This window comes from Streptomyces spectabilis (assembly GCF_008704795.1).
In the GTDB taxonomy this organism is placed as follows: Bacteria; Actinomycetota; Actinomycetes; order Streptomycetales; family Streptomycetaceae; genus Streptomyces; species Streptomyces spectabilis.
In genome coordinates this window covers 741,735-857,077 of the sequence record NZ_CP023690.1, presented here as the reverse complement: position 1 = coordinate 857,077, position 115,343 = coordinate 741,735, and the positions used below count along the sequence as shown (strand labels likewise).

The following is a 115,343-nucleotide window of genomic DNA, read 5'->3' as shown; positions in this document are numbered from 1 at the left end:
GTACGACCGTCCTGCTCGGCCCCTCCGGGGCGGGCAAGTCCACCTTGGCCAACGCCCTGTTGGGCCAGGACCGCATGGACACCTGCGCGGTGCGGGCGGCGGACGGCAAGGGCCGGCACACCACCGTCCACCGCGAACTGCTGGTCCTGCCCGGCGGCGGCGTCCTGATCGACACCCCCGGTCTGCGCGGCATCGGCCTCCAGGGCGCCGCCGACGGCGTGGACCAGGTCTTCGCCGAGATCCACGAGCACGCGCGAGGCTGCGCCTTCCGTGACTGCACCCATGAATCCGAGCCCGGGTGCGCCGTCCAGGAAGCCATCGCCGACGGGCAGTTGAGCGAGCGCCGCCTGGCCGGATACCGCAAGCTCCAGCGCGAGAGCGCCTGGGCCGCCGCCCGTGAAGCGGCGCGGCCCACCGGCAAACGATCGGATTTCCACAAGTCGATCACCCGTCATCAGCGGGCCACCCGGCGCTTCTTCGACCAGCAGCAGTAGACCGGTGTCACCGGCGCCCCGAGCCAGGGGACCGCCCTCCACCACCCGACCGGCCACCTCCCGCTTCCCGTACGCCGTCGCCGTACGGGGAGCCCCTGATCAACGACACGAACTCACCTTGACATCGAAACGGAACGTGATCTCACCATGAGCACCCGTCGTCAGTGGCTCACCCGAGCCGAGACCAGCGCCGACATCCCCACCATCCGCGCCATCAACCGCGCCGCCTTCGAGACCCCGCTGGAGGCCGACCTCGTCGACGCGCTCCGTGCCGACTCCTCCTGGATCGAGGGCCTGTCCATCGTCGCCACCGACGACGACGGCGAGCTCGTCGGGCACGCGCTGCTGACCCGCTGCCACATCGACGACACCCCGGCCCTGTGCCTGGCCCCCGTCGCCGTGCGGCCCGAGTACCAGAAGACCGGCGCCGGCTCCGCCGCCATTCGCGCGGCGCTCGAGGCGGCCAAGGACAAGGGCGAGCACTTCGTCGTCGTCCTCGGACACCCGGACTACTATCCGCGGTTCGGCTTCGGCCGCGCCTCCGCCCACGGCATCCGGCTGACCATCGACGTCCCGGACGAGGCCGTGATGGCCCTCACCCTCGACGCCGACCACCAGCTGTCCGGCGGAACCGTCCGCTACGCCGCGCCGTTCGGCATCTGACGCACACCACTGGCGGGCTGCCCGGGACCCACCCGGGCAGCCCGCCGCGCGCCGGAGCCTGCACGTTCTGACCCTCGCGGCCGTCGTGGAACTGGACGCCCCCGGCCCTCGTCCACCAGGCTCGTGCGCGTCGAGCGATCGAGGCGAGGAGTGAGGGTCTGTGGTGACGCGTCGTACGGTGATCAAGGCGGCGGGCGCGGGGACGTTGGCGAGCGGGTTCGCCACCTCGGCCCGGGGTGCTTCCCGGGCGGCGGGCGACACGCTCGTGGTGGTGGAGAAGAGCAGCCACGCGGTCAGCTTCTACGACGTCGCCTCGGGACGGCGCCTGGAGACGGTGGGCCTGCCCGACTACCCGCACGAGATGGTCGTCGACTCGCGCGGACGGTTCGCGTACGTCGGGCACTACGGGGTCCGCATGTCCTCCACCGCGGGCGAGGGCGGTGCCGCGGTGTTCGTCATCGACCTCGTCGGGCGCTCCCTGGCCCGGACCATCGACACGCGGCCGTTCCGCCGCATCCACGGCATGGGGATCGACCGCGAGGACCGGCTGTACGCCCTGAGTGAGGAGAAGGCGGTCCTGCTGGGCTTCGACGCCCCGGCCACCGACGAGGCCCCGTCCAGGGCGGTGCCCACGCACGGCGTGAAGACCCATCTGTTCACGCTCAGCCGCGACGGCGAACGCGCCTATGTCACCGGCCTGTTGTCGCACACGGTGAGCCTCGTGCGCCCCTACGACGCCGCCGTTCCGCCCCTCCTGGTGACGCCCGGTCAGCTGCCGGAGAGCAGTTGTCTGAGCCGGGACGAGAGGACGCTGTTCGTCGGCGCGCGGAAGAGCGCGGCGCTTGTCGCCGTCGACGCGCGGACCATGAAGGTGCGGCACAGCCGCAAGACGGGCGGCGATCCGTTGCGGGTCTACACCCTCGACGACGACCGGCTGTTGGTGACGGACGTCGTGGCCGACACCCTCAGCGTGTGGAGCACCGACCTGCGGCCGATCCGTTCCCTGAAGCTCGACGGGAAACCGGCCGCCGTGTCGCTGCACCCCGCGGAGCCGCTGGCGTACGTGTCCCTGCTCGGCACCGACCGCGTCGCCGTGGTCGACCTGGAACGGCTCGCCGTCGTCGGCGGCTTCGGCACCGGGTCGGAACCGGACTCCTCGGTGCTGCTGCCCGCCGCCTCCTGAGGCGCCTCAAGACGTTGAGGCGCCTTGAGCCGGCGGGCAGCGGCGACGTCAGGCCCCGCTCTCCCGGAGCATGTCCTCGCGCTCGACGATCTTCACGCGCTCCCGGCCCTGCGGCTCGCCGAGCGCCTTCTCGGCGGCGTCGAGGCGGTACCAGCCCTCCCACGTCGTGAAGCGGACGTTCCGCTCGCCGAGGAAGGCGTCCACGGCCTCCGGGGCGGGCGCGGCGGGCTCCGGCAGACGGCCGTTCGCGTGGTCGTCCAGGAGGTTCGCGACCGTCTCGTTGGCGTCGCCCTTGGTGTGACCGATGAGGCCGACGGGGCCGCGCCGGATCCAGCCCGTGACGTACGTGGACGTCAGATGCGCCCCGGACTCCTCGATCACGCGGCCGCCGGCGTCCGGGACCGTGCCGGACTCGACGTCCCAGGGGAGCTTGGGCAGCGCGTCGGAGAGGTAGCCCACGGCGCGGTAGACCGCGGTGACGTCCCAGTCCTTGAAGGTGCCGGTGCCCTTGACGTTGCCGGTGCCGTCGAGCTCGGTGCGCTCGGTCCGCAGGCCGACGACCGCGCCGTCCTCGCCCAGGATCTCGACGGGCGACTCGAAGAAGTGCAGGAAGAGCTTGTGGGGACGGTCGCCGACGTCGCGGATCGCCCAGTTCTCCAGGGTCTTGGCGACCATGTCGGCCTGCTTGTTGCCGCGGCGGGTCGCGATCGAGCCGTCGTCGTAGTCGATGTCCTCGGGGTCGACGATGACCTCGATGTTGGGCGAATGGTCCAGCTCCCGCAGCTCCATCGGGCTGAACTTGGCCTGGGCGGGGCCGCGTCGGCCGAAGACGTGGATCTCGCGGGCCCTGTTGGCCTTGAGGCCGTCGTGGACGTTCGCCGGGATCTCCGTCGGAAGGAGCTCCTCGGCGGTCTTGGCGAGGACGCGCGCCACGTCGAGGGCCACGTTGCCGACGCCGAGGACGGCGACCTTCTCCGCGTGCAGCGGCCAGGTCCGCGGGACGTCAGGGTGGCCGTCGTACCAGGAGACGAAGTCGGCCGCGCCGTAGGAGCCGTCGAGGTCGATGCCGGGGATGTCGAGGGCGCGGTCGGCCGTGGCGCCGGTGGAGAAGATCACCGCGTCGTAGAAGGCGCGCAGGTCGTCCAGGTTGATGTCGCGCGGGTAGTCGACGTTGCCGAAGAGGCGGATCTGCGGCTTGTCGAGCACCTGGTGCAGGGCCGTGATGATGCCCTTGATCCGCGGGTGGTCGGGGGCCACGCCGTAACGGATCAGGCCGAACGGGGCGGGCATCCGCTCGAAGAGGTCGATGGACACGCCGGGGTCGGCGGCCACGTCGGACTTCAGCAGCGCGTCGGCGGCGTAGATCCCAGCGGGTCCGGCTCCGACGATGGCTACCCGCAGGGGGCGGTGCATGCTCAGGTTCCCTTCGAGCGGTGACGACTGACTCGACGGCAACCGTAAACTAAGGTCACCCTAACCTAGCAGGCGGGGTGGGTTTTCGGCCGCATGGGCCCTGTCGAATGTGCCGATATGCGTGCTGATGGGCCTATTGATCGGCCACTGTGTGCCCTGTGCTCACGGGCGCACCGGGTTCACGGGAAGACCAGCGTCGTGTCCACCGGCATCACCAGGTGCCAGCGGACCGTCACGTCGTCGTACGGGCCACAGGCCAGGACGCGTACGCCGACGGGGTCGGGGGCGACCAGGGGGAAGAACATCGGGCGGACGTCGTCGCCCGGAGGCGGCTCCGGAGCGGCGGGGGCGGGGGAGTCCCAGAGCGCCGCGACGCCCGGCTGCGCGCGCACCTCCCGGACGACCTCGTCGAGGCGCGCGTTGTCCGGCCAGCGCTGCCAGGCCAGGCGGAGGCGGGTGAGCAGGGGCGCGGCCCAGCGGCCCTCCCACTCGCGCAGCTGATAGCGGGCCTCGGGGGAGAACGCCCAGGTCATGACGTTGGCGCCGGGGCGGACGAGCCAAGGGCAGTGCCGGGCGGCGACCGCGTTGGCGTCGAGCACGTCCCACGCCTGGTCGCAGAGGTAGCTGACGTGCCGCTGCCGGCGCATGAGCTGGACGAGCGCCGGGTCGAGGCCGGTGCGCGCCGTCGGCCCCGGGGCCGGGGGCTCGTGCCCGGTGATCCGGTGGAGGGCGGCGGCCTGCTGCGCGGGGAGGTCCAGGATCCGGCAGACCCCGGCGATCATCTCGCGGCCGTACCGGCGGTCCTCGCCCTTCTCCAGGGCCCGGTACCAGCGCTCGGAGACGCCGAGCTCCAGGGCCATGTCGAGCTGCGTGAGGTAGGTGCGGTGCCGGCGCGCGGGCGCGGAGCCGAGCGCGAGCGCGGGATCCCGCGCCCTGCGCCAGGCGCGGAGCATGCGGCCGAGGTCCTCGCGTCGAGCCTGGGTCATGGTAAAGATCTCGCAAAGAAGGTGGGGCTGATCAGGGGTTTTCCGGCACGGCGGGTGCCAGGGAGCCCCTTCGGTGCTGGTGGCAGGATCGCATGCTGAAGTCGTGACCGGAACGTCCGGGTTCCGGAACGCGCCAGTTCCGGCCTTGGGCGCCGTCCGGCGGCCAGGGTGGGCGCACGTCCGGCGTGGGGCGTGGCCGACGTGGTGTGCCGTGCGGTGACGGCACCGGCCTCGGTCGCCCGACGCCGCCCCCGATCAGAGCCGATCTACGGAGAACCGACCGATGAGCTACTTCCTGCCGGAATCCGCCCCCGTGCTGATGGCCGCGCGCGGCCTCGCCCTGGCCCACCCCGGCATCGTCGAGGTCAACAGCGCCCCGCTGTATCTGCGGGCCCGCGCCGCGGACCCCGGCCGTCGTGTCGCCCTGGTGTCCGGCGGCGGCTCCGGGCACGAGCCGCTGCACACCGGTCTCCTCGGGCGCGGCGGCCTGGACGCGGTCTGCCCCGGCGAGGTGTTCGCGTCCCCGCACAACCGGCAGATCTACGAGGCGAGCGCGGCCGTCGCCAAGAGCGAGGGCGTGCTGCTGGTCGTCAAGAACTACACGGGCGACGTCATCAACTTCCAGATCGCGGCGGAGCGGCTGCGCCACGACGGCATCCCGGTCGCGACCGTCCTGGTCGACGACGACCTCGCCACCGACAGCGCCGACAGCGCGACGGGCCGCCGGGGCACGGCGGCCACGGTGGTCGTGGAGAAGCTGCTCGGCGCCGCGGCGGACCGGGGCGCCTCCCTCGCGGAGCTCCAGGAGCTCGGCACCCGCGTCGTGGCGCAGTCGCGCAGCGTCGCCGTGGCGGCCCGCGCCCAGACCTCGCCCACGACGACCGCTCCCGCCTTCACCCTGGAGCCCGGCGACCTCGACTACGGCGTCGGCATCCACGGCGAGCGCGGCACCCGCACCATCGCCCGGCCCGCCGTCGACGACCTGGTGCGGCGGATGACCGACGACCTGCTCGACTCGCTGCCCGAGGGCTCCGACGAGGTGCTCGCGCTCGTCAACGGCCTCGGCGCCACCACCGAACTCGAACTGCACGCCGTCAGCTCGCTCCTGCACGACCGGCTCGTCGAGCGCGGCCTGCGCCCCGCCGTGACCATCGCGGGCACCTACACCGCCGCCCTCGACATGGCCGGGTTCTCGCTCACCCTCACCCGCCTCGACGAGGGCTGGGTCGACCTGTGGACGGCGCCGACCGAGACCCCGCTGACGCTGCCCCGGACCGTGCGCGCGGCGGGCACCGAGGCCGCACCGGCGGACGACACCACGGCGCGGCGCCCCGCGGCGGCCACCGCGCCCGCTGCCGCCCGTACGCCGAGCGGCCGGATCGTGCTCGACCGGTACGCCGAGGTCGTGGCGCAGGTCCGCGACAACCTCACCAAGCTCGACCAGCTCGTCGGCGACGGCGACTTCGGCGACAACCTCTCCGGCGGCGTGCGGCGCGCGGTGCGCCTCGCCGACGAGACGGGCATCGAGGGCACGGCCGCGCTGGCCGAGGCGTTCCTCAACGACGTCGGCGGTACGAGCGGCCCGCTCTTCGGGCTGCTCTTCAAGGACCTGGCGTCCGCCGAGCCCGGCGACGGGCAGGCGCCCTCCGTCGCGGCACTGGCGGAGGCCGCGGCGGCCGCGAGCGCGGCCATCAACCGCGTGGGCGGCGCCCGCGTCGGCGACTGCACGCTGGTCGACGCGCTGGTGCCCGCCGCCGAGTCCCTGGCCGCCGTGCCCGGCGGGGAGCCCGCGGGCGAGCTCGCGGAGGCCCCGCTGACCACCGCGGCACAGGCCGCCATCCGCGGCGCCCTCTCGACGGCCTCGCTGCGCCCCCGGCGCGGCCGCGCGAGCTACGTCGGCGACCACGCCATCGGCGTCCCGGACCCGGGCGCGCTCGCCGTCGCCCTGCTCTTCACGACCCTGGCCGAGGTGTACGAGCCGACGTGGGCCACGCGCCTTCCGGCACCGGGCCACCTGACGACGATCTGACCCGGCCCCGCCCGGCACCTGCCCGGTGCGGGTTCAGGACCTGTCCGCACGGTCCTGACCGCACCGGGCCGGTGTGCCCCGGCGTCAGAGCTTGGTGGCGAAGTTCTGCACCCACCAGGGGCCGTTGGCCTTCAGGCTCACACCGGCGCCGAAGTCCTTGTACGCGCAGTTGAGGATGTTGGCGCGGTGCCCCGAGCTGCGCATCCAGTCACGCATGGCGGTCTTGGGGCCCTTCGGCCCCTTGTGTATGTTCTCGCCCCATGCCCCGGCCCGGTAGCCCTCCTTGCGCATGCGGTCGCCCGCGCTCCTGCCCTCGGGGCTGGTGTGCTCGTAGTAGTTCCGCGCCGCCATGTCCTTCGCGTGGGCCTGCGCGGCGGCCTGCACCCGGCGGTCGAGCCGCAACGGCCTGCAACCCGCCTTCGCCCGCTCGGCGTTGACGAGGGACAGGAGCTGCTTCTGGTACCGCGCGGTCTTGCTGAGCGCCGGGCGCTTGTGCGGCTTCTCGGCCCGTGGGGCGGCGCTCGGCTTCTCGGCGCCGGAGGTGTCCGCCAGCGCGAACGTACCCACCGACGCGAGCGCGGCGGCCGCCGCGGCCCCGCCCGCCAGAACGCGTACCTTCGGCCCGCGACGGCTCCGTCCGTGCCGGCCGCGCCCCTCGTCGGTGGTCTCGTTGCCCAGGTGCATGTCCGCTCCGCTCTGTGGTGGTCGTCGGTAGGTCCGACGTAGGGGAGACCGGGCGGAGGTCCTGGGGACAACACTTTTCTCGACTTTTCTCGGGAAACCCGGCACCTGTTTCCACCGTCCTCCCTGCCGAGAGCCATCGAGTTGACGGGAAGACAGCACATGAGACCGAAGCGCATCGTCGGCGGCACCGCCGCCGTCGCCGGGGCCCTGAGCCTGCTCGCCGTGGGGATGCCCGCGACGGCGCACGCCGCGGCCCCGGCGGCAGGACCGCGCTGGGGCACCTGTCCCGCCGGGACCGACGCGCCGCGCGGCACCTACTGCTCCACGCTCAAGGTGCCGCTCGACCACAAGAAGCCGGACGGCCGCCAGATCAAGCTGACGCTGTCCATCGCGGGCGCGGGCAACGCCCCGCGCACCCTCGTGGTCAACCCGGGAGGCCCCGGCGAGTCCGGCATCGGCGTCGCCAAGCTGGTGTGGAGCTCGCTGCCCCAGAAGGTCGCGGAGAAGTACAACGTCGTCAGCTTCGACCCGCGCGGCATCGGCGCCAGCACCCCGGTCTCCTGCGGCGACACCGGCAAGCTCACCAAGCACCCGGCCCTTCCCTACACGCCCGCGAACGCCGGCCAGGAGAAGAAGCGGCTGACCGTCGCCCGCAAGGTCGCCGAGCAGTGCCAGAAGCACTCCCGCGCCCTCCTGCCGCACATGACCACCGAGAACGCAGCCCGGGACATGGACCGCATCCGGGCCGCGCTCGGCAAGTCCAAGCTCGACTACCTCGGCTACTCGTACGGCACCCGCCTCGGGGCCACGTACGCGACGCTCTTCCCGAAGCGCACCGGGCGGATGGTCCTGGACAGCGTGATGGACCCGACCGCGAGCTCCTACACGTCCCAGTTCCAGCAGAACACCGCGCTGCAGCACCGCGCCGAGCAGTTCTTCGCCTGGACCGCCGAGCACGACCGCACCTACCACCTGGGCACCAGTCGCGCGAAGGTGGCCGCCGCCTGGGAAGCGACCCGCAAGAAGCTCGACGCCCGGCCGGCCGGAGGGCGGGCCGGGAGCGCCGAGTTGGACGACCTGCTGGCCTCCGCCATGTACACCGACCTGATGTGGGGCGACCTGGCGCGGTCCGTGTCCGACTACCGGCGCGGCGACGCGGGCGGGCTGCTCTCGGCCACCGACCAGCTCGCCGAAGGCGGAGTCAACCCGGCCATGCTCGCCTACTCGTGCGTGGACGACCCCTGGCCCCGGGACTGGAAGACCTGGCGCGCGGACACGCGCGCCTCGGCCCGCAAGGCGCCCCTGTTCGGCTGGCTGAACACCTGGTACAGCGCCCCCTGCGCGTTCTGGAAGGCCAGGCCCACAACGCCGGTGAAGATCGGTGCGGTGAAGGTGCCGCCCCCGCTGCTGCTCCAGGCCAAGGACGACGCGGCGACGCCGCTGGCGGGCGCGCGCCGGATGCACACGGCCCTGAAGGGCTCGCGCCTGGTCGTCGCGGGCGGCGGCAACCACGGCCAGTTCCTGTTCGACGCCAACTCCTGCGTCGACAAGCACGGCAGCCGCTACCTGCTCACCGGCAAGCTGCCGGCACGCGATGCCACCTGCCCGGCCACACCCGCCCCGAAGCCCTGACGCCCGGGCCCACGTGACCCGCCCGGAGGCGGCCCACCGGGGCCGCCTCCGGGCCGTCGTACCGCCGCGCGCAAGAGCAGTCGTACTGCCGCGCGCAATATCGGCCAACTTGCAACGTCACCCCATCGGGTGACAACGGCCCCGATCGCCCCATGCGAGCCTGATCGATATCCCCGGCAACCACCACGGGGGTGCCGCATGCGGGGCGACCACAAGGGGGTAGGCCGCGTGGGAACGACGAGGACGCTGCAGCAGATCATTCCCCGGCACGACCCGAAGTTCGAGCCGTGGGCGGCCCGCCTCGGCATCGGCAGGGACGGGAACGTGTACGTGGCGAGCTCCGCCTTCCCCGCCAGCGTGGTCCTGCGGCTCGCCCCGGACGGATCGACCACCCGCGTGGGCAAGGCGGGGAACTCGCTGCTCGCGGTGACGGCCAACGGCGCGGGCACGATCGCCACCGCGGAGCACCACTTCAACCACCGGGTGGCGTTCTGGGACGCCGACTTCCGCCCCCTCGGCACCTTCGACGAGTTCACGGTCAACGACACGGACGGCTACTTCGCCCCTCCCGCGGTGGAAGCGGGCCCGTCCGGCGACTTCTACGCGATGGACCAGCACGCCCTGCGGGTGCTTCGGCTGAATCCGGCCAGGCCGGGCGGGATGGTGGTGGACACCATCGACCTGAGCCGGTTGAGCAGCGACCCCACGGACCGCAGACAGACGGTCGGCCTGCGCGTGGCGGAGGAGCGGGGGCTGCTCGTCACCGCGTGGCAGTCCGGGGTGATCCGGATGTGCACGTTCGACGGCACGCCCGTGGGGAACCCGGTGCGGGCCAAGCCCGTCGGCTTTGTCCTCAGCGGCTACGACGTGTCCGACGACGGCCACCTCTACGTCCTGACCGGCGGCCGCGAGGTACAGATCCACGACCTCGACGGGACCAGGACCGGCACCCGCGTCCTCGCCCTGCCCGACACCGACCACGACGTCACGGACCTCAGGGTCCGCGGCAGGGAGTTCCTCGTCCGCCGCTCGGACCAGGTGACCCCGCTCGCGCGCCGGGACCACGTGACCCTCTTCGAGCGCTACGACCTGGACACCGGGGCACTGATCGCCCGGACCTCCGCCGACGTCGAGCGGCTGACGGTGACGTACGACGCGGACGTCTGGACGGCCGGGGCGCGGATGCCGCTGACCATCGCCCACGACCCGGGGCGCTGGCCGAGCAGGCCCCGTCTCAAGGTGTGGCTGCGGCCCCTCGGCGTACCGGAGTTCACCGAACTGCCGCTCACCGCCGGTGGAGTCACCCCGCCCGCCGACGCCCGGGGCCTGTACCAGCTGCGGGTGACGGCCGACACCGACGGCCGCTACAGCGAGTACGCCGTCGACGGCATCGTCGAGGTGCGTCAGCCGAACGCACGCGGCACGGTGTCGATCTGGACCCCGTCGAACCGCTTCCACTACGGCCGGGGCGAACCGCTCGGCAGCACCGAGGGCGCGTCCGCCGAGAAGATCACGGTCTGCGCCCGGGCGGCGGCGGGGACGCAACTGCCCGCGTCCGTCCGCGTCCGGCTCCTGCGCGCAGGCCAGGAGGTCGCCGCGCAGGTCGTCACCCTGGGATCGGACGGCACCGGCACGCTGGCCTTCGGCGCGGACGTCACCCGTGGCCTGGAACCGGGCCGGCACCTGCTCGACGCCGACGTTCAGGGCTTCACCGTCGCCCCGCAGCACCTGGAGATCGGACCGGGCCTCGCCGAGCGGCCCGGCTACCACATCACGCAGTACGGCGACATCTACGCCCAGGGCTTCCCGGCGGACCCCCGGGCGACGCACCAGGTCCGCGGGGGCGGCGACCTGCCGGAGTTCAGGGACGCGCCGGAGACGACCGCGGCGTACGTGGCGCGGGCGCGCACGCTCGGCATCAACCTCTTCGTGGACCGCGCCGAGCCCGGCGCCTACGGGGAGGTCCGCGCCGACCAGGGCATCCACCAGGGCATCGGCCTCGACCTGGTGGCTCGTCTGACGCAGGCCCGCGACGGCGTCGCCCCCGCCAAGGCCCTGGTCGAGGACCCGCGCCGCCGCGCCGTCGCCGCCTATGGCGCGTACGGGATGGAGACCCAGGCCATCCTGCTGGCGAACGACGCCTACGTGCCCTTCCTCCCCAAGGGCACCCCGAAGAACTTCGAACGCCGGACCCTGCCGCAGCTCGACGCCGACCTGACGGCGGTCACCGAGAAGTTCCTGCCGTACGCCGCCTTCAGGGGCTGGACCTGGGGCGCCAACTGGTGGCAGTGGGCGGGCGCCATCGGCGAGGCCGCCGCGAAGGACCCCGCCGAGCTGGCCGCCTACCGAAAGGCCCTGGCCCAGGCGCAGACGGCGAACGGAGCCTGGTCGGCCGTCCTGGACACCGTCAGCGACCGGACCTTCGCCCACAAGCGCGCGGCCGCGGACCACTTCCGCACCGTCCTGAAGTCGCTCATGCCGAACGGCGTCGGCGCGATCACCGGCCCCTACCGCGAACGGCAGGCCCCGCCGCAGCTCGTGTTCACCGGCGCCGACGAGGTCGACCTGCACTTCCAGGCGGAGCAGATCCAGGCACCGCTGGTCACCCGGCACATGGTCGACTTCTACCGCCGACCGGGCCGACCCGCCTGGGGCCACCCCGAGCTGGGGAACGACGACGGCACCGGCGGAATGATCATGCCGACGCTCCTCCAGCAGGTGATGCGAGGCGCGCACGGCACGGGCATGGTCACCGACATCGGGGCCGAGCACCTGGAGGGAGCCGACGCCCAGGACGAGCGCGCAGGCGGCAGCGGCGGCGTCCCGGGCGACCCGCGCAGCGGCAGCGCGGGCAAGACCTCCGTCCTGCGCGCCCTGTTCGACCTGTGCGCCCGCCTCGGCCCGGTCACCGCGGGGGCGCGGAGCACCGACCCCGTCGCCATCGTCGTGTCCACCCGCATGCAGCGCATCGAGTTCAACGAAGGGCAGTACGCGGGCGTCTACTTCCAGCGGCTCTACGAGGCGTACTGCGCGTGCTTGTACGCGCAGCGCCCGGCGTCCTTCGTGTGCGCCGAGGACGCCGACGCCGAGGTGCTGAGCCGCTACCAGGCGGTGCTCGTCGTGGGCCAGACCGTGGAGCTCGACCCGCCCCTGGCGGCGGCCGTCGCGGCAGCCGGCGTACCGGTGTTCGCCGACGCCACCTGCCACCCGGACCGGGTCACCGGCTCCACCCGGCTCCCCATCGGCTTCGACCACGTGGAGAAGACCCAGCAGCAGAACAAGGACGCCTACCAGCAGCCCATCCAGAACAACGACGCCGCCTACGCGGCACTGCGCACGCTCTTCCTGGAGCAGGCCGCCACGCTGCGCACCGCACTGAGCGCCGTGACGCCCTCCTCCGAGTGCGTCGACAACCCGGAAGTGCACCTCAGCGAATGGACCGCGGGCGGCGTCCGCTACCTCTGGGTCGTCAACAACACCCTGCTCGACTGGGAGCCGGGCCTCGCCTGGCGCGTGGGCCTGCTGTGCGCCCACCGGATCCCCGTCATGGCCAGGATCAAGGTGCGCCTGCCCCTGCTGCATCAGGTGGTCGACCTGCTCACCGGCAAGCCCGTCACCACGCTGCTCGGCGACGAGTTCACCGCCGACCTGCGCTCCGTGCCCGGCAGGCTCTACGCCGTCGTACCGGTGGTGCACGGCCCGCTGCCGACGGCGTCAGAGGACGCCTTCGGCCCGCACGTCCGCGACATCGCCGTCGCGGCGGACGGCAGGAGCGCGGCGCTCACCACCTTCAACTGGGACCACAACGTCCACGGCATCGACCTCGCCACCGGCCGCACGACCTGGCGGCAGCGCGTCGGGCACCACTTCGCCTACGGTCCCGTCGCCCACGCGGGCGGGTTCGCCGCGCAGGGCTTCGACGTGCTCAGCGCCGAGGGCTACCACCTGTACCTCCTGGACCCGGCGTCGGGCACGGCCCGGCGCCGTTTCGCCCTGTTCGGGCTGCCCAAGCGGGCCACCAACTGGGCGCGCGGCGAATGGGGCTACGACCTCGGCCTGAACAACTTCGCCGTGGCACCCGACGGCTCCTGGGTCGCCACCTGCGGCGATCTCGGCCTGGCCCTCTGGGACAGCTCCGGCGCCGAGCGCTGGGCGCACCAGTGGTGGGCCGAGCACCGGCGCGCACCGCTGCGGCTCCTCGCCGCCGACAACGCCACCCTGATCACCTTCGCGGGCGGCCGGATCACCGGTCTCGCGGCGGCGGACGGGGCGACGCTGTGGTCGCTGCACGTCGCCGACATCGGCGCCTTCGGCGGCGGCGTGGTCAGCCGCGACCGGAGCACCGTCGTGATCTGGTCGGACACCGAGGGCGGCCGACTCTACGTCATCCGGGGCGGAGCCCTGCGCAACACCGTCCCGGCCGCCGCCGACGAGGTCTCTGTCTCCGGCGACGGATCCCTCATCGCCGTCACCAAGGACCGGCAGCTGAAGGTCTTCGGCGCCGACGGCGGGCTCCTGTGGACGTACACCGGCGACGACCTGCTGCGCCGCCCCCGAGTCTCGCCCGACGGCACCCGTGTCGCCGTCGGCAGCGAGCTGGGCACCCTGGCCGTCCTGACCCGTCAGGGCGCCGTCGTCGGCACGGCCGACCTGAAGGCGCTGCCGGTCCCGGCCTGGCTGCCCGGCGGCGACCTCCTCGCCGCGACCTGGATGGGCACCGTCGTCCGCTACCGCCCCGACCTGCGGCCGCGCTGGCAGAGCAGGCTCACCCCGACCGAGCAGGACATCCGGCCCAGACTGCGGGCCCCGGACCCGACCCCGCTGGTGCGCCGCACCTGGGGCAACTCCGCCGCCACCCCGCACCCTCTGACGGACAACCTGCTCAAACGGACGGGAGTCGTCTTCCGCACCCGGCTCCTCGACCGGGACCAGGAGATCTACCTCTCGCAGCAGAACGACACCGCCATCCTGCTCGACGGCAGCGGCACGGCGCCCGCGAGGCCCTGGCTGCCCTGGTGGGTCATCAACTCCGTGGACAGCGGCTGGCACGGCAAGTTCGAGCTGACCGTCGACACCTACCGGACCCTGCTGCGCCTCGACGGCGTCACGATCGCCGAGGACCCCGCGCACCCCGAGTCATGGCTGCGCGACGTCCGGCTCCAGTGGTGGGACACCCGCGCCGGACGCTGGGTCGACGGGCCGATGCTCCTGTCCGACCGAGCCGTGCACACGCACCTGTTCACCACGCCGCTGGTGGCGTCCTGGTTCCGGTTCGTGACGACCGGCGGCAGCGCCTGGCCCGTGGGCAACCTCCGCATGGGTGAACTGGCCTTCCACGGCGCGGTCCTGGGCAACTCCCACCGGGACGTCATCGACAAGCAGTGCCGGGCGACCCTCTTCGAGGACCGGGAGAGCGATCTGCGGACGCTCTTCCACGGTGCGCTCTCGTTCCAGCGGGGCGACGCCCGCCCCGAGGGAGGCACCTGCGTCCGCCTCGACGTCACCGACGGCGTCTCGGAAGCCGTCGCGCACCCCCAGTACTTCGCGCCGTTCGGCCATGTGATCCCCGAGTGGGACTTCCAGATCGCGGAGCACCCCGAGCCGGGCCAGTACCGGTACTTCCAGTTCGCCTGGAAGGCGACCGGGTCCGCCACGAGCGTCATGGGCCTGCGGCTCGGCCTCGCCTGGAACGCCCCCGCCGTGGTGGTCCTCGCCGGCTCCTCCACCTGGCCGGACGCCGCGGTCCTGGCCCAGGTCAACTTCCCCACCCCACCGCGAGCCTGGACGACCGTACGCCTGGACCTGTGGGAACTCACCCGCACCCAGGCCGACTTCCGCGTCCGGAGCCTCAGCCTGCGCACCATCGGCGGCGGCGCCCTCTTCGACCAGCTCGTCCTGGGCCGCACCCCGGCCGACCTGCCGGAGCAGTCCTGAGCCGTGTGCCGGAACCGGAATCAGCCCGCGGCGGACACCCGCTCGCCGCACCACGCGCAGAAGGGCGCCCCCGGCTCGGCCCGCATCGTGCCGCACTCCGGGCAGACCCGGTCCAGGGAGCACGGGGCCTCGCCGCCCTCGCGTACGGTGACGGCCGAGGCCGCGGTGCCGACGACGCTCATGCCGGGGCGGCGCGTGTGCACGGTCAGATAGACCAGGCCGTGTGCCCCGGCGCCGAGCGCGCGCCGGGACGAGCGCGGCAGCCACACCACGGACCCGGCGGCAAGGGCGAGCTGCTCGCCGTCGGAGTCCAGCTGGCCGTCGCCCGCGACGACGAGCAGGAGGACGTCCAGGGCGTGCTCCACATGGGCCGCCACACCGCCGTCGGGAGGCAGTCTGATGAGGTTGGCGTCGAGCTGCCGCCGCTCCTCCGCCAGCTTCCACAGTGCTCCGGTCTGCTCGGAGGACACATACGGCAGGTACTGGTCGAAGGAGACCAGCAGGCGGGGCTTCTCCGGTGCGGACATCGGCACCTCCTGGCTGTGCGGCGGAACGGTGGAATCTTAAAGGGCCGGGCCCCGGGAGCGGCGGGGATCCCGGGGGTGTCACCCCAAAGGCACCGTGCGTCGCGGAGGCGCGGCAGGGCGCTCAGCCGTCGGACGGGTCGGTCAGCGCCGCGTGCCGGATGTGGCGCGGCTCGTCGTGCAGGGCGCTGCGCCCGCGATCGTCGGCGGTACGGGCGCCGAGGACGGCCGCCGCCCGTTCGCGGCCGTGCGCGAGACCCCGCCGACGCCCCTGTCGATGCCCGCCCCAGCAAGGCCGGATCCCGCTCCTGGCCGTACGGGCGCCCGTCCCGCTCCTCGGTCGCACGCGTGGCGCAGGGCGCTGCCGCCCTGTGGGCCAAGGGGGCGTGCGCCATCGGAGGGATGGCGGGTAGACCCGGGCGCGCCCCGGTGAGAGATACAGAGCGGCCTGTCGGCCGTGCGGTCCGCACCAGCCCCCTCACCTGGAGCACCTCATGCCCCGACCACCCCGGCGCGTCGCCGCCACCGCCCTCGCCACCGCAGCCCTCGCGACCGGCCTCGTGACCGCCCCCGGGGCGACGGCCGGACAGCGGGCACCCGCCCCCCTGCACGAGGCGGACCACGCCCTGCCCGGCCGGTACATCGTCACTCTGGATCCGAGCGTGCCGTCCGACCGCGCGGCGGAGCAGTGGCGCCTCCCGGTGCGGCAGACCTTCCGCGAGGTGCTCAACGGCTTCTCCGCCGACCTGACCCCGCGGCAGCTGCGCACCGTACGGCGCCTTCCGGGCGTGGCGGCGGTGGAGCAGGTCGGCATCATCTCCGGCCCGCGCAGCACGACCTGGAGACGCGTGGCGGACCCCACCGCGTCGTGGGGCCTGGACCGGATCGACCAGCGCCGGCTGCCGCTCGACGGAACCTTCACACCCGGTGAGGACGGCGAGGGCACGACCGCGTACATCCTCGACAGCGGCATCGACTTCGACCACGCGGACTTCGAGGGCCGGGCGACGCTGGGCTACGACGCCTTCGGCGGTGACGGCAAGGACTGTTACGGCCACGGCACCAGCGTCGCCTCCCTCGCGGGCGGTGCCGTCCACGGGGTGGCGCGGAAGGCCAGACTGGTGTCGGTGCGGGTTCTCAACTGCGAGAACAGGGGCACCAGCGAGGGCCTGCTCGCGGGCTACGAGTGGGTCGCGAAGAACGCGGTCCCGGCGGCGGTGGTGAACTCCTCGCTCAGCTCGCCGCTGTTCCCGACCACCGACGCGGCCGTCGACAAGCTCGCGAAGGACCACGGCATCCTGACCGTCGCCGCCGCGGGCAACCAGGGCGGCAACGCCTGCCTTCGCTCGCCCGCGCGCGCGGCGAGCGTCCTGGCGGTCGGCAACAGCACGCGCGGCGACATCCAGTCCGCCACCAGCAACTACGGCCGCTGCGTGAGCCTCTACGCCCCCGGGCACCAGGTCCTCGCCGCGCGGATGGGCGGCGGGTCCGCCACGGTCAACGGCACGTCCTTCGCCGCTCCCTACACCACCGGGGCCGTCCTGCTCGCCCTGGACGACGACGCGGCGAGCACCCCGGCCGTCCTCAAGCAGCGGATCATCGACGCTGCCACGCCCGACGTCCTCACGGTCGGCCCCGGCTCGCCCAACCGCCTGCTGTACCTGGGCCCCTCGCTCACGCCGGACGACCCCGAGGAGGACAACGGCTGAGCCCGCGGGTCCGGCCGGGCCCGCGGGCCGTCGTGCGCATATGTGTCCCGGCCCGGCTCAGGCCGGGGTCTCCGCGTCACCTCCGTCCGTGCCGCTCGCGCCCTCGTGCCCCGCGCCGCTGTCGGCCTTCGCGTCCGCGAGGCGTCGGCGCAGCTGTTCGGCGACCGACCGCTTGCCCTCGTCGGAGAGTTCGGCACCCGACTCGTCCGGCGCCGGTGGCGAGGGCGGGGGAGTGCGCTGTTCCTTGAGGGCGGTGAGCAGGCTGTCCCGGGTGACGGCGTCCTGGCGGCGACGGGCCGTGCCGACCGCGGCGAGGATGACCGCCAGCTTGATGTCCCGGCCCGAGACGTCGCCGACGTCGGCCAGCTCCTCCAGCGAGACGTCGTCGTGCACGGGCAGCTCGGCGGGCAGATGGGTCTGCCAGATCCGGCGCCGGGCCGCGTGGTCGGGCAGGACGAAGTCGACGTGCAGCAGCCGGGATTCGACGGCCGCGTCGTAGCTGTGCGGCAGGTTGCTCGCGAAGATCACCAGGCCCTGGAAGGTGTCGAGCGCCATGAGGAGCTCGGTCCGCATGGAGTTGATGGCGCTCTCGGCGGCCTGCTGGGGCTGGGCGAACCGGCGCGAGAGCAGCGACTCGGCCTCGTCGACGAAGAGGACCGCGTGCTGCTCCTTGGCCGCGGCGAACAGCGCGGCGAGGTTCTTGGGACCGTCGCCGTGGTACTTGCTCTCCAGGTCCGAGAGGCGGCAGCTGAGGATGCGCCGGCCGAGCCGGTGCGCGATGGCGTGGGCGGCCATGGTCTTGCCGGTGCCGGGCGGGCCCCGGAAGTTGACCGCCGTGGACGGATGGGGCTCGATCGAGCGCAGGTTCCAGGTGTCGAAGACGAGCGGGGCCACCTCGACGAGCGAGACGCAGTCGAGCAGCCTGTCGACCGTCTCCTCGGGCAGGACCAGCTGGTCGAAGGTGTACAGCGGATCGACCGTGGAGAACGCGGGTGTCTGCGGCTCCTCCTCCGCGGGCCACCGCGCGGGCTCCTGGCCGGGGCGCGGCGGCAGCGTGCCGTATCCGGCGCTCAGGGTGAAGGGGTCGGGCCGGTAGTGGTTGACGATCTCGCCGAGCATGGCGAACAGACGCACCCTGAACTTCACCAGCTCCCGGTCCGGAACGTCCGCGGGGAATCCGCTCAGGAAGAGCCGGGGCGTGGACCAGGAGCCGTTGTCCGTGCCGTGCTCTTCGAGGCCGCGCTCATGTCTGGACACGGATCACACCCCTCGACGTGCGGAGCCTGCGGGCGAGTTCGGGGTCGAGGGCGTGGGCGTCCCAGACCTGGGTCGCCGCCCTGACGCCGTACGGGCTGAAGATGCCTGCGACGATGTGGTAGTCGCCGGTGGTGAGGCGCTCGGACAGGATCTCCGCATAGCCGCCCCGCACGGCCCGCGCGGAGATCCAGTTGTCCACCATGTCCCAGGTCACCAGGGCGATGACGGCTCCGGCGGCGAAGCCTCCCGCCATCAGGAGCAGGAGGAGGCTGATGGGTTCCACCGCAGCCCCTCAGGTGTAGACGACGAGTCCGCGGCCCGCCGCGTGGTGGCGCACCACGTCGGCACCGGGCTGACGGGTGCTGGCGAGCGCCCGTGCCTCGATCACCCGACCGGTCCGCTCGTCGAAGAAGCCCTGTACGACCCGCGTCGTCGCGGCCGCCGGGGTCTTGTCGAACACCCCGCCCACCTTCGCGTAGTCCTTGTTGGCGATGCGCTCGGCGAGCGAGAAGGCGATCGCGTTGGCGTTGTCCGCCTTGATCTTGCCGCGCGCCCGGAACCATTCCGTGATGATTTCCACGGTGATGGAGACGATCACCACCGCGATATAGCCGAAGAAGGCGATCGCGGCGATGAGGGAGAGTGGATCCATTGGTGTCTTTCCCCCCGATGCTGTTCGTTTCTCTGCTGTTGTCGTTCGTGTGTGGCTACGTGTTGTCGTTCGTATGTGGCTACGAAACTCGTCGTGCGGGGCCGCCCCGGTATCAGCGGTGACGCCGGAACCAGCGGTTCAGCTCCGCTTGGTCGATCTCTGTTTCCCGTCGCTTCCTCCTCCTGCGCGCACGGAACACCGCGACGAGCAACGGCACCGCGACGGCCAATCCGGCGGCCGCGGCCGCCCATTTCCCCATCGATTCCTCCCGTACTGCCCCGCCCCCGGGTGCGGTGCTACTCGAAGATGATGAGTTCCCGGCCGCCGAACATCCCCCGGAGTTCACCGTCCAGCTCCCTCGCCACCATGAACCTGCCGTACGGCTCCCCGGAGGGCTGCAGGCAGGGCTTGTTGTCGCGGTCGACGAACACCTGGAGGCAGGGGAATCCGTAGGAAAGCCCCTGCCGGGTGAGGAGAGCGCCGTGGTGCACCTGAGGCACGTCCGGACGCTCCTCCACGAAATAGCGGACGACCTCGTCGAAGGTGAGCTTCTTGAGCTGCAACGGGCGCGGCACTTGAGCGATTTTGATCGCGACGCCGCCGAGGAGTTGCAGAACTCCGACGATGGCTTCCGCGGCCTCCGGCGGGACTTCCCGCGCCCATGGGCGACGGCGTCCTTGCCGTGCGGTCGAATCTTGTGAGCGTGGATCATCGGCCATGTGTGATCCTCCCCCGAAATCCCCAAGCCGGATATCCAGGTGAGCGAGTGTAGCGGCGAAAGCCTTTTCTTGTACCGCGTTATTCCCGGGAATCAAGGCGACTCCTTGTGCGATTTCTGGAGTGCCGAAAGGGATGAACGGGCCCACAGTGGCACCGGTGTCATCCGGGGACGTTGTTGTGGGTGGGGTGCGGCGACGCACCCCACCGGATCACACGGTCGGGTCCTGAGGAGTCTCGCCGTACCCCTGGGACACCACGGACGGCCCCTCGCTCCCGGTGGCGCCCATGACGTCCTCGACGGCAGGCGGCGACGCCTCACCCGCGGCCAGCGCGTGGTCGAGGGTGGGGTGGGCCGGCAGCGGCCGGTCGAGGCCGGTGATGCGCAGCGTCCGCAGCAGCAGCGGGTCGCTGCCCACGAGCAGGAGCCTGCCCGCGCGCTCCCGCACCCGTCGATGGGCCCGGACGAGGAGGGAGAGGCCGACGCAGTCGATGAACGTCACCGGGCGCAGGTCGACCACGAGGCGGACGAACGGCCGACAGGTCATCCCGTCCAGATAGAGGCGGAGTTCGGCGTCGGCGTCGAGGTCGATCTCCCCGCGCAGCTCCACGACGGTGTGTCCGGCGAGGACGCGGCTGCGCGAGGACCACCCCGTGCGGCGCGACACGGGGAGCGCTGGTCGGCGGCGCAGGATGTCCTGTTGCCAGGGCTCACTCATGGCGGCTGCTCACCTCGGCAGTCGTGTGCGGTCGTCGTGGTTGCTTGGGCCGTGCCGAGCTCCGCGGTAGCACGGTGGGACGGTACAACCCCCTCAACAGCCCCGTCAGGGAAAGGGTGTCGCTCGATCGGGTGAGCGGGGGGAGTGCGCACGACCCGGGGCGCACGCGGGGTGACCCCAGGGGCGGTTCGCGCCGGGGCGGGCTCAGGGCCCGGCCTCCGGCACCTCGGCGAGGGCGAACGCCACGGTCTCGGAGGTGTCCAGGGCCAGGCCCTCGCCGAGGAGGCGGCCGAACCGCGCGTCACCCAGTTCCCCGCGGAGCCTGCGCCGCTGCTCCCGCTGGAAGACGGTGGCCTCGGCGTCCCCGAACCGCGCGAGCCCCACCCGGCGCCACAGCTCGGCGGCGGCTCCGAGCAGACGGGCGGCGCGCTCGGGCCGCCCGCGCGCGGCCTCGACGCACACCAGGAGATCGACGGCCGCGGCGGTGCCGAGGTGGTCGTGGATGCGCCACTTGGCGGCGAGGGCGGCCCGCGCGCAGTCGGCGGCGGACTCGGCGTCCCCGAGGCCGAGCCGGGCCAGGCCCAGGTAGTAGTCGCCCCACGCCCGCATCCACAGCTCCCCGTGCTTGTCGCACTCGGCGCTCAGCCGCTCGGCGGCCGTGACGGCACGGGCCGGGGCGCCCTGACCGGCCAGCAGATACGCCTGCACTGCATGGCTGGTGAGCTTGAAGAAGGTGGCACCGCCGCCGCCCGCGGGGCCGGGGCCCGGCACGCCGTGCAGGACGGCCGAGCGGGCGGACTCGCCGCGCGCGGCCAGGCTGGCCCCGGTCAGCGGCAGGATCCGCGCCGCCGGGGGCAGGCCCCGCGCGGCGGCGAGGCGTACGTACTCCGCGGCGACGTCCTCGGCGGCGTCGAGGTCGTCCGGGGTGAGGGTGATGAGGCGGTGGGCCCACGTGGCCAGGGTCCGCTCGGCGCTCGTGCCGCTGCCCCGGCCGAGGGCGCGCGCCAGGTACGCGCGGCCCTCCTCGGCGTGACCGGCGGCGAACCAGAAGAACCACAGCGTGCCCGCGAGTTCGAGGCCGAGCGTGGGGTCGGGGTCGGCCAGGCAGGCGTCGAGGGCGCGGCGGAGGTTGGCGTGCTCGGCGCTCATGTGGTCGGCCCAGGCGCGCTGGCCGGGGCCGAGCCACTCGGCCTCGGCGCGCCGGACGAGCCAGCGGTAGTAGTCGCGGTGGCGGCGCCGGACGTCGTCGCTCTCGCCCAGCTCGGCCAGCCACAGGGCGCCGAACTCGCGGAGGGTGTCGAGCATCCGGTAGCGCGGGCCGCCCCCGCCCGGCTCCCGCGTCACGATCGACTTGTCGGCGAGCGCGGTCAGGTGCTCCATGACGCGCTCGGCGCTCAGCGGGCCGCCGTGGCACACGAACTCGGCGGCCTCCAGGTCCCAGTTCCCCGCGAACGCCGAGAGCCTGGCCCACAGCAGGCGCTCCAGCGGGGTGCACAGTTCGTGGCTCCAGCCGATCGCCGTCCGCAGGGCCTGATGGCGGGCGGGGCGGGTGGGGGGCTTGGTGGTGAGCGTCTCGAAGCGGGCGTCGAGAGCTGCGAGAAGATGTTCCAAGGACATGCCGCGCAGCCGCACCGCGGCCAGTTCCACGGCCAGCGGAATGCCGTCCAGGCGCTCACAGACCGCCGTGACCTGGGGGCGGTTGGCGTCGGTGAGGGTGAAGGACGGTACTGCCGCGACGGCCCGCGCCGCGAACAGCGCCACCGCGTCCCCGCCCGCCGCGGAGTCGCCGACCGGCAGGGGCCCGACCGCGAGGACGTGTTCGCCGCGCACGGCGAGCGGCTGCCTGCTGGTCGCGAGGATGCGTGACCGCGGCACGCGGGCGAGCAGCGCGGAGGCCACGCGGGCGCACGCGGGCAGCAGATGCTCGCAGGTGTCCAGGACCAGGAGCACCGGTTTGCCGCCCAGCCGCGCGGCGGCGGCCGCGAGCGCGGGGCGGGTCGGCTCGTCGGCGAGGCCGAGGGCCCGCGCGACCGCGACGGGCACGAGCGCGGGATCGGTGAGCGCGGACAGCTCGACCAGCCACACCCCACCGGGGAAGCGGCCCCGGACCCCGTCGGCTGCGCGCACCGCGAGCCGGGACTTTCCCACCCCGCCGGGCCCGGTAAGGGTCACCAGCCGAGTGCGGCCCAACAGGCCGTCGATACGGGCCAGTTCGCCCTCCCGGCCGACGAAGGCGTCGGGTTCCACGGGCAGATTGCCGAGGCGGTCGTTGCCGTTGCGCGCTGAGGCGGACATGTCTCCCCCTCGTGAGGTGTGGATCACCATATCCGCTACGGCGGCTCCGTTTCCGGCGTAGCGTGTAACCGTCCCGGCACACCGCGTAGTCGCGGTGGGGGTGCGGCGCAAGGGGGGTGGGTCGGATGGAGATGGAACCGGTACTCAGAGCCGTCGGGCAGATGAGGTGCGGTGACCACCTCCTGCTCGGATACGACACTCAGGAGGAGCGCGAGGTGATGCTCGCCGCGTTCCTCCTGGACGGCCTGGCCAGCGGTCACCGGGGTCTCGTCCTCGCCTCGCCGAGCGCGCCGCCCGACATCGCGCTCGGCTTCCTGCGCGGTCACGGGTGCGACGTGGCCGACGCGTTGAGCACGGGGCGGCTGCGGTTCGACGCCCGGTTCGGCACGCCGGAGTCGCTGTGGGACCTCGACGAACGGGTGCGCCGGGAGGCGGAGGACGCCGTGGCCGAGGGCTACCTCGGCCTTCGCGTCGCGCTCGAGGTCGTCCGCGGCCCGGGTGACGACGCCTTCAAGGAGCTCCAGGACGCCGAGCGCCTGCTCGACCCGGTCTTTCAGGCCCTGCCCGTGCTCGCGGTCTGCAGTTACGACCGCCGCGTCTTCGAGGTCCACGAGTGGGCGCCGGTGGAGGGCCTGCACCAGGGCCGGGCCGTGGCCGACCACCTCTGGCGGGACGAACTGCTCAGCATCACCCGTACGTTCGCCCCGCCCGGTCTCGCCCTGTCCGGGGAGGTGGACGACACCAACGTCACGGCCGTGGCGCGGGCCCTGCACGGCGAGGCCGCGCGCGCCGCGGGCCGTGCCGACGGCGGCCGCACCCGGCTCAGCCTGCGCGACGTGTCGTTCATCGACGTGGGTGCCCTGCGTCTGCTGGTCCACACGGGCCTGCGGCTGCGGGAGCGGGGCGGCGGCCTCCTCCTCACCGGGGTCGCCCCGCACGTCCACCGCGTCATGCGGGTCACGGGCTGGGACGTGGTCCCCGGCCTGGAGGTCGACAGGGGGGATGAGGAGCTATGACGCGAACGGGCTTCGTCCATCAGGCGCTGTGCTACGGCGCGGACGAGGAATTCCTGGAGGGCACCCTCGGATACGTCCACGAGGGCCTGGAGGCGGGGGACGCGCTCCTCGCCGTCGTCGCGGGCGACAACATCGGCCTGCTGCGGGACGCGCTCGGCGGGGCCGCGCGCGAGGTGGAGTTCATCGACTGCCTCGACTGGTACCACTACCCGTCGCGCACCCTCGGCCGGTACCACGCGTACTGCACCGCCCGCGAGCGGGGCGGCGCCCGCCGCGTGCGCGTGATCGGCGAACCGGTGTGGACGGGGCGCACCACCTTCGAGGTCCGCGAGTGGATGCGCTATGAGTCGCTCCTGAACGTCGCCTTCGCCGACTCGGGACACTGGATCCTGTGCCCGTACGACACCCGGGTCCTGCCGGACGAGGTCATCAGCACCGCGCGCCGCACCCACCCCGAACTCGCCGTCGGCGAGAGCGGATTGCTCCACAGCGATCGCTACGAGCCCCCGGCCGACTTCTACGCCGAGTGCGACGAGGCGGAGCGCGAGCTGGACGAGTCAGCCGTGTCGCCCGGCGGCACGTCCACCGAGATCCCCTTCGAACGGGGCCGGACGGCCGTGGCGCGCGCCGCCGCCACCGAGTTCGCCCGCGGCCGTGCGCTCGCCGAGGGCCGCGTGCAGGACCTGGTCGTCGCCGTGCACGAGACGGTGCTCAACGCCATCCGCTTCGGCGGCGGGCGCGGGGTGCTGCGGCTGTGGAGCGAGCCCGAGTATCTGATCTGCGAGATCGCCGACGGCGGCTACGGCAGTGTCCCGCGCGTGCCCGCGTTCCCGGGCCATCTGCCACCGGCACCGCGCGCGGCGAGCGGACACGGCCTGTGGATCGTACGGCAGTTGAGCGACCTGATGACCGAGCGGCTCGGCCCGGACGGCTCGGTCGTACGCCTGTACTTCCGTCGCTGACCCGGGGGCGGCGACAGGGCCGTGCCCCCTCCGCGCGGCGCCGCGCGGAGGGGAGGTTCGCTCAGACGCCGGCCACGCTCTGGATCCAGGAGCGGTACGCCGTCACGTTCGTGTACGCGGTGGTGGTCTGGCGGTCACTCGTGGAGGCCACGCCGACCTGGACGCCGCCCGCCATCATGGGGCCGCCCGAGTCGCCGCCCGCGGTGATGCCGTTGCCCCGGCGGGCGCAGATGGCCTGGCCCTGGTAGGCGTCGCGGCAGCCACCGGTGACGGTGACGTTGGCGACCTTCAGGAGCCGGGACTGACAGTTGATCTCCTGGCCGCACTGGGAGGTCGCGCCCCAGCCGTAGACCTGCACGGACTGGCCCACGGTCACCGAACCCGGCTGGCCGAGCGGTGAGTAGGTGGCCGACACGGAGCGGTCGAGCTTGACCAGGGACAGGTCCGACGAGGAGTGGTTCGTGACGCTGACGCCGTTGGCGGTGGTGCCGCCCGTGGTCTGGTCGAGGCTGCCGATGCGGAAGGAGAGGCCGCCGCCGCTGACGCAGTGCTTGGCGGTGAGGATCCAGGTCGGGGCGATGATCGTGGCGGTGCACGTCTGGCGCCCGTTGGAGAAGAGCCGGGCCGCCCAGGGGGCGTTGCTCGCGTAGCCGCCGCCGATGATCGGCTGGACCGATGTGGTGGACGGGGCGGAGGGTGCGCGCTCGGCCGCCGAGGCCTGTGCGGCGGCGGTGGGGGCGAGCCCCAGTACGGTCAGTGCGACGGCCGCGAGTGCCGGGAGAAGTCTGGATATTCGCACGTTCGTCTCCATTGTGTGGGGGTTGGGCGTCCTTCGTGAGGACTGAGCCGCATAGGTATGCGACCAGGAGTACACGCGAAAGATGGATATTCCTGTCGCGTGCATGCCATCAAAGGCTGTGGTGAATCTGGCAGATGGGTCATGACCGTCGCAAGAGGCGGGGCGTGGCTACTCGCGTAGAGTTGCGAGCGCATGCATAGTCAAGCGAAATCTGATGGTCTGGACCATTGTGTGCCGAATGGTCGCCCTGCCTCGAGTGGCCCGCGTCCCTCTTTGGCACGTCGAGGGCATGGGTGGGAGGTCCCGGGGGATTCGGCCCCCATGGGCTTTGATGGGGCAGTGCGAAATGGGGCAGGCCGGGCACGAAGGGTGGCCCGTGGCCGGGTGGTGGAGGTCGCGGCGCGGGCCGGATTCGTGGCGCGCGGCGCGATCTATGTGCTGGTCGGCGTGGTGGCGTTGCGCATCGCGCTCTCCGACGACGACGGGAAGCAGGCCGACCGGGGCGGGGCGCTGACGGAACTCGCCCAGAAGCCTTTCGGGGAAGCCCTGCTGTGGCTCCTCGGGCTCGGCCTGGTGGGTATGGCGCTGTGGCGCCTCTCGGAGGCCCTGTTCGGGCAGGTCGGTCCCGAGGGGCGCAAGCCGGGCAAACGCCTGCTGTCAGCGGGCCGGTTCGTCTTCTACGGAGTGGTCAGCTATCTGGTCCTCGCCTACGTCACGGGAGACAAGGGAAGCGGCAGCGGCTCCTCCGACCGTCAGGTCGACGACGTCACCGCCACCGTCCTCGACTGGCGGGGCGGACAGTGGATCGTCGGAGCCGCGGGGCTCGGCGTGGTGGCCGCGGGCCTGTGGATGATCGGCAGGGCCGCGCTGCGCAAGTACCGCCGACGGCTGCGGATGGGGGAGATGTCCGCCCCGGTGCGCCGGGCCGTCGACGTGCTCGGGGTGGTCGGCGGCTGCGGCCGGGGGTGCGCCTTCGCGACGGCCGGCGGGTTCCTCCTCGTGGCCGCCGTGCGGCACGAACCCGGCGAGGCCAAGGGAATGGACGACACCCTGCGTTCCTTCAGCCACACCGCGGCCGGGCCGTGGCTGCTCGTCGCCCTGGCCGTGGCGCTGATGGCCTTCGGTGTCTTCTCATGGGCGAGTGCGCGGTGGCGCAAGGTGTGAGCGGAGGCCCCGGCCGCTTCCGTCGGTGATTCGCCGCGCTACTGGCCGATTTCGTAGTCGAACCAGAGCCGGTGTGTGCCGTCCTCGTCGATCGCGACGCCTCCGGTCCCGCTGATCCCCGCCAGGTCGCCCGTACCGCTGCCCGGGACGATGACGAAGTACCCGCCCTGCTTGCGGCTGTCCACGGTGGTCCCGGAGTGCGCGAAGTTGAAGGTGCCGCTCCGCGTGTGGAGCGCCCCCTCGAAGGACTCCAGGGCGACGTACGTACCGGTGCCGGTGGCCTGGTCGGCCGCGGCGGTGAACAAGGTCGTGGAGTGCCCGACGACCTCGCCCTCGTACTGCTTGGCCATCGTGGCGACAGCCACGGGCACGGCGGTCTCGATCCCCGGGTTCGGCGCGGAGACCGGGGTGAAGTCGGCGACATTGAAGGTTCCAGAGGCTCGCATACCGGATCGTAGCCCGCGCCACCGGCCCGGCCGCCAGGTGACAAAGCGTGATCTAGCGGGTGGTCGGCTCGGCGCGGGGCGAAAGGCCCAGCACGCCCCGGACCGCCCGCTCGGCGAGCTGTGTGTCGTACGGGGCTTGTCCGGCCAGTTCGATCCCGACCGCCTCGACGACGCCGAGGAAGACGGAGGCCGTCATCTCGGGCGGCGGCCCCGGAGGGATCGCGCCGCTGGCGCGTCCGGCGGCGACCAGGCCCGCGCAGTCGGCGCCCAGCCGTTCGACGGCCTCCGCGACGGCCCGGCCGACGGGGTGGTCCTGCCCGGTGAATTCGACGCGCAGCGTCATCATGACCTGGGCGACGTCGCGGCGGCAGTAGACGGCGTGCCCGCGCGCGAGCGCGATGAGCGCGTCGACGGGGTCGGGCTCCTCCATGGCCGGTCGGCCGACCTCGTCGTTCCAGGTCTGCCCGACCCACTCCACCACGGCGAGAGCCAGGGCTTCCTTGTTGGCGAAGAGGTGGTAGAGCGCGCCGCGCGTGTACCCGGCCTCGTCGGCCACGCGCGCCAGCGACAAGTTGGCGTATCCGTACGTCGACAGGCCGCGAGCGGCCGCCTCCAGCAAGGCGCCGCGGGTCTGCGCGCGCCGATCCGCCTGGCTGCGCCGGCCGTCCGCCTTCTTCTGCTGTGTCATCGCCCACCCTCACTTACATACAGGCATGTATGTACGTTACTTTACCCGTGGCATGCCACTCCGTGGACCGACCTGAAGGAGCACGTATGAACGTCGCATCAGGAACAGACGGTGACGTCCGCCAGGAGCAGCCGGTGCCCGCGCCGATCCTGGCCTTGAGCACCATGGAACGGCCCGACTACGTGGACCTTTTCACGCTGAGCGGCGGGGTGCCCGGCCGGTCGCCGGAGGAGTGGGCGAAGGCCCTCTTCGAGGATGTGGCGGGCCGCTCGGGGCAGTTCGTCTGGCGGGTGCTGCTCGGTCTGCGGCTCCGGGCGGCACGGGGCCGCGTGGCCGGATGGGAGATCGCCGACCGCGGTGCGGACTGGATCAGGCTGGAGGCCCGGTCGTGGTTCCTGACCGGTCACCTCGTCGTCCAGGCCGACGACGACCACGTGTCACTGGCCACGTTCCTGCGCTACGACCGCCCCTTGGCGGGGCGCGTCTGGCCGCCGCTGGCCAAGAAGCACCGGAGCCTGGCCCCCGGCCTGCTGCGCGACGGGCGTGACCTCCTGCGGTCCGGCCGGAAGAGGTAGTTCCGCCTGGAGAAATTCGCACAGGCGTGTGTGTCCGGCCCGCCGTCAGGGAAGGAACGCGGCCATGGAGATCCCGGGCCCCGAGCCCCGACCGGACGGCGGCCTGGGGGCCATCGCCGAGGCGGGCGGACTGCACACGTATCAACTGCGGCTGCACGCCGAGCACGGACCCGTCGTGCGGTTCCAGCTCCCGGGGGTGGAGGAGGCCGTCTCGGTCGCCGACCCCGTGCTCCTGGAGGCCACGGCCCACATCGACAAACGGCCCGAGCGGCTCTTCGAGTTCCTGGCCCCGCTGTGCGAGGCGGACAACCTCCAGGTCCTCGCGGCCGATCAGCACACCCCGTGGCGGCGGCTTCTGCTCTCCGTCTTCGCCGGACGCCCCTCCCACGAGCGGCACTTCGCGCGGTTCACCGAGCTGGCGACGGACCTCGCGGACCGCTGGGCCGCGCGGGCCGGTGGCGAACCCGTCGCGTCGCAGAAGGATCTGACCGCGCTGACGCTGCGGATGATCTGCGAGTACTCCCTGGGCGGCGACGCCGCGGACCCGGACAAGGTGACCCGCGCGTTCGAGACGGTGCTCACCGAACACCTGGGACGGCTCTACCAGGTGCCCGTCCCGGGCACCCAGGACGAGCGCACCCGACGGGCGGACGAGGCCCTCGCCTACCTGCGCGCCACGGTCGACCGGGTGGTCGCGGCGCACCGCTCCGGCGGGCGCGCGGACCGCAGCGATCTGATCGGCGCGCTCGTCGAGGCCGGGCAGAGCCCCGCGCGGATCCGCGACACCGTCATGGTGACGCTGCTCGCCGCCCACCACACCACCGGCGTGGCCGTCTCCTGGACCCTGCACCTGCTGGGCCGCCACCCCGAGGTGGCCGCACGCGTCACCGAGGAGCTGGACCGCGTGCTCGGGGACCGCGCCGCGCCCGCCTACGCCGACCTGCGTCGGCTGACGTATCTGGACATGACCCTGAAGGAAGCGATGCGGCTCTACCCGCCGGGCCCGTACGGCGCGCGGGAGACGACCGAGCCCCTCGTCCTGGGGGAGTACGAGATCCCGGCGGGAACGACCGTCTTCTACCCCTTCTGGGCCGTCCATCTGAACCCCCAGCACTGGCCCGAACCCCAGAAGTTCGACCCCGAGCGGTTCACCCCGGAGGAGACCGCCAAGCGGCCGCGGTACGCCTACATCCCCTTCGGCCTCGGCCCCCGCAGCTGCGAGGGCGCCCAACTGGCCACCGTGGAGGCGCAGCTGGTCCTGGCCGTCCTCCTCAAACGCCTCGCGTTCCGGCCGGTGCCCGGCCACGAGGTCACGCCGATCGAACGGTTCGTGCTCTGGGCCGCCGACGACATCCCCATGCTGGTGAGTACGCGATGACCCGGGTGAAGCCCGTGGCCGCGCTCACCCTCGCCCTCACCCTCGCGGTGGGCACGGCATCTCCGTCAGGCGCCGACGACGCCCCGAGGTCGTACAACTCCGGGAACACCACCCGCTCGACCACCTACGAGAACGTCCTCGACCTCAAGGGCGTCCCGAAGTCCGCGTCGCCGGGGGAGTTCAACCCGGTCAACGTCTTCGCCGACCGGGGCGCCTGGCACGCGTACGCCCTGCCCGATGCGGAGGACCCGACCACGTACGGGGGCTTCAGCGGGCCGCTGTACGTGGCCCAGGAGTACCCGTGGTGGCTGAGCAGATCCTTCAGCAGACTCCGACTGAAAGAAGCGGATAGAACGCTCGATCTAGTCGGGGGAGGTACACCGCGCTTCACGTCCCTTCCGGGGTTGCTGCGCCAGCGCTACCGCCTCGACGGCCTCGACCTCACCCTGGAGCTGCGGTTCGCCACCGACCGCACCGCGCTGGTCCGCGCCCGCGTGCACAACAGCGGCCGGACGACGCGCACGCTCGCCGCCGACTGGTCCGGCAGCCTGCTGCGCCCCGAGGAAGGACCGCAGCGCGACGCGCCCTCACTGATCACCACATCCCGCGGCGTCGCCGTCGACTTCGCGCGCGTGCGCGAGAAGTGGGACTACCTCACCGACGGCACCGAGCGCTTCCAGATCACCCATCGCGAGCCCGTCCGCTCCACGCTCGCGCGCGACACCTACCGCACCGAGCTGGCCGCGCCGCTCCGCCTCGCCCCGGGCGCCGCCCGCACCCTGGACTGGACCGAGAGCTACACCTTCACCACCTCCGAGCGGGCGCGCGAAGGCGCCGCCGTGCGCCGAGTCCTGGCCGACCCGGCCGCCGTCACGGCGGCCGGGGACGCGCGCTGGCGCCGCTACGTCGCCGACGTCACCGGGCCCGTCCCGCCCGCGCGCCGCCGCCTCGCCGTGAAGGCGCTCCAGACCCTGGTCACCAACTGGCGTTCGGCCGCCGGGCGGATCCGGCACGACGCCATCAGCCCCTCACTGTCGTACAAGTGGTTCGCGGGCGGCATCTGGGCCTGGGACACCTGGAAGCAGGCCGTCGGCACCGCCCGGTTCGACCCCGGGCTCGCCCAGTCGCAGCTCCGCGCCATGTTCGACCACCAGATCCGTCCCGGTTCCCCGAGCAGGCCGCAGGACGCCGGGATGATCCCGGACGCGGTCTTCTACAACGACCCCTCCGACGGCGGCGGCAACTGGAACGAGCGCAACAGCAAGCCCCCGCTGGCCGCGTGGGCGGTGCGCGAGGTCTACCGGCACAGCGGCGACCGGGCCTTCCTGCGCGAGATGTACCCGAAGCTGGCCGCGTACCAGGCGTGGTGGTACCGCAACCGCGACCACGACCGCGACGGGCTCGCCGAGTACGGGGCGACCGTCGACCCCGCCAACGACAGCGCGGAGCAGCGCAGGCTCGCCGCCGCCTGGGAGAGCGGCATGGACAACGCGCCGCGCTTCGACGCCGCCCTGGGCACCTCCGTCGTCACCAACCGGGACGCGTCGGGCCGCGTGACCGGCTACTCGCTCACCCAGGAGTCCGTCGACCTCAACGCCTACCTGGCCGCCGACCAGAGTCACCTCGCCGCCCTCGCGCGCGAGCTGGGGGACAAGGCGGGGGAGCGGCACTGGCGGGCCCGCGCCCGGGCCACGCACGCGGCGGTGCGCGAGCGGATGTACGACCCGAAGAGCGGCTGGTTCCACGACACGGACCTGGCCGACGGCTCCCGGCTCACCGCGCGCGGGCGGGGCATCGAGGGCGCCGTCCCCCTGTGGACGGGCACGGCATCACGCGCGCAGGCCGCGGCCGTGCGCGACAGGCTGACCGACCCGGCCGAGTTCGCCACGCCCGTGCCCTTCCCGACGGTGGCCCGCAGCTCGCCGTACTTCGCCCCGCAGCGCTACTGGCGCGGACCGGTCTGGCTGGACCAGGCGTACTTCGCCCAGGCCGGCCTGCGACGGTACGGATACACCGCCGAGGCTCGCGCGCTGACCGACCGGCTGCTCGCCCACGCGGGCGGACTCGCGGACCGGGGCCCGGTGATGGAGAACTACGACCCGCTGACCGGGGCACCGCTCAACTCGCCCAACTTCAGCTGGTCGGCGGCGGTGCTCCTGCCGATGCTGGGCGGGAAGCCGTCACTCCGCCTCGGCAGCCGCCCGGACCGGTCGATGAGCGAGCCCGCGTGCAGCGAGATGAGTAGATTGGGGAGGGACGAGGCGGCCGAGAGGACACCCAGCTGGGCAGCGTTGGCGTCCAGGGCGGGGACCGCGGCCAGCGGCAGGGCGACGAAGGTGATCTGATCGCCCAGGTAGGAGATCGACTGCGGGCCTGGCCCGGCGCTACGTCCCCACCCGCTTCACCGACCCCGTCCGGTTGTTCGTCGGCACGAAGGGCATCACCGAGGACGAACTCCGGGCACGGGCGGAGAGCTGGGCACCCCACGTCGAGGGCGCGGTCCACGTCTCCCGGATCGGGTTCCGACACGAGGAACTGATGGACCCGCAGCCGCAGTCCGAGATCGCGGCCGTGCTCCTTGCCGATCTGGAGTCTCGTGCCTGATCGCCGCCTTCCTGATGCCCTTCGGCCGCCTCGCCGACCGCTCCGGACGCGACACCATATGCAGTGATCAGGGACCCTGTGGTGTACCGAAACACAGGAGCACCCCCTTGAAGTCCCGGAAGTCCTTGAAGTCCTTGCGGCACAGCGCGCGGATGCGCGTGCTCGCCCTGCCCCTCGCGGTCCTCACGGCCCTGCCGCTCGCGGGCTGCACCACGGAGGGCAGTCGCGGCTCCGCGCGGCAGCACGCGGACGCCGACCCCGCCGCCCGGCCCGAACTCCAGCGCTTCTACCGGCAGAAGCTCACGTGGCGGGAGTGCGGGGACGTGGAGTGCGCCCGGCTCACCGTGCCCAGGGACTACGCGCACCCGGGCGACGGGAAGACCTTCGTCCTGCCGGTGGCCAGGGCCGCGACCGACGACGAGGAGCGGCGCGTCGGCACCCTCGTGTACAACCCGGGAGGCCCGGGCGAGTCCGGTGTGGCCGACCTCAAGGACGGCGGGGCCGAGTCGTTCGGCGCGAAGGCGCGGGCCGGCTTCGACATCGTCTCCTTCGACCCGCGCGGCGTCGCGGGCAGCCGCCCCGCGCTCGACTGCCCGGAAGAAGAGGACGAGCAGGAGGACGCCGCCGAGGAGCAGCCTCCCGTCCCCCGTACCGCCGCCGCGCGCGCCCAGGCCCTCGCCGACGCCCGCGCCGAGGCCACCGCCTGCCGCAAGGGCAGCCGCGGCCTGCTGCGCCACGTCGGCACCCAGGACGTGGCCCGCGACCTTGACGTGCTGCGCGCGGCCCTCGGCGAGCGGAAGCTGACCTACGTCGGCTGGTCGTACGGCACGCACCTGGGCACCCGGTACGCCGAGCAGTTCCCGCGCCGGGTGCGCGCCATGGTCCTGGACGGCGCGGTCGACCCCTCCCTCGGCTGGGCGCAGCGCGCCCTCAGCGAAGGGACCGGCTTCCGCAGGGCCGTCGACGACTACGCGAAGCGGTGCGCGGAGGTCGTCGGCAGCGGATGCCCCGGTGAGAGCCCCGGCGAGATCCGCCGCCTGATCGAGGACCTGTACGAGCGTACGGAGCACGAACCGCTGCCCGTCGACGGCGAGGAGGAAGGCCTCGGCACGACGGACGTCGTCGACGCCGTCTCGCTGGCGATGTACGCGCCCGAAGACGACTGGAAGCCGCTCTCCGCGGCACTGCGCGCGGGGGCCCGGGGCGACGGGACGAAGCTGGCGGAACTCTCCGAGGCCGAGGAGCCGGGGCCTGCCGCCCGCCTCCGGGGCAAGGGCGAACGCGGCGAACGCGAGTCCGACGGCGCCGTCGACAACAGCGACGCCGCCATCCTCGCCGTCTCCTGCGCCGACACCGCCTACCCCCGCACCGCCGAGCCCTACTGGGACGCGCTGGAGCGCGCGGAGGGGAAGGCGGGCCTGTACGGCGTGTCGAGCGTGCTGAGCGTCCTGGCGTGCAAGGACCTGCCGTCGGGCACGCAGCGGCCCCGCAGGGTGGCGGCCGATGGAGTGCCGCCGGTCCTCGTGGTCGGCACCACCGGCGACCCGGCCACGCCGTACGAGGAGGCCGAGAGCGTGGCGGAGCAGTTCCCCGGCGGCATGCTCCTGACGTACGAGGCTCCGGGGCACACCGCCTACGGCCGGGCCGGCGCGTGTGTCACCAAGCGCGTGGACGACTACCTGGTCGGCCTGCGCGAGGTGCCGGACGGCACCACCTGCTGAGGGGCGCGGCTCAGGCCGGGGGAACGACCGCGACCGGGCAGCCCGCGTGGTGCAGTGCCGCGTGGGCCACGGAGCCGATGCGCGTGCCGATGGGGGAGCGGTGCGTCTTGCGGCCGACCACGAGGAGGCCCGCGTCGGCGGTGGCCGAGAGGAGGACCTGGCCGGCGCTGCCGATCTCGACGTGCTCGGTCACGGGCACGTCGGGGAACCGCTCGCGCCACGGGGCGAGCGCCCGTGTCAGCGCCTGCTGTTCGAGGGGTTCGAGGCCGCCGGCCTGGTCCGCGACGTCCAGTACGCCGGTGTTGTAGGCGTACAGCGGCGGCAGGGTCCAGGCCCGCACCGCGCGCAGGGCCGCGCCGTGGGCGGCCGCGGCCTCGAAGGCGAACCGCAGCACGGCCTCGCTGTCCTCGGGCTCCCCGTGCTGCCCCACGACGACCTCACCCGCACCGTCGGGCCCGGCCGCTCCCGTCCCCGTACCGGCTCGTACGGACACCACGGGACCCGCCGCGTCGGCGATCACCTGCTGTCCGTACGAGCCGAGCAGGAAGCCGAGGAGGGCACCGTGCCCGCGCGAGCCGAGCACCAGCATCCCGGACCGCTCGGCCTCCCCGAGGAGCGTGTCGACGGGGGTGGCCTGGACGACCTCGGAGGTGATCGTGAGGTCCGGGTGGCGCCCGGACACGCGCGTCACGGCCTCCCGCACGAAGGCGTCGGCGGCCGTGGCCAGCTCGTCCTTGCTCCGGGCGATGGTCACGTCGGTCGACTGCGGGAGCCAGGCGTGCACGATCCGCAGGGGCGCGCCGCGCAGCGCGGCTTCGGCCGCCGCCCAGTCGGCTGCGGCCAGGCTCTCGGCGGATCCGTCCACTCCGACGGCGATGGCGCGGGTCATGGGACCTCCGTACGTTCGGGGGCAGGGGCGCGGCGGTGCGGCCGCTCCTGTCCTTTCTCCTGCTCCCGGCCGCCGTCGGCAATCGGAATCCGCCGTACGGATCCGTGTGATCTGTGTCAAACCATGACATGGCCCCGCGGCCCCGCGGGAACGGTGCTCAGGTCGCGGGCGCCGGCCGCGGCGTGACGTTCTTGACCGGCAGCTTCTTGCTCGCGCCCGCGACGTAGTAGTCCTTGGGCGCGGAGAAGAGCACGAAGTCGCGGTCGTAGCCCCGGATCTTGGCGCGGACGGTGAAGTTGCCCCGCGCGTCGGTGGTGGTCTTCGCGTCGTACGCGGACTCGTAGTAGGTCCGGAGCAGGACGCGGGTGCCCTTGACCGGGCCGTGCCCGGCGGGCCAGGTGACCTTGCCGGTGACGACGAGAGTGTCTCCGGCGCGCACCTTGGTCTTGTTGACCTTGTAGGTGAGGGCGCTGGTGACCGGCCGGACCTCGACCGTGGTGTCGGCGTAGTAGAAGTGGCCGTCCGAGGGGTCGCCCGGGTCGTACGAGGCCTGGAACTCGACCTGGTGGCGCGGGAACAGATGGATGCTGTCCCGGTCCAGCCAGCGGTCCGCGGGGACGTTGGAGACCGCGAACCTCCCCTGGGCGTCGGTGTGGAGGGTGCCGAGCGGAAGGGTCTCCCGCTCGATGGGGTCGATGGGGTCGCCCCACGGGTTCCAGGTGTCGTAGAGGACGGTCTTCAGGAGCTTGACCGGCGCGCCCGCCACCGGGGTGCCGTCGGCGCGGGTCACGGTGCCGCTGAGCTTGACCTTGCGGTGGGTGAAGTCGGTGGTGGAGACGTTGGTGGAGAGGGTCACGACGAAGGGGTCGTCCGGCGCGGGGCGCGCGGCCGGGGCGGTGTCCGAAGCCTGGGCGGACGGCACGCCGACGGCGAGGGTGGCCAGGGCGAGCGCTGCGGTGGCGGCGAGGCGGACGATCGGGATGCGGGAACGCGAGTGCACGTGAACTCCGTGGGTTCGATGGGTGCGGGATCGGTGTCACCGGCGGGACCGGCGCACCGGCACGGAGTTCGACACGGGGGACGAGGGCTGTGGTTGTAGGCGGCGCGGAACGTGCATGACCCGTATGCGGGGTGTTCGACGGGAGGTCGTCTGCCCGTCTCCTTCAGGAGCCGGGACCGGCCGGGCCCGTGAGGACCCGGCCGGTGGTGTGGCGAGAGGTGTCAGACGCTAGTGGTCGGTGCCTGACGCCCAGATCGCTCGGCTGCCGTCATAGATGACGACGTTGCCGTCGTCCTGGATGACGAGGCGCGAGCCCGGGTGGCCGTCAGTGTTCGACGCCCAGGCGGCACGGCCGCTGCGGGTGTAGACGACGAGGTTGCCGTCTTCCTGGAAGCGCATGGTCCAGCCCCGGCCGACGGTGCCGGTGGCCCATCTGGCCCGGTTGAACTCGTCGTAGATGACGAGGTTGCCGTCGGACTGCATGACGAGGCGGGCGGTGTTGGAGCTCACGGACTGGTTGTGGTTGAGGGTGAACGGCGCGTACCGCACCTGGTTGGCGAGGGGCCCCGGGGTGGTCGCGCTGGAAGCGGGGGTGGCGGCGTGGTGTGAGGGGGCGGCGTTCGCCTGGCCCACGAGGGTGATGGAGGCCAGAGCTGCGGTCGCGAGCAGCGTCGCGGTTTTCTTCCCCACGAAAAGAACTCCTTGGTGTCAGGTAGTTCATCCACCGGCGCCCTGTTGGGCGCCGCACGGGGACTCTGGCACCGGCTGTGTGTCAGGAGGGACGGTTTCATACGGGGATGGCGCTTTGGCGCCCCTCAATGACCGGAAAATGTGAACGAGGTGTGCCCAACATGGGCGGGACTCGTGAGCTCGGCTCAGTCGGACCGCGCCAGGTCGAGCGCCCGCGCACGGTCGCGGACCTCAAGGGCGTCGAGGAGCGCGGCGTGGTGCTCGTACCGGCTCTGGAGCCGCTCGGCGGTGTCGGGCTCGGCGACCGGCAGCAGTGTCGCGTACAGCGAGCGCAGCAGGGAGTTGGGGCTGACGGCCGCGAGCCGGGTGCGCAGCCGGTGGTCGGCGGCGGCGAACGCGGCCGTGTCGGTCTGCCGCGCGGCCTCGGCAAGGTCCGTCAACTCCTCCCGGAGCGCGGCGACATCGGCCGGCGAGGCGTGCCAGAGGGCGTCCTCGACCAGGAGCGGAACCAGCGCGTCCCGGATGCGCCGGGCCTCCTCCGCGCGCTTGCCGTCCGCCCCGTCGGTGTCGGCGTCGGCGTCCAGGGCGAGCACGGAGTTGCCGAGGCGCCGCAGGGCGGACTGCTCGGCGGCGAAGAGGCCGCCGCCCGGGCCGGGGCGGACGGTGACGAGCCCGCGCGACTGGAGCAGCCGCAGGGTCTCGTTGAACGTGCCGACCGACACCCCGCACGCGGCGCGGAGCTCCTCCTTGGTGCCCAGGCGCTCGCCCGGCTCCGTGTCCGCGACCATGGCCGCGATGCGCTGGGCGGCGACCTCGGCGCGGGAGGGCGCGGGGCGCTCCCAATCGCCGCGCCGCAGGGCGGGCGGCTCCATGCTCCCTCTGGTGTCGTCTGCGGCCCCCACAGGACCTCCCCATCCTCGTGACGGTCCATGGAGCGATCCACTGAGCGATCCACTGAGCGATCCACGGAACGAATTGATTATGGTCAATAGCATCGCACCCCTTGACGCACTTTCAAAGCCTCCATCATGATCACCGTAATCATCATGATGGATTGGAGGGGACGCCATGATGACCGAACAGGACTTCCGGGATCTGATGGCCGGGGTCTGCGCCCCGGTGACCGTCGTGACCGCCGCCGAGGGCGGGACGCCGCACGGATCGACCGTCAGCGCCTTCGCCTCGCTCTCGCTGCGCCCACCGATGGTGTCGGTGGCCCTGGACCGCGCGTCGGGCCTGCTCGCCCGCATCCAGACCACCGGGCGGTTCGGCGTGAACGTGCTCGGAGCGGAGCAGAAGGCGCTGGCGCTGCGCTTCGCGGGCCGGTCCGCGAACCGCTTCGACTCGGTCCGCTGGGAGTACGACCACGACCTTCCCCGGCTGCCGGACGCGCCGGGCTGGCTCGTGTGCGAGCTGACGTCGGCCGTCGCGGGCGGTGACCACCGACTGCTGCTCGGGACGGTCGTCCACGCCCGCACGGCCACGGCGGCGCCGCTGGTCTACGGCCACCGCACCTTCGGCACGCACTCCGCGTTCGCCCCGGTCGCATGACCGGCACCTCTTCCCTGACACGTGTGCACACCATGGAGACAGACATGACCACCACCGACACCACCGTCCCGACCACCGCCGAGTTCGTGGCGCGTGCCGCCGCGCTGCGGCCCCTGCTGTGCGAGCACGCCCCCAGGATCGAGGCGGAGCGCAGGATCACCGACGAAGTGATCGACGCGCTGACGGACGCCGGGCTCTTCAAACTGACCGTGCCGCGGCGCTTCGGCGGATACGAGACCGACATGCGCACCCTGGTGGACGTGTCGGCCGAGCTGGCCGAGGGCGACGGCTCCACCTCCTGGGTGGTGGCCGTGGTCAACACCTGCAACTGGCTGGCCGCGCTGTTCCCCCTCCAGGCCCAGGAGGAAGTCTTCGGCGCGGGCACCGACGCGCGGGTCACCGGCGTCTTCGGTCCCACCGCCACCAGCCGCCGGGTCGACGGCGGCTGGCGGGTGTCAGGCCGCTGGTACTACAACTCCGGTGCCTGGCACTCCACGTGGGCCGTCCTCGGCCTGCCGCTCACCGATGAGGACGGCGAGGTGGTCGACCAGGCGATGGCCCTGGTGCCGCGCACGGACGTGGAGATACAGGACGTCTGGCACGTCGCCGGAATGCGCGGCACCGGCAGCAACTGCCTGATCGCCGAGGACGTCTTCGTGCCCGAGCACCGGGTCATCTCCGTGCCCCGGGCGATCGACGGCGCGCTGCCGACGGTGCACGGGGACACCGGCCTGTTCCGCTCCTCGCTCTCACCGCTGCTCGCCCTGGGCCTCGCCGGGCCCCAGATCGGCCTGGGCCGCGCCGCGTTGAAGCTGGTCACCGAGAAGGCCGGGACCAAGCCGATCTCGTACACGTACTACGAGACGCAGGCGGATTCGGTGGCCGTGCAGCTGGAGGTGGCGGAGGCCGCCATGAAGATCGACACGGCGCAGCTGCACGTGCGCCGCGCGGCCGCGGACATCGACGAGGCCGCCGCCCGCGGCGGCGACCTCGACGTGCTGATCCGCGCCCGGGTCCGCGCGGACAGCGGACACGCCATCAAGAACGTCCTCGAAGCGATCAACACCCTGCTCAACGTGCACGGCGGCGGTTCCTTCGCCGACGCCAACCCGCTCCAGCGGATCTGGCGGGACGCCAGCACCGCCGGGCGGCACGCGGTCGCCACGCCCGCGGTGGGCAGGGAGATCTACGGCAAGCTGCTCCTCGGCGTCGAGGAGCGGATCACGCCCTTCGTGTGAGCCCTCGGCGCGCGCCCGCCGCGCGGACCCGCCGCGCGCACTGCGGCGGGCGCTCCCCGCCACCGGGCGCGCGCCACGCGGAAATGAGGTCGCTGCCCCGCCCCCGCCGTGGAATCATCGACGCTTCCGCGCTCGGATCTCCCGCGAAGGGCGGTGCGCCGACATGGCGTCCGGATGGCAATGGGACGACACCTTGTTCTCCGGTACGGCCGCGTACTACCGGCGTGGACGACTCCCGTACGCGCCCGGCCTCGCGGACGCCCTCACCGAGGCGTTGGGGCTCGACGGGCGGGGGCGCCTGCTCGACGTGGGCTGCGGCCCCGGCACCATCGCGCTGCGGCTCGCGCACGCCTTCGCTGAGATCGTCGGGCTCGACCCCGACGGCGGGATGATCGCCGAGGCCCGGCGCGGGGCTGCCGAGCAGGGAGTGGCCGAAAAGGCCGTCTGGGTGCAGGCCCGGGCCGAAGACCTGCCCGCCGGTCTCGGCACCTTCACCGTGGTGGCCTTCGCCCAGTCCTTCCACTGGATGGACCGCGACCTGGTGGCGTGGGCGGCACGGGGCATGCTGCGCCCCGGCGGCGCCCTCGCGCACCTCTCGGACCTGAAGACGGAGGACCGGTCCGTCGCGGGTCTGCCGCACCCGCCGGTGCCGTACGCCGCGATGGACGAGCTGGTCAGGCGCTATCTGGGGCCGGTCAGGCGGGCGGGTCGCGGCGTGCTGCCGCAGGGGACGCCGGGCGGCGAGGCCGCGGTGTTCGCCCGGGCGGGTCTCTTGGGGCCCGAGCGCCTCGTCGTTCCCGGCGGGCAGGCGCTGGAGCGCACGGACGACGACGTCGTGGCCGGGGTGTTCTCGATGTCGTTCTCGGCCCCGCACCTCTTCGGGCCGCGCCGCCGCGCCTTCGAGTCGGACCTGCGCGACCTGCTGCGGGCGACCTCCCCGTCGGGCCGCTTCGCCGAGCGCGCCCCGAGTACCGAAGTCTTCCTCTGGCGCGCGGAGCCCACCGGGCGTTAACCCCCGGATCACCCCCTTTTCGGTGAACGTTCCGCTGTAAGCGCCCTTGAGTTCGCTCCAGTTGGTTGATCCCTTTTGACCCCTGGCTCCACCCGTGCACATTTCCTGTCACATTGGTGAAGAGAAGGTGAATAGCGCCCCGCGCGCCCCAAAGGATCAAGCCAAAGTCGCTGCTCCCGACGGCTTTTGAGCCAGTGGCGCATTGCTCGCCTTTGACTTCGACTTGGTGTTGCTTTTACTTTCGATTGCGGCGGTGAACGGGCGACAGCCCCGCCGCGCAACCCCACCCTTCCCTGGAGGTGCGACGTGGAAAAGCTCATCGCGAAGATGGCCAAGGACGATGTCTGGAACCAGTGGACCGCCCTGAACTCGCCGAAGGTGTCCGGAAAGGAAGGCTGCATCAGCGCGGACAAGTCCGGCTGCATCAGCGCCTCGGTGAAGTCCGGCTGTATTTCCTGAGTACCCGTTAGTTGCCCTTGCTACTACCGGCCCGGCACGCCTCCGGGCGTGCCGGGCCAGCCCCCCCACGTACCCCGCAGCCCCGAAGGGTGGTCATGAACGGTCAGCCCAGTTCCGACGTCATCGCCCAGGTCAAGGACATACCGATCTACCGGCCGTACGTCGAGCGTGGCCACTTCCCCATTCTGGAGAAGCCGGAGATAGCCCGTGGCTTTCCCGACAACTGGATGACCCCCACCCTGGCGGCCGCCCTCGCCGCCGGCGAAGCGGAGTTCGTGCTCTCCACGGGCACCAACCACGCGCGGATGCAGATCATCCGGCCCCCGTACTTCCTGCTCAACTCCTACTACCGGCTGTGGAGCGAGCACCCCGACATCGCCGACACCTGGCACGAGGGATGCCGCCGGGTCTCCCTCACCACCGTCCTCGCCACCGAGCACGTCGCCCGCGTCAACGCCCGCAAGCGCGGCGGGCCCGAGGCCGAGCCCGACCCGTTGCCGGACCTCGACCAGCGGCGTCTGGACGAGCGGACGTTCTACGTCAACCTGCGCCGCGACCCGGCCCTGTGGGACCGCGCGGACGTCGAGCGCATGATCGAGGAGATCCGTACCGCACAGGCCGCTCACCCCCGCGGCCGGTACCACCTGGACTGCTCCGGACCCCATCTCGCGCACCTGGTGCGCAAGGCCGTCGACTGGGGCCTGTGGGCGTCCTTCCCGCGGCCCGCGAGCATCGTGCACGCGTACGAGTACGCGCCGCTCAACGTGCGGCGCTACCTCCAGCACCACTTCTCCTGCCCGGTCGTCGACCTGTTCGGCAGCACCGAACTCGGCTACCTCTTCTACAGCGACCGCACCGGCGCCTACCGGCCGTACCTGGACCGGATGAGTGTCGAGCTGATCCCCGTGGAGCCGGGCAGCCGCATCCACCACCTCATCGTGACCAGCGTGCGCAACCCGCACATGCCGCTGGTGCGTTACCGCTCCGGCGACTGCGTGCGCACCGCCGACGGCTCGCCCGACCCGGCCCGCATCACACGGTTCTGCGGCCGCGAGAAGGAACTCCTGAAGACCCCGCACGGCCCCGTGGCGCAAGGGGACCTCGACGACGTGGTCACCGCCGCGTCGCCCCGCGTCTTCGTCCACCAGCTCGACGCCCGCGACCCGTCCCGCGCGCTGCTGCACTACACGACCTTCGACGGCGCCCCGCTCGCACCCGTCGAGGCCGACGCGCTGCGCCACGGCGTCGCCGCACTCACCGGACGGGACACCGCCCTGGACCACCGGGCGCACATCCCCATCGGCGGCTCGGGCAAATACGCCTGGCTCGCCAAGGACACCTGACCCCCCGCACCTCGCCACGCCTCCCGGGAGCACCATGACCACGCAGCCGATCGCGTCCGCCGCCCCCCTCGCGCCCGCCGTCGACCACGTGTCCGCCGCGGACCTCGCCGCCCTCCTCGGCGACGGCCTGCACGCCGAGGTGGTGGCGCACTTCGCCGCGGCGACCGACGCCCCGCAGGAGTACGTCGAGCGCCAGGTCACCGAGTGTCTGCGCTACCTCTACCTCGTCTCCCGCCACCCGGACCGGCTCAGCGGTCTCTTCCTCCCCGTGGAGCAGGAGATCGACGAGATCTGGCACTACCTGATCCTGCAGACCCGCGAGTACCGCGCCCTGTGCGCCCAGCGCCTGCCCGGCGGGTTCTTCATCGAGCACCGCAGCATCGCGTACGAGGACTACCAGCGCGAGCCGGGCAGGGAGCAGGCGATAGAGGAGGCGCTGCGCTGGATCCCGCTGTACGTGAGGGAGTTCGGCCCCTTCGACGAGGGCGCGCTGCCGCACTGGACGATCGTGCGCTTCCTGCACGAGCAGCTCGGCATGACGCTGTCCGAGATCAGCGAGCTGACCGCGGTGACCACTCCTCAGGAAGCGGGCGGCAGTTGAACGGGCACCCGCGCGCCGCCACGACTGCCCCGCCGCACGCGGAGAGCAAGGCCTGCGCCCCGCTCCTCGTGACCGGCCGTCCCGCGCGCCGCCGCGCGCCCGACACCTCCTGACGACGATGAGGCACCACACGACCGACCGCCCGGCCGGCCGAGCGGGCCCGGCAACGCGAGCGCGCCGCTGGGCCGCCACCACCGTGATCGTCCTGCTGTCCCTCCTGTGGGGCGGCGCCGCGCCCGCCGTCGCGGGGGCGGCCCCCGACGCGGCGGCCCCGTCCAGTCTGGCCGCGCCGGGACCACCCCCGGCCGCCATGGAAACACGGGAACGCACGCTCAGAGACGGCGAAGTCCCCCACCCTCCCCCTCACTTCGTCCGCGGCCGTGCGCACACCGCCCAGGCACCCCTCCGGGCCGCCGCCGCGCGGGCACGCTCCGCCACGGCCGACCCCGCCGACGCCCGCGCGGCCCGCGGACCCACCGGTCCCCGACCCGACGCGGCCACGCCCGCCAGATCGGGCGCCCAACTGCTCCTCCTGCACTGCGTTTCGCGCTCCTGAGCGGACAGCCGGGAACCCTCCCCGCCGACCGCACACCCCACACCGACACCCCAGGAGACGTCTTCGCCATGGAGACCTTCATCACGCACGCCCGCGGCATGACCGCCCGCATCGCCGAACGCCGCGAGGAACAGGAGACGTTCGGACGGCTCGCCGCCGGGCAGTCCCCGCTCGCCCTCTTCATCACCTGCTCCGACTCCCGGGTCGTACCCTCCCTGATCACCGGCGCCCGCCCCGGCGACCTCTTCGAGCTGCGCACCGCGGGCAACGCGGTGCCCCCCTACGAGGCGGACCGGCCCGCCAGCTCGGAAGGCGCCACCATCGAGTACGCGATGCGCGTCCTGGGCGTCGCCGACATCGTCGTCTGCGGCCACTCGCACTGCGGCGCCGTCGGCGCCAAGGCCCGCGGCGAGGACCTCGCCGAGCTGCCCGCCGTACGGGACTGGCTCGACCGCCAGCTGTCCAGCGAACTGCCCGCCGACGACGGGCCCGCGGTCGCCGCCGCCGTCCAGCGCCACGTGCGCGAACAGCTGGCACGCCTGCGCGGCTACCCGTGCGTCCGCGAGCGCCTGGAGAGCGGCGACGTCCGTCTGCACGGCTGGTACTACGAGGTCCACACCGGCCTGGTGGCGGCCCATCACGCCGAGACCGACCTGTTCCTCCCGCTGTGAGCGCGGGGAACACCGGTGAAACCCATGAAAGCTGACGTACCGACCATGAAAAGGCCCCCAGTGCGTGACCTCTCCACACTGCGCGCGGACTTCACCGCGTCGATCGTGGTCTTCCTCGTCGCCGTCCCCCTGTGCGTCGGGGTGGCCGTCGCCTCCGGCGTACCGGCCGAGCTGGGTCTGGTCACCGGCATCGTCGGCGGCCTCCTGACCGGTCTGCTGCCCGGCAGCAGCCTCCAGGTCAGCGGCCCCGCCGCCGGTCTGACCGTCCTCGTGTACGAGGCCGTGCGGGAGTACGGCATCGCGGCGCTCGGCGCCCTGGTGCTGATCGCCGGGCTCCTCCAGCTGGCGATGGGAGCGCTGCGCCTCGGCCGCTGGTTCCGCGCGATATCCGTGGCGGTGGTCCAGGGGATGCTCGCGGGCATCGGCCTCGTCCTCATCGCCGGACAGCTGTACGCGCTCGTCGACGCCAAGGCGCCCGCGTCCGGCCTCGACAAGCTGGCCGAACTGCCCCGGCTCGCCGCCGACACGGCCGGCTCCGGCGACGCCCTGGCCGCGTTCGCCGTCGGCACCGGCACCATCGCCGTCTTGGTGCTGTGGCCGCGGTGGCGGAAGGCCGCCCAGGTGCTGCCCGGGCCGCTCGCCGCGGTCGCCCTGGCCACGCTCGCCGTCTTCGCCTTCGACCTGCCGGTGGCGAAGGTCGAGGTGCAGGGGTTGGTGGACGCGGTGCAGCCGCCCGGCGGCGACGCGTTCTCCGCCCTCGTGGAAGGCGGCGCCCTCGCGGGCGCGATCGGCACCGTGCTCGCCTTCACCCTGATCGCGTCCGCCGAGTCGCTGTTCAGCGCGGCGGCCGTGGACCGCATGCACGACGGTCCGCGCACCGACTACGACAAGGAGCTGATGGCCCAGGGCGCGGGCAACGCGGTGTGCGGGGCGCTCGGCGCCCTTCCGATGACCGCGGTGATCGTGCGCAGCGCCGCCAACGTGCAGGCCGGGGCCAGGACCAAGGCGTCCCGGGTGCTGCACGGCGTGTGGCTCCTGGCCTTCGCCGCGGCCTTCCCCGCGGCGCTCGGCGTCATACCGGTGGCGGCGCTCGCCGGAGTCCTGATCCACGCGGGCTGGAAGCTCATCCCCGTCAAGGCGTTCGGGCCGCTGTGGCGCGAGCACCGCGGCGAGGCCCTCGTCCTCGCGGTCACCGCGCTCGCGATCGTGGCGACCAACATGTTCGAGGGCGTCCTCATCGGCCTGGCGCTCGCCATCGTCAAGACGGCCTGGGACACCTCCCACGTGCACCTGGAGGTCGAGGGCCTCGAAGGCACCGGCACGATCCGCGTCCGCGTGGTCGGCAACGCCACGTTCCTGCGCCTTCCGAAGATCCTCGACCAGCTGGAGGCACTCCCCGGCGACCGCAGGACCGAACTCGACCTGACGGGCCTTCGCCACCTGGACCACGCCTGCTCGACGGCCCTCACGGTGTGGTCCGAACGTCACGAGAAGACGGTGGCGGCGGCAGACCGAGAACCGCCCGCCGGTGACACGGCGGACCCCGAAGAGAGCAAGGAGCCTGCGGGAGCGAGGCGTTGACCCCTCACCCACGGCTCTGACAGAGCGGGTCGGTCCCGTGCCCACCGCACGGGACCGACCCGCGCCCCATCAAGTCCCAGTGGGCGCGACGCCGTCTCGGCGGGCCGACGGTGCGCCGGGGGTCGCGTACAGGGCGTCGACTCCCGTGGGGCCGCTGCTGATCACGTAGGCGCGGATGGACGCGAGGTACTCGTCACGGCTCACGCGGCCGTCGCCGTCGGCCAGGTCGAACAGGGAGCCCAGCGCGGGTCGGCAGACCTCGTCGAAGGCCGGGCCCCCGGCCCAGGCCGCGTACTCCTCCAAGGTCACGCGCCCGTCGCCCTCCGCGTCCATGGACGCGTAGACCCGCTCGTGCGCGGCGTGCGCGGCCACGACCAGCGGATCCCGCGCGGGGCGCGCACCACTGCCTCTTCTCCTGTGTGAGCGAATGAGGCTCACTGCCCACGACGCGTGCGGGTACGCGCTCCTTCACCCGCGCGGCGTACGGCTTTCACCCCAGGCACTGTCCGCCGAGTTCACCGGGTGTCAACCGCCCCTCTGTCACCGTTGGCTCGTTCACCTCTCTTGTGAGTGACGGATCGTGCGCATAGCGTCACGATCGTTTGCAGAATGGTTTCCGCACGCCGTCGTGGAGGGGATTTCGTCATGCCTGTAAAGCCCGGGCACACCGCGCCGATCGAGCCCTCGGCCGCAGTCGCCGAGGCGAACCGCAAGGCTGCCGAAGAGGCTGACGCCGCCGACGAGAAGAACGGCAAGGACTTCGCCGACGCCAGCAGGTTCCAGCTCGCCCCGCCCGACGTCCCCGTCATCGTGTCCCGCAAGGACAGCGAGAAGGTGGTCTGGGACTTCACCTCGTACGCATTCCTCGCCCCCGAGCTGCGGACGGAGATGCCGTCGGTCAACGGCAGTCTGCATCGGCAGGGCGAGTTGACGGCCGTCTCGGGGCTGTTCCAGGTCACGTCGTGTCCCGAGTACCGCGTCTACCAGGTGCGCGGCTACGACCTGTCGAACATGACGATCGTCGAGTACGCCCAGGGCCTGATCATCATCGACCCGCTGGCCTGCTACGAGACCGCACAGGCCGCCCTGAAGCTGTTCCGCGACAAGACGGAGCTGACCAGGGAGCAGCGGCCGGTCAAGGGCCTGATCTACACCCACTGCCACGTCGACCACTTCGGTGGCGCACGCGGCATCTTCCACGAGGCGGGTGACCCCCTGGAGCCGGGCGTGCCCGTCGTCGCCCCTGAGGGCTTCCTGGAGCACGCGGTCAGCGAGAACATCTACGCGGGTCCTGCGATGGCCCGGCGCGCGCAGTTCATGTACGCGGCGCAGCTGGACAAGGGCCCCACGGGGCAGTGCGGTTCGGGCCTGGGCCTGACGGTCTCCACCGGCGAGGTGACGCTGGTCCCGCCGACCGTCTACATCGGCGGCCCCGACCACCAGCCGGTCGCGAAGAAGGACTGGAACGACTCGTACGTCATCCCCTGGCGGCCGGAGCTGTACGCGTACGAGTTCGAGGACTCCGGCTTCTCGATCGTCTTCCAGCTCACGCCCGGCACCGAGGCCCCGGCGGAGATGAACATCTACCTCCCGGACGCCCGGACGCTGTGCGTCGCGGAGAACGCCACGCACACCATGCACAACATCCTGAGCCTGCGCGGCGCCCAGGTGCGGGACGCACACGCCTGGTCGAAGTACCTCACCGAGGCGATCCAGACCTTCGGCGAGCACACCGACGTCCTCTTCGCCTCGCACCACTGGCCGATGTGGGCCGAGGTCGAGCACGAAGAGCCGGGCGAGAAGCCGTCCAACAGGCGCATCCTCGAATTCCTCAACAAGCAGCGCGACATGTACGGCTACCTCAACGACCAGTCCCTGCGCCTCATCAACTCCGGTTACACGGGCATCGAGATCGCCGAGCAGCTCAAGGAGCTCCCCCCGGGCCTGGGCGACCACTGGTACAACCGCGGCTACTACGGCTCGATGAGCCACAACCTGAAGGCGGTCTACCAGCGCTACATGGGCTGGTACGACGGCAACCCGGCCCACCTGTGGGAGCTGCCGCCCACCACGGCGGGCGCGGCCTACGTGAAGGCGATGGGCGGCGTCGAAGCCGTGGTGGACACGGCCCGGCAGGCCTACGAGGGCGACACGCCGGACGGCTTCCGCTGGGCCGCCGAGATCCTCAACCACGTCATCTTCGGGGCGGCCGAAGAGGGTGTCTCGTACCCCGAGGCCCAGGTCACGCGGGCCAAGGAGCTCCAGGCCAAGGTCTTCACCCAGCTCGGCTACGGCAGGGAGAACGCGACCTGGCGCAACGCCTACCTCACCGGCGCCCAGGAGGTCGTGAACGGCCCGCAGCCGCTGATCACCAGCCAGTCCTCCGTGGACCTGATCCGCAGCACGACCCTGGAGCAGTACTTCTCCGCGCTCGCGCGCAGCGTGGACGGGCCGACGGCGGCCGAGCGGCACCGCACTCCGATCGCGCTCGACTGGGTCTTCCTCGACGCCGAGACCGGAGCCGAGACGGGGGACAAGTGCACCACGACGCTCCGCAACGGCGTGCTGGTCTTCGTGGAGGGCGGTGACCGCTTCGTCAAGACGCCGGACGCCACGATCAGGCTGAGCCGCAAGGCGCTCGACGAGCTGGCCGAGAAGCCCGGCTACAAGGAGAACTTCAACCAGGCGGTCGACGACAAGAAGATCACGCTTGAGGGCGCGGACGCCCAGGCGGCGACGGACGCCGTCTTCGGCACGCTGACGCTGCCCGACCCGAAGTTCCCGATCGTCACTCCGCGCGTACGGAGCTGACGAGTCCGCCGCGCCACGCGGTGACGAAGTGGGTGCGGCCCGGACTCCTGTGTCCGGGCCGCACCCACGCGCGTGGCATCAGAGCTGACGACACCACCGGCGAGGCGAGGCGAGGCGGGGCTCAGGGCGCGATCGGCAGCTGACGCTTGTGCTCGGTGAGGCGGTAGCGGCGGACGATGGCCGTGGCGGCGGGCTCGGCGACCGGCTTGCCTTCGAGGAAGTCGTCGATGTCGTCGTACGTGACGCCCAGCGCGTCCTCGTCGGGCTTGCCCGGGCTCAGCGTCTCCAGGTCCGCGGTCGGGGTCTTCCACACCAGGGAGGCCGGCGCGCCCAGGGCGTCGGCCAGGGCGCGGACGCGTCGCTTGGTGAGGCCGGTGAGCGGCACCACGTCGGCCGCGCCGTCGCCGAACTTTGTGAAGAAGCCGGAGACCGCCTCGGCCGCGTGGTCGGTGCCCACGACCAGGCCCTCCTGCGCGCCCGCGACCGCGTACTGGGCGATCATGCGCTGGCGCGCCTTGATGTTGCCGTGGACGAAGTCCTGGTGGTGCGCGTCGCGGAAGGCCGTGCCCGCGGCGAGGGCGGCGTCGAGGGCGGCGTCGCTCGCGGGCCGCACGTCGACGGTCAGGAGCCGGTCGGGCCGGATGAAGTCGAGCGCCAGCTGTGCGTCCTGCTCGTCGGCCTGGGTGCCGTACGGCAGCCGCATCGCGAAGAACGTGGCGTCGTGCCCGGTGGCGCGGGCCCGCTCGACGGCGAGCTGGCACAGCCGCCCCGCGGTCGTGGAGTCCACGCCGCCGCTGATGCCGAGCACCAGCGAGCGCAGACCCGTGGAGGTCAGCTGGTCGGCGAGGAACGCCACCCGGCGCTCGATCTCCCGCTCCACCTCGAAGGACGGGCTCACCTGGAGATCCCGGGCGATCTCCTGCTGCGGGGATATGGGCGCCAAGTCGGTCACGGTCGTTCCTCGGTCGGGGGCGGCACGCGTCGTCGGCCGGGGCCGGGCGCGTCCAGGGGACGCAAGCACTCTAGAGGAAGGCCCGACGGCGCCCGCCGCCAGGCGGCTCAGGCCTTGCTCGGCACCTCCACCGGGACCTCGCCCTGGTCCCCGGCGTCCGCGGCCGGGGCGGGATGCGGGGCACGGGCTCTCAGCACCTCGTTGACGCGCGCCGCGTCGAGGTCGTTCTCCCAGCGGGCGACGACGAGCGTGGCCACGCTGTTGCCCGCGAGGTTGGTCAGGGCACGGCACTCGGACATGAACTTGTCGATGCCGAAGATGAGCATGATGCCCGCCGCGGGGACCGTGCCCACCGTGGACAGCGTCGCGGCCAGGGCGATGAACCCGGCCCCGGTGATCCCGCCGGACCCCTTCGACGTCAGGATCATGACGGCGAGCAGGCCGAGCTGCTGGCCGACGCTCAGCGGGGTGTCGGTCGCCTGGGCGATGTAGACGGCGGCCAGGGACAGATAGATCGAGCTGCCGTCCAGGTTGAAGGAGTAGCCCGTGGGCACCGTCAGGCCGACGATGTCGCGCCGGATGCCGAGCCCTTCGAGCTTCTGCATCAGACGTGGCAGGGCGCTCTCGGACGACGAGGTGCCGAGGACGAGGACGAACTCCTCGCGCAGATGGCGGAGCAGCCGGAAGATGTTGATCCTGAGGGCGGCGGTGACCGCGCCGAGCACCACGATCACGAAGAACGCGGACGTGCCGTAGAAGAGCCCGATGAGCTGCCCGAGGCTGGTGAGTGTGGAGATCCCGTACGCGCCGATGGTGTACGCCATCGCGCCGAAGGCGCCCACGGGAGCGGCCAGCATCACATAGTGCAGGATCTTGAAGGCGACGGCGCTGAGGCGGTGGACGCCCTCGACGAGCGGTTCGCCGATCGGTCCGACGGCCTTGAGGGCGACGCCGAAGAGCACCGACAGAAAGATGACCTGGAGGATGTTGCCCTCGGCGAAGGCGCCGACGGCGCTGTCGGGGACGATGTCGGTGAGGAAGTGCCACCAGTCCTGGTCCTGCCCGTCCTTGACGTACTGACGCGCGTCGCCCTCCAGGCGGAGTGCCCCCGGGTCGGCGTGGACGCCCGCGCCGGGCTGGAACAGGTTGACGGCCAGCAGGCCCACGAGCAGGGCGGCGAGCGTTCCCGCCTGGAAGTAGAGCAGTGACTTCAGGCCCACGCGACCGACGCGGCCCAGGCTGTCGACGCCGCCGATGCCCGCCACGACGGTGAGGAAGACGATCGGCGCGATGAGCATCTTGATGGCGGAGACGAAGGTGGTGCCCACTGGCTCCAGGGCGGTGCCGACCGAAGGCCACAGCCAGCCGGTGAGCACCCCGGTGACGATGGCGGTCAGGACCCAGAAGTAGAGCTGCCGGTACCAGGGCCGCCCGGGTGCGGGGGCGGGTGCCGGTGCGGAGGACGCGGGTGCTGCCATGGCGTTTCTCCTCGTCGAGGAACGGGCGCGACCGGCCTGTGGGCTGCTCGCGGCGGCCGCCGGCGGCTCACGGGGCGGAGGACGGGCTCACGGGCGGAGGTCAGAGGAGTTCGAGGAGCTTGTCGGTGAACTCGGCGGTCGTGGCGGTGCCGCCCAGGTCGCGGGTGCGCACGTCGGTCTTGGCGAGGACGCCCGCGACCGCGTCGGTGACGTCCTTGGCGGCCGCCGGATGGCCCAGGTGGTCGAGCATCATGGCCGCCGACCAGATCGCGCCCAGCGGGTTGGCGACGCCCTGGCCCGCGATGTCGGGTGCCGAGCCGTGCACCGGCTCGAACATCGAGGGGTACGCGCGCTCGGGGTTGAGGTTGGCGGCCGGTGCGATGCCGATGGACCCGGCGATCGCGGCGGCGAGGTCGCTGAGGATGTCGCCGAAGAGGTTGGAGGCGACCACCACGTCGAAGCGGCCCGGTTCGAGGACGAACTTCGCCGCCAGGGCGTCGATGTGCTCCTGGTCCCAGGCGACCTGGGGGAAGCCGCTCGCGCGCTCGGCGACGAGCTCGTCCCAGAAGGGCATGGTGTGCACGATGCCGTTCGACTTCGTGGCCGACGTGAGGCGGCCGCCCCGGCGCGCCGCGAGGCCGAAGGCGTAGTCCAGGACGCGGCTGACACCGGCCCGGGTGAACACGGCCTCCTGCACGGCGAGTTCGTCGGGGAAGCCACTGTTGAAGCGGCCGCCGACCTGGCTGTACTCGCCCTCCACGTTCTCGCGGACGACCACGAAGTCGACGGCGCCCGCGCGCGCGGTCCGCACCGGGCTCTCGATGCCCTCGAAGACGCGGATGGGCCGCAGGTTGACGTACTGGCGAAAGCCCCGCCGGATCGGGATGAGGAGACCCCACAGCGAGACGTGGTCGGGCACCTCGGGGTGGCCCACCGCGCCCAGGAGGATGGCGTCCTTGTCACGCAGCTGGTCGAGGCCGTCGGCGGGCATCATCGCGCCCTCGCGCAGATAGCGCTCGCAGGACCAGTCGTCGTACGAGGTGTAGGTCAGGCCGAAGCCGTGCCGACGGCCGAGGACGTCGAGGACCTGCTGCGCGGCGGGCAGCACTTCGGTGCCGATGCCGTCGCCGGGGATCAGGGCGATGCGGTGGTTCGTCATGCCGTCGATTCCAGCAACGCGCCCGCACCGGCGTCCAAGACGCAAACCGGATCTGCCTTATAGGCGGCCCCTATCGGTGGGCCTCGTCCGTGGTGCGGGACTCGACGGCGGCCGCGGCGAACGCGGCGGCCGCGGGGGAGAGCACGCCGCGCCTGCTGACCAGGGCGATGTCCAGCGTGGTCGCGGGCTCGATGTCCAGGACGCGGGTGCCCGCCTGCCGTGCGAACTCCCGCCAGGAGTCCGTGACGACGGCGAGCCCGACCCCGGCGAGGACGAGCGGCAGCAGGGCCACCCGGTGCTCGGTCTCCGCGGCCACGGTGAAGTCGACGCCCTTCTCGCGCAGCGCGTCGACATAGGCGCGCATGCCGGTGCCCGGCTGCCCGACGATCAGCCGCTGCCCGGCCAGCTCCTCGCAGGCCAGCGCGGACCGCCCGGCGAAGGAGCCGCCGGGCGGCACGACGAGCACGAACCTCTGCCGCCCGAGGACGTGCGCGGCGACCTCCTTCTCGGACACGGTTCCCGCGGTCGCGAGGAGCCCCAGCTCGACCGCGCCGGTACGCACCATGTCGATCACGTCCCGCGCGGTGAACGCCGCCTTCACAGCCACCGAGACACCTGGGTGGTCGTCGCTGAAGGCGCGGATCAGCGTGGTGAGCGGCTCGACCGCCTGCGACGGCATGGAGGCGATGTCGAGGCGGCCCTCGCGCAGCTCGCGCACGGCCGCCACGCTCGCCCGCGCGGTCTCCAGGCTCCGCACGGCCGAGCGCGCCGGTTCGATGAGAGCCCTGCCCGCCTCGGTGAGGACCGCCCGGCGCCCGATGCGGTGGAACAGCTCCGTGCCGATGTCGCGCTCCAGGGCCCGCACGGCCTGCGAGAGCGACGGCTGCGACACGTACAGTGCCGTGGCCGCCCGGTTGAACCCACCACGGTCGACGATCGCGAGAAAGTACTCCAGCTGTCGCACATCCATGGGCGCACCCTCTCAGGAAGCGACCGGACCGCGGCTACCCGAGCCACGCGCCCTTGCGCATGAGGACCCGTCCGGTCAGTTCGGCCTCGCCTCGCCAGGCAAGTACGGTCTCCGGACTCACCCGTACATAGACGAACGACCCCTCGTCCGCCCGCGGGTCCCAGCCGAACTTCGCCGTGAATCCGGCGGCGCCCTCCTCGGGCACTTCCCGCGCGGGGAAGCACTCCGCCGTCCCGCGCAGCTGCACCACGTCGGACGTGTCCGGCAGGGCCAGGCGCACGCGCGGATCCGCCCGGAGGTTGCGCGCGGTCGCCGTGGCCTCGCCGGTGCACAGCCACAGCGCGTGCCCGTCCCACCAGAACCACAGCGGTACTTGGTGCGGGCCCCGGTCCGGGTGCGCGGTGGACACCCAGACGTCCCGTTCGCGGCCGAGGCGCTCCCGTGTGTCGCGGGTACGTTCCCGCAGGTCGCGGCGTGTGCTGTCAGTGGTCTGCATGGTGATCGACCGTAGCCAGCGCCGGGGGAGCGCGCATGGGGCACCGGACCTACGTCCGAGGTCGGAGGCCACCGGGCCGGGTCAGCGGCGCACGTACGCGTTGAGCGGCGACACCCCGTCCAGGTCGACCTGGAGCCCGCGCAGCGCCTTCGAGTACAGGAACGTGCGCACCGGCACGTACACCGGCACGACCGCGGCCTCCTCCATCACGCGGCGGTCGACCTTGGACCACAGCTCGCCCGCGGCGGACAGGGAGTTCGCGGAGTCGGCCGCCTCGATCGCCGCGTCGACGCCGGCGCTCTTGAGGCGGGAGTAGTTCGACGAGGCGGGGTAGGTGAACTCGCCGTCGAAGTAGTCCGGCATGAACGTGGAGGCCACGGGCAGCCCACCGCCCACCGGGAAGCGGAACAGGTCGTACTTGCCCTCGCCCGCGTTCTTGTAATAGGCGGAGATGTCGGCGCGCTCGACCTTGACCCGGAATCCGGCCCGCTCCAGGGCTGCCTCGATCACGTCGGCACGCTTGGCGTCCGTGTCCGAGCCGTACCCGAGGGTGATCCGGTAGCCGCTCTCGTCCGCGTCCTTCAGGAGCGCCCGCGCCTTGGCCGGGTCGCCGCGCTCCCCGGCGCCGTACAGGTCGAAGGTGTCGGCCCCGCGGATGCCGGGCGGCAGCAGGCTGTGCTGCACGGTGCCGTCCTCGCCGCTCGCCGCGAGGACGTCGCCCGCGGGCAGGGCGGTCGCGATGGCCCTGCGGACCTTGCGGTCCTTCACCCGGGCGGTGTTCACGACGTACGCGTGCACGTACGAGGCGGGCGCCGAGAGCCGCCCGGTGCCGGTGGCCTTGCCGAGGGAGGCCTGGCGAAGCGAACCGGTGAAGGACATCACCGCGTCGCCCGGACCGGCCGCCAGGGTGCGGGACTTGATCTGGTCGACGGTGAGACCTCCCTCGACCCGGTACGTGTCCGGGTACGCGGTGCGCAGCGGGTCGGTGTCGGCCTTCCACTCGGGATTGCGCGCCAGGGTGATGTTCTTCGCGCCCGTGTACGTGGTGATCTGGTACGGGCCGGTCGACGGCATGGCCCCGGAGCTCGCCTCCTTCGCCCCCCTGGGCACGGGGGCGGCGGAGGGCCCGGCGAGGGCGACGTTGAAGTCCGGGTGGGCGCGGTCGAGATGGAAGACGACGGTCCGGTCGTCGGGGGTCTCGATGGCGCCCGGGGCCAGCGTGCGGTCGTCGGCGTTGCCGGGGCCCATGATCCAGTTGCGTACGGTCCTGTCGCCGGAGGCGAACGCGGGGTCGAGCGTGCGCTCGACGGCGTAGGCGAAGTCCTGGGCCCGCACCCGGGAGCCGTCGTTGTACGTGAGCCCTTCCTTGAGGGTGAACGTCCAGGTCCGGCCGCCGGACGAGAGGCGTCCGGTGTCGGTGGCGAGGTCGCCGACCAGCTTGACCGTGCCGTCGGGCTGCGTCTTGAGGCCCGTCAGGCTGCGGTAGACCAGGCGGGAGACGAGCCGGTCGGTGCCCGACCACATCTTGCCGGGGTCGACGGTCGTGATGTCGCCGGGTTCGACGACGGTGACCGTGCCGCCCTTATTGGCCCCTGTGACAGTGGGCGCGGGGCCCCTGGAGTCCGCGGCCGTGCCGGTGGTCAGCGTCTCGGTCCTGGCCACCTCGGCCACGCCGGTCTTGCCGTCGGGCACCCGCCGTTCGGACGTGTCGGTCGTCTTTTTGCCGGAGTCGTCACCGCCGTCGCCCTTGCCGAAGGGCTGGACGATGGTGAACGTGGCGACGATCGCGGCGACGGCGACGGCCGCCCCGGCGGGGAGCCACCATCTTCGCCACCACGGACGCGGGCCGTTCCCCACCGTGAGCAGCGGCTGGGGCACGGGCCACGGTGTCGGCGGGCCCTGCGGCCTGGGCGGGGCGAGCGGGTAGGAGGTCGCGCCCCTCGGCTCCGGCGGCGCGGCCGGGGGCACCGGCGCGGGCAGGGCGGCAGACGTGCGTGCCAGGGCCTCCAGGGCCACGCGGGCGCCGTCGGCGTCCGGTCGGCCCGCGGGGTCCTTCGCCAGGAGCCGGCCGACCAGCTCGTCCCATCCGCGCGCGAGGTCCGGACGCCGTACGGACGGTGCGGCCGGAGTCTCGTACACGTGGCAGTGCATCAGGGCGGCCTCCGACGGTGCGTCGAAGGGAGGTGAGCCGGTGAGCATCTCGTGGACCATGCAGCCCAGGGAGTACACGTCGGTGCGTCCGTCGGCGGGCCCGCGCGTGAACCGCTCGGGGGCCATGTAGTGCAGCGTGCCGATGGGGGAGTCGGAGGTGCGGGTGAGGTAGGCGCCGGTCGCCCCGGTCGCGTCGAGGAACTTGGCGATGCCGAAGTCGAGGACCTTCACCGTGCCCTCGTCGGTCACGATCACGTTGGCCGGCTTGATGTCCCGGTGCACGATGCCCGCCCGGTGGGCGACGGCCAGGGCCCGGCACACCTGCCCCGCGATGTCCACCACCCGCTCGGGATCCAGGCCGTCCCCGTCGGTGAGCAGCGCGTTCACCGTACGACCCGTCAGGAGCGGCATGACGAGATACGGGACGTCCCCGTCCGCGCCGTGGTCGAAGACCGGCACGATGTACGAGCTGTCGAGGGCCGCGGCGGCCCGCGCCTCCCGTACGAAGAGCGCGAGCATCCGCTCCCGCTCGGGCCCCGACGTGTGCCGGGGCAGACCGAGCAGTTTGACGGCCACGTCCCGGTCGAGGCGCGCGTCGCGGGCCCGCCAGACGGCTCCCATGCCTCCCGCGCCTATTCGCTCCGTGAGCGTGTACCGCCCGTCCAGGACCGTGCCGCGCATTTCCTACCCCAACCCCCCGACGAGGCGCGCCCGCCGTGGGCGGCATGGTCAATTTACCCGCGCGGTCCTCGGGTTGGAGAGGTTTGGTGACGCCGACGCGGACGACTGCGTCTCGTCGACCGGAACGGACCTGGTCCGGGCGGGAGTTCAGCGCGCCTGGAGGCGGTCGTCGAGCCCCGCTGCCTTGAAGGCGGCCACGAGGTCGTCGTGGCCCTCGGTGAAGTGCGCCCAGCTGTCGCAGTGGACGGGAACGACCCGGCGCGCCCCGAGGATCGCGGCGGCCTCGGCGGCCTGGGCGCTGTTGAGGACGAGGAGCGCGCCGTCGAAGACGGGGACGCGCGGCGCTCCGGCGAAGAGGACGGCGGTGTCGACGGGGCCGAAGCGCGCGGCGATCTCACGGACCCGGCCGAGCGAGGCGTTGTCCCCGCTCACGTACACCGTGGGCAGGTCGGACGAGGTCAGGACGAAGCCGACGACCTCGCCGACGGTGGCCTCGACCTCCTCGACGCCGAGCTCCTCCGGGCCGTGCAGGGCGGGCACGCCGGTCACCGTCACCGTCCTGCCGTCGGGGCGGTCCAGGTCGACCGACGTCCACGGCGCCAGGCCCTGCGCTGCGCCGCCCAGGCGGCGGGCGCCGCTGGGGGTGGTGAGGGTGAGCGGTGTCCCGGCGAGCAGGGCCCGGCCCGACTCGTCGAGGTTGTCGGGGTGCTCGTCGTGCGAGAGCAGGACGACGTCGACGCGGCCGAGTTCGGCGGGCGTGGCCGCGGCGGGCGCCGTCTTGACCAGCTCGCCGCCCGGCACCGGGTACGTGCGGGGCGTGTCGAAGGTGGGGTCGGTGAGGAACGTCAGGCCGCCGTACTCGAAGAGCGCGGTCGGGCCGCCGAGGACGCGTACGGGAACCCGCTCGCTGGGCGAGTCGGAATCGGGCGTGACGGAATCGGGCGCGCCGGAAGAGGTCATGAAGAAGAACACCTCACGGATGAGTAGTGGTGTATCCGTGAGATGAAGCTAGTTGTCTCTCATGGATGAACGCAAGCCCTACCATGAGAGCCATGAGGAACAGCGCGACCACCGGGCGCACATCATGAAGGCCGACGACGTGACCGCCGGGCCGGAACTGCCGCCCGCGCCGGGCGCGGAGGAGCACCCCGCCCTCGACTTCGCCAACAGCGCGGTCGCGCTGCCCGGCGGCCAGTTCCTCGATCTGCTCGGCAGCCCCGCGGCGACGAACCGATGGCTCGTCGAACACGGCCTCGCGCCCGTCGACGCCGGACTCCAGGAGATGTGCGCCGCGCAACTGCGGGCGCTGCGCGAACAGATCAGGGCCCTCCTCGCCGCCCATGTCGACGGCCACCCCGCGCCCGCGAGCGCGCTCGCGGCGGTCAACGAGGCCCTGACGCGGGCGCCCGCGGCCTCCCTGCTGCACTGGGACCCGACCCGAGGCCTGTACCGGGCCGCCTCGCACCCCACCACCCAGATCGTCGAGCACGCCCTGGCCGCCCTGGCCGCCGACGCCGCCGACCTCCTGACCGGGCCCGACGCCGAACGCCTCACCGCCTGCGGCTCCACCCCCTGCAACCGCTACCTGTTGCGCCACGGCCGCCGCCACTGGTGCTCCACGCGCTGCGGCGACCGGGCCAGAGCGGCCCGGGCCTACGCGCGCCGCACCCGGACCGGGATGTGCTGAAGTCCCGTACAGGTCGGCAGTGTCGTCAGCGGCCGGTGGACCCGTCGATCTGCTCGCGGAGGATGTCGGCGTGGCCCGCGTGCCGACCGGTCTCCTCGATCATGTGCGCCAGGACCCAGCGCATCGACGGTCCGGCTCCCCGGCGCGGGGGCCGCGGCGCGGGAAGCGCCAGATCGGGGCAGGCGTCGATGACGTGGTTCGCCCGCTCGACGGTCCTGCGGTAGTCGGCGAGAACGCTGTCGACGGTGTCCTCGGCGGACGGCCGCATGGTCGCGTGCCAGGGGCCGACCTCCTCACCGAGGAAGTAGAACCGCTCGACGATCGCCAGATGCCTGACGAGCCCGAGGAGGTTGGTGCCCGAGGCCACTCCGGCCGTCCGGACGTGCGGCTCCGGCACACCGGTCAACTTGCCCGCGACCGACTCCCGTAGCTGGTCGAGTATGCCGAGGAGGGTCGCCTTCTCGTCGTTCCCGGTGCTCGCGGTCATGCGGAGCTCCGCTGGACGAGCAGGACGTTGTCGACGACGGTGGCGGTCTCACCGGCGGGTCCGGTGGCCCGGCGCCGGGGCATGTCGGCGCGCAGGACGGACCAGTGCGCCGGATCGAGGGCGAGTTCGGCGGCGGTCTCCTCGGGCGTGGGGTAGTGGAGGTCGGGGTCCTGGTTCCACGACCAGGGCGCGGTGGAGCCGTGGTCGACGACCAGCAGCAGACCGCCGGGCCGCAGGGCCCGTGCCGCGGTGCGCAGGATGTCACCGCGGGGGAGGGCGAACGGGGTCTGGAAGTACTGGGCGGAGACGAGGTCGAACCGACCGTCCGGGAAGCTGTCGGCCAGGTCGTGCCGTTCGGCGTCGACCCGCTCCCCGACGCCGAGCTCGCGGGCGCGCGCCCGTACCCGTTGGACGGCGGTGGCGGAGATGTCCACGGCGGTCACGTGCCAGCCCCGCTGCGCCATCCAGAGGGAGTCGCCGCCGGGGCCGCAGCCCAGGTCCAGTGCGGCGCCGGGGCGCAGCGGCGCGGCGACCTCGGCGAGCAGCGGGTTGACGCGCGTGCCCCAGCCGCTCCGGGCGCGGTGGATCCGCTCCCAGAACCGGGCGGCGTCCTCTTCCGCCGCGCCGTGCTCGGTCTCGGTGTCGGTGGAACCCGTCTGATCGGTGGAATCCATGTGAGGTGCCCTTCGTGTACGCCTTGGTCTGCGGGGAGCGGATCGGCTCAGGTCGGCTCGGATCGGCTCTGGTGACGTGCCGACAGCATCGCCACGGCTGTTCCGCGGTTGCAAGGAAAGTTGCGGATGCGCAAAATCGGGCGGCATGGACACCCCCGCTGACGACGTTCTGGCCGGAGTCGGGCCGCGGCTGCGCGCGCTGCGCCGGGCGCGCAACGCCACGCTCGCCGCACTGGCGACGGAGACCGGCCTCACCGCGAGCACCCTCTCCCGCCTGGAGAACGGCAAGCTCCGCCCCACCCTGGAACAGCTGCTGCCCCTGGCCCGTGCGCACGGCGTCCCGCTGGACGACCTCGTCGCGGCGCCACCGACCGGCGACCCGCGCGTGCACCTACGGCCGGTACGGCGCTCCGGGCTCGTGTTCGTGCCCCTGACCAGGCGGCCGGGCGGCATTCAGGCCTACAAGGTGATCTATCCGCCCGCGGGCCAAACCCCCACCACGCGGAGGCGGACCCATGAGGGCTACGGGTGGTTCTACGTCCTCGACGGGCACCTCAGGTTCGTGCTTGGCGAGGAGGAGTATCTGCTCGGCGCCGGCGAGGCGGTGGAGTTCGACGCGCGCGTGCCGCACTGGATCGGCAGCGCGGACGCCCGGCCCGCGGAAGCGCTCGTCCTAGTCGGCCCGCAGGGCGAGCACCCGCATGTGACACCGGCCGGGCGCTGAGGAGTTGTGCTGACGCCCGGGCCGCGATGTCGATGGAAGCGGCGCGTACGCACCTCGGCCCCGAGCACTGCCACCCGGGGCCGAGAGGTACGTTCCGGTCAGCGGGTGTCCTCGGTGGCTGCGGCCCGGTTGCCGCGGCCGTTCAGCAAGGTGCACCCCACCATCACCAAGCCGATGGCGATGACCTTGGCGGCTCCGTGGTAACCGGCCGCCAGTTCCTGCGGGGTGCCGGGCAGTCGGAAGAGGATGAGTGCCGCGAGACCCCCGAAGACGATCAGCGCGATGGACCCCCACGTCCCGAGGTCCGCCCACCAGGGCTCCGGACCGTAGCCCTGCTCACCGGTCTGCTCAACGTCCTTGTCGGCCACGGTCTGTTCTCCTGGGCATATGCGTCTGATGGCGGTCGCACGGGAAGACGTGGGCCTGGTGAAGAAGGTTCCACCAGGTCAGACTCGGTCAGTGGGGTGCGGTGCAGCGGCGGTGGGCAGCCCCGCGCGGCTGTGGTCGCACGAGGCCGCCCGGACGCTTCGGTTGAGTCGCGCCCCGGCTGAGTCGTGCCTCAGCGGAAGACGGCGATGTTGCGGGCGACCCAGTCGCTGAAGGGGCGTGGCGCACGGCCGATGACTCGTTCCACGTCCGGACTGATCCGCAGTTCGGCGGGGTTGGGGGCGGAGATGATGTCCAGGGTGTCGTCGGCGAGTTCCGCCGGAACGAAGCGGGTCATCATGGACTTGGCCTCGTCGCGGGTGAGTTCGTGGAACCGTACGGGCGAGCCGAGCGCGGCGGCGACGGCCTCCGCTTGCTGTCGCGGCGTGATCACCTCCGGCCCGGTCAGCTCGTACACCCCACCGGTGTGCCGGCCGTCGAGGAGGCAGGCCGCCGCGACCTCGGCGATGTCCGCCGGGTCGATGACCGGCACCCCGACATCGCCGAAGGGTGCCGCGACCACCCCTTCCGTACGGACGGATTCCGCCCAGGCGAAGGCGTTGGAGGCGAAGCCTCCCGGGCGCAGGACCGCCCAGTCCAGGCCGGACTCCCGCAGTGCGTCCTCCAGCGCGCGCATCGCGATCCGCGTCGGGCCGAGCGGCCTGGTCGCCACGCCCTGCGACGACAGCAGGACGACCCGGCGTACCCCACTGGCCGCGGCCAGCGCGACGATGTCGGCGGGCCTGGCCTCGGGGGCGTGCAGATCGCCGGACAGCAGGAGGAATAGGGCCTTCGCCCCGTCGAGGGCGGGTGTGAGGCTCGTCGGCCCGGCCAGGTCGGCCACCACGTGCCGGACCCCGCCCGGCACCGCCGCCGCGTGCCGCGACACCGCCGTCACCTGCTGGCCCGCCTCGGCCAGGGCCTGCGTCAAGGGCCGGCCCACATTCCCGGTAGCCCCGGTCACCACGATCATGTTCAGCTCCTAGTCCGTTGTGCGCTTCGGCAGTTGACGCTAGGAGCCGGACTTACTCTCCGTAAGGACGTACCCAGAGGTAAGCTCCCGACATGAGGGAAGGCGCGCAGGTGACACAGGACGCGGCGGACCATCGGTATGAGGTGTTTCACACCGACTGCCCCGCGCGGGACGTGGTCGACCACGTGACCAGCAGGTGGGGTGTCTGGGTGCTGATCTCCTTGCGGAACAGCGACCTTCGCTTCTACGAGCTGCGCGACAGCATCCAGGGCGTCAGCGAGAAGATGCTCGCCCAGACCCTGCGTGCGCTGGTCAAGGACGGCCTGGTCCGGCGCGAGGTCGAGCCCACGACGCCCCCTCAAGTCACCTATGGACTGACCGAGTTCGGCCAGGACGTGGGCGAGCCGCTGACGGACCTGTTCGACCGGATCACACAGCGGCTGCCGTCGCGGGACCCGAGGTAGTGGTCTCTGCGTCACGCTCGGCGGCGCCGTAGGGGGGCACCGGGCGGGATCGGCCGGGTGCCCCGTAGCCGTTGAGGCGCGGGCTGCTCAGGCCGGGCGCATGGAGTCGATGTAGCCGCCCCAGGCGGCGCCGTCCCAGGAGACGATGAGGTGGGTGCCGTCCTTGAGCTCCACGGTGCCGCGGGCGCGACCCGAGTCCTTCGTCTTGCAGTTCAGCGTGAGGATCGACTCCTTCTTGCCCGGTTCGAGCGTGCCCGGGCAGGCGAGTTCGCCGGTGGTGGTGACCTTGGTCCCGGCGATGGTCATCGTCGCGATCGGGCTCTTGTTGATCGGCTTCCATGTCCCGTCGAAGCCGTCCCGGGTGGCGCCACCGTCGTTCTTGGCCTTCTTGTCCTGCTGCGGCTTCGTGCTGGACTGCGCGGCCGGGCGTTCGGTGTCGTCGGCCTTCTTGGAGTCGCCTCCACCGCAGCCGGTCAGCAGAACCGCGGACAGACCCAGCGCCATCACGGTCATGGCCCTACGCATCGTCTTCCCCCTCCATGACGGCGCTCGTCGCGCCGTCGCATCTCCTTGCTATGTGCTGCCACCAGCGGGAACGCCCTTTTCGAGGCCACGGCAGCACCACCGGTCACGCTACCTCCCTGGTGTCACGGCACCACGCCCTGGGCCTGCCGCGGCCGCGGCGCGGGCGGTGCGCCTTGGACGCACCGGCTCCAGCACGACCTCTTCGCGCTCTCCGGACCTTCCGTGCCGCGCGATGTGGCATGGTAGATCGACTTGTGATGCGAATGTCCGAGCGTCTGCGTGGGGGGACCTTCATGCGCCTTCGTACCGTCGCGGCTTCTGCCGCACTCGTCCTGTGCGCCACGACGGCCGGAACTGCCTGCTCGTCTTCGTCGGATGCCACGGACACCACCCGGCCCGCGGGCCCTGCCGTCCCCACGAAGTCCGCCTCTGCCGAAGACCTCAAGCGTCACATCGAGACAGGCGAACGCCAGACGGGCGAACCGAGGATCGGTGGACAGGACGCGTCGGACATCACGGAGTGCGCGACCTCCGCCGCCGAGATTCCGGAGAAGTGTGCTCTCGATCTGTCATTCGCGCAGAGCAGCGATGGTGAGCCGGGTGCTGGGTCACCTGACGAGCAGTAGGTTCGGCCGGGCCGCCTGAAATGAAAGGCGGGCTGTATGCATCGGGCGCCCACCGCAGCACCATGAACCGCGCGCCGACAGAACCGCGCGCCGACAGAATCCCCTTCCACCGAGTATGCAGATCCATTAACCTCACACCCTGTTCACATGTGAATCAGTGGCCTCGAATCCGGGGCCAGGGGGCGGGGGTAGTGGATCGTGCGCGAGAACTGGCATGTGAAGGTGAGCGTTCTCGCTGGTGCGTCAGCACTTGCGCTCTCGGTCGTCGTTTCGACGCCGGCATGGGCTGACGAATCCTCAGGGGGATTTGAGGAAGTCCAGATGCCGGGAGATGTGGAGATTATCGAGGGCGTCGCCCCTGCGCCCGGCACCGTGGATCCGCTCCTGGGAGGAACGTACAAGGCCGCCGCCGTGGTTTCCGGCGCGTGCCTCGGAGCGACTTCCATTTACGGTGCCAAGGGCTGTTACCAGCCCCGTGGCGACGTCGTCTGGTCCCGCGACACGGAAAAGGACGGCATGTCCGCAGCCGTCGGGATCTACACCGACTACGGTCGGCCCGCCGCCGTGTGCATCAACACGCTCGGCGCGGACACGTGGGCGACTTGCAACAAGGACTACCGCGAAAGCGGGAAGGTGCGCCTGCGGATCCTGCGCTACAACGGCGACAACGGCAAGTTCTACCAGCCGGAGTCATGGTCCGGCTGGATTCCGGTCGACGGGCAGTACTGACCTGCTGCGCAGGGCCTGGCCACTCGTTCGCGGCGGGGCACGGCGTCGGCCGAGCCGACGCCGTGCCCGCGTGCCGCGTCGGGGTTATCGCCGGATGACCGACCGGATCCAGGAGAGCTGCTGGGAGACCTCTCCGGCCTGGGCGCTCTTCTCCCGGTCGGAGCCGTTGAAGACGCCGATGAGGGTTTCGGTGCCGCGCGGGCCGATGGTCATCACCGGGCCTCCGGAGTCACCCCCGGCGGGAATCCCGGACACCTTCTTCATGCAGAAGTCGGGGCCGCCCGGTGCGGTGTGGCCCGCGCACAGGGGGTCGTTGGCCCGGACGACCTTCAGCTTCGACTGCTTGAGGACGGGGGACTGGCAGGAGCTCTCGTCGGTGGTGCAGGTGGCGCCCCACCCGTACTGCCGCACGAGCTGGCCGCGCTTGACGCCGACGGTGGCCAGGCGCGCGGTGGGGACGTTCATCGGCGCGACCTTGATGAGCATCATGTCGGCGTGCGCGCTGCCGACGCGCTTGCCGCGCAGGGGGCGGACCGTGGTGCCCTTGCGCATGTCGAGATGGCCGACGCGGAAGGAGATCCGCTTGTCGGCGACCGGCAGCGCCTGCTCGTAGAAGCAGTGCGAGGCGGTGAGGATCCACTGGCGGGAGACCGCTGTGCCGGTGCACGCCGGTTTGCCGTCGACGAGCATGCGCACGGCCCAGGGGCCGTAGGTGCTCTTCGACCCGCCGATGACGGCGGAGGCAGGGGTGGACGACACCACTGAGCCCGCGACCAGCGCCAGGGCGGTCAGCAGCAGTACACGAACGCGACGCGCCATGCAGAACAACTCCTCTTGAGGGGGTACAGCCGTACAGGTAGTGAGAGACCCCGCTGAGCAAAAGCGTTCCGGCTGAGCCCTACGACATCAGGACGGCAGTATGACAAGTTCCGGTTCCCCCGGTCGCAGCCAGGTCGTTCCTTCCCTCCCTGCCCCGCTTCGGGGCCGAGGTAGGGAGCGCGGTGTGTCGGTCATGCGCCCTTTGTCCAGGGAGCGTCCGCGTCATGGGCATCTTGGTTCGGGACGCGATCGCTGAGGTGCGTGAGCTCGTGAAACAGCCCCCGCGCGGTGTGGTGACACGGAACCATGGATCCTTGACGACCCGCCGGAGGGGCACGGGGCCGCGGCATGTGCGGCAGCGGCCCTTCAGGGCCGCACAGCACGGTAAGGGGGGCGCGGGGTGGCGACGTTCGAGACTCTGGAGCCGGAAGACCCGCGGCAGGTGGGGCGCTACCGGATCGTGGCGCGGCTCGGCGCCGGAGGCATGGGGCGGGTGTATCTGGCGCGCTCGCCCGGCGAGCGTCTGTTCGCGGTGAAGGTGGTGCGTCCGGAGTTGGCCGAAGGCGGCGACTTCCGGCGCCGCTTCGCCCGTGAAGTGGCCGCTGCCCGGCGGGTCAGCGGGGCCTTCACCGCGGCAGTGGTCGACGCCGCCCCCGACGCCTCCCCGCCGTGGCTGGCCACCGTCTACGTACCCGGAATCGCGCTGGGGGAGGCGGTCCTCCGGCACGGCCCTTGGCCGGCCCGGCCGGTCCTCGCGCTCGGCGCCGGACTGGCCGAGGCCCTGGAGGCCATCCACTCCGCCGGTATCGTCCACCGCGACCTGAAGCCCTCCAACATACTCCTGGCCGCCGACGGCCCCCGCGTGATCGACTTCGGCATCTCGTTCCAGAGCGAGGCCAGCAAGCTGACCCAGACCGGCATGGTGTTCGGCACCCCCGGCTTCATGTCCCCCGAGCAGCTCACCGGCCACCCCGTCGGACCGGCCAGCGACGTCTTCGCCCTCGGCGCGGTGCTGGCCTACACCGCCATGGGCACCGGACCGTTCGGCACGGGCGCCCCGCACGCCCTGCACTACCGCGCCGTCCATGAACAGCCCTGTCTGGCCTCCCTGCCAACCGATCTCCGTACCGTCGTGTCCGCCTGCCTGGCCAAACCGCCCGAACAGCGCCCCACCGTGGCCGCCTTGCTCCACCGGCTGACCACCGCGGGCGGCACGCGCGGGGACACCTCCGCCGTCATGCGGCTGCTCGCCGAACCCGGCTGGATGCCCGCCCAAGTCGCCCGCCTCGTCCGGGACCAGACCAACCCCGCCCTGCTCCGCACCCCGCCCGTGGCGACGCAGCCCGACGCCAACGCCTCGGCCGCCGCACCATCGGCAACCGCCGCCGGAACGGCGGCCCCTGATGCCCACCGGGGCCGCACCATGACCGGACGACGGCCTGCTCCGGCCCCCGAACCGGCCTCCCCGCCGATCGCTCACAGTCACCCCAGGCTGCTTCCCGTCGCACTGAGCGCGGCCCTGCTCCTGGTACTCGGTTCCGTCCTGTACGTGCTGAAGGAACAACCCTGGCGATCCGGCACCCAGACGCACTCGGCCGACCGGCCCGGCTGCGACAGAACCGATGCGGCGGTCTCCTGGAGGGCGGTGGACACCACCTCGACCTGCTCCTCGTACGGCACCACATTGCGCAAACTCCGAGACGCGAACGGCCTCATCGCCGAGAACAACGCGGAGCTCCAGTTCCGCGTGAGCGACCGGTCCTTCCCGTCCCACTACCGGCTCTCGGTCGACGTCGACGCGCTGACCGAAGCGGACCCCACCGCACAGGGAGCCTGCGCCGGGTTCGCCACCCACACCAACGGCTCAGGAACGACCTTCGAAGAATTGGCGGTGTGTTCGGGCTCCGGCACCACCGGAAAATTCAGCCTGATCAAGGTCCTCCACGGCACCGAGATCGACCGCGACGAGAAGCCCTTGCCCCCCGGAGGCGGCCCCTTCAACCTGACAGCCGACGTGTCGGCGGACACGGTCACCTTCTCCGTACGCGCCAGCGGTGGCCAGTCCAGCTCACTACGCACCACGGCCGTGGCCTCGACGACCAGCCATGTCGGCCTCACGGTCTTCTGGAAGACCGCAGGCGCCCACGCCACGTTCTCGAACTTCCGCTACGAACCCCGGTAAGCCGCGCCTCGGCCGGTGTTCGAGCCCTCCTGACGTATGGCTTCAGGCGGGATCTTCATCGCATGGGAGAGCCGTGCGCCAAGTGGCCGGCCCGGAGCCATGCCGTAGTGTGCCCAGGTCGTTGGCACCGGCGTGAAGGAGTCTGGGCATGCGTGAGCTGTACCCGCCGATCGAGCCGTACGAGAAGGGGATGCTCGAAGTCGGCGACGGCAACTCCGTGTACTGGGAGGTCTGCGGCAATCCGGCGGGCAAGCCCGCGCTGGTCGTCCATGGCGGGCCGGGATCGGGCTGTGGCACGAGTGTGCGCCGGTTCTTCGATCCGGCGCGGTACCGGATCGTCCTGTTCGACCAGCGCGGCTGCGGCCGCAGCACCCCGCACGCGAGCGACCCCGCAGCCGACATGCGGCACAACACCACCCCGCACCTGATCGCGGACATGGAGCGGCTCAGGCACCACCTGGGCATCGACCGCTGGCTGCTGTACGGCGGCTCCTGGGGCTCCACTCTGATCCTGGCCTACGCCGAACAGCACCCGGAGCGGGTGTCGGAGATCGTCATCTCCAGCGTCACCACCACCCGGCGTTCGGAGATCGAGTGGCTCTACCGAGGTGCCGGACGATTCTTCCCCGAGCAATGGGAACGCTTCCTCGCCGGTGCTCCCGGTACGCCACGGGACGGCGACGTCGTCGCGGCCTACGCCCGCCTGATGGAGCATCCCGATGCCGCCGTGCGGAACAGAGCCACGGCCGACTGGTGCGCCTGGGAGGACGCGGTCCTGTCCGGGGAGACGCACGGCGCCTCCAACCCGTACGGCGGCCGGCCCCCGGCCGCCCGGCTGGCGCTGGTGCGCATCTGCTCCCACTACTTCTCCCATGGCGCGTGGTTGGAGGAGGGGGTGCTCCTGCGCGAAGCCGGTCGTCTGGCCGGCATCCCGGGTGTCCTGGTCCACGGCAGGCTCGACATGGCCGGGCCCCTCGACACCGCGTGGGAGCTCAGCCGCTCCTGGCCCGGCGCCGAGTTGATCGTCGTAGAGGATGCGGGTCACCTCGGCAGCACCACGACGCACGACCATGTGCTCCAGGCCCTCGACCGATTCGCAGCCAACCCTTGAACCCGAACCGGTGGGCATGGGGCGCGCGAGCGGCTCGACGGGGCCGTACGTTCGCTACGAGGCCACCGTGCTGGCCGCTGTCCCGCATGAATGATGGTGGCCAGACGCGGATTCGCCCTCATCCGTCACTTGATAGCCGGGGATCGAGGGCCAGCGGACCGTCAGCACCACGGACGCTTCCTCGGCGAACCAGGAATGGTCGACGCCTCGGCCCCACACGACGTAGTCGCCCTGCCGGGCCAGAAGCACACTGCGCCCCGGCAGTTCCACGCGGAAGCGCCCGCTGATGAGGACCAGCAGGGCGGTGCGCTCCTCGCCGGTCACCCACTGGGCCCGTTCGTCCCCCTCAGGATGGACACCCCACTTGATCTCCAGGGCTTCGCTGTGCCGAGGGTCGGAACCATCCTTGAAGTGTCCAAGGAGCCACCCCCGGTCCAGTGCCGCGTCCTCGCCCGCGTTCCCCACGTACACACCGTCGTTCATGGAGGCGGACGGTAGCAGCCGCGCGCATCAGCACTGTGCCCAAGGGGCCTCTGCTCCGGGGAAAAGCGATTGACGCTCCGACACGGGGTGTGGACGATCGTCGATCGTGACTACCGATCAGGAGCAGTCCGCCCATGAGCAACTACCCTCGGCCGCCCGCCCGTTGGCTCTGGTCACCGGTGTGGGCCGCACCGTCGGTATCGGCGGTGGCATCGCTCGCAGGCTGGCGGCATCGGGCTGGGACATCGCCTTCACCTACTGGAGCCCCTACGACGACCGCATGACGTGGGGCCGGGAATCCGGCGCGAGTGAAGCGATCGGCCGGGCTCTGGCCGAGCACGGCGCGTCCACCGCGGCGATCGAAGGGGACCTCGCCGACCCGGACACCCCGGCACGCATCTTCGACGAGGCCGAACAACGGCTGGGCCATGTCACGGCGCTGGTGATGTGCCACTGCGAGTCGGTCGACTCCGGCCTGCTCGACACCACCGTGGAGAGTTTCGACCGGCACTTCGCCGTCAACACGCGCGCCACCTGGCTGCTGATCCGCGAGTTCGGACGCCGCTTCGCCGCGGCCCCGGGCACCGGCCGGATCATCAGCCTCACCAGTGATCACACCGTCGGCAACCTGCCCTACGGGGCGAGCAAGGGCGCCCTGGACCGCATCACCCTGGCCGCCGCCAGCGAACTCGCCCACCTCGGCGTAACCGCCAACGCGATCAACCCCGGCCCGATCGACACCGGCTGGATGTCCGAGGAAACCCGTGAGCAGTGCATCCGCAGCACTCCGCTCGGCCGCCTCGGCACCCCCCAGGACACCGCGCACCTCGTGGACTTCCTGTGCTCCAGGGAGGGCGGATGGATCAACGGTCAGCTCCTGATGAGCAACGGCGGCATCGACTGACGCACCAGGTCCATTCCGCGGCAACCCAGGTTCGCAGCTGCGCGGGCCGGGAAGTCGTCGCCGCAACGGCCGTTGTCTACGCCTCGAGCGGGCCGAACTGGCGCGTGTGCGGCTCGGTGGCCAGGTCATGGCCGGTCAGCCTCTCGATGATCAGGCCCAGGAGGGTGTAGTTGGTATTGGAGTAGGACCACTTCTCGCCCGGCTCCCCGGTCCGGGGCCGATCACGGCTCCACCGCACCAGATCCAGCGGCCGGTAGTGCGTCGTGAAGTCGAAGACGTCGAACGAGGGGTCTCCCTCGCTCCCGTCCGGGTTCGGCTTCCCGGCCCACCAGTCGGGAACGCCGGAGAGGAGCCGGGACTTCCTCAGCGGCAGAAGCCCCTTCCCGTACGGCATGACACGCTCCCCTTCGTGACGACCTTTCGGAGCCGGGGCGTCACGCCACCGGCACGGACCGCTGTGGTCCGTGCCTCTCTGGAAGGCGGGAGACTGTTGCGGTGGGGTATGCGCATGTCGATACGCGCGCGATAGGCCCGATCCTCGACGTCCCCCTCAGCCCGCGAGCATCGCGCCGAACGCGGAGTACTTCTTGGACAGGCCGAGCTGCCCCGGCCCGAATCCCGTCGCGGCCGTCGTGGAGTAGGGGACGGAGCCTCGCGCGCCCGGCAGGTGCCAGAGCGCGCCCGCGTCGGCGTTCGCCTGGGACGAGGCGACGGTGAGGTCGGCGCGGCCGTCTCCGTTCACGTCGGTGGCGAGCAGCGCCTCGCCGAAGGCGTTGGAATCCGCAGGTGCACCGGGCACGCCCGCGCTGTCCTGGTGTACGGCCGCAGCGCCCGCCGTCGTCAGGCCGGACGCCGCACCGCGCAGGTAGACCACGGCACCCGCGCCGTAGAGATAGGGGTCCGCCCCGTACGTCTTGCCGGGCACGCCGACCGCCAGGTCCGCGCGGCGGTCGCCGTCGAAGTCACCGATCGCGACGGCCGAGCCGAAGCCGTCCCCGGTCGCCGACGCGCCGGGCACGCCCGCGCTGGACTGCGTGAGGGTCTTACGACGGGTCTTGCTCGGCCCCGACTTCGTCCCGTAGATGACGCTGATCTCTCCGCCCTTGGAGCCGGACGGTTCGTCGTCGGGCTCGTCGGGGTTGCCGAGGGCGATGTCGCCGTAGCCGTCGCCGTTGAGGTCGCCGACGGCGGCCGTCTTGCCCGCGCGCAGCTTGGCGCCCTTGGCCAGGCCGGACGCGGTGCCCTTGTAGAAGACGGCGGCGCCCAGGACGTCCTTGCCGGTCTGGAGGCCGGTGACGATCAGGTCGGCCTTCTTGTCGCCGTTGACGTGCCCCGCGGTGAGTCCGGGCCTCTCCAGCGGGGCCTGGTAGGTGGTGACCTTGCCGGTGCGGCCCTGCTGGGTGAACGGGCCCCGGATCAGGCGGATCCGGTACGCGTTGCGGCCCGTGTCGCTCTGGGCGGCCACGGCCAGGTCCGGCTTGCCGTCGCCGGTGAAGTCGGCGGCGGCCAGACCGATGCCGAAGGAACTCCCCCAGAGGGGCTGGGGGTTCTTCACCGTGGTCGCACCCGACAGGCCCTTGCGGGAGCCCCATACGATCACCAGCGCCCCGGCGGCCTCCTTCCGGCCCGCCTTCTCCTTGGGCGCGGACACGGCGAGGTCGCTGTAGCCGTCACCGTTGAGGTCCGCGACGGCGAGCTGACTGCCGAACTCGTCGTTCTTCTCCGCCGCCCCCGGGACCCCGGGAGAGTTCTGGCTGATGACGGTCCGCCGCGCCGTCTTGGCCAGGCCCTGACCGGTGCCGTACGTGACGACGACCTGACCGGCCCACTTCTTGCCGCCGACGGTGGCAGCCGGGGCGGCGACGGCGACGTCCCGGTAGCCGTCGCCGTCGAAGTCGCCGCTCAGCCGGGAGGGGGCCGGGGCGGCCGTCGCCGCCACGGGGACGGCGAGGAGGCCGGCCGTCAGAGCGGCGGTCACGGCTGTGGCGGCCGTCAGACGTACGGGGGTGATGCGCGGGGTCATGCGGGGGATCTCTCCTGGGGAGCATATTGGCCTGGACCTAAGGAGGACTGGCAGGCGCGGAAGGAGGTTGTACCCGGGGCCGAGGGACGTACGTCACATCTGTACGCAATGGGTCCGGTCCCCTCTCGGCCCATGCCGAAGCCCAGACGCCTCCGCCCGAGCGGAGGCGGGATCGCAGTCGGCGATGTGGCTGTCGCACCAGTCGAGTGGACCGGGACCGGGCCGGTCAGCCGGACGGTGAACGGCAGGGCACGGGTGGGGCCGGGAACGTGTGACACGTTCCCGGCCCCACCGACCGCTGAGTCCGGCGGCCGATCAGATGGTGATCCCCCGTTCACAGGGCCTGCGCAACGGCCTATGCGTTGGGGTCGCAGACCTTGTTGGAGTTCGTCGACTCGCAGGGGATGGTCGGCAGGGTCCAGCGGGCCCACTCGATCCGCTGGCGGTCGCTCCAGTAGGGAGTCTGTCCCTTCTTGACCTTGACCGCTTGGGCGTACTCGGCCTCCTGGTCGAGATCGTTGTAGTTGAACCCCTGATCCATGTAAACGCTGTACTTGCCGGGAGTGCTGCCCCAGTTGACCGTGTAGTCGGTGCAGTCCTTGATGGGGAAGCTCACCTCGACGCCGAAGCCGGCGATGCCTGTGGTCACCGTCGCGTTGAACATCTCGTTGCACCGGGACTGGGTGGTACGGGGTTGCTGGTCGATGTTGGAGATGAGCTTCGACTCGTGCCCCGGCTTGGCGTAGGAGCCGAGGTACATGCCGACGACGGACCAGTTCTTTCCGGAGATGTCCACGGGGCGCCCGACCGCCCAGCGCTTGTAGACCCACACATCATGGTTGGACGCGGGGCCCACCTTGCACTTCTGCCAGTAGGAGTACATGTACCCGACACCGAGCATGGTGAGCTTCCATTGGCCTGTCTCGCTCGTCAGTGGGCAGTCGAAGCCCCCGCTCACTGTGGTGGAGGTGCCCGCGCTGCCGGCGGAGTTCTGCGACGCCTCTGAGGCGCTCTCGCCGAATGCCTGCGGCACGTCCTGGACGTCAGCGCTGAAGCGCCCGTCGTCGTGCTTCTTGACGGTCACGGACTTGATGTCCGTCTCCTTGGGCACGGTGAGCAGGACGTCGTGCCCGAGGTCCACGACGTCGACGTCCGCGCGGGTCAGATCGTTGTCACCCCGCCGCTGACTCTCCCGCAGATAGGAAGTGCGCTCACGTTCGCGAGCCGGGGCCGCGGCCGAACTGGTACGAATCCCCTTGGCTTCGGCTGCCCGGGACTGCGCCCGAGCCTGACGGAACTCGTCGGCCGAAACGGAAACGACGGTCTCGTCCGCGCTCGTTGCCGGTGCGGGGGCCGCCTGTGTGGCACCTGTTGACACGGTCGCTGCGGTGACGAGCGCCGTCGCGAGTAGCGCCATGCGTCCCCTTGGGTGTTGATGCACGATGTGATTCCCCTCCGATGTGTGCACCGCTCCTGCGGGCGGCGTGCGGACGTGCCGTGACGGAGGACCGCTTCTCGCGTTGCGGAACCGTCAGCGTGCACCCCCGGCTGGCTCGCTCTACGCGGCGGGAGTCAGTGCTCTGCCCCTTGGTGGTACGCGTTCAAAGTGCCGCGAGCGCCCGCGAATTGTCGTTGCCCATGCGCGCAGTCGACTTGCCGTTCCACGCACGAGCCAGTCGTACGCCGACGTAGGCACGGTGGCCACGGAGGGAGTCCGTCGTTCGTGGCGGAGGATCAGATCTTTTGCAGCACGTAGGTTCCCGTGCCGTCGGTGTTGCCCGCGCTGTACTGGCGCATGGCGGTGTCGTCCACCACGCGCTCCTGGCCGACCATGTGTCCGTTGGCCTTGAGCTGGAGGCCTACCAGGTCGCTGCCGGGGACGTCCCGGTAGAGGTAGAAGCGCTGGTAGTCATCGGCGGTGCGGCAGGGGTCCATGCGGAACATCGCACCCTCGGTGTCACTGTGGTCCGTCATCGTCGCGCACCGGCCCTTGTACCCGTTGACCAGGGCGTACTCGGTCCGGCCGTTGCTCTGCGGCCCCTCGCACACACTCCATGTCGCGCCCTCCGGCAGGCGCGGACCCGGGCGCAGCCGGAAGTAGTCGCCAGCACCGAAGGTCGTCCAGTACAGCTTGCGGTCCGGGGTGCCGATCCGGTACGTGTCCGGCAGGCAGGTGAAGCCCGGTGGCGCGGCGCTGGTCCCCAGCTCACTGTTCACGGACGCCTTCTGGTCCTTGTGCGCCGCGCGCGGTGCGGGAGCCTTTTTGTCCGGCTTCCTCGCCGCCGCGCCGTCGCAGCCGAGGATCTCCTGCGCCTTCTTCATGATGCTGCTGGCGGGCACCTGGTCCTCGCAGCGGATCGCGCCCTCCTCGATGGTGGAGAAGGTCGTGTACTGCCCGCCGGGCCGCTCGGTCCACTGGGTGGCATACGTGCCGTCGTCCCGCTGGACACGGTCGCAGTTCAGGCTGCCGTACTCGCCGGTCACCTTTCGCGTGCCCTGGTAGAGACCGTAGTAGCCGGGCTGTGTGAAGTTCCAGGTGATGGTCTGTTCCGCGGCGCTGGTGGTGGCGGTGGTCTTCTGCACCGTTCGGTTGATGGACGCCTCCGCCTTGAAGAGGACGCCGAAGTCGAAGTTGGTCTTGATGGTGGTCGAGGTGCCGACCGCGACCGTGACCTGCGTCTGGGTGCTGAGCTTGACCGCCTGGCTGCCCGTCGAGCCCCCCGTGACGAAGTATCCCTTGAAGTGCGTGATGGTCGGTTCGACCTTGACGCTCTTGGTGAACGGGTACCGCTTGCCCAGGTCCGCGGACGTACACGCCTCACCGGCCTTCGGGTCCACCGCCGCGACGGCGGGGCTCGCGAGAGCCGTCACGCCGGCCAGCGCCGAGGTCGCGACGAGCGCGAGCGCGGCCGTGCCCGTGGTGAGGCGGCTGAGCATGGGATGCACCTGTCTGAACCGCATGGTCCCCTCCCGCAGTTGGTGGCGGTGGCGACGAAGCCCCGCCGCTCAGGAAAGCTTGCGGCAACCTCCGCGACGGCAATACGACGGAACCAGGCATGCCCATGACCAGATATCGACGGTGCGGCCCATCCGGACGGGTGGGTGGGGTCCCCTCGTAGCCGGACACGGTTACGACGGACCCAGTCAGCCCGAAGACCCACCTCCCCCCGCCTGCCGGAGTCAGTCGTCTCCCTGGTGCCGCTGCCTACGGGCCTTCGCCCGGGCCACCCGCCTGGCGTTCGTCGTGGTGAAGGCCCGGGCCAACTGGGTGGCCAGGGCGGCGAAGGCCCCGACCGCGAGCAGTCCGTACAGCACCGTGAAGACCTTCCCCGAAGCGGTCACCGGCGCCAGATCCCCATAGCCGATGGTCAGCCCCGTACACACCGCGAAGTACAGGGAATCGAGCACGCTCCAGCGCTCCTGGCCCGTATAGAACACGGTCGCCGAGGCCCACAGCAGCGCCAGCGCCCACGCCGTCCCCCGGAACGTAGGGCTGCGCCACGCGGCCCGCAACGCTCCGCCCAGCCGAGCAAACATGATCACGAGACCGAACACAGGGGCACCGTAACCGCACCCGGGCCCCGCACACCGGACCCCTCGCCGAGGCAGCCTCGCGGCACGTGACGTACGTAACGCGCAGCGGCCCCGCTTCCAGCAAGGCGGACGGCACCGGCGAGGCAACGTCGGGACGCCGCAGCGCATCTACTACGCGGGGGTGCCGCTCGGCCCTCCTCGCACGTGAACGGAGCTTTTAGTGATCATCGGCCTCCTGACGGCTGTCGCGGCCTCGGCCTGCTACGGCACGGGATCGGTCCTGCAAGCCGTGGGATCCCGCAAGTCGGCCCGTCGGGAGGCGGCCGCAGCGTCCTCCACCGGCACCACCCAGCACGGCGGACCGAGCCTGTCGTCCACCGCCAAAGCGGCCATGACCTGGGAGTTCATGGTCGGTACGGCGCTGGACTTCGTGGGCTTCGCCCTGGGCGCGCTGGCCGCCCGGCTGCTTCCGCTGTTCCTCTCGCAGACCGTGATCAGCGCCAATCTGGTGATCACCGCGCTCCTCGGCATCAAGCTGCTCGGCATCCGACTGTCCCGTGCCGAGTGGGGCTCCATCGGCGTCGTCTGCGCGTCCCTGGTCATGCTGGCCACGGCGGCCGGGGCGGAGGGCGAGAGCCGCGGCTCACACGCGGAGCACTGGTGGCTGCTCGCGGTCACGGTGCTGCTGATGGGCGGTGGCACCCTGCTTGTCCGCCGACTCGGCTCCCGCGGCGCCATCCCCGCCGGTCTCCTGTCGGGCCTGGGCTTCGGCGCCATCGGCGTGGGCGTACGAGTTCTTGAAGGGGTGGATCCGTTCGACCCGCTGACCCTGATGGCCGACCCCGCCCTGTACGCGATCCTCATCGCCGGCGCAGTCGGCATGTACCTGCACACCGTCGCCCTCCAGATCGGATCAGTCAACGGCGCGACGGCAGCGCTGGTCGTGGGCGAGACGATCCTGCCGGGGATCCTCGGGGTGGTCTGGCTCGGCGACTCCTCACGCCCCGGATTCCTGTGGCTCGCGATCACCGGCTTCGCCCTGGCCGTCGCCGGAGCCGTGGCGGTCGCCTGGTACGGCAAGCCGGACAGTACGTCCCCCCACGGACCCGCCGACGAGGACCGGCCCCACCCCCGGGACAAGGACCTCGCACGCGCCTAGGGGCTCGCAGCCAGCGTGACCCGGACGATCAGGCGGCCACCGGGGGCGGGCCGTCGTCGTGCCGCCATGGGCGCGTCCTCTTGGCCGTTGCGGCTCACGCTCACCCTCACGAAGGCGCCGGGCGCCTCGGTGCTGTGAGCGACGGCGTTCTCGACGAGGTTCGTCACCAGCTGCCTCAACAGCGTCGCGCTACGACATCCTCTTCGCGGACGAGCCCACCGGCAGCCTCGACCACGAGACGGCCGACGGGATCATCGACGTCTTCCCGCAAGCTCGCCCACGACGACGGCAAGTGTGTGATCGTCGTGACCCGTTCCAAGGAGGTCGCCGCCGCGTCGGACGAGGTGCTGCACCTCAAGCGCGGCAAGCTGACGACCTAGCCCCGAAGGCACCTGCGGTCGGCGGCGCCCGTCGGCGGGAAGGCGGCGGGCCCGATCGCGGTGGCCTACGCCCCGATGTCCTCGTTCCACAGGTCCGGACGGGCCTTCGTGAAGTCCGTCATCAGGGCGACGCATGCGGGGTCGTCCAGGATCACGACGTCCACACCGTGCTCGGTCAGCCAGTCGTGTCCGCCGCGGAAGGTGCGGGTCTCGCCGACGACGACGCGCGAGATGCCGAACTGCCGGACCAGGCCGCTGCAGTACCAGCAGGGCGAGAGCGTCGTGGCCATCGTCGTACCGCGGTACGACCGCTGCCGTCCTGCCGCGCGGAAGGCGGCGGTCTCCGCGTGGGCCGAGGGGTCGGAGTCCTGGACGCGGCGGTTGTGGCCGCGGCCGAGCAGGGTCGTGCCGTCCGCGGCGTACAGGGCGGCGCCGATCGGGATGCCGCCCTCGGCCAGGCCCGCCCGTGCCTCCTCCAGCGCGGTGCGCAGCATGCGCCGGTCCTGCGATTCGCTCGGCATGAGGCTGTCCTCCGGAGGGTTCGGGCGGCACGGTGCGCTCAGCCTGGCACGTGCCGGTCCGGGCGGCCGGTGGAGCGGTGTGAGGTGTCGGCGGGGCACGTAAGACTTTCGTCATGGGATTCCGGGAGTGCCGGGGACGCCGTTCACGTCGTACAGGGCAGGAGCACACCCGATCACTTCGTGGAGGCAGCACATGGGACGCGTACGGCGCACGCTCGGCAGGCCGTGGTTCATCACGGTGGTGGTCACCGGTGTCGTGCTGGTGGGCGCGGGCCTCTACTGGTTCCAGCCGTGGAAGCTGTGGGTGGACGAGACCGTGCGGGACCCGCTGCCCATGGCGGAGGCCGGTAGCGGCGCGCAGGCCCCGCCCGAGGACCTGGCCAGGGGGAAGCTGATCAGCCATGAGCACGAGACCAGCGGGTCGGTCCGGATCCTGCGCCTCGCGGACGGCACCCGCGTCCTGCGGTTGACGGACCTGAGCACGAGCAACGGGCCCGCCCTGAAGGTCTGGCTCACCGACGCGGAAGTGAAGCCGGGCAAGGACGGCTGGCACGTGTTCGACGACGGCCGGCACGTCAGCCTGGGCGACCTCAAGGGCAACAAGGGGGACCAGAACTACACGCTGCCCGCCGGTCTCGACCTGAACCGGTACCGCAGCGTCACCATCTGGTGCGACCGTTTCGACGTGTCCTTCGGCGCCACCGAGCTGAAGCGCGTCTGACCCGCGCCCCGGCTCGTGCCTGACGCCTGTGCGGCCCGTAGGCACCACTCGACGTGATTCGGCCTCGACCGGGCCACGGTCTTCCCGGAGGATCGACCCGAACTGTGGTGTACGGGGCGGGGGAGTCGTGGTCTACCGCATTCACTTCACGGTCGACGATCTGGCGCGGACACGGGTGTCGTCGTGCTCGCTGCCGCTGATGGAACTGAGCGCGGCCGTCCGCACCCTGCAACAGCGCGGCCACGCGGGGCGCTTCGGGGCCTGGCGGCGGCGTGCGCTGGCCGATCTGCGCCCCGAGGCGCGGATGGTCCTCGAACTGATCCGGACGCGCCGCTGGGCACCGGACTTCCTCACCCGTGCCGACGCGGGCTCTCCGGAGGAAGTCCTTGAGCGGGTGCGCGCCACACCGCGCTCCCGGATCCGCGGCGACCTGGCGCACGTGGCGGCGGACTGGCCCCTGCCGTCCTGGGCCCGTCAGCTGGCCGACGACCGCGAGCTGTTCCGGCGGCTGTGCGACAGCCTGGACCACACGTTCAGCGTGCTCCTGTCCCCCCACTGGCAGCAGATCACCAGCAACGCCACGGCCGAGGAGGGCATGCGGATGCGGCAGGCGCTGACCGGCGGCATGGAACACCTCCTCACCACGGCGAACCCCCACTGCGTCCGCTGGAGCGCCCCCGTGCTGGAGGTCACGATGGCCTCCGGCCTCGACGGCGACCTCCACCTCGAGGGACGCGGGCTGCTGCTCGTCCCGTCCTACTTCGGGCCGAAGTGGTCCGCTGTCTGCACCGCGTCGCAGCCGCAGCCCGTACTGACGTATCCCGCCCACAGTCTGTGGGACGGAAGCGAACTGCGGGGCGGGAGCGGCCCGTGGGGCGGGAGCGGCCCGTGGGACGGGAGCGGCCCGTGGGACGGGAGCAGTCCGGGGGACGGGAGGTCTCGCGTCGCCCCGTCCCCGCAGGCGGAACGCCACAGAGCGCCGCCGTCGGCACTGGTGGCGCTGCTGGGGCCCACCCGCGCCGCCGTGCTGAGTGCCGTGGCGGAACATCCGGGCTGCTCCACCAACGAGCTCGCCCTCCTGACCGGCGTCGCGCCGTCCAACGCGAGTCGGCACGCCACGACCCTGCGCGGCGCCGGGCTCGTGCGGACGGTCCGGTACCGCAACACGGCTCTGCACACGGTCACCAGCCTCGGCACCACCCTCCTCGACTCCCCGCGCGGCCTCCCGGGCGGCTGACGCTCCCGTGCGGGGCCCGCAGGTGTGTCAGTCCGCCGCCGCCACCTCCGTGCGCCCCGCCTCGCGCGGGCCGTCCGCCGCCGCCTCGCGGGGCCCGGGCCGCTGGAAGACCCCCTGCCCCGGCGACGCCGCCGCGAGCACCGCGAGGAGTGCGGCGAAGACCAGGAAGACCGTGGCGCCGGGGAGTTCGTCCAGGAGGGCCCCGGCGAGCGTCGCCCCCAGCGGTGGCGTGGCCATGAACAGCAGGCCGATCGCGCTGTTCACGCGGCCCTGCAACCGCGCGGGGGTGTGGAGCAGGCGCGCCAGGGTCAGCACGGAACCCGACACGGCCACCGCGAGGGCGCACCCCGCGAGCAGGGCCGCGAGGACCGCCGCCTCCGGTGCCAGGGCCATCGCGCCGACCAGGGCCGCGCACACCACACCGGTGGACAGCACGATCGTCGACGGGCCGAGGTGTCTGCCCGCCGACGGCGCGAGGGCGACGCCCACCATCGCGCCCGCAGCCGACATCGCCGTGACCATGCCGACGGACAGGCCGGACGCCCCCTCGCGCGCGGTGGTGACCACGACCGCCAGGTACACCCCGTCGAAGGCGAAGTTCTGCGCCGACGCCACCAGCGTCAGACGGCGCAACAGCCGCTCCCGCCACAGGAAGCGGAGCCCGGCCGTGAAGGACGGCCACCAGGCCTCGCGCGGCCCCGCGGGGGCGCCGGGTCGCACGCCGAGGGCGAGCAGACAGCAGGCCGAGACCGCGTAGGACGCGCTGTCGAGCCAGAAGGGCAGACTGGCCCCCGCGCTGAACAGCGCGCCCCCGATCACAGGCCCCACGAGGTACGCGGTCTGGCCGCGCACCTGGTTGACCGCGAGCGCCGTGGCCAGCTTTGCCTCCGGTACGACCTCGCGTACCAGGGGCAGGACGGCGGCGTTGAACGGCGCCGTGAGGAAGCCGAGCACCGCGCCCGCCACCAGGAGCAGCGGAAGCGACGCGAGCCCGGCGAGGACCGTCCCCGCGAGGGCCGCGCTCGCCACCGCGCGGCCCGCCTCGCACACCAGGAGCACCGAGCGGCGGTCGAACCGGTCGGCGACCGGGCCCGACGGCAGACAGGCGAGGGCCAGCGAGCCCGTCCACACCGCCTCCACCAGACCGACGCGCAGGGGCGAGCCGGTGACCTGGAGCACGAGCAGGGGAAGGGCCACGGCGGCGGCACCCGAGCCGAGCATGGACAGGCCCTGCCCGGCGCACAGGAGCTGGAAGTCCCGGTTGCGGCGGAGGCTGTCCGACGCGGGTGCCCGCCCTTTCACGCCGGCGCGCCCACGGGCGCGGCCTCCAGCAGGGGCAGCGGCGCGGCCGGCCCGCCCGTCAGCGCGCCGTGCACGGCGAGCAGCACCCCGGCCGTGCCGGTGGCCAGGTCCATGGAGAGCTTCAGGAGGCCGTCGAGCGCGAAGGCCCGCCGCCCCCGGAAGCGCACGCAGTGGAGGCCCAGGCTCCGCAGGTGTACCGCCGCTGCGGAGCCCGGGCCGGCCAGGCGGGTGGCGGCGTGGAGCAAGCCCGCCTGACCGTCGAGGAGGCCGGGGGAGAGGAGGAGTTCCGTCCCCAGACCGGCGCGCACGCGATCGCGTACGCGCGCGTAGTGCACGTCGTCGTGATGCCGGAGGTACGCGTCCAGGACGAGGCCGATCCCGGCGCTGCCCCGGTCGAGCGTCGGCAGCCACCGCTGCCCGTCCCTGACCTGGAGGCGGCCCTCGCCCGGCGCGCCACAGCGGCCGAGGTCGCGGGCAAGGGCGAGCTGGGCGAGGCGCAGCCACCGGTCGTCGCCGGTCGTCTCGTGCAGGCGGGTGAAGAGTAGGGCCGGGCCCGACCAGCCGTGCATCAGGCCCACGGCGTCCGCCGGGCCGGGCAGCCTGCCGCCGTCCTCGACGATCCGCGCGAGCCGCTCGCCCAGGGCCTCGGCCGCGCTGACGTCCCCGAAGCGCAGCCGGGTCGCACCGATGCCCGCGAGCCCGCCGAACAGGCCCGCTCCGCAGCCGTCGAGGCCGACGCCGTCGAGCCGGTCGAGCGTCGCGCGCGCCTCGTCCCCGCGCCCCAGCCGGTCCAGGACGTACGCGACTCCGCAGAGCCCGTCGTACAGTCCGGGCCGCGGCCAGCGGGTGCGCCGCGCCGCCCGCACCAGCCAGTCGACGTGCTCGGCGAAGGCGGGGTGCCCGGAGCGGCCGGTGACGTGCAGGGCGTACAGGACGCCCGCCGCGCCGAAGGCGAGCGCAGCGCCCTGGTTGTCGAACTGCCGCACATCGCCGGGGAAGAGCCGGTCGTCGCGCTCCGGCGTCGCGCTGAGCAGGATCGCCTCGGTCATCGAGTCGAGGGCGGCCTGAGCGTCGGCCCCCGGCTCCTCGGGCCAGAGCGAGCCGTCCGGCGCGTCGGTGTCCTTGTCCCGCGGCACGTGGTCGGGCGGCGGGGAGAGCCGCTGCCGAAGCCGCGCGCCGAACCCCGGCGGCACCGGGAAGCGCGCCTCGCTCCAGGCGGTCAGCTGGGCGAGCTTGTCCGGGTCGAAGCGCAGCAGCGGCGTCAGCGGGCAGAACAGCGCGAGCGTGAGGGCCGCGAGCCCGTACGTGTCCACGGAGCGCCCCGACCGGGCCCACCGCGCGGTGAACCCGGGCGTGCCGAGCGCGGGCGTGCCGCCGTCGCCGTCCGCGTGTGCCGTCTCGAAGTCGACCAGGCACACGCTGCCGTCCGGGCGCACCATGACGTTGCCGGGCTGGAGGTCCCCGAAGACGACGCCGCGGTCGTGCAGTTGCGCCACGGCCCGCTCGATCCGGTCGAGGACGTCGCAGGCCCAGCGGGTGTACGTGTCCAGCTCGGACGCGTCCGAGCCGTTGTCCGAGCCACCGTCCCTGCCGCCGTCTCTGCTGCCGTCCGTGCCGTCACGGAACAGTGGGTGGCGGCGCCCGATCGCCTCCTGAAGGGTCTCGCCGGGGATCAACTCCTGGACGAGGAAGTGGTGTTCCCAGTGCCGGGTGCGGCCGTGCAGGCGCGGCACGCAGTCGAGCCCGGCGAGCCGCTCCAGCATCGCCTCCTCGTTGTCCAGGCGGGCCACGGCGTCCGCGCCCCGGTCGTCGAGGCCCGCGTGGGGGCGTGCCTCGCGCAGGACCACGCGGCGGCCCGTGTCCTTCTCGACGGCCCGGTAGACCCCGCCGCCGTTGGAGAAGTGCAGCGCCTTCTCCACCTTGTAGGGGAAGCCGCCAGGGGCCGCCGTGCGGAACGCGGCGATGTGCGGGGCGAGGAAGCCGGGCGGCGCCACCCACGGCGGCACCCGGAAGGACGCGCTCCGTACATCGGGCACCAGGGCGCCGCCGGGGCCCACGACCGCCGGGACGTACTCGCCGTCGGGCGCGAAGCAATACGCCAGGTCGAACCCGCCGTAGCGCACGTACAGCGGACCCTCGCCCCAGCGCAGATCGCTGAGCACGTATGGCCCCTCGACGCCGCGCAGCCGCGCCGCGAGGCCGGTCAGGATCCGCTCCAGGTCCGGCTCGTCGACGGGGTAGACGGTCACGAGCTTGCCGCCCGCAGGGCGCGGCGCCTGCTTGCTGTTCACCTGGCGGTGCAGGACCGCGCTGCGCAGGAACTTGAAGGTGACGCCGTGCTCGACGCAGTAGTCCCAGGCGGTGTCGACGGCGTGCTCGGCCCGCTCCTCCGTGGCCGAGACGTGGATCTTCCAGCCCTGGCGCGGCAGCGGGGCGTCACGGCGGCGCAGGTTGACCCAGCCGCCGCGCTCCGCGCGCAGCCAGCCGGGAGGCGGCGGGCTTGCGGTGCGGGCGAAGCGGCGCCCGGCGTCGTCGACGCGGTCGAGCGCGTCCACGAAGCAGGGGTCCGCGACGAGATGGCCCTGAGCGAGCATGGCGTGAGTTCTCCTGGGTGCCGGTCCCGGTCGGTGGTCGAGGCCTGCCGGCCGCGGGTGGCCACGGCCGGCAGGCGTCACGTCGATGGGCAGGGCATCAGCCCATCGCGTGGGTGCTGTGGTAGCTGTTGGCGCAGGGCCACAGGGAGAGGGTCTCCTCCTCCAGCTCCTGCAGTTCGAGGATCTCCGCCATGTGCGTCACCTCCCTTCGTACGGCTCTCGGTGGCAGAGAAGGGCGGTACGGGCCTGACAGGGAGGGTCAGCCCATGGCGTGGGTGCTGTGGTAGCTGTTGGCGCACGGCCACAGAGCGGGGGTCTCCTCCTCCAGCTCCTGCAGGTCGAGAATCTCCGACATCCGAATCACCTCCCTTCGCGGGCTCGTCGGTACGAAGACCGCGGGTCGAGGTACGGCAGGACGGGCCCGCCACCCCCGAACGCGGAGTCCAGGGCGAGCAGTACGCCCGCGGCGCCGGTGGCCAGATCGGCGGAGAGCCGCCGCATCCGGAAGCCCGGGAACGCCAGATGGCCGCGGTAGGAGCGCGCGTACCAGGCCATCCGGCGCACCTGGGTGCGCAGGGCCTCGGGGTCCCCCGGGCCGTCGAGCGCGGCGAGCACCGCGATCGCGCCCGCCCGGCCGCGCAGCAGCCCGGCGTTGCGCACGTAGAGCGCGCCGCAGGTGTGCCGGACGGCGGCGAGCAGCGCGGCCCTGCCCTCCTCGGGCCGGTGCCGCAGCAACGCCTTGAGGGGGAAGGCGAGTCCGCAGCTCCCGCCGTGCAGGTAGGGCAGGTGGAAGGTGCCGTCGAAGAGCGTGAGGGCGCCGTCCGCCGCGGTGCCGCACCGGGCGACGTCGAAGCCGAGCGCGCGCTCGGCGAGCCCCAGGTAGCGGGCGACGCCGGTCTCCTCGTACAGGTGCAGGAAGAGCAGGGCGATGCCGGAACCGCCGTGCAGCAGGCCGTACGGCGGGGAAGTGCCGGGGCGCGGCGCGGGCGGTCCCTCCGTGACGAGCCCGGCCAGGTCCACGGCGGTGCGCAGGGCCGCGTCGTGGAGCGCGGTGTCCCCGGTGGCGCGGGCGAACCGCAGCTGGTTCAGGGCGATCCCGGCGCTGCCGCCCGCCAGGTCGGGGCGGATCACGCGGGACTCCAGCGGCCGGGCGCGGTCGAGGACGGCGAGGGCGCGGTCGCGGTGGCCGAGCAGATCGAGGGTGAGCGCGACGCCGTGCAGCCCGTCGTACAGGCCGGGCCGCGGGTCGGGGTCGCGCTCGACGGCGTCCGCGAGCCAGGTGACGTACGCGTCGGGGACGTCCGCGCCGACCCGGTGCAGGGCGTACAGGACCCCGGCGGCGCCGTATCCGAACGACGGGCCGCCGAGCGCGGCGGGGCCGAAGGGGGTGCCGGGGAAGAGCCGGTCGTCGCGCTCGGGCGTGGCCATCGCGTGCAGACCCGCCACCAGGGAGTCGCGCAGGGCGGGCCAGTCGGGGCGCTCCGCGGCGAGCCGCCCGGCGTGGTCGTCCGCCTCCCGTTCCGCCGAACGGGACAGGCGCGACAGGAGGGTGGCGCCGAAGCCCGGCGGGACGGGGTAGTGCTGGTCGACGGCCCGGGTGAGGACGCGCAGGGTCGACCGGTCGCGGTGCGGCACCGGGAGCAGCAGCCACAGCCGCAGCACGTCGAGCAGATGGGCGGTGGCGGCCCGGCCGCGCAGGCCGGCCGGTGCCGTGAAGCCCTCCTCGCCGACGCTCGGGGCCCGGTCGTCCGTGAGGTCCGTGACCGTCTCCAGACGGCTGAGCACGACGCGGTCGTCCGGGCCCAGGACGAGGTGCTCCGGGTTGAGCTCGCCGAGGCGCAACCCGCGGTGCCGGAGCGCGTCCAGGGCGGCGGCGACCCGGGCGACGACGCCGAGGGCCCACTCCGCGTAGCCCGCCGCCTCCTTCTCCGCGCGGTCCTCGGTGGTCAGCGGGAAGGCGGCGGCCGCCGCCTCGGCCAGGCTCCGGCCCTCGGGGATTTCGACGGCCAGGAAGTGGTGGCCCGCCTGGACGTGGTGGCGCACGACGCGGGGCACGCAGTCCAGGTCCGCGAGCCGCTCCAGGACCGCTCGTTCGTGCGTGAGCCGGGTGACGGCGTCCGTGCCGTGCGCGTCGAACCCGGCGTGGGGGCGCGCCTCGTGCAGCAGGACGGGCTTGCCCGTGGCCGTGTCGGTGGCCAGATAGGTGCCGCCGCCGGTGGTCAGGCGCAGGGCGCGCACCCCGCGGAAGGGGAAGGGGACCTCCGGCGGCGCGCGCAGGACCTTGAGGTCGGCGCGCAGCACGTCGGGCAGCGCCACCCAGTCCGGGCAGCGGAAGACCGGGCGGCGGTCCTCGGGCACGAGGGTGCCGTCGGGCCGTTCGAACGCCGGGACCGTGGCGTGCTCGTCGCCGGGGTCGGCCAGGTGCCCGGCGGCGGGACACCGCCGGTGCTCCGCCGCGGCGTAGCGCACGTACAGCGGACCCGAGCGGTGGCGCAGACAGCCCGGCACGTACGGGCCCGGCAGCGGTTCGAGCAGCGCGGTGAGGTCACCGAGCGCGGTGCCGAGCACGGTCTCGTCCGCCGGGTGGAGGACCAGCAGATCGGCGCTGGTGAGCCGGTCGGCACGGAGGTCGCCGAGCGCCCGGGCGGCAGCCGTACCGCGAACGATGTCCACGGGGATGGCGTGGCGCAGGCAGTACTCCACGACGGTCTCGGCCGCGCGCTCCAGGTGGGGCAGCGTCACGGAGACGTGGATCCGCCAGCCCTGGCCCGGCCGCCGCGCCGACGGTGGCCGCAGCCGCGTCCACCATCCGGAATCGACGCGCTCCCAGCCCCGGGGCAGGGGCCGCAGGGCCGCCGTGAGCCTTTCCGAGGTGTCGGCAAGGCGCTCCGGGAATTCGAACAAGACCGGGTCCGCGCGGTAGAAGCGCTCGTAGTCCTGGAGTTTCATCACGGTGCGGCCTCTCCGGTGAGAACCGGGCAGAAAGGGATTCCGGGGAATCGAGGAGAACGGCCCGGGGAAATCGCTCGGGATTCGAACGAATGCCCGTCGGGCGGTAGCGGCAACGAAGCGAAGGGCGGCGGACGAGCGGTGGACAGAAAGCGGGAGGGCGTCGACGGAATGGAGGCCTACGGAATGCGGTCCGAGGGAATGGACGGGCCGCGGGGCGGACGGTCGGAGCGCCCGCGAAATGCTGGGCTCCGTCAGGCGAAGCGCTCCGGAGCCGACGGGTGATCGGCCCGTTCCCGTCGCGCGGCGCGGGCGCGGTCCCCCACCGCCAGGCGGCCCGCCGCCGTCAGGCCCCCGCCACTGTCAGGCGGCCCACCACCGTCAAGTGGCCCACCACCGTCAAGCGGACCGGTGGAACTCCTGACGCGCGCCGCCCGCCGTCGCCGCGCCGAACTCCGGAGGACGCGTACGCACCGAGCGCCGGTCGATGCGCGCGAGGTCGTCGGCGGAGGCGAAGTGGCGGTCCATGCGCCGGACGGCCTCCGCCCACGTCCGCATGGAGTCCACGGTGGACAGCGTCTCCACGACGAAGGGGTCGTGGAGCCGGGCCAGCGCGCGTTCCCACAGCACCGCCGCGGGCTCCTCCAGGAGGCTGCCGACCGTGCCCTCGTACACCGGGAACCCCCGCACCAGGCCGTCCGGCTCCACCTGCATGACATGGGTGTCGATGCCCAGGGCCACCCGCTCCGGCGTCATCGCCAGGTTGAAGTTGTCCGTGGTGAAGACGGCCACCGACGACGGCGCGAGGTCGCGCAGGCGGGCGCGGAACGCCTGACTCGTGAGGTGGGCGACCTGTTCGTCGTCGAGGAGCTCGTGCTCCTCGAACTCGGGGCGGCTGGCCAGGCCCTGCGGGACGGCGACGTTGAAGCCCAGCGTGCTCAGGCGCGGGAAGCGGTGGGCGATGTCGCCCGCCATGTCCTCCAGCTGCCCGAAGTTGCTGCGGATCACCACGCAGTCGATGCCGAAGCGCAGCCGCCCCCGGCCGGCCGCGCTCCGCTCGGCCGCCACCTCGTCGAGCAGGGTGAGGGCCGCGAGCACCCGCTCGAAGGAGCCCGCACGCCCCCGGATGCGGTCGTGCACCTCGGGCGTCGCCCCGTCCAGGCTCACGACCACCTCGTCGAAGCGGTCCGCGAGCCGCTCGGCCAGGGCCCGGTTCATCACCCACCCGCTGGTGTTGATCGACAGCTTCGCCCCGCCGGCGCGCAGTCGCTCGGCGACCTCGAACACGCCCCGCACGACGAGCGGTTCGCCTCCGGACAGGGCCACGACCCGAGGGCCGAGGGTCACCAGCGCCTCGGCGACCCGCAACATGGCCTCAGGGCCGAGCTGTCGCGAGGGCCGTCTGCCCGATTCCGAATAGCAGTGCGAGCAGCGTAAGGGGCAGGCGTACGTGGTGTCCCAGACGACGACTTCCGGACCGGAACAACGACTCATGACGGCCACCCGTTCTCTCGTCCCTGCGCGGCGTCGGACCCTCGGAATCCGCCCTCGCGATTCCCTTCGAGTGTTCTCACGTACGCCCTTGCGGGGCACCAGGGCACCCCCCAAACTCCTTGGAGGTTTTCCGCCAGGCGAGGTCGGTGGATTTCTTCTCTGGACGCCCGTGATGGCGGGCCCCGATAATGTCGCCCGTGGCAGGCAGAAGCGGGGGGATGCACCTCGTCGCCGCGTGCGGCGGAGCGTGCTTGCTCTGGGCAACGCTTATCGGGACAACGCAGTTGGACAATCGCTACGTTCTGCCCTGGATCCTCGGGTCCGTACTCCCGTGCTATTTCGCCGGTCTCTTCACCTGGTGGCACGCCCCGTCCAGTCCGGTGGCCCGACGCCTGCTGCTGCTCGGCAGCTGGCTGTGCGTCTCCGTCGCCGTCCGCCACACCACCACGCTGGTGAGCCTCGAACTCGGCTGGTACTTGCGCCCCGAGGCGGCCGGCGTGCTGCTGCCGCTCGACCTCGCCCTGCAGGCCGCCAGCCAGCTCTGCCACCTGGTGGTGAGCATCCTCGTCGTCCGTCTGCTGGCCCTGCTGCCCGACGGCGGCTACCGCTCCCGCTACGAACGCGGTGTCCTGGACGCCCTGTGGGGCCTACTCGCCCTGCCGGTCCTGCTGCCCTTCACCGGCCTGTCGGACTACACCATCTACCTCATCGTCTTCTACCACCCCGAGGCCTTCCTGCCCGGCGTCGGCGCCACCCTGCTCGTGCTGCGCTGTCTGCGCGCCCGGGCCGCGGGCGCGCGCGACGTGGCCGCGCTGCTGCCCTTCGCCGCCGTGGCCGCCGTGCTCTTCCTGGCTCGCGGCTCCTCCCGGCTCTTCCGCGCCTGGCAGGGAGAGCAGGGAGCCCTCTACCTCATCGGCTCCCTGCTCGGCGCCCTGCCGTACGTGTCGATCTCCGTGACCCTGCTCTACGCCGCCTTCCGCCACCGGCTGCTCGGAGTCGACATCGCGCTGCGCCGCTCCGCCGTGTACGGCTCCCTGTGGCTCATCATCAACAGCTGGTACGTCGGCATGGCCCTGACCCTCGGGCTCACCGCGGGCCTGGTCTTCCCGCTCGGCCTTTCCCTGCTGGTCGCCGTCGTCGTCACCGCCCTCTTCCAGCCGCTGCGCGCCCAGCTCAACGCCCTCGTGGAGCGCCGCGTGTTCGGCAAACGGCTCAGTAGGTTCGAACTCCTCGTCCAGTTCGGCACCACCCTGGAGCACGCCTACGACCTCGACCGGCTCGCCCCGCAGCTCGCCACGGGCCTTCGCGAGGGCATCGGCCTGCGCTGGGTCCGCGTCCGGCTCGGCGGAGCCGGGCTGCCCCTGTCGACCGCGGAGGCGGGCGAACCGCCGCCCGGCGAACAGGCCCTCGAAAGCTTCCCCCTCCTGTACGGGGACGACGTCCTCGGCGCCATCGAGTACGGCCCCAAGGCCGAGGGCCGCTGCGCCCCCGAGGACCACGACATCGGCCAGACCCTGGCCCGGTCCGCGGCCCTGGCCGTGCACAACGTGCGCCTGGCCGCCGAACTCTCCGCGCACGCCCGGGAGACCCAGCGCCAGGCCACCGAACTCGACGCGTCCCGGGCCCGCATCGTGCACGCGCAGGACACCGAGCGCCGCCGCATCGAGCGCCGCCTGCACGACGGCATCCAGCAGGAACTCGTCGTGCTCGTCGCCAAGTTGGCCCTCGCCCGCAACCGCCTGCACCGCGGCGGCGACATCGACGCCGCCCTCACCGAGATGCAGGACGACACCTACCGCGTCATCGACGACCTGCGGGAACTCGCCCACGGCATCCACCCGCCGATCCTCACCGACCAGGGCCTGGTCGCCGCCGTGACCTCCTGCGCCCGCCGTATGCCCATCCCCGTCACCGTCCACAGCGAGGAGCCGCTGACCGGCGTGCGCTTCGCCCTCGACATCGAGGAGTCCGCCTTCTACCTCGTCTCCGAAGCACTCACCAACGTCCTCAAGCACGCGGGCGCCGGACGCGTCACCGTCCGCATCACCCGCGAGAGCGGCCGCCTCCAGGTCGAGGTGGCCGACGACGGCACCGGCTTCCCCACCGCCACCACCCGCGGCTCCGGCCTCACCGGCATGCGCGACCGCACCGAGGCCGTGGGCGGCGAACTCACCGTCACCAGCCGCGTCGGCGCCGGCACCGTCATCCGCGCCCGCCTCCCGGAACGCGTACGGGAGGAGGCCCGTGCCTGAGCCGCAGGACGGCGCCCCGCTGCGCGTCGTCATCGCCGAGGACCACTACCTGGTGCGCGAGGGCACCCGGCGCCTTCTGGAGGACACCGGCGAGGTGGACGTCCTCGCCGCCGTCGGCACCGCCACCGAGCTCCTGGACGCGGTCGGACGACTGCTGCCGGACGTCGTCATCGCCGACATCCGCATGCCGCCGGGACACCACACCGAGGGCATCACCGCCGCCCACGCCATCCGCGCAGCCCACCCCGGCATCGGGGTCGTCGTCCTGTCCCAGCACGCGAACGAGAACTACGCCTTCGACCTCTTCCGGCGCGGCACCGACGGCCTCGCCTATCTCCTCAAGGAGCGCATCGGCGAGGTCGACGAGCTCCTGCGCGCCCTGCGGGAGGTGACCGCCGGGCGCTCCGTCGTCGACCCCCGCATCGTGGAGGTCCTCATAGGGAGCCACGCGCGCGCCGCCGACGCGCCCCTGTCCCACCTCACCCGCAGGGAGCTGGACGTCCTCAGACAGATGGCCGAGGGCAAGACCAACCGGGCGATCGCCGACTCCCTGATGCTCTCCGAGTCGACCATCGAGAAGCACGTCAACTCCACCTTCGCCAAGCTGGGCCTCGCCGAGATACCACAACTGCACCGCCGCGTCAGCGCCGTCCTCGCCTACCTGCGCCACACCCCCGCGGGCCCCGGCACCTAACCCGCCCGCGCCTCCGGCGCAACCGGAAGGGGCCTCCGTCCGGCATGGCCCCGCCCCCGGCCGGGTACGCGGCGGTCCTGCGTTGCGCCCCGGCGGGCGACGCGCCAAGGTCGAGGAAGGCGTACAAGGAGGCCACAGACATGCCCATCGCGACGGTGAACCCGGCGACCGGCTGGACCGAGCTGACCTTCGAGCCGCTCGGCAGCGAGGAGATCGAGGAGCGGCTCAGGCGCGCCGCCGCGGCCTTCGACCGCTACCGCACCACCGGCTTCGCCGACCGCGCCGACCTGCTGCGCCGCGCGGCCGAGCTCCTCGACGAGGACACGCCGGACATCGCGCTCACCATCACCTCCGAGATGGGCAAGCCCGTGAAGGCGGCCCGCGCGGAGGCCGCCAAGTGCGCCAGGACCATGCGCTGGTACGCCGAGCACGCCGAGGCCCTGCTCGCCGACGAGCACCCCGACGACGGCGACGTGCGCGACTCCGGCGCCTCCCGGGCCTACGTCCGCTACCGCCCCCTGGGCGTGGTCCTCGCCGTGATGCCGTGGAACTTCCCGCTCTGGCAGGTGGTGCGGTTCGCCGCGCCCGCCCTGATGGCGGGCAACGTGGGGCTGCTCAAGCACGCGTCGAACGTGCCGCAGACCGCCCTGTACCTGGAGGACCTCTTCCTCCGCGCGGGCTTCGACGAGGGCTGCTTCCAGACGCTGCTCGTCGGCTCCGGCGCCATCGAGGGCATCCTGCGCGACGACCGGGTCGCGGCCGTCACGCTCACCGGCAGCGAGGGCGCGGGCCGCTCGGTCGCCGCGATCGCCGGTGACGAGATCAAGAAGACGGTCCTCGAACTGGGCGGCAGCGACCCCTTCGTCGTGATGCCGTCGGCCGACGTGGACGCCGCCGCCCGCACCGCCGTCACCGCGCGGACACAGAACGCGGGCCAGTCCTGCATCGCCGCCAAGCGGTTCATCGTGCACGCCGACGTGTACGACGCCTTCCTGGAGCGGTTCGCCGCGGGCATGCGGGATCTGACCGTCGGCGACCCGGCGGACGAGGACACCGACGTGGGCCCCCTCTCCAGCGAGCAGGGCCGCGCCGACCTGGAGGAACTCGTCGACGACGCCGTACGCCGCGGCGCCACCGCCGTCTGCGGCGGCGGGCGGCCCAAGGAGTTGGAACGGGGCTTCTACTACGAGCCGACCGTCCTCACCGGCATCACCCCCGAGATGCGCGTCCACCGCGAGGAGACCTTCGGCCCGGTGGCCACGGTCTACCGCGTGGCGGACCTGGAGGAGGCCATCGCCGTGGCCAATGACACCTCGTTCGGCCTCAGCTCCAACGCCTGGACCACCGACCCGGCCGAACAGGAGCGCTTCGTACGCGATCTCCAGGCGGGCGGCGTCTACTTCAACGGCATGACCGCCTCGCACCCGGCCTTCCCCTTCGGCGGCGTCAAGCGCTCCGGGTTCGGGCGCGAGCTGTCTGCCCACGGCATCAAGGAATTCTGCAACACCACCACCGTGTGGCACGGGGCATGAGCGTCCAGGAGACCGGCAGGTGGCACCGATGGAGCCCGTCGAAGCGCTGAACCGCATCGCCTTCCTGCTCGAACGCGGCCAGGCACCCACCTACCGGGTACGCGCCTTCCGCACCGCCGCGGCCACCGTCGCCGCCCTGTCGGAGCGGGAGCTGGCCGAGCGCGTCCGCACGGGCACCCTGGAAGCCCTCAAGGGCATCGGCCCCAAGACGGGCGCGGTAGTGCGCGAGGCACTCGCCGGCGAAGTGCCCGGCTACCTCGCCCGCCTGGAGCAGGAGGGGGACGCGCCCCTGGTCTCCGGCGGCGCCGAGCTGCGGTCCCTGCTGCGCGGCGACTGCCACCTGCACTCCGACTGGTCCGACGGCGGCAGCCCCATCGAGGAGATGGGCCGGGCCGCCGCCGCGCTCGGCCACGAGTGGGCCGTCCTCACCGACCACTCACCGCGTCTGACCATCGCGCGCGGCCTGTCGCCCGACCGGCTGCGCGAACAACTGCGGGTGGTGGCCGGGCTCAACGAGAAGTGGGCCCCGTTCCGCCTGCTCACCGGCATCGAATGCGACATCCTGGAGGACGGCGGCCTCGACCAGGAGCCAGAACTCCTCGCCCGGCTCGACGTCGTGGTCGTCTCCGTCCACTCCAAGCTGCGCATGGACGCGGCGGCGATGACCCGCCGCATGGTGAGGGCCGTACGCAATCCGCACGCGGACGTCCTCGGCCACTGCACCGGCCGCCTCGTCACCGGGCGCGGCCGCCCCGAATCCACCTTCGACGCCGACGCGGTCTTCGCCGCCTGCGCCGAGTCCGGCACCGCCGTGGAGATCAACAGCAGGCCCGAGCGCAAGGACCCGCCCAGGCGACTGCTGCGCCGCGCGGTCGACGCCGGGGTCCTGTTCGCCATCGACACCGACGCCCACGCGCCGGGCCAGCTCGACTGGCAGTCCATCGGCTGTGCCCGCGCCGAGGAGTGCGGGGTCCCGGCCGAACGTGTCGTCACCACCTGGAACGCCGAGGACCTGCTCGCGTGGACGAGCAGGTCCGGTCGGGGGCCTGTCTGAGCAGGTGTCTTCTCGGGTCCGGCGCGGTCTCTCCGAGAGGGCCGCTCAGTTCGTGATGGTCACACACGGAAGGCCGACGCTGGCGCCGCCGCGGAAGCCCTCCGCGCACAGCCGCGTGCCCGCGGGGAAGTGCCGCTGGGGGTAGGCCTGGTCCCGGTAGGTGCGGAACTTGGCGACGTCCTCCACCTTCGTGTTCGCGCTCCAGCCGTTGGTGGTCCACACGCGCGCGCTGATGCGGTTGGGCTGGTTGGTGTTGGTCACCGACACCTCGACGCGGCCCAGATAGGTCCCGGAGTCGTAGGTCTCGATGCAGACCGAGTGGTTGCACCACTTGCCGTCGGCGACCGCCGAGGGCCCGGTGGCGACGACGCAGCCGAGCGCGGCCGCGAGCGCGCCGACCCCCGCTGCGATCTTCCTGGTGATGTCGAGCATGGTGAGCCGCCCTCATGTGCATCGCGACGCCCGTGACCAGGTGCCACGGACTCCCGGGCGGACCAACGCCAGACAAGATCATTGGTTACGGGGTCCCGAAGGCGCGCGGGGGAGCCGCGGAACGAGGCACGACAGACCCGGAGGCGGCCGACAGCCGTCGTGCCACCTCGGCTCAGGCCAGGCTCAGGAACAGCTTCTCCAGTTCCTCCTCGGACAGCGGCGGGCGCTCGCCGTCGGTGGCGGCGAGACACTCGCGCATCCCGCTCGCGATGATCTTGAAGCCGGCCCGGTCGAGGGCGCGGGAGACCGCGGCGAGCTGGGTGACCACGTCCTTGCAGTCGCGGCCTGCCTCGATCATCGCGATGACGCCGGAGAGCTGGCCCTGGGCGCGGCGCAGCCGGTTCAGGACGGCCGTCATCGTCTCTTCGTTCTGGGCGGTCATGGGGGCCGCTTCCGTTCTGTCGTAGGGGTCTGCGGGCGGTGGTCGCGGCGCCGCCCGCCGGGGGATCAGTGGTGCAGGGCCGCGCGTGCCGTGTCGAGGGTCCCCGGGCGCGGCCGGTTGTGCGGCAGCTTGGCCAGGACCGCGGCCATGCCGCAGGTGCCGCTGACGCCGGAGTAGACGAGCCCGGCGGCGATCCCGGCGGACAGCAGCCGGGCGCGTGGGAAGCGCGGGCCCAGGGCGAGGCCCGTCAGGACGAGGGCGCCGGCGGCGAAGCGTACCTGCCGGTCCATCGCCCAGACCTGGCGTCGGTCGGCCTCGTCGGAGAGGGCGAGGGGCAGGCCTGCGGCCTGCCAGGCGGCGGTGCCGCCCGCCAGCTCGGCCGCCTCGATCCCGGCCCGCTCCAACTGTGCGCAGGCGGTGCGGGAACGGGCTCCCGAGGCGCAGACGACGGCGAGTCCACGGCGCCGCGCCGTCTCGCGCAGATCCGGCAGCAGGTCGCGCACGGAGTCGAGGGGCAGGTTGACGGCACCGGGGACGTGGCCTTGGGCGTACTCGGACGGGGAGCGGACGTCCACGACGAGGACGCCGTCGGCGATGCGGGACTCCAGCTCGGGTGGGGTGAGAGGGGTGTTCACGGGGGTTCCTTCTTCGTTCCGGGGCTGTCGGATTCCGGGGCTCGTCGGGGGCGGGGGAGCGCGGCTCAGGCGGCCAGGGGAGCGGCGGGAGCCGGATCGGCCGCGTCCGCACGGGTGGTCCGCGCGGCGGCCCACGTGGCGTAGCCGCCGTCGAGGTTGGCGGTGGGGCGGCCGGTGAGCTGGGTCAGGAGGCGGGCCGCGGTGTGGCCGCGCAGCCCGACCTGGCAGTGGACGATCAGCGGCTGTCCGGCGGGGAGCTCGTCCAGCCGGTCGCGCAGCTCGTCGACCGGGAGGTTGAGCGCGCCGGGGATCGCGCCCCGGGCGTGCTCGGCCGCGGTGCGGACGTCGATCAGGGCGGCGCCGTCGGCGAGCGCGGCGTCCAGTTCGTGCCACTGCACCGCCCGGCCGGTCCCGGTGGCCAGGTTCTCGGCGATCATCCCGGCCATGTTCACCGGGTCCTTGGCCGAGCCGTAGGGCGGGGCGTAGGCGAGTTCGAGATCGGCCAGGTCGGGGGCGGTCAGACCACCGGCCATGGCGGTGGCGATCACGTCGATGCGCTTCTCCACCCCCTCGGTGCCGACCGCCTGGGCACCCAGGATCCGCAGGTCTTCGGGGTCGTACAGGACCTTGAGGGCGATCGGGGACGCGCCCGGGTAGTAGCCGGCGCGGGAGCCGGGGTGCAGATGCACGGCCTGGTGGGGACGGCCGGCGGCGCGCAGCCGCTTCTCGCTCCAGCCGGTGGCGGCGGCGGTGCGGCCGAAGACCTTGACCACCGCCGTGCCGGCCGCCTCCCGGGCCCTCACCGGCCGCCCGGCGATCACGTCGGCGACCAGCCGCCCGTGCCGGTTGGCCAGGTTGGCCAGCGGGACGAGGGCGGGCTCACCGGTCAGCGCGTCGCGCTTCTCCGCCGCGTCGCCGACCGCGTACACGTACGGGTCGCTGGTGCGCTGGTACGCGTCGACGGCGATGCCGCCGCGCGGCCCGACCGCAAGACCCGCGCCACCGGCCAGTGCCGTCTCCGGGCGTACGCCGATCGCGAGCACCACCAGATCGGCGGCCAGGGTGCGGCCGTCGGCCAGCGTGACCCGGTCCGGTCCCACGGCGGCCGGCCGGGTGGCGAGTTCGACCCGTACGCCGTGGGCGCGCAGCTCGGCGGTGAGCGGCGCGGCCATCTCCGCGTCGAGCGGCGGCAGCACCTGGTCGGCCAGTTCGACGAGCGTCACCGCGAGCCCGCGCTCGCGCAGGTTCTCGGCGGCCTCCACACCGATGAAGCCCGCCCCGATCACCACGGCCGTACGGGCACCGGCGTCGAGATCAGCCGCGACGCGGTCCACGTCGGTCACGTCCCGCAGGGTGCGTGCCCGCTCGATGCCGGGCAGCTCGGGCACGAAGGGCCGGGCGCCGGGGCTGAGCACGAGCCGGTCGTACGCCTCCTCGTACTCGCCGCCGACCAGGTCGCGTACGCGTACGGTGCGGCGCGCGAGGTCGATCGCCACGGCCTCGCTGCGCACCCGCACGTCCAGGCCGAACCGGGCGCGCAGGGCCTCGGGCGTCTGCAGCAGGAGTGCGTCGCGCTCCTTGATGACACCGCCCAGGTAGTAGGGCAGTCCGCAGTTGGCGTAGCTGACGTGGGCGCCGCGCTCCAGCACCACGATCTCCGCGTCCTCCACCAGCCGTCGCAGCCGCGTCGCGGCCGACATGCCGCCCGCGACGCCACCGACGATGACGACCTTCATGTTTCCTCCTGGCACGATGACACTCACAATACCCCCTGGGGTATTCAAAAATACGGGTGGGGGTATCTGTACTGGTGTTCTGCAACGAACCGGAGGTCCTGATCCATTCCCGCCCGACGGCACGGCGGCTTCAGCAGCGGTCCGGCGGCCGCCGGACCGACTGTGATCAAGGCCCTAGGCGGGTGCGCCCCCGTCTGCGAGCATGCGCCGATGGCTGAGGAAGGCGAACACGCACGGCTCTGGGCCGCGCCCGGCAGCGCGCAGGTGGAGCTGCTGTCCGCGCGCTTCGAGCGCTTCGCCTTCGACCGGCACAGCCACGAACAGCTCTCCGTCGGCGTCATCGAGGAAGGCGCGGAGGGGCTGCACCTGGCAGGGGGCAAGGTGGTGGTCCCCGCCGGGCAGCTGGTGATCCTCAACCCCGGGCAGGTGCACACCGGTTTCGCCGCCGAGGAGTCCGGCTGGCGGTACCGGATGTTCTACTTCGACACCGCCATGGTCGACGAACTCGCCGCGGAACACCTGGGCGTTCGGGACGTCTGGTTCGCGCGGACGGCGGTGCCCGACCCCGACCTCTTCGCCGCGCTGAGCCGCGTGCACCGCGCACAAGAACGCGCGAGCGACCCCCTCACCGCCGAGTCCCTGCTGCTCGGGGCGCTGACCTCGGTGCTGCGCCGCCACGCGAGCACGGGCCGGGCGCTCACCACCGGGCCTCGGCGCGACTCTCGCCGGGGCCCGGACCTGGCCCGGCAACTGCTCCACGACCGCTGGACCGAGCCCGTCACCGTCGCCGAACTCAGCGCCGCATCGGGCATGCCGCGCGCCTCCCTGATCGCCGCCTTCCGCCAGGCGTACGGACTGCCGCCGCACGCCTACCTCCTGCGCCTGCGCGCCAACCGCGCCCGCCGCCTGCTCCTGACCGGCCGGCGCCCCGCCGAGGTCGCCGCCGCCACCGGCTTCGCCGACCAGGCCCACCTGACCCGCGTCTGCAAGCGCTACTTCGGCGTGACACCGGGCGCGATCCGACCCTGACGGCGCCCGAGGGCCCTCGTCACGTGGGTGACCGGCTCAGCCGACAGAGGGACGCGGGCCGCCCCGGAAGACCTGGCTGGTGTGCCAGGAGCGGTGGGCCGCCGCTACCGGACGGGCGCCGGGTTGAGGGCCCGTGAGAGGACGTCCCGCGAGCGCTGTGACATGCTCGCGGGCAGCCTCGCTGCGGCCGATGAACTGCTGCGACACCAGAATGCGGCGGCCGTCGCCCAGGCCGAGGACTCCCTTGTCGAAGAGCTTGTGGTGCAGCGAGCACAGACACAGTCCGTTGTCGACGTCGTCCGGACCGTCGAACGCCCACCAGCGCACGTGCGCGGCCTCAAGCCCGACGGGCGCCGCACCGATCATGCCGTCGTAGCCACAGAAAGCGCACTGGTATTCGTACGCGGTCAGCACCATCTCCCGCATCCGCCGGTCCCGCTGACGCCTTCCGGGCGCCGGCGTCAGAGTGTCGGTCTCCGACAGCTCCATCTCCAGGCCGACCGCATTGCACAGGTCCTGGTGCAGCGACGCCGGGAAGTGCAGATCCAGCAGCACCCTCGCCATCCGGGCCAGCAGGGAGGGTTCGCGTCGGAGCGCCTCCTGAAGTTCCGGGGCCAGTCGCCCAGTTGCCCGGCTGGCTCGGAGCTCCCTCACCGCGGTGCCCGGGCTGCCGACGCCGTGCGCGGTGCACACTTCCCACACTCCGTCGCTGACCAAGTGGTGGAAGGGATAGGCGGGCGTGGTCACACGCGACGGACCGTACTCGACCAGCAGTCGCTTCAGATCCGCCTCCACCGCGCTGTACGCCAACTCGTCCGCGGCATCCGCCTGAAAGCGGCCCAGAGCGTACAGCAGCAGCAAGGGCTTGTGCGGCGCCCGCACCCCGTCCCGGCTCCACTGCCTCAACCTTGCTGCACGCTCCAGCCAATCCATGGAGGCGATCATAGTTTCGCTCGCCGTGCGTCTAGCTGTGCCGGACGCGATGCTCCGCCTCACGTTCCCGTCGAGCCCGCTCCCGTTCCTCCGCACGCGCCGTCAGCGCCTCGAACCTCTGGGCCGGGGCGCCACGTTGCCGAACTGTCCGACGGGCCGGACGAGACTTTCGTTCAAGACCGTCGTCGGACCGTCCCGCCAGGCTGGCCCTGCCGGACTGGGAAAAGGCGAAAGGCGGCTGAACGAACATGGTGTGGGCGATGGCGGTATCCCCGCTGGTCGTGGTCCTGGGGATGATTACGGGGCTGCGCCGGGCGGCGCACTGGGCGGCGGTCGTCGGGGCCGTACTGGCGGCGCTGCTGATCTGGTGGCTGCCCGACTTCGCGCTGCCGGGCGACGCGGCGGCCGGAACGGCGGGCGGGGCCGGGCTGCTGGTGCTCAACGCCGCCGCGGTGATGCTCCCGGGCGTCTATCTGAGCCAGGTGCTCACCCGCCGCGCGGTGCACCAGTCGCTGCAGGAGTGGGTGCGCGGCCTCCCGCTGCCGGTGCCCGCGACGATCGCCCTCGTGGTGGCGGGCATCGCCCCCACGGTGGAGGCCCTCACCGGCTTCGGCGTCTCGCTGCTCGTCACCGTGCCGGTGCTGCTCGCCCTCGCGCCGCCCGCGACCGCGCTGCGGCAGGCCATGCTCGGCATGAACATCATGCCGTGGGGCACCCTCGGCCTCGCCACCGTCATCGGCGCGGCCCTCACCGGCACCGCCACCGCCGAACTGGGCACCCGCACAGCGGTCACGAGCGCCCTGGTCTTCCCCCTGGTGACCGCGTGGGCCGCGCTGCTCGCCCGACCTCGACGGCCGGTCCGCACCGCCGTGGTGGCCGCGGGCGCGGGCGGCGTGCTCGCGCTCGGGCTCCTCGCCCTCAACTACGTCGGCACGGTCCAGCCCGCGGGCGTCCTGGCCGGACTGCTCACCACCGCCGCCGGACTCGCGCTGTGCGCCGCCCGCCGGAAGCGGACCGGCGACAACGCCTCGGGCCGACTGCTGCCGCCGCGCGCGGTCCTGTCCGCGTACGGACTCGTCCTCGGCGGCATCGCCCTGACGCGCCTGGCCAGGGCCGCGGGCGCGCCCGCCCTCGCCCTGCACGCGGGCGACGTGAGCTTCGCGCTGCTCAGCTCGCCGGGCCTGCCCCTGCTCGCCGCGGCCCTGATCCTGGACCGGGGCCGCCCGCACCGCCAGGACGCACGCACCGCACTGACCCGCGTCGGCAGACCGCTGCTCGCGCTGACCGGCTTCGTCGCCCTGGGGCGGCTGATGGCGGACAGCGGCATGATCGGGGAGCTCGGCACCGCGGTCGCCGGAGCGCCGCCGCTGGTCATCGCCCTGGCGGCACCCGCGCTCGGCATGCTCAGCGGCTTCCTGACCGGCTCGAACGTCGGTGGCAACGCGCTGATGATGCCGCTCCAGGAGCGCCTCGCCCCGGACGGCGCGGGCCTCGACACCTGGTTCGCCGCCCTGCAGAACAGCGCGGCGGGCCACACCGTCTTCACCTCACTCCCCATGATCATGCTGATCCTGGCGGTGGCCGGTGACCGCGCGAAGTCGGCCGGAGTCACCGAGCGCGGCCTGCTGCGCTTCGGCCTGCGCGTGGCCGCCGCGGTGTACGCCGCCCTGGCCGCGACGGCGGTCGTCGTGGTGGCCGTCGGCGGAGCGGGCTGACCCACGACGACGGGCGGCGCCGCGGCGCCGGGCGTGGGTGGCAGGGCGCGACCGGCCCAAGGACCACGAGGGCGCTCCCGGAAGCGCGCGGTGCGCTCGACCGAGCCGTCGTACGAGTCGCCGTACGAGCCGTCGTACTTGAAGGCGATCTCAGGGATGCGCTCCAGTGGTGCTCGGCCGCGTTGAGCAACCCGCGCGCCCGGGCTCAGGCGGTGCAGTTCTTCTGCGCGTCGACACGCACCTTACGGCCGGTGAACTCCTCCAGGACGGCGATGTTCTCCGGGGCGTAGTTCGTCGCGGTGATCTTGTCGGCGTCGCGGCTGCCGAGCTTTCCGGTGTACGGCGCGGACTTCTCCAGCCAGTACGCCGTGCGCAGGAACTGGGTCAGGACCAGGTCGCGCAGCTTGGGCTCGGCCTTGATCCTGGCCCAGTAGTCGGGGTGCTTGTCCTTGGCGACGCGCAGATAGAGCAGCAGGTAGCGCAGGTTGGTGGCGGCGATGTCCCGGGCGTTGCCGGCGCCGACGCCCTTGATGTACTCCTGGACCACCGTCACCGCGGGCAGTCCGGTGAGACCGGCGTTCTGCTCCGCGAGCACGCCCTGGAGGCGGTACTCGCCCTGCGTCCTGTCCCGCAGGTAGATGTCGTCCATCGAGGAGCTGAGGCCGTCCTTGATCAGGGGCAGGATCTCCTTGCGGGGGAAGCCGCCGTGCACGGGTACGGTCAGACCCTGCTGACCGGCGTTGATCCAGGCCGCGATGTGGACGTCCCACCTGGTCCGGGACGGGTCGAGGTCCCACATGTGGGTCTCCTCGTGGATCGCCACCATCATCGACTCGGCGAACCCCTCGAAGCTCCGCTTGTTCACGAACTGGTCCCAGTACTTGTCCTTGGCCTGGGCGATCGCCAGCGCCTCACCGCTGGGCCAGCGCCGCTTGTACATGGTCTGGAGGGTACGCATCCAGTTCGAGGAGTTGAAGGACGCCTTGAGGTCGCTCACGTCGGCGTTCGGCTGCGACGGTTCGTCGTAGCAGTAGGGGGCGGCGGCGCGGCTCTGTAGGGTGCCGTGGGCGGAGGGGGCGGCGGCCGCGGTGGGGCCGGAGGCGGCCAAGGTCCCGGCGCCGAGGGCCAGGACGACGGATGCGGTCAGCAGACGGGGGAGTTGTCTACGGCTCACGAGGGACCTCGTCTCGAAGCGGTTGTGGGGGGATCGCGCGGACGGGCGCCCGCACCGCCCGTCACTCATCGAAGCTACTGACCCGGGCACCACGTGCCTACTAACACGTCGTCATAACATCCGGGTGATGGCTCCCGCCCGGTCGGCGGCCAGGGCGCATGGCCGACAGCACGGGCCGTCCGGCGGCGGGGGCGTCACCTCGAACCCCGGCGGGCGATGTCGGTGGCTCCTGCCAGACTCCGCGGCATGACCACCGACTCCTTCGCTTCCTTCCACTTGCACCAGGCCGCCTCGGCCCGTGACACCGATTCGCACCTGTGCCGAGCCCTGCTCGAGTGCTGGGTCGACGTCACCAACGACGGCGGCGCCGCGGGTTTCCCCTTACCGCCCATCGACATCCAGCACGCCGCGCCCGCCCTCGACGCCATCATCGAGGGCCTCGCTCCGCACACGTCCCGTCTGCTGACCGCCTGGGACGGCGGCGAGCTGGTCGGCTGGCTGCACCTGCGCCGCGATCCTGCCCCGCTCACCGCCCATTGGGGAACCGTGCACCACGTGCAGACCCACCCCAGCGTGCGCGGCCGGGGCATCGGCGCCGCCCTGATGGAACACGCCCACCACGTCGCCCGCACTGAGATGGGCCTGGAGCAACTCCACCTGGCCGTGCGCGCAGGAGCGGACCTGGAGTCCTTCTACGCCCGACTCGGCTGGAAGGAGATCGGCCGCTGGCCCGGAGCCCTGCGCCTGGCCCCCGGAGACGACCGCGACGAAATCCTCATGCTCCTCCACCTGTAACGGCACACAGCGCAAGGCCCACGGGCCTCCCCGAGAGGTGAAACCTGTGTCAGGCGGCGTCGAGGGCAGCGGTGATCTTGCGGGCCATGGCGGCCAGTGCGGGCCCGGGCTCACCCTGGTGTGCGCGGGCAGCTGCCTCGACGGCAATGGTGACGGTGCTGCGGAAGTCGGCGGCTTCTGCCGGGGACTGCCGGTTGAGCAGGTCCATCGCCGCGGTGAGGGCGGGCAGGACGTGCTCGGCGAGCGCGGCCGTGGTGGTGCCGCCCAGGTTCTCGATCCGGGTCTTGGCGGCGAGGACGTGTCCGACCTGGCCAGTGGCGGAGGCGAGGGCGATGGCGCCGCGGGTGGCAGCCTTGTGGGGCGATCCGGCGGCATCGGCCGCGGCCATCAAGGAGACGGCGCCATAGGCGGCGGTACGCAGGGTGTCCTTGTCCTGGGCGGTGAGGGCGGCGAGGGTGAGGGACATGATCGGTGTGCTCCTTGAGGGAATCGAACCGGCGGTGAAGGCCACCTGGCCGGTGCTTGATGTCTCTACGATCCCCACCGCCCCTGTCACCCGCCTGACACAGCCCTGACACGGCCCATGACACCGCGGCCGACACGCGGAGTGTTCCGTTCTACGCCGCCACCCGGCCGTCAGCGGACTCGGCCGACACGGTCACGTCTGCCCTCAGGTGTCACTCCGTTTCGAAGATTCACCATGGACCGTACGGACCCGGCTCTCGCGGCGTTGTAGGGCTCGAGAGCCTGTCGCAGGCTCTCGGGGACGAGGGTCGGTTCGGCTTGGTCGCCGTCGCCGCGCATGCATGCGACACGTTGGCGGCCTTTCGCGATCAGGTGCTCGGTTGCGTCCGTCTCGTCGATCTTGACGTACGCGAACTCGAACTCGATCTGGGTCTGGGTGAGGTCAACGAGCGTCATGCGGATGGACAGCTGGTCGAAGGCCGTCAATTCGGCGAAGTACTCGCATTCGCACTTGATGGTGAACAGCTTGAGACCGTGTGTGATCTCGTCCAGGACCTCTGGGGCCTTCTCCTTGAGGAACACCTCCCGGCAGCGGCCCTGCCAACGAAAGTAGTTCACGAAGTAGACGTTGCCCACGAGGTTGGTTTCCTCGAAGCCGACGAGGTGTGGGGTGTCGAAGCTCGGCACGGTTCAGCCCTTCTCGGTCACGGCGATCACGATCACCTCGTCCGGGGTGGGCGCCGCCAGCGTGGCAGCGAACGTCCACACCAGGTCGCGGCCATGACGCAGCACGAGCCAGCCGTTGTCGAGGGCTCGCTCATCCAGGATCAACTTGGGCTGCGTCACGGTCACACCGAGCTTCATGACAGCCTCGCGGGCGCTCCAGACCCTGGTGGCGGCGGTGGCGAACGACTCGCTTCCCGCAGCGCTGCACATCTCCGCGAGCGCGACGCCGGACAGCCCGAGGAGGTCGCGCCACTGCTCCATGGTGCGCTCCCGGACCGCTTCGATGTCGCAGCCGACGGGACGGGAGGAAGCGACGGCGGCGGTGAGACCGGGGCCGTGGGTCGCGCTCATCGGTTCGGCTGTCTCGGGTCGGCCGTCGGGGCGGTGCCGCAACACCACTGGGTGTCCGAACGCGGCGGCCAGAGCGCGCTCCGTGGCCTCTCGGCGACTCGGTATGCGCCGGGCGCCGCGGGGACCGGCGATCGTCCCGCTTCCGCGGGGCGATCCTGCGGCGGCTGAGGGGCGATCGCGGATGACCGCGAGACGCAGCGGCTCAGGGAGCACCTTGTCGAGCTGACGCTGCAGGTACGGACCGAGGAGTTCGGGTGTCCACGCGCGGCCCGCGTGAGGTGACGGGACGGCGGTCAGTTCGAGTGACTCCCAGATCGCGACCAGTGCACCGCTTTCGTCGCGGACCACGACGTCGTAGACATAGGTACTCCCGACGTGGGCGCGTTCGGCCGCCACCAGGGTGACCTCCTCGGCCTGCTGCCGGTGGGGGAACGACCGCACTCGGCCGACCTTCGACGGCAGCAGGGTGGAGTCGGGGACACACACCTGCAGCGCATGCATGAACGCGTCTCGCGCGGCCGGGTCCGCAAGGAGCAGCGCGCCCGGCAGGAAGGGGGAGAACCACCGGCTGTCGGAGCAACGGATCTGTGCGACACATCGCCGCGCCGATATCAGGCGGAAGTCGGTCACGGAGCGGAACCGGGGGCCGTGAAACATGATCCGGTCATAGAAATCGACTTCGATGTCCATCGTTGTCGGAGCGATGTCCGCGGCCCTGTCGGCAGCCGTGAGCAGCGGTTCCCAGCGCTCCATCTCGGCGGTCGACTCCGACACCTGGTCCTGATGTCCGGTGAGATCGAGTGCGGAATCGCCCCGGCGCAGGCACACCCCACGGAAGTGATCGACCTGAAAGAGCGTTTCAGCCGACCGGATCGCGACCTGAACTTCGTCACCTGTCCGCAGCGCGACGAGCCGGATCGTCGTCTCGTCCGCGGAGATCCCGATGGGACGGTTGAACTCGATGTCGCGGAACTCGACGGGGCCGTCGTCACCGAACAGCGCCGTCGCGACCTGAGCCATCGCTTCCATGCCCATGACCGCCGGGAACAGCGCATGCCCGGACAGTCGATGGTCGTCGAGATACGGGTCGGCCGTCGTGGAGAGATCGGCCTCGACGATCAACTCGATTCCAGGAAAGTGCAGCACCGGACGTTCGAGGAAGCGCAGCAACGGCAGTTCGGCCTGCGCGAACGTGACGGTCGGGAGGGCGATGGCCCTTCCGAGCACCACCACGTTCGATGGGGATGACCGCGTGCGAAGCAGATCCAGCATGGCGGCGACACCGGCGTCCGTGGGGATCGGCTCGATCCCTTCCCGGGTCAGCACACCGAGCACGCCGAGTCGCTCGCCCATCCCGGTGCCGGACCACACCGACCACTCGATGTTCAGACAGCGGCATTGAGGTAGCTGTTCGTCGAGTGTGGCGATCGACGATCGCAGCCAGTCGTTCGCGGTGGCGTAGTGACCTTCGCCCCGCAGCCCCGCGCGTCCGATGATGCTGCCGAACCCGATCACGAGCCGCAGGTCGGAGGGCCTTACCTTGTCCAGGACATTGCGGAATCCGTCGACCTTGGTGGCGACGGTCCTTTCGAGTTCGTCGATGGTCAACGAACCGATCGAGGCGGGCACGTTGACACCGGCTCCGTGGAGGATGCCGGTGATGTCCCCCAGTTCCTTTCGGATCGCCTCCGTGGCGGCGGCTACCTGCTCCGCGTCGGTGACGTCGGCGGAGTAGTAACTCACCTTGGTGCCCGAGTCACGCAGACGAGAGAGGTTCGCTGCGACCTCCTCGTCGGCTGCGGCGTCGGCCCGCCCCATCAACGCCAGGGTGCAGCCCGTCTCGTTGGCCAGGGCGGCGGCGCACTCGACGGTGATGCCGCGCGCGCCTCCGGTGACGACGAGAACGTCGCCGGCACCGATCGGATAGCCATCGTGACCGGTGGTCAGCTCGCGGAGAACGGGTTCGGTCCGTCGGCCGTCGTCGTAGGAGACCTCACGGAAGGAACGGGTGGTGGCAACCTCGGAGCAGATCAGCTGCGCTGCCTGAGCGGGCGCGAGGCGGTCGGTGAGGTCCACGACCGTCGTGCGCACCGCCGTTTCCTCCAGATGGACCGTCTTGGCCAGCGCGGAGGCGCTGTGGTCGGCACGGTTGACCACGACGAATCGGGCACCGCGCTCAACAGCCAGCCTTGCCGCGTCCAGCATGCGGGCATACATGTCGGCGGGGTCCTCACCCTCGGACGCGCCGCTGACGAGCAAGACCCCATCGCCGACAGGAGCGGCCTCAAGCCGCTGCCGAACTGTCTCCGCGAGCGGTTCACCGGGGGGAGCGAACACCTCCCAGGTCCCCGGCTGTTCCTCGTCCGAGCCGGGCGGCAGCGGGGACGGGACGTGTTCGACCACGAAGGGACGAACCCAAGGACTGATGCCTGCCAGGTCATCGCCGACTGTGCTGTCCGCTCCGCTACCGGCTGTGTGAGCGAGCCCCTCGATCGCATCCGCCAGCTCCGCGATGGTGGCGGTCGCCACGCTGGTGCTCGGTTCGGGTATCGGCGCGCCGAACGTCTTGAGGACCTCGCCCATCAGTTGGGTGATCGTGATGCTGTTCAGATGCAGATCGTCGAGTGGGCGAGTCTCAGGTTGGATCTCGTCGACCGGAAGCTCGACGCGCGCGGCTATCAGGTGTCGCAGTGTGTCCAGTGGACTCTGCATGTCAGCAGGGACGTCGGTGTGGCCGGCCTTGGGCGTCCGGGCCTCCGCCTCGGGGATGTGCGAGATGTCCGGCGCCTGTTCGCAAGGGCTCTCGATGAAGGTGAAGCGCTTGTCCAACGAGAAGGGCCGGTTGAACCGCTCGGCCGCGAGGGCTACCAGATCAGGACCGGAGCCCAGTACGTAGCAGGCTGCGAGCGTCTGGAGGATACCGGCGACCGACCCGTCGTCGGTATCCATCGAGACCACTGGAACAGCCGGGCACAGCTCGGTCGCAAGGCCGGACAGGATCGTGCCCGGCCCCACCTCGATGAGCAGGTCGCACTTTTCGGCGAGCTGCTCGAACGCATCGGCGTACCGCACGGGTGCCACGACTTGCCGTTCCAGGAGATCGACGACGCTCGATCCGGGCTCCACCGGCTCTGCGGTGACCGTCGAGAACAGTCCGGCTCGTTTGACCTCGCCGATGTGGGCTTCGTCGAGGTACCCGCGCAACTTCTGGGCAGCCGGGGCGACCAGCGGCGAATGGAAGGCATGGGAGACAGCGAGCTTGGCGCCGCGCAGCCCGGCCTCCCTCGCCGCCTGGACCACCGCGTCGACGGCGTCCACGGGGCCCGCGATGACGGTCTGTTTCGGTCCGTTGTAGCCGACGATCGTGGCCTGGGTCTCGGTGAGCAATGGCTGGACCTGCGCCGCGGAGGCGCGGATGGACGCCATCGAGCCCGTCTCGTACGACGCGTCCGCGGACTCGGTTCCCGCAGGTCCTGAGGTCGCGTTGTGCATCGCTTCGCCGCGGAAGGCCGCGATCTCGACGGCGGACGTCTCGTCGCAGACCCCCGCCCAGTACAGGCCGGTGAGTTCGCCGAGGCTGTGTCCGACACAGCCGAAGGCCGATACCCCGGCCCGGTCGAGGACCCGCAACCCGGCGAGGGAAGCGGTGACGATGCGCGGTTGCGCGTCCTCGGTCGCGGCACCAGGGGGCCGCGTGCCCACTTGCCGGTAGAGGTCCCGGACGGCTTCGAACCTGCGCGCCGGGCCGCCGCCGTCACCACGTCCCGGGGCGCCCTGGCCCGGGAACAGCAACCCGATGCGGGGGGCTGTTGCGGGGTGGGCCAAGAACTGACCACGACTTGGTGCGAACACATACGTCTCGCCTGCCGCGATGGCATCAGCGAGCGCGCGCAGACTTGATGCTGCCGTCGCGGGCTCGGACGCCACCACCGCTGCCTTGTAGGCGAGTTCGGAGTCGGTGCGCGTGACTTCGGCAGACAGGTCACCGAGCTCGGCGTAGGAACAGGGAGCCGCAACCTCCGCGGTGTGACGGAGCTTGACCTCGAGGTCGTCGAAGCCGGATGCCGACAGCACCAACAGTTCGGCGTCTTGGGGCGTGCGCATCAGATGCCTGTGGAGAGCGGCGGGAAGCGGTGCTGTCGGCTTGGTTGACTCCAGGACGACGTGGGCGTTGATCCCTCCGAATCCCAGCGACGACGCGCCCGCGCGGCGCGGCGGGTCACCTGTGCCGTTGCTCGACGGGCCCGATGGCTGCGGTGCCGGCCACGGCTGCGGCGTACGGGGAAGCCGCAGACGCGTGTCGGGGCTGTCGAGTATCGGGTGCGCCTCGCTGTTGCCGGCCACCGGTGGGATCGTGCCGTGGTGAAGTGCGAGGGCGGCCTTCATCAGACCGGCGATGCCGGCGGCGGCCTTCGTATGCCCGATGTTGCCCTTGATCGTGCCGAGGTAGACGGGCCCCCCGCCGGTCGGCCTGTCCGCGGTCACGCGGTCGAACACTTCGAGCTCGGTCTGGTCGCCCAGTGCCGTACCGGTGCCGTGCCCCTCGAAGTAGTCGACTGTCTCGACCCCGAATCCGGCCATGGCGTACGCGCGTTCTATGGCGAGCACATGGCCGTCCGCCTCGGGCCGGGAGATACCGCCGTGGCCGTCGGAGGACACTCCCCAGCCTGCGACGGTCGCGTAGATCGGCATGCCGCGGGTGATCGCGTCCTCCTCACGGACGAGCACCAGGATGCCGCAGCCCTCGCCTGGCCAGAAGCCGTTCGACTTTCGGTCGTAGACCTTCATCTCCGAGGTCGCGAGTGCTCCGGTCTTCGCGAAGCCGACGAGTTCGAAGGGATCGATGGACGTGTCGACCCCACCGACGACGGCGGTGTCGATCTGCCCTCCGGAGAGGGCGTTGCCGGCGTTTGCCACGGCCAGCAGAGACGACGAGCAGGCTCCGTCCACGATGAAGCCGCCGCCGCCGAAGTCGAAGTGGTTGCAGATCCGCCCTGCGATCGTATTCGCCAGACCGCCGGCCAGGCTGTCTTCGTTGATGCCGGGGTACGGGGCCTTGTACTGGATCTCGTACGCGTCGAGGAACTCGGCGATCTCGTCGACCGTCCAGCCCTTGTCCTCCAGCGCCTTCGCCAAGGTACGTCGCACATAGGGCCAGCGGAGCCTCATACCGGTGGCGCGAGTCATGTCTCCGGTCAGGGTGTTGCCGAGGACGACCCCGGTGCGGGCACGGTCGAGCCCCTTGCCTTCGGGGAAGCCGGCGTCCTCAAGAGCTGCCGCGGCGGTGTCCAGGGCCAGCCAGTGCGCGATGTCGGTGGACCGGTACACGCTCGCCGCGACGCGGTGCTTCGTCCGGTCGAATTCCCAGCCTTCGATGACCGCGGCATGAGTGGCGTAGTGCCGGTCCGGCGCGGTCGGCTCGGCCGCATAGTAGTCCGCTGAGCTCAGCCGCACGTCCGGCAGGCGTCGGAACGCACGGCGCCCCGCAAGCACGTTCTCCCAGAGCTGCCTCGGGTTTTCGGCGTCGGGGAACCTGCAGGCCATTCCGACGATCGCTATCCGTGTCATGGTTCTAGGCCTCCTGCGCCCCTGGCTGACCGCTCGGGGCTGCGGATGACGCGGTCACGGACCTGCGCTTCGCGATGAGTACGCCGATCCACGCGGAGATTCCACGGATTGCGCATACGATCGTGAGTGCGAAGAACAGCGTGTAGACCACGTTCAACAGCATCAGCAGTCCGTAGACCATGGCCGACGAAGCGCCGAACATGAATTGGGCCCGCGGCTTGAACGGTGTGGTGCCGGGATCGGTGATCATGTAGTTGGTGAACAGGAGGAAGGCCGTGCCGGTCATGGTGCCGAGTGCGGCCATCAGCGCCACGTCGAACAGCTCATGACGCAGGACCGCCTGAATCACGAATCCGCCGAGCCAACCCACGATCAACGGTATTTTGCCGGTGAGCTTCGCGTTCAGAACCGTGCCGGCGGTGGCGAGGATGACCGGGATCGCGATCCGGAACAGCGAGTTGATGTTCTCACCGAACTGATAGGGCGGCGCGACGCTGACCCAGGAGCCGAAGCACAGCAGCGCGACGCTGATGCCGAGGTTCGACGGGTTCATGTAGTGGCGCATGCGGCCGCCGATCGGGGCCTGGAACACGTACTTGCCGGTGACGGCAACGGAGATGCCGAAGAGGACCGGCCAGAACTGGTTGTTCGCATACAGCAGCATGTTCACCGCGAGCGCCGTGATGTGCGCGGGAAGCAAGAACTCGTAGACGCCGCGGAAGCCTCGACCGAGGAAGCGGATCGATCGACGCTGTGCCCATGCGCTGAGTGCCTCGAAGGCCAGGTCGATGACGTACGCGCTGGCCACCGCCAGGATCGGCCACAAGGGCGGCTGCTCGAACCCCAGCACGGTGTAGCCGAGGATGTTGAAGACCGTGATGGAGATGGCGAAGTTCCGCAGTGCGAGATAGCGCGGATCCTTCCCGGCGGCCTGGGCAGCCGGCGGTTTCGAGTCAGCGAGGGGCGGTTTGGAAGGCGACGATGTGGGTGACGGCCCGACAGGCTTGGGCAGATGGGTGGTCATGGGACGCTGACCTCCTCGGCCGTGTCGGTGAGCATGAAGGAGTGCGTGCCCGGGTCGAGCTGGATGGTCTGGCGGTGGCGCTCGCCCTGGTTGTCGAGCCAGGCGATGCTGGCGCTCACCGGCCGGTCCTCGCTGCCGAGGCCGAAGTGGACGTCGAAGCCCCGCTTGCCGCTGTGCCCGCTGCCGCCGTCGAGCTGGCTCTGCATCGTGCGGCCGTCGGCCGTTCGCACGGTGACTTGCGCGTTGTAGGCGGGTGTCCTGGATGCTGACGGGCCGCCGCCGTCCTGCTTTTTGGCCTTGTCGGCGGGCCTGTACAGATGGAGTTCGAGGTAGCGGCCCATGTCCGGCGAATCGTTCTTGTAGAAGGCCGGCGGGCCCCATTGCCGTGCGACGGCGAAGTCCAGCGTTCCGGTTCCCCGGGTGTCGCCGATGGCGATCCCGCGGGTCGGGGTCTTGGAGTCGATTCCGACGTGATCGGCGATGTCGACGTACTTCCCGGAGTCGGCCGGTGCGTACACCGCCATCGGCTGGTGGCCCGCGATGTCGTCGCCGGGTCCCACCTTGGGCCACATACGGGGCTCTCGCAGAAGGACGTCGTTGCTGGTCGCCAGTTCCTGCAGCCAAGGCCAGCGGTTGTGCCCGTCACCTTGGACGAACCCGGCGGTCTGCAGGACGTTGAGCTTGCCGGAGTTCTTCAGATCCGCGCCCTTGATGTCCCAGGTCCATCCGGTCCAGGCCAGGCCGACCTCTTGTGCTTGTTGGGAGAAGGGGGCATGCCCTGAGCCGAGGTCGGAAGCCATGTCCTTCGCGGTGTCGGCGTCGTTGCGCCACACGTAGTTGCTCTCCTCGAGGCCCCATGCCGTCGTGATGTTACTGGCGATCATGTCGAACTTGCCGCGGCTGTAGAGGTCGACGAAGTCCACACCCATCCCCTTGAAGGAGTCCTTGCCCAGGACGAATGACTTGGGTGTGGTCCAGCCGCGATCACCGGTCGCGGTGCTGAACCGGATGTCGCCGGGCGTCGACTCGTTGTAGAACAGGTGATCGTGTCCGAAGTCGTTCGCGGCATAGACCTCGGGCAGGAGATCGTCGGTGAGGTCGCCACCGCCCAGGGCGAGGGTCCATCCGGTCGAGTCGTCGTACGGGACGGCCTTCTTGTCCTCGACATACACCGGCTTCCCGCCGTCGTTGCGCAGCCAGCGCAGTACCCGTATTCCGCCGCCGTTCTTCGCGTTCGACATGGAGTCGTTCATGACGACGTCGTCCTGGCCGTGCGGGTCGAGAACGGCAGAGTTCGGGAAGTAGTTTCCGACCATCAGATCGGGGTGGCCGTCCCCGTCGTAGTCGGCGACCGATACGGCGTTGGTGTTCCACGGCTCGCCTGTGTAACGGTCTGCGTCTTCGGTTGACGGGACCACTTCGGTCGGGCGGTACGACGGTGCGCGACCGGACGCAGACTTGTCAGCCATGAACAGAATGGGTGTGCGCCCCCAGTAATAGACGAGCAGGTCCATCCGCCCGTCGCTGTTGAAGTCGCCGGGCGCACAGCCCATCGGCGCCATCGCCGAGTCCACGTGGAGAGGGGCGGCATCGAGGATGAAGGGAGCGAATCGGTCGGCTGCTGGAGCGGTCGGCGTGTGGGTGACGACCACCGAGTCCGTGCGGGTGTCCACGAGACACATGCCACTGGCCCGCCCGTGCCCGGTCAGGTCGTTGATGGCGATGCTGGCGCCCACGGACGAGATCCACGAACGGATCTTTTGGTAGGCGGGGTTGACGTCGCGGACCGTCTTCTTCGGAAGCTTCTCGTAACCGGCCGGCATCGGGATCGACATGGGCGTGAACTTGTAGCCGGGAGCGACCTTCGACGGATCCGGGGTTGCGACCGCTGCTCGTGTGACACCGAATAAGGACGCGGCGAGCAGGACCGCGCAGAGCGCAGGCGAAAGCCTTCGGATGCGTTCTCTCATGATCCGCCCTTCGCCCTGTCGATGCCGGGTTGTCGAGGTTTCGAGAGGGAATCGGTCTCAGCGGCCGCTGAGACGTTGCCGCCATCCCCGACGGCCGCCCTTGATTGCGCCGATGAGTGAAGTGGCGGGTCGAGGCTGAAACGTGCTTCGGTGGCCCAGCGCTGCATGATGCGCCGGCGCCACACTTCGAACGACAGCTGCCCGTCGACCGTGTGTCCCGACGGACGAGTCTGCGTGGCGATGGCGGCCGCCTCGGTGACGTGAAGCCCGGTAATCGCCTGGACCGCGTTCTCGGTGTGCGGCTGTGTGATGTGTGCATGTGTACGTGCTTCGGCGGCGAATACGGACCCTTGCGCAAGGGCGGGCCGATGTCTGCCGACACGCTTGGCGAGTTCCTCGATCTCGTCGCGAGAGGCACCGCCCGCGTAGGTCGTGGCCAGCCCGAGTCCGGCGAACAGATCCTCGTGCCGCTGCGGCGGGAACGCCTCGATCAGCCGCAGCGCCCGGTTCGGATCGGCACCCGCAACGAACCACAGGGCCCGGCCGATTCCCTGGTCGATCGCACGAGGGGCGTACCCGGCGTGGGCGCCCATGGGCAGGGGCGGGGCGGGGTCGATGTACTGCCGTCTTACGTACTTGTCCGTGTGGAAGAAGGCTTGGTGGAAGCCGTAGCCGTCCAGGGCCAGCCACGTGAGGGTGGGGTCGGTCAGACCCACCGTCGCCGCCCGCCGCAGGGGCCGGGGCAGCCGGGCGAGTGACCAGCCGACGCCGACGTGGATCATGTAGATGTGATCGTCGGCGGCTTCGAGGAGGTCGGCGACGTGGTGGCGGTGGCCCAGCGGCAACGCGTCGCGTATGGCCATGGCCATGGCCGCACCCTCGAACGCGAAGCCTCGCCGGATGCCGTCGATCCTTGCCAGCGTGGCAGTGGCCTCAACAGCGGTCGAGCTCTGGGCCGCGACGCCGAACCCTTCGATGAAGGAGCGGCCTGCCATCTCCAGGCACGCCTTCGCCTGCGGGTCGCGCTCGGGGAAGCCACGCTTGCGTAACAAGGCCTGGTTCACGTCGGGAGTGAGCGATATGCGACGGATGTGTCCCAGCCACGAAACCATGTCAGCACCCCCGTGTCCCTCTGGCTATGCCACGTCACCACGAGACTGACATCGAACCGGCGCCGAGCGCTTCTCTCTCGTTGCTCAATCCTAAAAAAAATAGTAATCTCTCCACGGTCGTGGGTCGACCAGTGCAGAGACGGCATCGGCGCTGGTCAGATAACGACTCGCGTGAACGCGTTACGAGGGAGTCACGGAGGGTGGCATCTCGGCGCGTGGTGCAGGGTAATGCGGATTCTCTAGTTCCTGTTCCGGCAGGGTCAACTTCCTGACCCGGGCTCCGGGGCACCTGCAAGCCGCCCCTTATCGCGCAAGTGCTTGGACCGGACGGTATCGAGTTTCCAGCGTCGCGCTGACCTACGCGCCAGGCCCTACCCCACTTGGTGGGACTCCACCTCATGGAGGGAGGCCGGTAGTCGCCACTGACGCGAAGCGCAGAACGGGGACGACTTATGCCAGCTTGGCACGCAAGGCCGAGGCCGGCGCCAGTCACATGGCTTGACCTACAGCGTGACGTTGCGCAGTGACCTTGGTTTCGAATGGTCTTCCTACCTTGGGCAGCGGGGTTGCACGGTATGGGTTGACAGCGGACCGCAATTCGTTTCTCCGTAGCGTCGTGCTGTTGCGGTGGGACACGATCCACATGGACGTCTGAGATTTCTGCGAGCGGGTGGATCCGGATGCGTTTCCTTTGGAGGGACGCGATCGCTCGACCCGCTCGACGGCAACCGAGACCCAGAGCATCGTCGCGGCAGCGCAGGCTGCGCCGTGCGACGGCGAGCTGCGCCTGCCTGTAGAGACGCACCCGATAGATCCAATGGCAAGTGTTCGATCACGAGATCGGAGGGAGCCATGTCTAATCCGGTTGGGGACAGCATGATCTACATGTGGGAGAACTGCGGACGTCCGCTCAGCCTTGGCGACATCGCCGCGTTCGTGAGGTACAGCAAGTTTCATTTCGCCCGGAAGTTCCGAAAAGAAGCGGGGTGCTCACCCGGGCGCTTCCTCTGTACGGTCCGGATGGCGCGAGGTAAACAGCTGCTGTCGACAAGCATGGCAAATGTGTCCGACATCGCGTCTTCGGTTGGTTACCAAAGCCTCGGGACTTTCACGACTCGATTCACCGAAGTCGTCGGGCTCACCCCGTCCCAGTACAGGCACTCGTCTCGAGCTGATTTCACGCTCTTCGACTTCGCCGCTCCGGGTGTCGTACACGATTACGACCCTCGCGGTTGCGTCACGGGTCGGCTGATTGGCACACCACGAAATCGAGGCACTCGCACCCACGTCAGCGTGTTCTCGAGTGCGAGGCCGCTCATGCCGCCGATCGCCGCGGGATTCGTCGACCCCGAGGGCGGATTCTTCTTCGGCGGTCTGCCGTGCGGCACATGGCTGATGCGCGCGATCACGGTCGAGAGGGGCTCCGAGGACTCATTGGCGGAAGCGCTCGTCGGTGTGAGCGAAGAATTCGATGTTCGACCATCCGACCAGGCCAGTGCTGACGTCGTGCTCCAGGAGCCAACGACGGGGATGGTGCCGACGCTGCTCTCGGTCCCGGGGCTCGATCGCTACCTCTCCAGCCTCCTGCGGAGTAGTGCGCGAGCGTGACTGCTCACGCACGTGACTCCGCGTGAGCCGGCGGAAGCCGGACGTTCCCGACGAGGTGACTCCTCAGGGCTGTTCGTGACATGCGGTCGGGTGCGCCAGGAGGTGTGGCCAAGCGCGCCCCGACTGCTCTGCGCCACGGTGCGTCCAGCACCCCGCGAACGCGCCCTGACCTGCTCTCCGCCCTCGGCGGCCTCGTCCCGGCGACCCCTTCGCCCCCGGCTCGGCTTGACTCATGCGAAAGTCCACACTAACGTAAAAATTCGGTAGGGAACTGCCCTTGATCGTTCTGCTGAGGTGCAAGACGGGAGCAGAGTTGATGCAGCCAGCACTCCATGCATTTCCAAAACAGCAGGTGGTCTGGACGATCGCACTTGCTGCACTCACCAACTTCATGGTGAGTCTGGACAACCTGGTCGTGGCAACCGCATTGCCGACGCTGCACGAGGATCTCGGAGGTGACGCGGGCAATCTGAGCTGGGCGGTCAACGCGTACACGCTGGCCTTCGCATCGCTGATCCTCACGGGTACGACCTTGGCCGACCGCTTCGGTCGCCTGAGGGTGTTCGCGATCGGCCTGACGGTGTTCACGCTCGGTTCCATCCTGTGTGCCGTCAGTCCGTCACTGGGATTCCTCATCGGCGCACGGGTCGTCCAGGGCATCGGTGGCGGGGTCGTGCTCCCGCTGACCCTCGCGCTCATCACCTCGGTGACCCCGCCTGAGGAACGAGGAAAGGCCATCGGCATCTGGGGCGGCGTCATCGGCATCGCTGTCGCGTCCGGGCCGATCGTCGGTGGAGCGATCATCGAGAGCTTCAGCTGGCACTGGATCTTCTGG

The 115,343-nt window shown here is 71.7% G+C and carries 98 protein-coding genes (2 of these 98 cut by a window edge); 43 read left to right on the top strand and 55 right to left on the bottom strand.

All coding sequences use genetic code 11. The features are described 5' to 3' along the window. The 3 genes from rsgA to CP982_RS03610 form a co-directional block, all read left to right on the top strand. On the top strand, positions 1–494 hold the 3' end of the coding sequence (gene rsgA / locus CP982_RS03620; protein ID WP_150509126.1) for a ribosome small subunit-dependent GTPase A. 610 nt of this gene lie to the left of the window's left edge; 494 of the gene's 1,104 nt are visible here — the last part of the coding sequence; the start codon falls outside the window, past its left edge; the stop codon is at positions 492–494. Positions 495–641: 147 nt separating this feature from the next. Beyond that, entirely contained in the window at positions 642–1,157 is a 516-nt protein-coding gene (locus CP982_RS03615; RefSeq protein WP_150509125.1) for a GNAT family N-acetyltransferase, read from the top strand. 163 nt (positions 1,158–1,320) lie between these two features. Next, positions 1,321–2,340, top strand: a complete 1,020-nt coding sequence (locus tag CP982_RS03610) for a YncE family protein (protein ID WP_229878837.1) — start codon at positions 1,321–1,323, stop codon at positions 2,338–2,340. 48 nt (positions 2,341–2,388) lie between these two features. Here the strand turns inward: CP982_RS03610 and CP982_RS03605 are convergent, their stop codons facing one another. Both CP982_RS03605 and CP982_RS03600 read right to left on the bottom strand, forming a co-directional pair. Further along, positions 2,389–3,753, bottom strand: a complete 1,365-nt coding sequence (locus CP982_RS03605; RefSeq protein ID WP_150509123.1) for an FAD-dependent oxidoreductase — start codon at positions 3,751–3,753, stop codon at positions 2,389–2,391. Positions 3,754–3,932: 179 nt separating this feature from the next. Further along, the gene (locus CP982_RS03600) at positions 3,933–4,739 is read right to left on the bottom strand and encodes a helix-turn-helix domain-containing protein (protein ID WP_150509122.1); all 807 of its coding nucleotides are present in this window, start codon (positions 4,737–4,739) and stop codon (positions 3,933–3,935) included. A 283-nt stretch (positions 4,740–5,022) separates the two neighbouring features. On the opposite strand from CP982_RS03600, the gene CP982_RS03595 reads away from it, so the two are divergent. Then, positions 5,023–6,768 (top strand): dihydroxyacetone kinase family protein, encoded by a 1,746-nt coding sequence (locus CP982_RS03595; protein ID WP_150509121.1) that lies wholly within the window; start codon positions 5,023–5,025, stop codon positions 6,766–6,768. A gap of 84 nt (positions 6,769–6,852) precedes the next feature. Here CP982_RS03595 and CP982_RS03590 read toward each other — a convergent pair whose 3' ends face one another. Continuing rightward, positions 6,853–7,452, bottom strand: a complete 600-nt coding sequence (locus CP982_RS03590) for a CAP domain-containing protein (RefSeq protein WP_150509120.1) — start codon at positions 7,450–7,452, stop codon at positions 6,853–6,855. Positions 7,453–7,611: 159 nt separating this feature from the next. On the opposite strand from CP982_RS03590, the gene CP982_RS03585 reads away from it, so the two are divergent. Both CP982_RS03585 and CP982_RS03580 read left to right on the top strand, forming a co-directional pair. Beyond that, positions 7,612–9,084 carry an alpha/beta hydrolase gene (locus CP982_RS03585; RefSeq protein WP_150509119.1) on the top strand — a complete coding sequence of 491 codons (1,473 nt, stop codon included), beginning with the start codon at positions 7,612–7,614 and terminating at the stop codon, positions 9,082–9,084. Between the two features lie 228 nt (positions 9,085–9,312). Next, a complete protein-coding gene (locus CP982_RS03580; RefSeq protein ID WP_150509118.1) occupies positions 9,313–15,018 on the top strand; it encodes an outer membrane protein assembly factor BamB family protein in 5,706 nt (1,901 codons plus the stop codon). Between the two features lie 20 nt (positions 15,019–15,038). Here CP982_RS03580 and CP982_RS03575 read toward each other — a convergent pair whose 3' ends face one another. Then, the gene (locus tag CP982_RS03575) at positions 15,039–15,545 is read right to left on the bottom strand and encodes a hypothetical protein (RefSeq protein ID WP_150509117.1); all 507 of its coding nucleotides are present in this window, start codon (positions 15,543–15,545) and stop codon (positions 15,039–15,041) included. Positions 15,546–16,036: 491 nt separating this feature from the next. Between CP982_RS03575 and CP982_RS03570 the strand changes: the two genes are divergently transcribed. After that, positions 16,037–17,251 (top strand): S8 family peptidase, encoded by a 1,215-nt coding sequence (locus CP982_RS03570; RefSeq protein WP_150509116.1) that lies wholly within the window; start codon positions 16,037–16,039, stop codon positions 17,249–17,251. A 57-nt stretch (positions 17,252–17,308) separates the two neighbouring features. Here the strand turns inward: CP982_RS03570 and CP982_RS03565 are convergent, their stop codons facing one another. From CP982_RS03565 to CP982_RS03540, 6 genes are all read right to left on the bottom strand, one after another. Then, positions 17,309–18,508 carry an ATP-binding protein gene (locus CP982_RS03565; RefSeq protein WP_229878836.1) on the bottom strand — a complete coding sequence of 400 codons (1,200 nt, stop codon included), beginning with the start codon at positions 18,506–18,508 and terminating at the stop codon, positions 17,309–17,311. Then, positions 18,495–18,791, bottom strand: a complete 297-nt coding sequence (locus CP982_RS03560) for a hypothetical protein (protein ID WP_150509115.1) — start codon at positions 18,789–18,791, stop codon at positions 18,495–18,497. The genes CP982_RS03565 and CP982_RS03560 overlap by 14 nt, the downstream gene beginning before the upstream one ends. A 9-nt stretch (positions 18,792–18,800) precedes the next feature. Then, a complete protein-coding gene (locus CP982_RS03555; protein ID WP_150509114.1) occupies positions 18,801–19,160 on the bottom strand; it encodes a hypothetical protein in 360 nt (119 codons plus the stop codon). 296 nt (positions 19,161–19,456) lie between these two features. Continuing rightward, on the bottom strand, positions 19,457–19,735 hold the full coding sequence (locus CP982_RS03550) for a hypothetical protein (protein ID WP_150509113.1): 279 nt from the start codon (positions 19,733–19,735) through the stop codon (positions 19,457–19,459). A gap of 354 nt (positions 19,736–20,089) precedes the next feature. Continuing rightward, positions 20,090–20,596: an STAS domain-containing protein gene (locus tag CP982_RS03545; protein WP_150509112.1), complete on the bottom strand. Its 507-nt coding sequence runs from the start codon at positions 20,594–20,596 to the stop codon at positions 20,090–20,092. A 204-nt stretch (positions 20,597–20,800) separates the two neighbouring features. Further along, positions 20,801–22,891, bottom strand: a complete 2,091-nt coding sequence (locus CP982_RS03540) for an ATP-binding protein (protein WP_150509111.1) — start codon at positions 22,889–22,891, stop codon at positions 20,801–20,803. Between the two features lie 125 nt (positions 22,892–23,016). Here CP982_RS03540 and CP982_RS03535 point away from each other — a divergent pair, with 125 nt between their 5' ends. Continuing rightward, positions 23,017–23,907 carry an MEDS domain-containing protein gene (locus CP982_RS03535; RefSeq protein ID WP_150509110.1) on the top strand — a complete coding sequence of 297 codons (891 nt, stop codon included), beginning with the start codon at positions 23,017–23,019 and terminating at the stop codon, positions 23,905–23,907. Next, positions 23,904–24,869, top strand: coding sequence for a sensor histidine kinase (locus CP982_RS03530; RefSeq protein WP_150509109.1), 966 nt, complete (start codon positions 23,904–23,906; stop codon positions 24,867–24,869). Before CP982_RS03535 ends, CP982_RS03530 begins: the two co-directional genes overlap by 4 nt. Before the next feature lie 61 nt (positions 24,870–24,930). Here CP982_RS03530 and CP982_RS03525 read toward each other — a convergent pair whose 3' ends face one another. Further along, positions 24,931–25,668 carry a S1 family peptidase gene (locus CP982_RS03525; RefSeq protein WP_184924728.1) on the bottom strand — a complete coding sequence of 246 codons (738 nt, stop codon included), beginning with the start codon at positions 25,666–25,668 and terminating at the stop codon, positions 24,931–24,933. A gap of 321 nt (positions 25,669–25,989) precedes the next feature. Between CP982_RS03525 and CP982_RS03520 the strand changes: the two genes are divergently transcribed. After that, positions 25,990–26,832: a DUF1206 domain-containing protein gene (locus CP982_RS03520; RefSeq protein WP_260422683.1), complete on the top strand. Its 843-nt coding sequence runs from the start codon at positions 25,990–25,992 to the stop codon at positions 26,830–26,832. Between the two features lie 38 nt (positions 26,833–26,870). Here the strand turns inward: CP982_RS03520 and CP982_RS03515 are convergent, their stop codons facing one another. Further along, positions 26,871–27,278 (bottom strand): DUF3224 domain-containing protein, encoded by a 408-nt coding sequence (locus CP982_RS03515; RefSeq protein WP_150509106.1) that lies wholly within the window; start codon positions 27,276–27,278, stop codon positions 26,871–26,873. Between the two features lie 52 nt (positions 27,279–27,330). Next, positions 27,331–27,966: a TetR/AcrR family transcriptional regulator gene (locus CP982_RS03510; RefSeq protein ID WP_150509105.1), complete on the bottom strand. Its 636-nt coding sequence runs from the start codon at positions 27,964–27,966 to the stop codon at positions 27,331–27,333. Positions 27,967–28,052: 86 nt separating this feature from the next. Here CP982_RS03510 and CP982_RS03505 point away from each other — a divergent pair, with 86 nt between their 5' ends. The 5 genes from CP982_RS03505 (at position 28,053) to CP982_RS03485 (ending at position 34,244) form a co-directional block, all read left to right on the top strand. After that, positions 28,053–28,541, top strand: coding sequence for a hypothetical protein (locus CP982_RS03505; RefSeq protein WP_229878835.1), 489 nt, complete (start codon positions 28,053–28,055; stop codon positions 28,539–28,541). A 64-nt stretch (positions 28,542–28,605) separates the two neighbouring features. Then, positions 28,606–29,919, top strand: a complete 1,314-nt coding sequence (locus CP982_RS03500; RefSeq protein WP_150509104.1) for a cytochrome P450 — start codon at positions 28,606–28,608, stop codon at positions 29,917–29,919. After that, positions 29,916–32,264, top strand: coding sequence for an MGH1-like glycoside hydrolase domain-containing protein (locus CP982_RS03495; protein ID WP_212669175.1), 2,349 nt, complete (start codon positions 29,916–29,918; stop codon positions 32,262–32,264). The genes CP982_RS03500 and CP982_RS03495 overlap by 4 nt, the downstream gene beginning before the upstream one ends. 73 nt (positions 32,265–32,337) lie before the next feature. Continuing rightward, on the top strand, positions 32,338–32,523 hold the full coding sequence (locus tag CP982_RS03490) for a hypothetical protein (protein ID WP_150509103.1): 186 nt from the start codon (positions 32,338–32,340) through the stop codon (positions 32,521–32,523). Between the two features lie 107 nt (positions 32,524–32,630). Continuing rightward, complete coding sequence (locus CP982_RS03485; RefSeq protein WP_229878834.1) at positions 32,631–34,244, top strand: alpha/beta hydrolase; 1,614 nt, start codon at positions 32,631–32,633, stop codon at positions 34,242–34,244. Between the two features lie 10 nt (positions 34,245–34,254). Here CP982_RS03485 and CP982_RS03480 read toward each other — a convergent pair whose 3' ends face one another. From CP982_RS03480 to CP982_RS03465, 4 genes are all read right to left on the bottom strand, one after another. Then, on the bottom strand, positions 34,255–35,133 hold the full coding sequence (locus CP982_RS03480; protein WP_150509102.1) for a universal stress protein: 879 nt from the start codon (positions 35,131–35,133) through the stop codon (positions 34,255–34,257). Between the two features lie 157 nt (positions 35,134–35,290). After that, on the bottom strand, positions 35,291–36,133 hold the full coding sequence (locus tag CP982_RS03475) for a peptidase associated/transthyretin-like domain-containing protein (RefSeq protein ID WP_150509101.1): 843 nt from the start codon (positions 36,131–36,133) through the stop codon (positions 35,291–35,293). A 228-nt stretch (positions 36,134–36,361) separates the two neighbouring features. Further along, entirely contained in the window at positions 36,362–36,823 is a 462-nt protein-coding gene (locus CP982_RS03470; RefSeq protein WP_170316347.1) for a hypothetical protein, read from the bottom strand. 185 nt (positions 36,824–37,008) lie between these two features. Next, on the bottom strand, positions 37,009–37,695 hold the full coding sequence (locus CP982_RS03465) for a FadR/GntR family transcriptional regulator (protein WP_150509100.1): 687 nt from the start codon (positions 37,693–37,695) through the stop codon (positions 37,009–37,011). Between the two features lie 196 nt (positions 37,696–37,891). Between CP982_RS03465 and CP982_RS03460 the strand changes: the two genes are divergently transcribed. The 8 genes from CP982_RS03460 to CP982_RS03430 all read left to right on the top strand — a co-directional run bounded on the left by CP982_RS03460 (position 37,892) and on the right by CP982_RS03430 (position 45,835). Beyond that, complete coding sequence (locus CP982_RS03460) at positions 37,892–38,374, top strand: flavin reductase family protein (protein WP_170316346.1); 483 nt, start codon at positions 37,892–37,894, stop codon at positions 38,372–38,374. Between the two features lie 44 nt (positions 38,375–38,418). Further along, a complete protein-coding gene (locus tag CP982_RS03455; protein WP_150509099.1) occupies positions 38,419–39,612 on the top strand; it encodes an acyl-CoA dehydrogenase family protein in 1,194 nt (397 codons plus the stop codon). A 163-nt stretch (positions 39,613–39,775) separates the two neighbouring features. Then, positions 39,776–40,624, top strand: coding sequence for a class I SAM-dependent methyltransferase (locus CP982_RS03450; protein ID WP_150509098.1), 849 nt, complete (start codon positions 39,776–39,778; stop codon positions 40,622–40,624). Between the two features lie 306 nt (positions 40,625–40,930). Then, positions 40,931–41,083 carry a hypothetical protein gene (locus CP982_RS41510; RefSeq protein WP_170316345.1) on the top strand — a complete coding sequence of 51 codons (153 nt, stop codon included), beginning with the start codon at positions 40,931–40,933 and terminating at the stop codon, positions 41,081–41,083. A gap of 95 nt (positions 41,084–41,178) precedes the next feature. After that, entirely contained in the window at positions 41,179–42,426 is a 1,248-nt protein-coding gene (locus tag CP982_RS03445; RefSeq protein WP_150509097.1) for an acyl-CoA synthetase family protein, read from the top strand. A gap of 34 nt (positions 42,427–42,460) precedes the next feature. Then, positions 42,461–43,027 (top strand): glycine-rich domain-containing protein, encoded by a 567-nt coding sequence (locus CP982_RS03440; RefSeq protein ID WP_150509096.1) that lies wholly within the window; start codon positions 42,461–42,463, stop codon positions 43,025–43,027. A gap of 624 nt (positions 43,028–43,651) precedes the next feature. Further along, positions 43,652–44,254, top strand: a complete 603-nt coding sequence (locus CP982_RS03435) for a carbonic anhydrase (protein ID WP_150509095.1) — start codon at positions 43,652–43,654, stop codon at positions 44,252–44,254. Between the two features lie 45 nt (positions 44,255–44,299). After that, entirely contained in the window at positions 44,300–45,835 is a 1,536-nt protein-coding gene (locus tag CP982_RS03430; RefSeq protein WP_150509094.1) for a SulP family inorganic anion transporter, read from the top strand. A 69-nt stretch (positions 45,836–45,904) separates the two neighbouring features. Here the strand turns inward: CP982_RS03430 and CP982_RS03425 are convergent, their stop codons facing one another. Then, positions 45,905–46,207, bottom strand: a complete 303-nt coding sequence (locus tag CP982_RS03425) for an EF-hand domain-containing protein (RefSeq protein ID WP_229878833.1) — start codon at positions 46,205–46,207, stop codon at positions 45,905–45,907. Positions 46,208–46,480: 273 nt separating this feature from the next. On the opposite strand from CP982_RS03425, the gene CP982_RS03420 reads away from it, so the two are divergent. After that, positions 46,481–48,646, top strand: coding sequence for an alkyl/aryl-sulfatase (locus CP982_RS03420; protein ID WP_150509093.1), 2,166 nt, complete (start codon positions 46,481–46,483; stop codon positions 48,644–48,646). Between the two features lie 121 nt (positions 48,647–48,767). On the opposite strand, the gene nadE is transcribed toward CP982_RS03420, so the two are convergent. The 7 genes from nadE to CP982_RS03385 form a co-directional block, all read right to left on the bottom strand. Beyond that, a complete protein-coding gene (nadE, locus tag CP982_RS03415; RefSeq protein WP_150509092.1) occupies positions 48,768–49,598 on the bottom strand; it encodes an ammonia-dependent NAD(+) synthetase in 831 nt (276 codons plus the stop codon). A gap of 107 nt (positions 49,599–49,705) precedes the next feature. Continuing rightward, on the bottom strand, positions 49,706–51,076 hold the full coding sequence (dctA, locus tag CP982_RS03410; protein WP_229878832.1) for a C4-dicarboxylate transporter DctA: 1,371 nt from the start codon (positions 51,074–51,076) through the stop codon (positions 49,706–49,708). A gap of 100 nt (positions 51,077–51,176) precedes the next feature. Beyond that, on the bottom strand, positions 51,177–52,235 hold the full coding sequence (locus tag CP982_RS03405) for a tartrate dehydrogenase (protein ID WP_150509091.1): 1,059 nt from the start codon (positions 52,233–52,235) through the stop codon (positions 51,177–51,179). A 70-nt stretch (positions 52,236–52,305) separates the two neighbouring features. After that, the gene (locus tag CP982_RS03400; RefSeq protein WP_150509090.1) at positions 52,306–53,205 is read right to left on the bottom strand and encodes a LysR family transcriptional regulator; all 900 of its coding nucleotides are present in this window, start codon (positions 53,203–53,205) and stop codon (positions 52,306–52,308) included. 34 nt (positions 53,206–53,239) lie between these two features. After that, complete coding sequence (locus CP982_RS03395) at positions 53,240–53,701, bottom strand: pyridoxamine 5'-phosphate oxidase family protein (protein ID WP_150509089.1); 462 nt, start codon at positions 53,699–53,701, stop codon at positions 53,240–53,242. Between the two features lie 81 nt (positions 53,702–53,782). Continuing rightward, positions 53,783–56,533: an ABC transporter substrate-binding protein gene (locus CP982_RS03390; RefSeq protein ID WP_150509088.1), complete on the bottom strand. Its 2,751-nt coding sequence runs from the start codon at positions 56,531–56,533 to the stop codon at positions 53,783–53,785. A gap of 147 nt (positions 56,534–56,680) precedes the next feature. Further along, the gene (locus CP982_RS03385; RefSeq protein WP_150509087.1) at positions 56,681–57,493 is read right to left on the bottom strand and encodes an MBL fold metallo-hydrolase; all 813 of its coding nucleotides are present in this window, start codon (positions 57,491–57,493) and stop codon (positions 56,681–56,683) included. Positions 57,494–57,617: 124 nt separating this feature from the next. Here CP982_RS03385 and CP982_RS03380 point away from each other — a divergent pair, with 124 nt between their 5' ends. Beyond that, entirely contained in the window at positions 57,618–58,220 is a 603-nt protein-coding gene (locus CP982_RS03380) for a CGNR zinc finger domain-containing protein (RefSeq protein WP_150515282.1), read from the top strand. A gap of 25 nt (positions 58,221–58,245) precedes the next feature. On the opposite strand, the gene CP982_RS03375 is transcribed toward CP982_RS03380, so the two are convergent. Continuing rightward, positions 58,246–58,707 (bottom strand): DinB family protein, encoded by a 462-nt coding sequence (locus CP982_RS03375; RefSeq protein ID WP_150509086.1) that lies wholly within the window; start codon positions 58,705–58,707, stop codon positions 58,246–58,248. After that, positions 58,704–59,381: an SAM-dependent methyltransferase gene (locus CP982_RS03370; protein ID WP_150509085.1), complete on the bottom strand. Its 678-nt coding sequence runs from the start codon at positions 59,379–59,381 to the stop codon at positions 58,704–58,706. The genes CP982_RS03375 and CP982_RS03370 overlap by 4 nt, the downstream gene beginning before the upstream one ends. Before the next feature lie 145 nt (positions 59,382–59,526). Here CP982_RS03370 and CP982_RS03365 point away from each other — a divergent pair, with 145 nt between their 5' ends. Then, complete coding sequence (locus CP982_RS03365; RefSeq protein WP_150509084.1) at positions 59,527–60,105, top strand: helix-turn-helix domain-containing protein; 579 nt, start codon at positions 59,527–59,529, stop codon at positions 60,103–60,105. A 98-nt stretch (positions 60,106–60,203) separates the two neighbouring features. Here CP982_RS03365 and CP982_RS03360 read toward each other — a convergent pair whose 3' ends face one another. Together CP982_RS03360 and CP982_RS03355 are read right to left on the bottom strand one after the other, a co-directional pair. Beyond that, complete coding sequence (locus CP982_RS03360; protein ID WP_150509083.1) at positions 60,204–60,473, bottom strand: hypothetical protein; 270 nt, start codon at positions 60,471–60,473, stop codon at positions 60,204–60,206. 191 nt (positions 60,474–60,664) lie between these two features. Beyond that, positions 60,665–61,504: an SDR family oxidoreductase gene (locus CP982_RS03355; protein WP_150509082.1), complete on the bottom strand. Its 840-nt coding sequence runs from the start codon at positions 61,502–61,504 to the stop codon at positions 60,665–60,667. Between the two features lie 92 nt (positions 61,505–61,596). Here CP982_RS03355 and CP982_RS03350 point away from each other — a divergent pair, with 92 nt between their 5' ends. Continuing rightward, on the top strand, positions 61,597–61,968 hold the full coding sequence (locus CP982_RS03350) for a winged helix-turn-helix transcriptional regulator (protein WP_150509081.1): 372 nt from the start codon (positions 61,597–61,599) through the stop codon (positions 61,966–61,968). Positions 61,969–62,055: 87 nt separating this feature from the next. Here CP982_RS03350 and CP982_RS03345 read toward each other — a convergent pair whose 3' ends face one another. Continuing rightward, positions 62,056–62,493, bottom strand: coding sequence for a hypothetical protein (locus CP982_RS03345; protein ID WP_150509080.1), 438 nt, complete (start codon positions 62,491–62,493; stop codon positions 62,056–62,058). An 824-nt stretch (positions 62,494–63,317) separates the two neighbouring features. Between CP982_RS03345 and CP982_RS03335 the strand changes: the two genes are divergently transcribed. Beyond that, complete coding sequence (locus CP982_RS03335) at positions 63,318–63,848, top strand: hypothetical protein (protein ID WP_150509079.1); 531 nt, start codon at positions 63,318–63,320, stop codon at positions 63,846–63,848. Between the two features lie 84 nt (positions 63,849–63,932). Here CP982_RS03335 and CP982_RS03330 read toward each other — a convergent pair whose 3' ends face one another. Then, positions 63,933–64,667, bottom strand: a complete 735-nt coding sequence (locus CP982_RS03330; RefSeq protein ID WP_150509078.1) for a S1 family peptidase — start codon at positions 64,665–64,667, stop codon at positions 63,933–63,935. 400 nt (positions 64,668–65,067) lie between these two features. Here CP982_RS03330 and CP982_RS03325 point away from each other — a divergent pair, with 400 nt between their 5' ends. Beyond that, positions 65,068–66,849, top strand: coding sequence for a serine/threonine-protein kinase (locus CP982_RS03325; protein ID WP_229878825.1), 1,782 nt, complete (start codon positions 65,068–65,070; stop codon positions 66,847–66,849). A gap of 148 nt (positions 66,850–66,997) precedes the next feature. After that, a complete protein-coding gene (gene pip / locus CP982_RS03320; protein WP_150509077.1) occupies positions 66,998–67,960 on the top strand; it encodes a prolyl aminopeptidase in 963 nt (320 codons plus the stop codon). A 54-nt stretch (positions 67,961–68,014) separates the two neighbouring features. On the opposite strand, the gene CP982_RS03315 is transcribed toward pip, so the two are convergent. Further along, a complete protein-coding gene (locus CP982_RS03315) occupies positions 68,015–68,443 on the bottom strand; it encodes a cupin domain-containing protein (RefSeq protein WP_150509076.1) in 429 nt (142 codons plus the stop codon). Positions 68,444–68,549: 106 nt separating this feature from the next. Between CP982_RS03315 and CP982_RS03310 the strand changes: the two genes are divergently transcribed. After that, complete coding sequence (locus CP982_RS03310; protein WP_150509075.1) at positions 68,550–69,347, top strand: SDR family oxidoreductase; 798 nt, start codon at positions 68,550–68,552, stop codon at positions 69,345–69,347. A 76-nt stretch (positions 69,348–69,423) separates the two neighbouring features. Here CP982_RS03310 and CP982_RS03305 read toward each other — a convergent pair whose 3' ends face one another. From CP982_RS03305 to CP982_RS03285, 5 genes are all read right to left on the bottom strand, one after another. Beyond that, positions 69,424–69,741, bottom strand: a complete 318-nt coding sequence (locus tag CP982_RS03305) for a serine hydrolase (RefSeq protein WP_150509074.1) — start codon at positions 69,739–69,741, stop codon at positions 69,424–69,426. Positions 69,742–69,897: 156 nt separating this feature from the next. Continuing rightward, entirely contained in the window at positions 69,898–71,370 is a 1,473-nt protein-coding gene (locus tag CP982_RS03300; protein ID WP_150509073.1) for an FG-GAP and VCBS repeat-containing protein, read from the bottom strand. 355 nt (positions 71,371–71,725) lie between these two features. After that, positions 71,726–72,787, bottom strand: coding sequence for a hypothetical protein (locus CP982_RS03295; RefSeq protein WP_150509072.1), 1,062 nt, complete (start codon positions 72,785–72,787; stop codon positions 71,726–71,728). Positions 72,788–73,104: 317 nt separating this feature from the next. Continuing rightward, positions 73,105–74,331, bottom strand: a complete 1,227-nt coding sequence (locus tag CP982_RS03290) for a hypothetical protein (protein WP_229878823.1) — start codon at positions 74,329–74,331, stop codon at positions 73,105–73,107. A gap of 219 nt (positions 74,332–74,550) precedes the next feature. Next, entirely contained in the window at positions 74,551–74,925 is a 375-nt protein-coding gene (locus tag CP982_RS03285) for a potassium channel family protein (protein ID WP_170316344.1), read from the bottom strand. A 199-nt stretch (positions 74,926–75,124) separates the two neighbouring features. Here CP982_RS03285 and CP982_RS03280 point away from each other — a divergent pair, with 199 nt between their 5' ends. After that, the gene (locus tag CP982_RS03280; RefSeq protein WP_229878822.1) at positions 75,125–76,063 is read left to right on the top strand and encodes a DMT family protein; all 939 of its coding nucleotides are present in this window, start codon (positions 75,125–75,127) and stop codon (positions 76,061–76,063) included. On the opposite strand, the gene CP982_RS41505 is transcribed toward CP982_RS03280, so the two are convergent. Together CP982_RS41505 and CP982_RS03270 are read right to left on the bottom strand one after the other, a co-directional pair. Then, a complete protein-coding gene (locus CP982_RS41505) occupies positions 76,060–76,242 on the bottom strand; it encodes a hypothetical protein (protein ID WP_170316343.1) in 183 nt (60 codons plus the stop codon). The two genes, CP982_RS03280 and CP982_RS41505, sit on opposite strands and share 4 nt — an antisense overlap. Before the next feature lie 266 nt (positions 76,243–76,508). Next, positions 76,509–76,964: a nucleoside deaminase gene (locus CP982_RS03270; RefSeq protein ID WP_150509070.1), complete on the bottom strand. Its 456-nt coding sequence runs from the start codon at positions 76,962–76,964 to the stop codon at positions 76,509–76,511. Between the two features lie 193 nt (positions 76,965–77,157). Here CP982_RS03270 and CP982_RS03265 point away from each other — a divergent pair, with 193 nt between their 5' ends. Then, positions 77,158–77,685, top strand: a complete 528-nt coding sequence (locus CP982_RS03265; protein ID WP_150509069.1) for a DM13 domain-containing protein — start codon at positions 77,158–77,160, stop codon at positions 77,683–77,685. A 127-nt stretch (positions 77,686–77,812) separates the two neighbouring features. After that, entirely contained in the window at positions 77,813–78,922 is a 1,110-nt protein-coding gene (locus CP982_RS03260; protein WP_229878820.1) for a winged helix-turn-helix domain-containing protein, read from the top strand. 27 nt (positions 78,923–78,949) lie between these two features. Here CP982_RS03260 and CP982_RS03255 read toward each other — a convergent pair whose 3' ends face one another. The 4 genes from CP982_RS03255 to CP982_RS03240 form a co-directional block, all read right to left on the bottom strand. Next, complete coding sequence (locus CP982_RS03255) at positions 78,950–80,224, bottom strand: MFS transporter (protein WP_150509068.1); 1,275 nt, start codon at positions 80,222–80,224, stop codon at positions 78,950–78,952. Beyond that, positions 80,221–82,818: a class III lanthionine synthetase LanKC gene (gene lanKC / locus CP982_RS03250; RefSeq protein WP_150509067.1), complete on the bottom strand. Its 2,598-nt coding sequence runs from the start codon at positions 82,816–82,818 to the stop codon at positions 80,221–80,223. Before lanKC (CP982_RS03250) ends, CP982_RS03255 begins: the two co-directional genes overlap by 4 nt. A gap of 360 nt (positions 82,819–83,178) precedes the next feature. Next, positions 83,179–85,767, bottom strand: a complete 2,589-nt coding sequence (gene lanKC / locus CP982_RS03245) for a class III lanthionine synthetase LanKC (RefSeq protein WP_150509066.1) — start codon at positions 85,765–85,767, stop codon at positions 83,179–83,181. A 399-nt stretch (positions 85,768–86,166) separates the two neighbouring features. Further along, on the bottom strand, positions 86,167–87,261 hold the full coding sequence (locus tag CP982_RS03240; RefSeq protein WP_150509065.1) for a radical SAM protein: 1,095 nt from the start codon (positions 87,259–87,261) through the stop codon (positions 86,167–86,169). Between the two features lie 380 nt (positions 87,262–87,641). Between CP982_RS03240 and CP982_RS03235 the strand changes: the two genes are divergently transcribed. From CP982_RS03235 to CP982_RS03220, 4 genes are all read left to right on the top strand, one after another. Next, positions 87,642–89,513, top strand: coding sequence for a sensor histidine kinase (locus CP982_RS03235; RefSeq protein ID WP_150509064.1), 1,872 nt, complete (start codon positions 87,642–87,644; stop codon positions 89,511–89,513). Then, a complete protein-coding gene (locus CP982_RS03230; RefSeq protein ID WP_229878818.1) occupies positions 89,506–90,207 on the top strand; it encodes a LuxR C-terminal-related transcriptional regulator in 702 nt (233 codons plus the stop codon). Before CP982_RS03235 ends, CP982_RS03230 begins: the two co-directional genes overlap by 8 nt. A 140-nt stretch (positions 90,208–90,347) precedes the next feature. Beyond that, complete coding sequence (locus tag CP982_RS03225; protein WP_150509063.1) at positions 90,348–91,739, top strand: NADP-dependent succinic semialdehyde dehydrogenase; 1,392 nt, start codon at positions 90,348–90,350, stop codon at positions 91,737–91,739. Between the two features lie 28 nt (positions 91,740–91,767). Beyond that, the gene (locus tag CP982_RS03220) at positions 91,768–92,793 is read left to right on the top strand and encodes a PHP domain-containing protein (protein WP_150509062.1); all 1,026 of its coding nucleotides are present in this window, start codon (positions 91,768–91,770) and stop codon (positions 92,791–92,793) included. 45 nt (positions 92,794–92,838) lie between these two features. Here the strand turns inward: CP982_RS03220 and CP982_RS03215 are convergent, their stop codons facing one another. From CP982_RS03215 to CP982_RS03200, 4 genes are all read right to left on the bottom strand, one after another. Beyond that, positions 92,839–93,225: a hypothetical protein gene (locus CP982_RS03215; RefSeq protein WP_150509061.1), complete on the bottom strand. Its 387-nt coding sequence runs from the start codon at positions 93,223–93,225 to the stop codon at positions 92,839–92,841. A gap of 172 nt (positions 93,226–93,397) precedes the next feature. Continuing rightward, a complete protein-coding gene (locus tag CP982_RS03210) occupies positions 93,398–93,667 on the bottom strand; it encodes a metal-sensitive transcriptional regulator (RefSeq protein ID WP_150509060.1) in 270 nt (89 codons plus the stop codon). A 65-nt stretch (positions 93,668–93,732) separates the two neighbouring features. Beyond that, the gene (locus CP982_RS03205) at positions 93,733–94,302 is read right to left on the bottom strand and encodes a rhodanese-like domain-containing protein (protein ID WP_150509059.1); all 570 of its coding nucleotides are present in this window, start codon (positions 94,300–94,302) and stop codon (positions 93,733–93,735) included. Positions 94,303–94,367: 65 nt separating this feature from the next. After that, a complete protein-coding gene (locus CP982_RS03200) occupies positions 94,368–96,038 on the bottom strand; it encodes an FAD-dependent oxidoreductase (RefSeq protein ID WP_150509058.1) in 1,671 nt (556 codons plus the stop codon). A gap of 210 nt (positions 96,039–96,248) precedes the next feature. Here CP982_RS03200 and CP982_RS03195 point away from each other — a divergent pair, with 210 nt between their 5' ends. Next, complete coding sequence (locus tag CP982_RS03195) at positions 96,249–97,067, top strand: AraC family transcriptional regulator (RefSeq protein WP_150509057.1); 819 nt, start codon at positions 96,249–96,251, stop codon at positions 97,065–97,067. 36 nt (positions 97,068–97,103) lie between these two features. Here CP982_RS03195 and CP982_RS03190 read toward each other — a convergent pair whose 3' ends face one another. Continuing rightward, entirely contained in the window at positions 97,104–98,000 is an 897-nt protein-coding gene (locus tag CP982_RS03190) for a phosphorothioated DNA-binding restriction endonuclease (protein ID WP_150509056.1), read from the bottom strand. Between the two features lie 260 nt (positions 98,001–98,260). On the opposite strand from CP982_RS03190, the gene CP982_RS03185 reads away from it, so the two are divergent. Beyond that, positions 98,261–99,715, top strand: a complete 1,455-nt coding sequence (locus CP982_RS03185) for an L-lactate permease (protein ID WP_170316342.1) — start codon at positions 98,261–98,263, stop codon at positions 99,713–99,715. A 205-nt stretch (positions 99,716–99,920) separates the two neighbouring features. On the opposite strand, the gene CP982_RS03180 is transcribed toward CP982_RS03185, so the two are convergent. Next, positions 99,921–100,889 carry a hypothetical protein gene (locus tag CP982_RS03180; protein ID WP_212669174.1) on the bottom strand — a complete coding sequence of 323 codons (969 nt, stop codon included), beginning with the start codon at positions 100,887–100,889 and terminating at the stop codon, positions 99,921–99,923. 246 nt (positions 100,890–101,135) lie between these two features. On the opposite strand from CP982_RS03180, the gene CP982_RS03175 reads away from it, so the two are divergent. Continuing rightward, on the top strand, positions 101,136–101,684 hold the full coding sequence (locus tag CP982_RS03175; protein ID WP_150509054.1) for a GNAT family N-acetyltransferase: 549 nt from the start codon (positions 101,136–101,138) through the stop codon (positions 101,682–101,684). A 49-nt stretch (positions 101,685–101,733) separates the two neighbouring features. Here the strand turns inward: CP982_RS03175 and CP982_RS03170 are convergent, their stop codons facing one another. From CP982_RS03170 to CP982_RS03145, 6 genes are all read right to left on the bottom strand, one after another. Beyond that, the gene (locus CP982_RS03170; protein WP_150509053.1) at positions 101,734–102,150 is read right to left on the bottom strand and encodes a hypothetical protein; all 417 of its coding nucleotides are present in this window, start codon (positions 102,148–102,150) and stop codon (positions 101,734–101,736) included. A gap of 170 nt (positions 102,151–102,320) precedes the next feature. Further along, the gene (locus tag CP982_RS03165; protein ID WP_150509052.1) at positions 102,321–102,836 is read right to left on the bottom strand and encodes an acyl-CoA thioesterase; all 516 of its coding nucleotides are present in this window, start codon (positions 102,834–102,836) and stop codon (positions 102,321–102,323) included. Between the two features lie 3 nt (positions 102,837–102,839). Beyond that, positions 102,840–108,794 carry a type I polyketide synthase gene (locus CP982_RS03160; RefSeq protein WP_150509051.1) on the bottom strand — a complete coding sequence of 1,985 codons (5,955 nt, stop codon included), beginning with the start codon at positions 108,792–108,794 and terminating at the stop codon, positions 102,840–102,842. Between the two features lie 4 nt (positions 108,795–108,798). Then, the gene (locus CP982_RS03155) at positions 108,799–109,818 is read right to left on the bottom strand and encodes an RnfABCDGE type electron transport complex subunit D (protein ID WP_150509050.1); all 1,020 of its coding nucleotides are present in this window, start codon (positions 109,816–109,818) and stop codon (positions 108,799–108,801) included. Next, on the bottom strand, positions 109,815–111,788 hold the full coding sequence (locus CP982_RS03150; RefSeq protein WP_150509049.1) for a CRTAC1 family protein: 1,974 nt from the start codon (positions 111,786–111,788) through the stop codon (positions 109,815–109,817). The genes CP982_RS03155 and CP982_RS03150 overlap by 4 nt, the downstream gene beginning before the upstream one ends. Beyond that, complete coding sequence (locus tag CP982_RS03145; protein ID WP_150509048.1) at positions 111,785–112,900, bottom strand: DUF1702 family protein; 1,116 nt, start codon at positions 112,898–112,900, stop codon at positions 111,785–111,787. Before CP982_RS03145 ends, CP982_RS03150 begins: the two co-directional genes overlap by 4 nt. Positions 112,901–113,752: 852 nt before the next feature. Between CP982_RS03145 and CP982_RS03140 the strand changes: the two genes are divergently transcribed. Further along, a complete protein-coding gene (locus CP982_RS03140; RefSeq protein WP_150509047.1) occupies positions 113,753–114,508 on the top strand; it encodes a helix-turn-helix transcriptional regulator in 756 nt (251 codons plus the stop codon). 316 nt (positions 114,509–114,824) lie between these two features. Further along, on the top strand, positions 114,825–115,343 hold the 5' end (the start) of the coding sequence (locus tag CP982_RS03135; protein WP_170316340.1) for a DHA2 family efflux MFS transporter permease subunit. Its footprint extends 912 nt past the window's final position; the window shows 519 of its 1,431 coding nt (coding positions 1–519); it begins with the start codon at positions 114,825–114,827; its stop codon lies beyond the right edge, outside the window.

What these genes read in the sequence shown, in the direction of transcription:
- CP982_RS03570 (WP_150509116.1), top strand. Translation starts at nt 16,037, where the DNA reads ATGCCCCGACCACCCCGGCGCGTCGCCGCCACCGCCCTCGCCACCGCA.
- CP982_RS03290 (WP_229878823.1), bottom strand. Translation starts at nt 74,331, where the DNA reads ATGCGGTTCAGACAGGTGCATCCCATGCTCAGCCGCCTCACCACGGGC.
- CP982_RS03270 (WP_150509070.1), bottom strand. Translation starts at nt 76,964, where the DNA reads ATGCCGAGCGAATCGCAGGACCGGCGCATGCTGCGCACCGCGCTGGAG.
- CP982_RS03150 (WP_150509049.1), bottom strand. Translation starts at nt 111,788, where the DNA reads ATGAGAGAACGCATCCGAAGGCTTTCGCCTGCGCTCTGCGCGGTCCTG.
- CP982_RS03435 (WP_150509095.1), top strand. Translation starts at nt 43,652, where the DNA reads ATGGAGACCTTCATCACGCACGCCCGCGGCATGACCGCCCGCATCGCC.
- CP982_RS03365 (WP_150509084.1), top strand. Translation starts at nt 59,527, where the DNA reads ATGGACACCCCCGCTGACGACGTTCTGGCCGGAGTCGGGCCGCGGCTG.
- CP982_RS03585 (WP_150509119.1), top strand. Translation starts at nt 7,612, where the DNA reads ATGAGACCGAAGCGCATCGTCGGCGGCACCGCCGCCGTCGCCGGGGCC.
- lanKC (WP_150509066.1), bottom strand. Translation starts at nt 85,767, where the DNA reads ATGAAACTCCAGGACTACGAGCGCTTCTACCGCGCGGACCCGGTCTTG.
- CP982_RS03345 (WP_150509080.1), bottom strand. Translation starts at nt 62,493, where the DNA reads ATGCGTAGGGCCATGACCGTGATGGCGCTGGGTCTGTCCGCGGTTCTG.
- CP982_RS03595 (WP_150509121.1), top strand. Translation starts at nt 5,023, where the DNA reads ATGAGCTACTTCCTGCCGGAATCCGCCCCCGTGCTGATGGCCGCGCGC.
- CP982_RS03385 (WP_150509087.1), bottom strand. Translation starts at nt 57,493, where the DNA reads ATGACCTCTTCCGGCGCGCCCGATTCCGTCACGCCCGATTCCGACTCG.
- CP982_RS03265 (WP_150509069.1), top strand. Translation starts at nt 77,158, where the DNA reads ATGGGACGCGTACGGCGCACGCTCGGCAGGCCGTGGTTCATCACGGTG.
- CP982_RS03300 (WP_150509073.1), bottom strand. Translation starts at nt 71,370, where the DNA reads ATGACCCCGCGCATCACCCCCGTACGTCTGACGGCCGCCACAGCCGTG.
- CP982_RS03160 (WP_150509051.1), bottom strand. Translation starts at nt 108,794, where the DNA reads ATGACACGGATAGCGATCGTCGGAATGGCCTGCAGGTTCCCCGACGCC.
- CP982_RS03315 (WP_150509076.1), bottom strand. Translation starts at nt 68,443, where the DNA reads ATGAACGACGGTGTGTACGTGGGGAACGCGGGCGAGGACGCGGCACTG.
- CP982_RS03575 (WP_150509117.1), bottom strand. Translation starts at nt 15,545, where the DNA reads ATGTCCGCACCGGAGAAGCCCCGCCTGCTGGTCTCCTTCGACCAGTAC.
- CP982_RS03295 (WP_150509072.1), bottom strand. Translation starts at nt 72,787, where the DNA reads ATGGCGCTACTCGCGACGGCGCTCGTCACCGCAGCGACCGTGTCAACA.
- CP982_RS03465 (WP_150509100.1), bottom strand. Translation starts at nt 37,695, where the DNA reads ATGGAGCCGCCCGCCCTGCGGCGCGGCGATTGGGAGCGCCCCGCGCCC.
- CP982_RS03400 (WP_150509090.1), bottom strand. Translation starts at nt 53,205, where the DNA reads ATGGATGTGCGACAGCTGGAGTACTTTCTCGCGATCGTCGACCGTGGT.
- CP982_RS03495 (WP_212669175.1), top strand. Translation starts at nt 29,916, where the DNA reads ATGACCCGGGTGAAGCCCGTGGCCGCGCTCACCCTCGCCCTCACCCTC.
- CP982_RS03390 (WP_150509088.1), bottom strand. Translation starts at nt 56,533, where the DNA reads ATGCGCGGCACGGTCCTGGACGGGCGGTACACGCTCACGGAGCGAATA.
- CP982_RS03615 (WP_150509125.1), top strand. Translation starts at nt 642, where the DNA reads ATGAGCACCCGTCGTCAGTGGCTCACCCGAGCCGAGACCAGCGCCGAC.
- CP982_RS03405 (WP_150509091.1), bottom strand. Translation starts at nt 52,235, where the DNA reads ATGACGAACCACCGCATCGCCCTGATCCCCGGCGACGGCATCGGCACC.
- CP982_RS03500 (WP_150509104.1), top strand. Translation starts at nt 28,606, where the DNA reads ATGGAGATCCCGGGCCCCGAGCCCCGACCGGACGGCGGCCTGGGGGCC.
- CP982_RS03185 (WP_170316342.1), top strand. Translation starts at nt 98,261, where the DNA reads ATGGCGGTATCCCCGCTGGTCGTGGTCCTGGGGATGATTACGGGGCTG.
- CP982_RS03355 (WP_150509082.1), bottom strand. Translation starts at nt 61,504, where the DNA reads ATGATCGTGGTGACCGGGGCTACCGGGAATGTGGGCCGGCCCTTGACG.
- CP982_RS03430 (WP_150509094.1), top strand. Translation starts at nt 44,300, where the DNA reads ATGAAAAGGCCCCCAGTGCGTGACCTCTCCACACTGCGCGCGGACTTC.
- CP982_RS03190 (WP_150509056.1), bottom strand. Translation starts at nt 98,000, where the DNA reads ATGGATTGGCTGGAGCGTGCAGCAAGGTTGAGGCAGTGGAGCCGGGAC.
- CP982_RS03140 (WP_150509047.1), top strand. Translation starts at nt 113,753, where the DNA reads ATGTCTAATCCGGTTGGGGACAGCATGATCTACATGTGGGAGAACTGC.
- lanKC (WP_150509067.1), bottom strand. Translation starts at nt 82,818, where the DNA reads ATGCTCGCTCAGGGCCATCTCGTCGCGGACCCCTGCTTCGTGGACGCG.
- CP982_RS03240 (WP_150509065.1), bottom strand. Translation starts at nt 87,261, where the DNA reads ATGAGTCGTTGTTCCGGTCCGGAAGTCGTCGTCTGGGACACCACGTAC.
- CP982_RS03175 (WP_150509054.1), top strand. Translation starts at nt 101,136, where the DNA reads ATGACCACCGACTCCTTCGCTTCCTTCCACTTGCACCAGGCCGCCTCG.
- CP982_RS03380 (WP_150515282.1), top strand. Translation starts at nt 57,618, where the DNA reads ATGAAGGCCGACGACGTGACCGCCGGGCCGGAACTGCCGCCCGCGCCG.
- CP982_RS03215 (WP_150509061.1), bottom strand. Translation starts at nt 93,225, where the DNA reads ATGCTCGACATCACCAGGAAGATCGCAGCGGGGGTCGGCGCGCTCGCG.
- CP982_RS03530 (WP_150509109.1), top strand. Translation starts at nt 23,904, where the DNA reads ATGACGCGAACGGGCTTCGTCCATCAGGCGCTGTGCTACGGCGCGGAC.
- CP982_RS03225 (WP_150509063.1), top strand. Translation starts at nt 90,348, where the DNA reads ATGCCCATCGCGACGGTGAACCCGGCGACCGGCTGGACCGAGCTGACC.
- CP982_RS03535 (WP_150509110.1), top strand. Translation starts at nt 23,017, where the DNA reads ATGGAGATGGAACCGGTACTCAGAGCCGTCGGGCAGATGAGGTGCGGT.
- CP982_RS03605 (WP_150509123.1), bottom strand. Translation starts at nt 3,753, where the DNA reads ATGCACCGCCCCCTGCGGGTAGCCATCGTCGGAGCCGGACCCGCTGGG.
- CP982_RS03170 (WP_150509053.1), bottom strand. Translation starts at nt 102,150, where the DNA reads ATGTCCCTCACCCTCGCCGCCCTCACCGCCCAGGACAAGGACACCCTG.
- CP982_RS03590 (WP_150509120.1), bottom strand. Translation starts at nt 7,452, where the DNA reads ATGCACCTGGGCAACGAGACCACCGACGAGGGGCGCGGCCGGCACGGA.
- CP982_RS03515 (WP_150509106.1), bottom strand. Translation starts at nt 27,278, where the DNA reads ATGCGAGCCTCTGGAACCTTCAATGTCGCCGACTTCACCCCGGTCTCC.
- CP982_RS03445 (WP_150509097.1), top strand. Translation starts at nt 41,179, where the DNA reads ATGAACGGTCAGCCCAGTTCCGACGTCATCGCCCAGGTCAAGGACATA.
- CP982_RS03600 (WP_150509122.1), bottom strand. Translation starts at nt 4,739, where the DNA reads ATGACCCAGGCTCGACGCGAGGACCTCGGCCGCATGCTCCGCGCCTGG.
- CP982_RS03440 (WP_150509096.1), top strand. Translation starts at nt 42,461, where the DNA reads ATGACCACGCAGCCGATCGCGTCCGCCGCCCCCCTCGCGCCCGCCGTC.
- CP982_RS03330 (WP_150509078.1), bottom strand. Translation starts at nt 64,667, where the DNA reads ATGGCGCGTCGCGTTCGTGTACTGCTGCTGACCGCCCTGGCGCTGGTC.
- CP982_RS03460 (WP_170316346.1), top strand. Translation starts at nt 37,892, where the DNA reads ATGATGACCGAACAGGACTTCCGGGATCTGATGGCCGGGGTCTGCGCC.
- CP982_RS03195 (WP_150509057.1), top strand. Translation starts at nt 96,249, where the DNA reads ATGGCTGAGGAAGGCGAACACGCACGGCTCTGGGCCGCGCCCGGCAGC.
- CP982_RS03555 (WP_150509114.1), bottom strand. Translation starts at nt 19,160, where the DNA reads ATGGATCCACTCTCCCTCATCGCCGCGATCGCCTTCTTCGGCTATATC.
- CP982_RS03510 (WP_150509105.1), bottom strand. Translation starts at nt 27,966, where the DNA reads ATGACACAGCAGAAGAAGGCGGACGGCCGGCGCAGCCAGGCGGATCGG.
- CP982_RS03540 (WP_150509111.1), bottom strand. Translation starts at nt 22,891, where the DNA reads ATGTCCGCCTCAGCGCGCAACGGCAACGACCGCCTCGGCAATCTGCCC.
- CP982_RS03155 (WP_150509050.1), bottom strand. Translation starts at nt 109,818, where the DNA reads ATGACCACCCATCTGCCCAAGCCTGTCGGGCCGTCACCCACATCGTCG.
- CP982_RS03200 (WP_150509058.1), bottom strand. Translation starts at nt 96,038, where the DNA reads ATGAAGGTCGTCATCGTCGGTGGCGTCGCGGGCGGCATGTCGGCCGCG.
- CP982_RS03370 (WP_150509085.1), bottom strand. Translation starts at nt 59,381, where the DNA reads ATGGATTCCACCGATCAGACGGGTTCCACCGACACCGAGACCGAGCAC.
- CP982_RS03375 (WP_150509086.1), bottom strand. Translation starts at nt 58,707, where the DNA reads ATGACCGCGAGCACCGGGAACGACGAGAAGGCGACCCTCCTCGGCATA.
- CP982_RS03455 (WP_150509099.1), top strand. Translation starts at nt 38,419, where the DNA reads ATGACCACCACCGACACCACCGTCCCGACCACCGCCGAGTTCGTGGCG.
- CP982_RS03350 (WP_150509081.1), top strand. Translation starts at nt 61,597, where the DNA reads ATGAGGGAAGGCGCGCAGGTGACACAGGACGCGGCGGACCATCGGTAT.
- CP982_RS03305 (WP_150509074.1), bottom strand. Translation starts at nt 69,741, where the DNA reads ATGCCGTACGGGAAGGGGCTTCTGCCGCTGAGGAAGTCCCGGCTCCTC.
- CP982_RS03545 (WP_150509112.1), bottom strand. Translation starts at nt 20,596, where the DNA reads ATGAGTGAGCCCTGGCAACAGGACATCCTGCGCCGCCGACCAGCGCTC.
- CP982_RS03520 (WP_260422683.1), top strand. Translation starts at nt 25,990, where the DNA reads ATGGGCTTTGATGGGGCAGTGCGAAATGGGGCAGGCCGGGCACGAAGG.
- dctA (WP_229878832.1), bottom strand. Translation starts at nt 51,076, where the DNA reads ATGGCAGCACCCGCGTCCTCCGCACCGGCACCCGCCCCCGCACCCGGG.
- CP982_RS03420 (WP_150509093.1), top strand. Translation starts at nt 46,481, where the DNA reads ATGCCTGTAAAGCCCGGGCACACCGCGCCGATCGAGCCCTCGGCCGCA.
- CP982_RS03480 (WP_150509102.1), bottom strand. Translation starts at nt 35,133, where the DNA reads ATGACCCGCGCCATCGCCGTCGGAGTGGACGGATCCGCCGAGAGCCTG.
- CP982_RS03395 (WP_150509089.1), bottom strand. Translation starts at nt 53,701, where the DNA reads ATGCAGACCACTGACAGCACACGCCGCGACCTGCGGGAACGTACCCGC.
- CP982_RS03505 (WP_229878835.1), top strand. Translation starts at nt 28,053, where the DNA reads ATGAACGTCGCATCAGGAACAGACGGTGACGTCCGCCAGGAGCAGCCG.
- CP982_RS03210 (WP_150509060.1), bottom strand. Translation starts at nt 93,667, where the DNA reads ATGACCGCCCAGAACGAAGAGACGATGACGGCCGTCCTGAACCGGCTG.
- pip (WP_150509077.1), top strand. Translation starts at nt 66,998, where the DNA reads ATGCGTGAGCTGTACCCGCCGATCGAGCCGTACGAGAAGGGGATGCTC.
- CP982_RS03450 (WP_150509098.1), top strand. Translation starts at nt 39,776, where the DNA reads ATGGCGTCCGGATGGCAATGGGACGACACCTTGTTCTCCGGTACGGCC.
- CP982_RS03145 (WP_150509048.1), bottom strand. Translation starts at nt 112,900, where the DNA reads ATGGTTTCGTGGCTGGGACACATCCGTCGCATATCGCTCACTCCCGAC.
- CP982_RS03220 (WP_150509062.1), top strand. Translation starts at nt 91,768, where the DNA reads ATGGAGCCCGTCGAAGCGCTGAACCGCATCGCCTTCCTGCTCGAACGC.